Source organism: Oceanobacillus sojae (genome assembly GCF_900162665.1).
In the GTDB taxonomy this organism is placed as follows: Bacteria; Bacillota; Bacilli; order Bacillales; family Amphibacillaceae; genus Oceanobacillus; species Oceanobacillus sojae_A.
On the sequence record NZ_LT727812.1, the window covers coordinates 1,192,158 to 1,298,845 of the forward strand.

Genomic DNA, 106,688 nt, shown 5'->3' on the forward strand with positions numbered 1-106,688 from the left:
CGATAATTTTCGTCTTCATTTCCCGCAGCCCTGCATAAAAAGCAGTAAATAACCCTGCCGGCCCGCCGCCAATAATTGTAATATCATATATTTCTTCTTTACTTATAGACATCCATTATCCCATCCTTTATATTTATATCTTTATTGATGATGATAATCGTTATCAATTAAATCAATTATAATTCAATTTTCTTATAAGTCAATACATTTTTTTGGATATACCTATGACTGTTTTTGCATGAATATAATCATATCTTCCCGGTAAACATTTTGATTCATAGCTTCTATTCTGCCTTATAGTAATGACAACTAAAATGGAGCATTCAATATTTTGTCACACGAATTGGAGTTGATTGATTTTAATAAGTCTGGGGAAGAAAACGATTATTATTTTAAGAAATGAAGAGATGTATGGTATCCAGCAGAAAGAGCAGTTCCTCTTAAATAAAGAAGAACTGCTCTTTCTATGAAAATGGAACATTATAGTCTAAAGCTCTGTCCTCAATTCCCAAAGCTCCGGGAAGAAATATTGATCAAGCACTTTTTTTAAGTAGATTACACCACCGGAGCCTCCTGTCCCTTTTTTAAAGCCAATAATTCGTTCTACTGTTTTCATATGTCTGAAACGCCACTGCTGGAATAAATCCTCTATATCTGTCAGCTCTTCTGCAAGTTCATACAGCTCCCAATATTGATCTACATTTTTGTACACCATCATCCAGGCCTGCTTCACACTTTTATTGGATTTATGTGTGATACTAACATCTCTGTTCAATACATCTTCATCTATCGGAAGGCCAGCTCTGGCAAGTGCTTGTATCGAAACATCATAGAGGCTTGGTGCTTCGTGAGCTTCTTGTAGATCCTGATGAAGCTGTGGATCTTTTTCGTATATTTTCAGAACATATTCTGTTTTGTACCCCAGAGCGAATTCTATTAATCTATTTTGGTAGGATTGAAAACCAGAAGCATTCCCTAATTTGTCCCTGAACTCCATATATTCACTCGGTGTCATGGTAGAAAGCACATCCCATACACTTTTCAGCTGCTCCTGTATCTGGGACACCCGTGCTAGCTTCTTAAAGGAAGACCTCAAATTATCAGTTTGTATATCCTGAATAGCAGAATTTAATTCATGCAAAATCAATTTCATCCAAAGCTCACTGACATGATGGACAACGATAAATAGCATTTCATCATGATGATTGCTTAAAAGACGCTGACTGGATAATAACGTATCCAGCCCTAAATAGTCACTGTATGTCATTTTTTCTTTAAAATCTGTATGGAGACTTTTTTCATTTTCAAATGCTTGATGTTGATTGATAGACTTCATTTTAGCTCTCCTCTATTGGTTTTATCACTGCGCGTACAGGGCTCCCATCTCCTTCTTCTAAAGCTAACGGTAGGGCGATCAATTCATAGTCACCCTCCTCAACCTGGTCCAGCATAACATTTTCTAAAATATAAATATCATGATTATAAAGCGCATGATGTCCAGTCAAATCTTTACTCGAAACCTTGTCTACAGACGGTGTGTCCACACCCGCCAGTTTCACACCAATTGATTGCATGTAAGCCGCACCATCCGCTGTTATTGGCGGCACTTCTTTCGGGAAACGATCCGGTTTATTTGGCAAAGCGGTTTTGATTAGCAAACGTTCTACGTGTGAGATTCCTTTTGATTTCAAAGCACTTTCGCTAATTTCATCAAAATCGCTTAAGTCGATGACCTTACAAGGACCAATATAGCGTTCAATATCTAAGTCAAGTATTCTTTTCCCGTCATTTAAAAAATGAAATGGCGCATCAACATGAGTGCCGATATGTGTACTTGTCGTGATTCTGCCAATATTAACAGAGCCTGTCATCTCTTTCGTTACAGATGTTTCATAATGAAACGGTTCATCTCCCGGCCAGTGTGCCAGTTTATTATTCAAAACTTGAGAAATATCAATCCATTTAGACATCAGGAAACGACCTCTCTTTCATTAGAAAATTGCTCATATATTTTTTCTTGCATAATATTTTTCAGTATTTGCACACAATCATAAACATCCTCAAAAGAATTATATAAAGCAACTGGTGCAAGCCGGATGCCGGACGGTTTTCTAAAGTCAGGGATAACTTTTTTCATTTTTAATGCTTTGCATATTCGTGCAGCCTCCGAATGTTCAAGGTAAATATGTCCGCCGCGCCGGTTGTCATTGATTGGATTACAAATGATAAAATTAAAGTCCTTTAATTCATGTTCTATCAAATCCATCATATACGCTGTCAGCTGCAGGGATTTTCTGCGTATCCTTTCAATTCCTGCTTCATGGAATAAATCCAACGCGCCAATAAGCGGAGCAGCACTCAGCACATGCGGTGTTCCAATTTGGAAAGCTCCGGCATCCTCTGCAGATGTCAGTGTATGCTCCATATCAAACTGCTTTTCTTTATTTGAGCTGAACCATCCCGCAAGACCGGGAGACACGCCAAAATGTTTTTCATTTACATAGAGTGCTGCGACGCTGCCAGGTCCGCCATTCAAATGTTTGTAGGTGCACCAAAACGCAAAATCAACATTCCAATCATGCAGCTGATGCGGGATTGCTCCAATTGAATGACATAAATCAAACCCGATTTTAATTCCGCGTTCATGCGCTGCTTTTGTCAGTTTTTCCATATCTAAGATTTGCCCGCTCCGGTAGAGCACGCTCGGCAAAACAATCAATGCAACCTCCTCTGTCATTGCATGGATAATTGCTTCTTCATCCAGCATATGCCCGTCTTCACTTTGTACTTGAATAAGATGGGAATCGTCATATCCTTTTATCTTTAACTGCGCTTTTAAAGCATAGATATCGCTGGGAAAGTTTAAAGAATCTGCCAATATTTTTGTTCTGCTTCCTTCAGGCTTATAAAATGTAGATACGAGCTGATGCAAATTCACCGTGGTCGAGCCGGTAACAACTACTTCCTCTTTTTCAGCACCAACAAGGCCAGCCATTTTTTCGCCGAGCGATTCCGATAAGTAATACCAGGGCTGATTCCCTTCTGTCCATCCATCAATGGCATATTCTTTCCATGATGCCAACAAATCATAAACAGACTGTTCAGCTCTTTTGCTCATTAATCCTAGTGAATTCCCATCCATGTAAACGCATTCATTTTCAAGATAAAATTCATTTCGAAAGGCTCTTAATTCATCCTGGGAATCTAAGTTTTTAGCATAGGTTTTTGTATATATTTCTTCCATTTTTGCCACTTCCTTTTTAAAAAATATGAACCAGGAAACTGCTTCAATCATAATTAGCGTTAATAAGACCTTCTCTCTCTATAAGTGGGTAAGAATATTGATTAGCTTTCCAAATGGATCTCTTACATAAAATCGCCGGACTCCCCACGGTTCCTCAACCGGCCCATATTCAATTGGAATCTCCGCTTCTCTTATACGAGTCAATGCTTCTTCAAAATCATCGACTTCAATCGATAGGTCAGGAACTGGTGTACCAGAGCCTCCCTCTGAAAGAAAGCTGATTTGCGTGTCCATTTTCTCATTTGATCCATAAGTTGCAATAAATCCCATATCCATCAGCTGATCAAGTCCAAGCACCTCTCCGTAAAAGTGTGCGGCTTTAGAAACGTCCTGCGTCTCTACATTGGCAACAATTCGTTTGATTTTCATTCTTGCACTCTCCTAAAGTTTTATATTTTATTTCAACCTAGGGTCTGGTTACAGTTTCATATATTATCACATTTATCATAAATAATATTTTATTCAAAGAGAAATCTGAACTATTATTCAAAATTCCTTTTGTGAGATTTTGAATAATAGTCCGGATTTTTTATAGCTCTATCAAGAGAGGAAAAATTATTATATTTCTAACAGAAAAGTTCAAGAAAATAAATTTATAACTATCCCAGATACTATATATATTTCATTCCAATTTCAAAACAAATAATCACGTACCACAAAATGTCTGATAATCCTGCTTCGGCGGCTTAACAGCATATTTTTCCTGCTCTTTCGTATAAGCATACGGATTTTCTAAAGCAGCTGATAAAGCATGAAAAGGCTCGTAATCTCCTTCTGATACAGCAGCTGTCAAAGCTTCCTCCACCAAATAATTCCGGGGGATAATAGACGGGTTATGCTGCTTCATTAATTGATAAGCCTCTTCTTTTGAAGCTGACTGATTTTTGAGCTTTTCCTGCCATAGCTGATACCACTCTTTAAAGGCTGTTGATTGGAAAAGCCCCGGCTCCGAATCCAGCTGCTGCAGGGTTAGTGAACGAAATGTATTCGTATAATCGGCAAAATATTTCTCCATTAAATCAAGCAAGTTATTGATTAATGTCTTATCATCCTCACTTTTATCGGTAATTCCCAGCTTTGATCTCATTCCATCCAGCCAATATTTTTCTACGGATTTCACATATGCTTCCACAGCTTCTTTCGCCTTTGGAATTGCCTGTTTTTCGTCGTCATCTATAAGAATTAACAACGTTTCTGCAAACCTGGCCATATTCCAGGCTCCTATTCCCGGCTGATTTCCATAAGCATAACGGCCCTGGTGATCAATGGAACTGAAAAATGTTTTCGGGTCATATTGGTCCAAAAAGGCACATGGACCATAATCAATGGTTTCTCCACTGATTGCTACATTATCCGTGTTCATTACACCATGGATAAACCCCTTCAACTGCCAGTCTGCAATTAGCGCTGCTTGTTTTTCTGCCACTTTATATAAAAATGGTAAATAACGGTCCTCTTCTTTTACCAGCTCCGGGTAGTGTCTGGCAATAGTGTAGTCTGCGAGTGCTTGTAAATCATCCTTGCTTCCCCAATTCCGTGCATATTGAAATGTTCCGACCCGGATATGACTGGCAGCTACCCTTGTCAATATTGCCCCGGGTAATGAGATTTCGCGTTGAATTTCCTCTCCTGTTTCAGCTACAGCCAGACTTCTGCTCGTCGGGATACATAAGCCATGCATCGCCTCACTGATCAAGTATTCTCTTAACATGGGACCAAGAGCTGCTTTACCATCTCCTCTGCGTGAATAAGGCGTTTTTCCAGATCCTTTCAGCTGAATATCAAAGCGCTCCCCTTTAGGTGTCACCTGTTCTCCAATTAATACAGCCCTTCCATCGCCCAGCATGGTAAAATTCCCAAATTGATGGCCGGCATAGGCTTGAGCAATTGGTTTGCTTCCTTCTGGAAGATGATTGCCTGAAAAGGTTTCAGGGGCTTTTTTCAAATCAGAATTATTCAGTCCCAGTTCTGTTGCTAATTTTTCATTATATACGACTAACACAGGTTGATCTGCTTTGGCAGGCTTCACACTGGTATAGAAAAAATCCGGTAATTGCTGATAAGTATTTTCTAAATTCCAGCCTTGATTTCGTTTATCTGGCATCGAATCGCCTCTTTTATTTTAAAGTTTTCGTTTATTTTCTTTAGCATAACATATGATTGGTTTACTAAGGGTTCAACTAAAAATTTCTTACTGGTTTATTTTCAACTAAAATCAGACTCAATATACGATTGTACATGCGTTTGTGATAAAATTAATACAGCATGCAGCAGATAAAACATTGTTCATGGATACCCTCCATCAAAGGAGATGAAACCTGCGAAGGCCTATTGAACTACTGACATTGTCACTTCCCTGTTTGCTAACACCTTTTTGATACACATATATCATGTTTCATCCGTCTATTATTTTAGCATCAATATGGAGGTAATATGAATTAAAATACACTATAGTAATCACATAAGATGACCAATCGTCAGTATTTCCAAATTTCGTATCGTTACTTCAATAATGACACAATAATTGAAGAGGAGGCTGGCATGACAATCCTGAATAATAAACTTGGAGTTACTGACCAGGCTGAGCTCAACCGCATGGAAGAGAAGATTTCTAAACAAAAAGTTAAACAGCTGTTTGACTCTGGTAATATTTATTCTATTGAAGCAGGAACGTTTAGAGGATTAAGCAAACTTCATCAATACCTCTTTGAAGATATCTATGAATTTGCCGGCATGGTTCGAGATGTGGATATTGCTAAAAAGGGTTTCCGGTTTGCTCCAGTTATGTATCTAAAACGTTCTTTAGATTATATAGATAAAATGCCTCAACGTTCCTTTGACGAGATTATTGAGAAATATGTTGAAATGAACGTTGCGCACCCATTTCGCGAAGGTAACGGCAGAAGTACAAGAATCTGGCTTGATTTGATGCTGAAGTCTGGTATCGAAAGAGTCATCGATTGGAATCTGACAGATAAAGAAGACTATTTAATAGCGATGGAGCGTAGCCCAGTAAAAGATTTTGAGATAAAACATATTCTAAAAGAAGCTTTGACAGATAAAGTGGACGATAGAAAAACATTCATGAATGGAATAAACGCCAGTTACTATTATGAAGGCTTATCCGAATACAATATTGAAGATTTATAAAGACAAGGAAGCTTATTGCAAGAGGGCTTACAAATCAAAAAACTCATGAGAACCTCGTAAGTAAATGAGTATAAAGAAGGAGCCATACCGCATAAAAAGTAAGCTCCTTCTTTTTTCATTCTATCCAATATAGAACATGCTTACACAACAGGAAAAGCAGGCAATGAATCAACAAAAGATGAAATAGCCTGTCCCGCTTCTTCCTCCGTCACTAAACAATCATTAAGCGATGCTATAATCCCTTCCTTATCCATATCACTGCCAATAAAAACAAGCTCTGTCATTCTGTCTCCAGCCTGCTCATCCCAGTCTTCAAACAGGGACGGATCCTGGATTTTTAATGCTTCCTGTTCCGCTTCGGAATAGCTTGCCAGCCATCTGCCTGCTCCTTCCAGCGTTATCATAGAGCCTGCCTGTGATAAAAACCCTGCTACATCATTTCTTGTAACTAACCAGAAAAAACCTTTTGCCCGAAGGATTTCTTGTGGCCAATTCTCCAGCCATTTCTGAAAGCGTTCGGGATGAAACGGTTTTCTGCTTCGATAGACAAAGGAGCTGATACCATATTCTTCTGTTTCCGGTATATGCTCTTCATTTAATTCTTTGATCCAGCCGGCTCCATGCTTTGCTTCTTCAAAGTCAAACTGGCCAGTTTGGAGCACTTCCAATGGATTGACCTGTCCATACGTTGCCGAAATAAATTTTGCTTCCGGATTCAGTTTATAGAGCAGGCTTTTTAATGATATTATATCCTCATCAGACATCTTATCTGTCTTATTTAAAACAATCACATTGGCAAATTCAATTTGATCTACCAATAAATCAACGATTCCTCTCTCGTCATCATCAGAAACCTCCATCTGGCGGTCCATTAACAGATCCTCTGATTGATAATCTCTCCAAAACTGATGTCCATCTATCACCGTTACCATCGTATCAAGCTGGAAAAAGGTATTTAAATTTATTCCTAATTCGTCATCAGCATATACAAAACTTTGGGCAACCGGGATCGGTTCTGATACACCGCTGGATTCAATTAACACATAATCGATATCGAGTTTAGCCAGTTTTTCAAGCTCGACAATTAAATCCTCCCGCAAGGTACAGCAGATACAGCCGTTTGTCATCTCCACCATATTTTCTTCTGTTCTGACAAAGCCGCCTTCCTTTACTAATTTCGCATCCACATTAATTTCGCTCATATCATTTACGATAACTGCTATTTTAAGTCCTTGCTGATTTTGGAGCAGATGATTGAGCAGGGTTGTTTTCCCTGCTCCTAAAAATCCGCTCAAAACTGTTACTGGAATTTTCTTGTTCATTCTTGTTGCTCCTTTCTTTCGCGGTCCATATATACCCGGCTTGGGGTTGTCCCCTTTTGAAATAAATATTTTCCGCTATATCCCTCTGTTTCCTGATCCACCTCGGCAATAACCAGCTGACACACACGCATTCCAGCCTGCAGCTTGACAGGTACACGGTTCGCGTTAAATAATTCCAGCGTAATTTGCCCGGAAAAGCCGGGATCAATCCAGCCGGCATTTTGAATAAAAACGCCGAGTCTGCCAATCGAGCTTCTTCCTTCCACAAAAGCAGTTAAATGACCGGGTAAACCGATGTGCTCCAGAGTAGTTCCCAGCATAAAGGATTGCGGCGGAATAGTTATTGTTTCTTTATCCGCTATTTCTATTTCCTGATAATTTGCCGGCTTATCAATAGATAAATAAGGAGTGGATATATCATCAACGACTAGAAATTCCGTCCCTAACCGCAAATCAACAGAGGCCGGCTGAATACTTAATTCCTGAAAAGGAGTAACGGACAGCTGGTTGTCATATACATGCTGCTTTATCGTTTGTCCTGATAAAATCATCTATTTAAAGCTCCTTTCCCTTTTAAGATAGCTGCCAAGGAAATGGATTTCTGAACCTCGACCAATCCTCACTCATTTCTGACTCACTCAACAAGCAGCGTTCTAAATCCTCCGTTATCTGCTCACGATCCAAATCCATTCCGATGAAAACGAGCTTGGTATGGCGGTCTCCAAATTCCGGATCCCACAAATCTCTAACCTCCGGATTGTGCTCCAATATTTCCCGCTGTTGGACTTTTGGCAAGGAATCGACCCAATAAGCTAACGGCTCTACCTCGACAGAAGGGCCTGCCTGCGACAATAATAAAGCTAAATCATTATGTGTCGCACACCAGATAACGCCCTTCATCCGGACGATTTCTCTTGGTAAATCCTGATACCAGCTTACAAGTCTTTCCGTATGGAATGGCAATCTGGATCGATATACAAAAGAGCTGATTCCGTATTCTTCTGTTTCCGGCGTATGATTTTCAACTCCTGCATTTAATTCCTGCAGCCACCCTGCCGATTCACTAGCTTTCTCAAAATCAAATAAATTGGTATTAACGATTTCTTTTAAATCAACATTACAATGCTCGGTACGGATAATTTTTGCCTCCGGCTGTAAGGTACGAATGACTTTCTCCAGCTTTTCTAAATCTTCCTCTTTGACTAAATCCGTTTTATTGAGAATAAGTACATTACAGAATTCAATCTGATCAATTAATAAATCAGCAATATTTCGTTCATCAACATCACTGACCGCCTGCTTCCGGTCAAGCAGTGAGTCCCCTGAACCAAAATCATGCCAGAAACGGTTCGCATCGACAACGGTAACCATTGTATCCAAACGGCAGTATTGTGTTAAATCAATCCCCATCGTATCATCAATATAAGAGAAGGTTTGCGCAACCGGAATCGGTTCACTGATGCCAGAGGACTCAATCAGGATATGATCGAACTCTCCCTGTCTTACCAGCTTCTCAACCTCCACTAATAAATCCTCCCGCAAGGTACAGCAAATACAGCCATTGGACATTTCGACCAGCTTCTCTTCCGTACGTGAAAAACCGCCCTGGGTTTGAACCAGCTCACTATCAATGTTGACCTCACTCATGTCATTGACGATGACCGCCACCTTTAACCCTTCCCGGTTATGTAAGACATGGTTTAATAAAGTTGTTTTTCCGGCTCCTAAATAGCCGCTTAATACCGTAACAGGAATCTTCTTCATTTGCTTGTCCTCCTCTTTTTAAAATAAGAAATATAATCCCCCAGCAAGAATCGCTGCACTTACAACACTTGTCAGCATCTGTTTCCCGCCAATAGACAAGGAAGTTTTCCAGCCAAGCTCCCTGCCAATTGTAAATAACGTGACTAGACAGGCAGAAAGTGTCGATGCCAGGTAAACAAGAATAAAAATCTGACTGAGGGACATATCCATCAATAAACTGGCCTGTCCCTCATTTAAAACAAGCAGGCCATCTTTTCTGATAAAAGAAAAGATCAATCCCGGAGCTGCTTCTGCGGGCAGAGAAAAGAGATATAATACCGGCATTGCGAGCCAGCTGAAAATAGATAATACATTGATTGCCTGAAGTACAGACGCAACCAGGCAGATAACTAAAAATATCGGCATCGCCTGCAGCAAAAATTGTTTAATTGACCCGGCAACCTTCCAGGCAAACGCCTGCCAGTTTATTTTTTGAATATAAGGAAGCGGAGCAGTACGGGTCAGTTCATTTGCCTCATCCCGGTTCCAAATTCTTGTGTGAATCGCTCCAACAATAAATAAGATAAATAAATAAGGAATAAATAAAAGTGGAGCATGGGCTGCATTAAAGATAGACAGCGTTGCTCCGATTTGATAACTGCATGCAGAGCCAAATGCAATCAGCGAAACACAAGCAGTACGGGTACAGCTGCTGCAGCCTCGGGTTTGGAAAACAGCGACAACATTGCAGCCGAATCCCGTGATAACAGGAAGTAAATCCCTGCCTGTCAAACCAATTTTACGAAGCCAGGGATCGAGCGCGTTCGTTACATGCTCCTGTATGCCCGTTTCCTCTGTCAAGCTAGTCATGATGCTAATCAGCAGAACAACAGGAAAAGCCCAGAGGAATGAATAAGATCCCAGCGTAATTAATCCGTAGTCCCCTATAAAAATATCAGCTAAAAACGGAGGTGCTTGTCCTACCCAAGAGGTAATTGGGTCAAGCACATACTGATCTGCAATAGGCTCCAGCCAGCTGACAAATAGATAGGCACCGAGTACAGGGAGTGCAAACATTGCCAGAATAAATAAACAAGCAACTAACGGCCCTGCAATGGGCAGACGAAATATTGGAATTAACTGGTTAACGGGATGGGGAGAGTCAGGGAGAAAAGAAAGAATGCTCTTCGAAGCTCCCCAAACCCTTGCTTCCCCAATACATGTAATGATTTCTTCCTGCATTCTTTCATTCAGCGCTCTTGCATTGACCCAGACAACAGGGACCTGTAATAATTCCCGCACCCGCTTTTGTTCAGCTTGGGTCGGAAGGTGTTTATCACTATGTGTTGCAATAATTGCCACCTTTCTCCCTTTCAAATCCAGTTCCTCATACAGATCCGTCACTTCTTCTTTCAAATTGGTCGCTTTCACTACTAATAAAATCGTTTTCTCCTCTTGAAAATGATCTAAAGTAAGCTGCGTATTTTTACTGTCTATATCCAATTGTAGTCCAGGTAAATCCGTTAACTGAATATGAGGATTTAATTTACAAAAAGCTTCTAAAGCAGCAGTTGTCGACCCTTTCACATTTCTTGCCAATGCACTTTTTTCACCAGTTAATTCCCGGAACAGACCGGATTTCCCGACCGATTCAAACCCTATCAGCAATACTTCTGTTTGATTTAAAGAAGAAACCTCGCTGTAATCTAGCATTGGCACATTTCTCCGCATGTTGAAAGATCATCTAAATAAAAGTTTTCCTGCTTATACATATCTAAAATAGATAAATCTAAATTTAAATTCCGGCCAATCGTTTCAGCTATGACTGCATAGCGCTGGCGGAATTTATAAATATAACAGAAAATATGACTGTCATGCCGTAATTCAGGCCCTGCTAAGAACAGACCAGATGTCAAAACCGATTCGTCCGTCTCATTAACGAGTACTTCATCATGCTTCCCGCGTGTGACTAAGTTTTCAATCAGAGTTGTACTCCCCTTAAAACCTGTTGCCAGGATAGGCTTTTCCGGAGTGAAGTATGCTTTTCCATCTGTCGTATATACATCATATCCGGAAGCACTCTCTGCAATCCCGGTAACTGCTGTATTGCCCACAACAGTTATTACATTCGCATTAATTAAAGGACGTACCCGATTATAGGTATAGACAGACAAAGCAATACTCGGATCACTGGTATCCTGCTCCCATGTATTCGTCCTGGCAATGACGGTAGACTTTTTGCCAAGCTTACCTAATTGATAGGCAGCATCCATACCGCTTTCATACCCGCCGATAACGATAAAGTCATCTCCGTCTACTTCTTCCCACGATGAAACCAGACTATTATGCATCGCAAGTTCTGCGCCAGGAAAAGGTCTTAAATTGGGATATTGGTATTGACCAGCTGCCCAAACCACATAACGGCTCTGATAAAGACCAGCTGATGTGTCCAGCGAAAATACAGAACCTTTCTTGTTTACATGCTTCACTTGAACACCTTTTTTAATTGGGACGGTGAAATGCTCGGCCAGTAAATTCAGATACTTTGCATAATCGGCTCCAGTAGGATGCTCCGAATCAAGCGTATAAGCTGGTGAAGTTTTCGGAGCTATCGCATTTAAGTCTGTTTGTCCAAACCCTTGTGCTGGAAAAGAAGGTGTAATAAATCGCATTTCCTTTGGCCAGCTCAAAAAAGAAGCCCCGATATCCTCTTTTTCCAGAACCAGACAGGATGCGTTCATTTGCTTCAATATAGACGCAACACCAATACCTGAAGGGCCGGCCCCTACAATAATGACATCATATATATTCTCCATCGTCACCCTCCCAAAACGTAATGATTACGGTTAAAACACTAAAAATTAAGCAAGGCAATATTGAAAGCCTTTTTCCAATTCTTCCTGGTCAAGATGCTTTCCAATAAATACAACCTCGCTTTGCCTTTTTTCACCCTTCTTCCATACATCACCCTCTGTACCTGCAAACAGCATATGCACTCCTTGAAACACAACTTTTTTATCAAGCTGTTTAATGGAAAGCACACCTTTGTAGCGGTATAGACTTTCTCCTTTTATACGGACCAGATAGGCAAACCATTTATTCACTTTATCCAAGTCGAGCGGACGGTCTTCCTGGAATACAAAAGATGTCACTTGATGATTATGATGATGGTGATGTGTTTCTTTTAACAGATTAGGATCAATGTTCAATGCATGATCTAAATCAAAGGATTTTTTCCCTATTAAATCTTCGGTTTCTACATTTCCATAAGTCGTATGAAACTGCTTTGCATTTGGATTCATTTGCAAAAGCTGCTGTTCGAGCTCCCTTTTTTCAGCTTCTGAAATCAGGTCTGTCTTATTTACAAGCAAAACATCAGCAAAAGCAATCTGCTGCGCCGGCTCTTCTTCCTGCAGGTGCTGCCCGATATGCTTGGCGTCTACCATGGTAATCACACTGTCGATTTCAAAGGAATCTGCAGTCTTCTCATCCATTAAAAAGGTTTGGATAACCGGAGCAGGATTAGCCATGCCTGTTGTTTCAATAACAACACGGTCCAGCTTGTCTTCCTGTTTCATTAAATTATCTAATAAGTTAATTAAGTCGCCCCGTACATTACAGCAAATACAGCCACTGTTTATTTCAATAATTTCTTCTTTTGTTGATACCACCAAATGACTGTCAATCGAAGTGTCTCCAAATTCATTAATAATGACTGCAACCTTTTGATCAGAAAGGTCATGTAACAGCTTATTTAGCAGCGTTGTTTTACCAGCGCCCAGAAAGCCGGTTAAAATAGTTACTGGAATGGGTGTCTTTTGTGACAATACTTTCCCTCCTTATGCATTACATCATATGTACACGAAAGAAAATGTTTGTTATCGCCTGTCATTGACGAATGTCCATTTTCCTTCATGTCCCCTATGGTCTGGTATCGGAAAAATAACACGGTGACAAATGAGGCCGTATTATTTTCCCCAAGCCTGTGTTACCAGCTTGCTTTTTTCACGCCCGGCACTTGGCCTTTATGCGCATATTCTCTAAAAGCAATACGGGACATGCCGAATTTACGCATATAACCGCGTGGTCTGCCTGTTACTTCACAACGGCTTTTTAAACGTGTCGGTGAAGAATCCCGGGGCAGCTTACGAAGGGCTTCATAATCCCCTTTTTCTTTTAACTCTCTTCTTATTTCAGCATATTGTTCAACCATTTTCTGGCGTTTTTTCTCTTTTGCAATTTTAGACTTTTTAGCCATTTTAAACTTACTCCTTTCGATGTTACCTATTTATTTTATTTCTTAACAATTAAATCGTAATGATTACGAATAAAACTCATTATAAACTATTTTACTATTTGTGTAAACAGTAATTATTATGATTTACATTCCAATTTAATTACCTGCTCTTTTCAGTTGATGAAAAACCTTGAAATGATTAGATATAGGATTAAAGAAAAGGTTCCGTTATAATGAAATGAGTACAATTTAAATCAATTAAAAGAAATTAATAAAGTTGCAATATAATATAGAAAAATCAACGCCCTGGGGGAATCATAAATGAAACTAGTCAAAGGGAAATACAATGAAGCGAAGATATTCACAGATTTAGCCGATGAAAGTGCTATACAGCAAGGACAAGATATGTGCGATACAGACTTTCTAGAAGGAACAAAAATTAGAATGATGCCTGATCTTCACAAGGGAAAAGGGTGCACAATCGGTACAACAATGCTCTTGAAGGAAAATGTCGTTCCGGAGCATGTCGGGGTCGATATCGGCTGTGGGATCAGTCATATTGAATTAGATGAAGCTCCAGGAGCATATAAAAATATCGAGGATATTCTGGGTAATATTGGTGATACAGTAGATGTACTTGAAATAATCAAGCCAGTTTATAATTTTAAAGGCATTGAAGAGCCTTTTTGGCTGAAAAACAAAAAAGAAAATAAGTGTTATAAATTCATATAATCATTTGTCAAACATGATGTGTGATAATCATGTTTGACAAATGATTTTTTTCCTTCATCTATATAAGGTTTTATTTTAAAAGTTAAACTAATTATTCGTAATTCAAATTTAGACCTATGCTTTATTCTTCGTCTTCAGCTTCTTCATCATGCTCTTCCTTAATTTCAAAATAGGAATCTAAAATTCGCTCTCCGGCTTTTAAATTAATTTGATCTCCTTCTCCAATTCCAACATGTGGTACCACCACAGCAAAAGCCACCTCTGGATCATCAAATGGTGCATATCCGACCAGTGTTAAATTATTAAGATCAAACCGTTCTCCATCAACGAATTCAAAAGACTCCGCTGTACCTGTCTTCCCTGCCGGATCATAGGATTTATTTTGAAAATAATCGTTTCCTGTTCCCTGTGAGCCTTGATAGGAGAGGCGGAATCCTTCCTGTACACGGTTGATTTCATCATTTGTCATATCAATTCGGTTCATCGTCGTTGTACTGGAAGAATAATACAATGGACCAAGCTCATCCATAGAATCGACTGGTTCACGTGCTTCCTTTAGGAAATGAGGCTGAACGCGATAGCCGTCATTGGCAATGGTTGATACATATTGGGCAAGCTGTAAGGTTGTATATGTATCATATTGTCCAATGGCAAAATCAAGCAGATTTCCTGGATTATCTGGCACCTGTCCTCTTAAACCAGTACTCTCCTGTGGATAGTCCACTCCAGTTGTCGAACCAAGTCCAAATTGATTGAAATAATTTTGCAGGGTTTGTAACGTTTCTCCCATGTTTATATCTAAATTAGCATTCTGCGGCATTGGATGACGATAGTCCCCTCCCAAACGCAGGGTTACATAGAACATATACACGTTTGAGGACCTTTCCAATGCTGTTAAGTCATTTACCGTCCCCATATCTTGCACGGATCGTTTCACTTCCGTCCCTGCCAGCTGCATTGGTGCATCATTAAAAGTTTCCCCTGGAGAAATAACACCCGAATCATATCCGGCCAGGATTGTTGCCCCTTTAATACTGGAACCTGGTTCATGTGCATTAGTCAACGTCGTAAGCCCGGCATTATTATTATATTCATCATTCTCGGTATCATATTCCACACCAGAAGTAGCTAACAGTTCTCCCGTTCTCGGATTCATAACGACTGCATAAGCATTGGTTGCAAATCGATTCTCATAAGAATTGCCTGCTTTCATCGATTGAAATTCATCTAATAAGATATCATCCACTTCCTGCTGAAATTCCAAGTCTGTTGTTAAAACCAAGTCCTTTCCCCGTTCTCCCTCAACAATCGTTTCAGAGCCAATAATGGACCCATTTTGGCTTGTCGTATATTGAATTTGTTCCTTTCGTCCTCTCAGGAAGTCTTCATATTCTTCTTCCAGTCCGCTCCTGCCTACACGATCATTGCGGCTGTATCCTGTCGTTAAATAGGCATCCAGATCCTCTGCCGGAATCCCTTCTTCCTGACTTGAAATATTCCCTAGAATACTGGTTAATGTTTCTTCATTTGGATAAACACGATCCCAATCGGTAGAAGCATTGACCCCCGGCAACTGATCCAGATTTTCCGCCACAGCAGCATATTCTTCTGCTGTGACATCTTCATTTTTTACAACCTGCGGCGTGAGCGCATAGGCATTATCCAATTCCTTTTTTATCGCAATAATTTCTAGTTCATCTTCGGAAAAGTCGGCAATTTCTTCATCGGTAATTAATTCAAGGGTCGCATCATAAACTTCCCCATTATCCATCTCTTCAGTATCTATTGCCTCTAATCGCTTTTCTATTTCTTCATCATGAAGCAATAGATAGTATTCGCGTTTGTCTCTTTCTGTTATCTGATCCATTGTTTGTTCATCCCGCATATCAATATATTGCGCTAATGTTTTCGCTACTTCCAAACGTTCCTCTGCCTGGACCCCGTTAGAAGGCGTATACGTAATGGAATACATTGCTTCATTATCCACAATCAGTTCGCCATTGGTATCATAAATCTTCCCCCGGGGCACGGGGATATCAACCGTATCTAGATTGGTTCTTTCAATCTCTTCCTGGTAAGAATCTCCATTTAAAATTTGAACAACTCCCAATTGAAATATCAGTGCTGAAAATAAGATGAAGATGGCAAAGAAAAGGATATTCATACGAGTCAGGAGCGGGGCGCGTTTTTTCTTGTTTTTCTTGTTTATCACTTTTTACCTCCTTCGTGCTTTGTTAAGCTTTTTATAAATATTTAATCAGCAGTTGATGAAACAGACAGCTGCCGTTGATTATTCCTGCCTTAGTTAGTAAATCTTACTATATGTAACCCCCTTCAGGTCAATTAATAAAGCAGAAATTTCTAATAGGAAATAACTATCCCAAATATATAAAATCACTATATTTTATATGATTATTGATTATGTTCAATCTAATTTTAAATACGAAAGGTACACTATTTTCCCTCCTAAGATTAATATATTTACCCTATTCCACAAGAAGAAAAAAACAAACCATTTATAAATTCCAAGGCTTATCATTTTGGATCTAAATGAATAATTTCAAAAACCTCTAAAGCTTTTTTCTGAGAGCTTCAGAGGTTTTCTTTGCTGTTAATAAAGTTAGTTATAATCTGTAGTATTCATCGTCAATCTTAGTTTTATATTCTTCTACTTATTATCGATATGCAGCAGGCTTGTCTCCATCTGTGTTGGGCTGGCTAATACCAAGTTAAAGGAGGCAATATTTATGAGGTACGGATATTTTTTCTTTTCCATTACATCAAATCCTTGAACGCTAAATAACAAAAACACTATTCACCCGGCGGTTTTATACAAAGTATTTCGAAGTATAATAAATATAAATCCGCCTATTAACGCGACAACACCTACAAACAGAATTTCTTTTGTTCCTATTTGCGATATAATCATTCCTGCTGCAGCAGTTCCAATCGTAGTACCCAAATTAACGGATGTCAGAAATAAACCATTAGCAAAATCCGGAGCTTTTGGAGCGGCAGACATAATCCAATATTGGTTGATATTTGCACCAATTCCGCCAAGTACCCCCATACTAGAATAATAAACGCCGTAGGAACTGTTAATTCTGCTACAGGATAAAAGATAAGGTAAAGTGCAATTAACGCGATAGGAAAAACAGTTACCGTACGGACAGGAATTTCGGAAAGCAGCCTGCCAGCTATAATATTTCCTAAAATATTTGCCAAACCGTAAACCATAAGCATAATACTGATTAAATTGAACGACATATTTGTGACCGTTCCTAAATATTCAGCTAGGTAACTGTATACTCCGAAAATAGCTTCATTGATAAGCAGAACTGCTAAAATCGATAGCCAGATAACTCCTATTGTTAATATTTTCAACTGCGAACCATAGGATAGTCTCTCTGTAACCGGTATCGATGGCACCAAAAAGATAGTCGCAATTAATGTAAAAATATTTACGATAGCGAAAAAGGACATGGCTGCTTGAATAGAAATCATATCAGCAATAAAGCTGACGATTGGGACCCCTAATACCATCCCTGCCGAAATCCCTATAAATACTTTAGAGATTGCTTTCAGATACTGCGACTACAATTATTTACCTTTTTAAAATCATGCAGCTTGACAAGAAGAGTAATCCGAACCCATTTGAATTCCTTTATCCGAATTTAAATAAGTTCGGATTTTTCATTGGCTAAAACACTTCTATTTCAAGTTTTTATAAAATATTTAACTTTCTAAGTTGCTATAAAGTAAACTTCAAGTTGTAAAATCACAGTATATAAAAAGAAAGGGGACTGCAGCTATGTTTCTAAAGTTTAAATAAAAAATAAATGTTGTATGAACAATATTCCTTTTTGGTTCAACAAAGTAATAATTGAAAGAAAAAGGTTGGGATAGATATTTTAAAAAGATTGTTTTATGTAATGTTGATTATATTATTAGCCTTTTGGACAAAACCATTTTAGGAAGACTCTATTCAGGATTTTATCCCTGAAGTTGTCAGTGATACTTTTCATTCAGCAAAGGATTTTACAATCCAAACGATAGAGAATAATGACTTTGATTTCACGACAATGAAAGATCAAGCTGCTTCTCTGTATACCTCTATTGTGGATTCGGATTCTTCACAAGAATCGGAACAGGAACAGATAGATTCTCCCCAATTGACAACACCAGACGAGCAATCCTTTTCAATTGGAAACGTAGAGCTGGGAGATTCAAAAGATACAGTAAACGAAACATTAGGTGAATCGGAAGAAGTGATTCGTAATGGCTCATTTAATTATCAAATTACCAGCGATGGTGAATATGATGTTTACCAATTAGATGGTAACTATGTAACCATTTTTATATTCATGAGGAAAATGAAGTTACAGCTATTCAAATCATTGATGAGGGTTTGGAAGCATCTAGAGCTGCCCTCTATTCTGCGGGCAGCGAAGACTTAAAAAAAGGATTCGAATATCAATTATTCGATTTGACAAATGCAACTCGTGTTAATCACGGGCTTTCTGTTTTAGAGTGGAATGAAGAAGTTAGAGAAACCGCTCGAAAACACAGTACCGATATGGCAGAAAATCAGTATTTTAATCATACCAATCTACAGGGACAGTCTCCATTTGACCGGATGGAGGAGGATAATATTTCCTTTACTACTGCCGGTGAAAATCTAGCCTATGGGCAATTAAGCAGTATTTTCGCACATCAGGGATTAACGAATTCGGAAGGGCACCGTGAGAACATATTGCAGGACCGCTTTGCAGAATTAGGTGTCGGCGTTGATTTTAATAATGATAACCAGCCATTTTATACAGAGAACTTTTTAACAAATCATTGGTTATACTAGCTATTTAAAACAGCATATCTGCATTAATATAAAATGAATCTGGAAAAGAAGAACATATACTGGCAGCCTCTATCTTTGTTATTACACAAATGAAGCCAATGATTGTTCTTCTTTTTCCTGTATAGGAGTGGCAGTACAGCTTTTAAAGTATTGTACCTATATTTTTTGCTCTTTTCTAACATCTACTTTTGACAATGAGGGTCTCTTTAAGTGAACGTTGATTCTATTATTTTTCAGATAAACGTGAACATATTCTCAAACAATTTTTTATCTCAAGAGAAGCTTTTTAACCCTTCCTTGTTTATATTGCTCCGGCCATTCCATTTCAATTCTTCTCCAATGTAAACCATTGTCATCACTCCGATAAATACCTTGATTATTTGCACTGTAAAATACTCCCGGTTCATTCTCACTAGCTGCGAGTGAAGATACCGTTGTTCCTTGAGCATCAGGTAAGCCATCGTTTACAATTTGCCATGGCTGATCTCCCTCTTTTCGTGCAAGGATACTGTTGGCCTCCGAGGCATTGTATGCATTATAAGGACCATGAGAAGCGGAAACTAAAATAATATCCGGATTATTAGCAGATACAGCAATATCAAACAAATAATTGTAATCTGCCAATCCTTCATTTTTAGTCTCCCAAGTCTGTCCTCCGTCCAATGATTCCGCGAACCCGCCTCCACCAGCTTCGTAAATTCGATCTTTTAAAAAAGACTGCATTGTTAAGGTATGACAATCATGCTGTGAACCCGGCTTTCTGTCTTCCCAGGTTTGTCCCTTATCCATACTTCTCATTACCCCGCCTAATTCAATACCGACAAAAATACGCTCTACATCAAACACGTCTGGTTGAATATAACGTACATGGTGAGTGTATGGTCTCGGAGGAAAACTCCATGTAGTCCGTGAGGGTAAATCTAATAAAGCAGGACAATCACTCCATGTTTCTCCCCCATCTTCAGACCGGTATAGCATGCTTGGCTCTGTTCCAGCCCATATTATCCCATAACCATTTTTCGTTTCTATCGAGCTTACAGCAACAGCTGTTACTCTAGTCTCTTTAATGCCTGCACCCGCTTGTTTCCAATGCTTACCAGCATCATCACTGATCCACAATCCATCTTTGACAGTTCCTACATATATGCGGTCAGGATTATGCGGGTCTAACGCCATACATTCTAACTCCATTTTGTCGAATTCATTTTCTTTTAAAGTCCACTGACCATTCCTCTCCTGTGCCTGAACAATTCCGTGATTAAATAACAAATACAATTGACTCATCATTAATCTACCTCCTAATGTATGTGTTTCCATTTTTATCACACCTAAAACCAGCATTTAATTCTTTCAATATACTTCCTCAAAATAATTGCTCTTTATATTAAACTTCTGTTGAATGGAAAAGGATTATGTATCTATAAAAATTTTAATAAGAAGGATGGATAGAAATACTACAGAAATTCCCATTTGAAAGATATAAAGTGAAGGGCAGTTGTTCTGATATTATTGAAATATTATCATACAGATTTACCTTTTTTATTTCTATTACAAATACCCCCAAAGCAATAATTCACTTTGCTGTGGGGGTATTTGTTACCTTAGTATGCCAGGCTGCCATTAAGTTATTTATTCTTTAAACTGTATGTCAACATACTTTCATTTCTTACTTCATTCCATCGAAGCCTCTGCCTCCAAAAAGGCATTTTTTAACGTTTCCCATTGTGCTTCAGTAGGCTTCCAATACCCCCGCTCTGATACCTCGACCAATGTTCCAAGCAAATCATGATATGCATGCGGGTTTGCCTGGCGGATTTTTTTCTGCAATGCTTTATCCTCCACATACGTATCATGCACATGGGAAAACACCCAATTTTCCACTTTGTTCGTTGTGGCAGCCAGCCCCAGTAAATTCTCTGTGTGCTTTGCCATCTGCTGAACACCATGATAAGGATGCTCCAGCAGTCCTTCTATCCACTTCGGGTTGGTCAGACGTGTTCTGACACCGCGATTAATGGCATGCTCTACATCTTCTGTCTGCGGCGTTTGCTGAGTCGTATCGGTTATATAAATATCAACACGCTCTCCCTTTGCTTTTTCAATCGATTTCGCCAATCCCCCGAAGAAATTATAATAATCATCCATATCCGTAATTTCATATTCATGACTGGCCCGCAGCTGGGAAACGATATCGGCTGCTTCCATATGAAGATCATATAAATCAGGAAAGCTTTCTCCTCGTCTTAATTTACTATAGACATGCTGGGCATGATGCTTGTACATCTCACCAAGCTCTTCTTCATCTGTCCAGCTGCCATCCTCAATCATATGGTTAATCCCGGTTCCATATTCACCTGCGGCCGGTCCAAATATCCGGGAAGAAGCTAAATCGAAAGCATCCGCTTGTTCATGCCCTTCATGTAACAGCTGTTCCTGTACTTTTAAAGTAAATGCCTTAAAATAATTATCCTCTTCCTGTTCATCTGCGCACGCAAGCTTTTCAAATAAATCATTCAAAGCATCAATCACATTTGGAAATAAATCACGGAATACTCCTGACATACTGATGGCAACATTCATTCTCGGTCTGCCCAGCTCTGAAAGGGGGATAAGCTCAAATGTTGTACTTGTTGCCTGAGAATGCTTCACTGCTTTTGCCCCGACATATTCTAAAATTTGTCCAATTGTTTCTCCCTGCGTTCTCGATGTTTCAATCCCCCAGAGTACACAGGCTACGGTATGCGGGATTTTACCTTGAGCTTCCTGGTATTGCGTTATGGTTGCTTTAGCAATTTCAGCACCTCTTACAACCGCAGAAGGGCTCGGTACAGATCGCGGATCAAATTGATACAAATTGGTCCCCGTCGGCAAAGATTCTGGATTTCTATAGATATCACCTGCCAATTTTGCAGGCAGATAGCCTCCATTTAACGCTTTTATAATAGAGGATAGCTCCTCTGTATTTCTCACCCTGTGATAAATACTTTCCCCATACGCCAAAATATCTGCAAATGCTGCTGCATGAGAATTCCCCTGTACATCCGGTAAATGTCTGGATTCTATATAATCCCTTAATAAAACAGCTGCTTCTTTTTCCAGTTCTGCTTCATCATTCTGCAGCACCGGCTTTAATTGGGATACCAGCTGTTTCAAGGTAATTCCCTTATGCTCTCTGCGCAACGTATATACTGTATGAAGAATTGCATCTTCATGCTTCAAGCCTTCTCCGATAATATGCAGTCCATACGGGATTAAAGCATACTGCATCCTTTGCAGCTCCTGCTCTATATCTTCTAATTGCTGATTGGAAAAGCCATTCTCATCTGCCAGCTCCTGAATTTCTTTCAAAATCTCTTCACAGCGCTGCGGGTCAAGCTGCTCGGCTTCCCGATATTCATGGAGCAGACGTTCCAGCTCTTCATAATCGCCATATAGTCCCCCATCTCTGAAAGGAGGTGCCTGGTAACTGCTCAGTACAGCATGTGTCCGTCTCTTTGCGAGCATTGCTTCAGACGGGTTGCCGATATAATAAAAATAAAAATGCGGCAGGGAATGTACCAGTTGATCCGGATAGCAGCTGGAAGACATGCCATTTTCTTTTCCTGGCAAATATTCCAGTGTTCCATGCGTGCCAATATGTACAATGGCATCGGATTGAAATTCCTTTTCCAGCCAGTTATAAAAAGCCTGATATTGATAATGGGGCGGTACAGCCTGATCATGGTAATCTGCTGATGAATCCTGGTCTGCTCCTCCTCTGCTTGGCTGTAATCCAATGAAAACATTCCCGTTAATAAAACCTGGTATGAAAAATACTTCTTCATCTGTCATTATTTCTCCAGGATACTCTCCCCATTGGCTCTTCATCCGTTCCCAATCCAGATGATTGGTCCAATCTTCTTTTGCTTTTGAAACCGGATACTGTAATCTTTGATCTGCATCCTCATCTACGCCCCAGCTTGTTTCATTAAACAGCTGATGCCCGCGAAATTGTTTTTCCAGTTCATCTCCAGTCATTCGTTCCACCTGGTAGCCTTCATCTGCCAGTTTATTTAATAAAGCAGAGATGGAGCTGAATGTATCCAAAAAGGAGCCGCCAAACAGATTCCCCTCTCCAGGCGGATAATTGTATCCGATCAGAGCCACGCGCTTCTGACTGTTCTCAAGCTTACGCAAATGCAGCCAGCGCTCAATACGATTCATAAAATAATGGACGCGCTCCTCCATGAGAACAAGCTCTTTTTTCTCAAATTGATAGTTTTTATCGAAGCCTGCTGATTGGATTGCTGCAATAGGGTAGGTCTCTACTGCACCATCCAGCTCCGGCAAAACAACGTTCACCATCGCTTCAACAGGTGAAAGTCCCTTTGCTTCCTCCCATTCCGCTAATGTGGTGCGCGTCAGAAAGAATGGATGAAGCATAGGAATATCCAGCTTCTCCAGCCAATCTGTTACATCTTCTCTGTCTCCTCCTCTTGGTCCTGATCCAAGACGGAAGCCGATAAAATTCACAATGAGCTGTATGTCATCCAGCGTCCCGCCGAACAAGCTCTCCAAATTCTCCAAATCAATCTTCATAATACTTGTTAAGCCGACAGGAATAACTGCAGCGGTCGGCCTTAACCGTTCGATAAGCTCAGCAATAACATCCGCAGACTTTACTCTGGCCTGGGAAGCAATATATAAAAAGACAATTTTTGGCTTCGTTGCATCCTGTTTAGAATCTTGCAGAAATACTTCTGCACTGCTGTAATACTCGCCGGTTGCAGGATCGATAATCCCTGTTTTCTCTGCATAGCTTGGAGCTTTTGCTTCGGGGACATCCGTATTTCCATAAAGATGAGCCGCAAAATAGAAGAGCTCCTTCCAATTTGCAATACCGGAAGCATGCCAATAGTCTTTTATCTGCTCATAACCTGCTATTGCCTGCTCCTTTAATTCCCGTTCTTCCTGAGTCAACTCATTTGATGGATCAAACAGGGCCAGCTCTCCCGATTGTGGTTTAATCTGAATATCCTGTCCCTGTAATGCACCAAAGCGGATGATTTTCTCCCATTTCGATCCATTAATCATCAATGATATTTGTTCACATTCATATCTTTCACATATCCGGGCCATTCTCATGACCAGATCATCTTCAACTCCGTGTGGATCATAGATAAATAGATTGGCAGATTGAGAGACATGTTCAAATCGCCTCCATCGTTCTGCGCTTAATGGTTCCTCGGTTAAAAATAGAGAAAGCTTTATCTCCGGATAGATTTCTTTTATCTGTTCATGTGCTTTCGCGGCATCAGCTAATGTTCCAGATGAAGCAGCAGCAAAAATAATATGCACGAATACTTCTCTCCCTTCTTTTATTAACTTTCTTACATCCTGAAAATAAATAGCAGGGCCTATGATTTTATCTACGCCCTGCTAATGGATGCAGCCGGTTTTGCACTGCTTTTGCAATATTTTTATCTGTTAAAGCATCCAGTGAAAGGTACTCCCCTTCTATAACCGCTGCAAGCTCCTCTGCCAGGCCAAATGTATTTCTCCCGCTTTGGGTATCAATAACAGTCACCGGCAGCTGTTCCTGTGCAATTCTTTTGGCGATCTGCCAGGCTTCGCTTCTTGCCTGAGCTGCAGTACCACCTGAACTCAACGTTTCATTGGCATTCCCATCCGTCAAAATAACAAGATAAGGTATAGCCTGTTTATGGATACGCCTTTCTTTTTCACATATTTTTAATGCTTTTTCCAGTCCTGCTGCCAGTGGTGTTTTCCCGCCAGTTGGTATTTCTCCTAGTTTCTGCTTTGCTTCTGCAAACTTATTCGTAAAAGGCAACACCTCTTCCGCTCCTGTTTTTCGGAAGGAAACCACGCCGATATGGTCTCTTTTTTGATAGGCCTGCTGAAGTAATTCCATAATAGCTCCTTTAACAACTCTCATGTTTTTTTTCGCTGCAATGGAGCGGCTTGCATCCACTAAAAATAGAATGGTAAATCCCTGCTGCTTTTCCTTTAATTTATAGCGTATATCTTCTTTTTCAATCGCCAGCTTCATTCCCTCAGGAGATGTACGAACCTTCATAAATGGAGCTGCCGCTGTCAGTGTATGATATAAAGAAATTGCTTCCGTAGGTCTCTGCACTGCACGGAGCATTCGCCCATTACCTCCAGCAGAAGTCCCCTCCCGATGCTTTCCATTCATTGCATATGGATAGATATATTTTTTCGAGAAAAGGAAATCTGACTGCACTTTCAATGATGTTATCACCTGATCTATTTCTTCTTCAGGGATCTCTGTAATAAACTGGTTATCCGGCGGTTCTTCATTTGGAAAAGAATCACCAGGGGCTTCATGTTCCTGTCCGCCATTATCGGACTGCTTTGTTTCACTGCCAGAGGATGCATGGCTTTGACCCGTATCCTCCGAATGGTTGTTAGAAGATTCTTCATTTGTCTGTGACTCTGAATTCTCCAGATTAGAAGATTCCTGCTGCTCTCCCATCCGATGAGAAAGTACATACCCTGCTGCTTCCTCAATATGCTTTGGCTGTACCCATTGATCTGAATCTAAAGCTGCTAATGCCCGGGCTGTTTCAATCAAATCCATATCAGCTTCCTGATTTTTGCAGCCCGAACCCAGGACAACCTCTACTGCCAGCTCCAGCATTTTTTCAGGAACTTGAACAGCGGACAATCGCTGCCTGGCTTTATCCAGTTCTTCCTTTGTATATTCACGCTTTGCGTTCTCCCGGAATAATAAAATATCCTTGCGCTCTGACATATCAAAAACAGGAAGCAGACGAACACATAGCTTGGCATACTGTAACAAGGATTTATCCAGTATTTCCTGGTCGAGACAATAAAACCATTTTGCCAAAATAGGATAAGGAGAGTCACCGTAAAATGACATTCCCTTATTTTTCAGCAATTGCACAAGTAAACGCTGATTATTCTCCGGCATCAGGGCAAATTGATCGGTAATCACCAGCTTTGCATGATCAAGAATACTGTGATTACTTGTGTTCTTCCTGAATGGAGAAGACAAGGCAAGCTCTTTTTCTCCCAATAATTTTTCTGTTGTAACGTGGGAAGGAATAATAACAGTATCCTCTTTAGGAAAGTAAGCTAAGACCATTTGCAGCAAAGTTGTCTTTCCGGTTCCACTTGCCCCGGTGACACAGATCCGGTCTAAATACGGATTGATAAGCGCTGCTGCTATACCTCGTTTTGCTTTCGGTTGACCAATCAGGCAATTCATTGATTATCGACAACCTTCTGATTTAATAGCTCAGTCAGCTTCAGATAAGAAGAATTCTCCTTCATCGGATCCTGTAATAAACGGTGCGGCAATGCAAGCTCTGCCGCTTCGTAAATATCCTCCAGCTGCACCATTGTCCGCTGCTTCCATGCAGCCAACGTCTGGGCGGCAGTAATGACAGTGATATCAGCACGGTGGCTTTCAATACCCAATTCAATCGATAAATCAGCTACAGCACGGAGAAGATTATCATTAATCTCAACAGCTGGCAAAAGCTCTTTTGCACGTCGTATCTGGTATGTAAGCTGTTTTTGATCCTGCTCGTATTTTTTCTCGAATTGCTCCTGATCCTGTTCAAAATTCAAGCGGCGGCGGACAACCTCCATACGTTCTTCGACATTTTTCTCACTTTCCACATCTATACATAAGCCAAATCGATCGAGCAGCTGCGGCCGCAGTGCTCCTTCCTCCGGATTCATCGTTCCTACTAAGACAAATCGGGATGGATGCTCATAGGATACGCCTTCTCTTTCAATCCGGTTAACGCCCATTGCGGCCGTATCCAAAAGAATATCAACCAGATGATCTTCCAGAAGGTTCACCTCATCGACATATAAAATATTTTTATCTGCTTTCGCTAATATTCCCGGCTCCAGCTTCTTTTCTCCTGTTTTTAGAATATGCTCCATATCCAGTGTCCCTACAACACGGTCTTCTGTCGCACTTACCGGCAGATTGACCACAGATGTATTTGTCAGCACATCTGCCAATGCTCTTACAGCTGTTGACTTTGCTGTTCCTTTTTCACCTTGGATTAATACTCCTCCAATTTTGGGATTAATTCCATTTAAAATTAACGCTTTCTTCATTTTGTCTTGCCCTACAATTGCTGTAAAAGGATAATTTTTCACATTTAACCTTCTTTCCAAAATCACATACGATTATTTAATCTTTTAACGGCTTCATCACGATACGTAATAATTCATTATCTTTATCCTCATAGATATCTGCATGGACATTAAAAACATCCTTAAACATATCCGGATTCATCATTTCTTTTGGAGTACCCTGTCCATAAATACGCCCCTCTTTAACCACAATTACTTCATCCGAATAAACAGCTGCATGATTGAGATCGTGTAAAACCATAACAATTGTTACGTTTTGAGTTTTTTGCAACTGTGTTACAATTTCCAGCACATCCAGCTGATGTGAAATATCTAAGTATGTTGTTGGCTCATCCAAAAATAAAACTTTCGGCTGCTGAGCCAGGCAAAGAGCTATCCAGGCTCTTTGCCGCTCGCCTCCAGACAGCTGAGAAACGTTCCGCTTTCTCAGCGCTTCTAATTTAGTAAGCTGGATCGCTTCATCAATAATTATCTGATCTTCTTCATCCAGCCTTTGAAACATCGATTTATGCGGCGTTCGGCCATATGAAATCAATTGTTCCACGGTTAAATCCATTACATCATTCACTTGAGCAAGCAAAGCCAGCTCCTGTGCCACTTTCTTTGGTGGAAGGCGGTAAAGGTCGGCCTGCTTCCAATATATTTGGCCATGGTCAGGCTTCAGCTGACGGGAAAGGACATGGAGCAGAGTGCTTTTCCCCGAACCGTTGGGTCCGATAATGCTGTAAATGCGTCCTTCCTTTAGTTCCAAATCTATTTGCTTTAATACGTGTTTATCCGAAAAGGAATGAGAAATGGAAGCAGCTTCTAATGAACTCATACCATTTTCCTCCTTAATAAATATAGAAAAAATGGTGCTCCTATTGCTCCCATAATAACACCCACCGGTACTTCAATCGGTGCAAACATAATACGGCCTAATGTATCAGAGGCTGTCAGGATTGCTGCTCCTAAAAAGATAGAAGCAGGCAGAAGCACACGATAATCATTGCCTACAATTAATCTTGCTGTATGAGGAACAATTAAACCGACAAACCCCAATAAGCCAACGACACTGACAGCACTGGCTGCTAACAGCGTAGCAACAGCAGTCATAGAAAAACGAATCCATTCTACTCTGGCTCCCAGACTCTTAGCTGTCCGGTCTCCCAGCATTAATAGATTCATTTTTCGGATACCAATAATTGCAAGAAGGATACCAACAATCGAATAAGGCAGAATCACTTCTACCTGTGGCCAGCTTCTTGCACTTAAACCGCCAACCATAAAATCAATGGTACCCTGCACTCTGTCACTGTAAAAAACCATCAGGGCAGATATACCGGAGCCTAAAAATGCAGAAATAGCAACACCAGCCAGGATAATCCTGGTTGGCGCAATTCCTTTTTCCCAGGCTAAAGCATATACCGTAAAAGCCACAATGGTTGCTCCAATAAACGCAACCGGGGTCAATATATGAGGCAGATGCGGATACAATATTAAAACAATCATACCCGCTAAGCCTGCCCCGCTGGAGACTCCAATAATATATGGATCAGCCAGCGGATTTTTCATAATCCCCTGAAGCAGGACACCAGCTACTGCCAGATTAGCACCTACCAGAATAGCAACAAATGTACGCGGGACCCGGATGTTCCAGATAATATTTTGAAAATCACTTTGGATATCTCCTGTAAAAGTTGTCCAAATATCTTTTAAGGGAATTTTTGCCGATCCAAACTGGATACTAAAAATGGTTGAGATTACCATTAAAACAGCAAAAATCACAACAATTAATCCTTTCCATCCGGCTCTATCTCTTAATGCTTCTTTTTTACTCATTCCCAAACACTTCTGGGTACACCATCTCTGCCATATCCTGCATCGTATCAGCATAATCAAAGCCAGGATTAGATAGATATTTTTCGGAAGGGACAATATGGACATTTCCTTCCTGTACTGCTTTTAGCGAGCTCCATGCAGGATTTCCTTCTAATTCGTCCGTTATTGTTTCCTTTCCAGCTTCTTCACTTCCATGGATTGTCATCAGGATATAATCAGGCTGCTGCTCAGCAATTGTTTCTAAACTGTAAGGTGCTGAAGTTTGCGAATCCGGGCTGGCTTCCATATCCTTTCCGATATTATTTACATGAAGCAGATCTCCAATCTCCAGTGCAGTTGTATTGGATCTTTGAACAGAAACACTTCTCGGTGTAATATTTAAAACGATGATAGACGGTTCTTCACCACTTGGCAGTTTATCTTCTATTGCCTGCATCTCGTCTTCAGTTTCCTGCAGTTTCTCAGCTGCAAGCTCTTCTTTTCCTAATATCTCTCCCATAAGTGTTGCCATTTCCTTCACATCGTCAAAAGAGCGCATATCTAACAGTGCAAAAGGAATATCACTGTTCTCCATAATACCTTCTAAATCCGCATGGAAATTCGGTGCTCCAATAACCAGATCCGGTGAAAGAGCCACCAATTCCTCTGTATTTATCTGATTCACTGTCCCCAATTCAGGTAAATCCTCTGCCTTCTCTGGAATAGGTATACCGCTGGTTGACATTCTTCCAACCGCTTCCCCATCCAGATCATAAATTAATTTCAAAAATTCCGGCGCTAAAACAACAATTCTTTCCGGCTGTCCGTCAAGTACCACTTCTCTGTCCATGCTATCTGTAAAAGCTATTTCTTCTGTTGTATTATCCTGACTTTCCTCTGTTGCTTCCTCCGTTGCAGATGTATCTTCATCCTGCTGACAAGCTGCCATCAAAATAACCGCAAGCATAGCAGCTGCAATTCCTATGATTCTATTTTTTTGTAATAATTTCCCCAAAGTAATTTCCTACCCTTCCGTAATGATTACGATTTATTAATTAAAAAAAATACTGTGTTTGTTTATGTAGTTACACTACCCGCTAAGCTGCCACTTCCTTTCTACTAAACTAATTTGTTAAAAAAACAAACCGTAATGATTACGTATTATATCATTTTTTTGTAAAGTTGCAACTACTTTTGTCATTTTTTGCGTGAAGCAGCAGAAGAGAACTCGGGCAATAAAGCTAGTAAAAAAATACACCCTCTTTTTATATAGCAGAGCCAAGAGGGTGTATTGATAATTAAATTATTTAGAAGTTTTCTTCTACAAAATCACTGATTACCCCTATTGCGGCTTGGCTTCCTCCACTTGCGGCAATAACCAGCTGTGGCGGGCCGGCGGCATTGTCTCCACCAGCATAAATTCCTTTGATGCTTGTCCGGCCGTATGGATCCGTTTTAATTCCACCCATATCCGTCAGTTCTAATCCCAGACGTTCAGCAAAAGGGGCAGCCTGCTCCATTTTAGCAGAGACAAATCCTGCCTCTTTATGCAGCTCTTTCCCATTTTTAAATTGAACTGTTTTTAATTGTCCATTCTCACCCTGCAATTGTAAAATCTCATCATCTATAATCTCAATTTGCTTTTGCGCTAATATATCTCTTTGTTCAGGGGATAAGCTCTCTTTTCCATTTGTGCAGATGACAATATCCTTATTCCAATTGGAAACCATCTTCACCCCATGAAAAGAAAACGCTCCATCAGCAAGAAAGACCAGCGGAGTATCCTTCAGCTCCCAGCCATCACAGAAAGGACAGGCAAACAGGCTCGTTCCATAAAAATCATGAATTCCATCAATATCAGGCAATACATCCTTCAGCCCTGTAGATAGAATAATAGTCTTAGCTTCATAATCCCTCCCCGCTTCTGTGTGAATATGAAAAATAGAGTCAGCAGGATTAATATCAGTCACCCGGTCTTTTTGAATCACTATACCAGGATACTTCTTTAAATCTTCATGCGCTTCTTTCCTGAACGCAGCAGGCTCAATACCATCTCTGGTAATAAAATTATGAGATTCCTGTGTAACAGCATTGCGTGGCGCATCATTGTCCAATAAAATAACTTCTTTTCTTCCTCTGCCCAAGACGAGGGAGGCATTTAAGCCGGCGGGCCCTCCCCCGATAACAGCACAATCATATAACAATATAGTCTCCTCCTTTTTACGCAGAATCTTCTTTACGTAATTTCATTACTATATAGTAATGATTACGATTTATCAAGTTTCATGATTTAAAGTGCGTGTTCAAAAAGGCCGATAAATAGGACCAAGAAGTTCAAGGCGACGAGCTTTTTACGAACGGACTTTCACAGGATGTGATGACTTCTGTGTTGTCCACAGGACGTGGACGGCTTTAACAGAAGTTCCTCTATGCTTTATAATACGTGAGTATCGGAAAAAGCTCGTCCACGAAGAAATTCGCCGTGTCATCTTTATTGGATTTTTTGAACATCCTCTAAAAAAAGAATCTATATAAAGATAAAGATGCCTCCTCTTCAATAGATTCCTTCTTAAATAATATTTTACTGTCAATTCCAGATTATGCAGTAAGAACCTTAATCCCTTTAATAATATTCCAGATAAAGTAATAAATATCAATAATAAAGCAAATAACTGTCGCAATAATCGTCGTTAACAGCAATCCTCCATTTACTTCACCTGCCCAAATTTGTCCCATGCCAATGGTAAAGATGATGGTTCCTGCTATAATTGTTGCGATAATTGGAATAAGATGTGTCCACAGCGCTTTTTTTGCATTTACTTTTGTTTCTTCGTCTCCGAGAATCCAAACCACAATTGGAAATAGAAATGGGGCAAAAAAGATACTAAAATAACATAATGATGATAATAATTTATTTCCTTCCATTCCTCATACTCCTCCAATAATTCTTCCTGGAAAAAATATTTTACATGGTAATCAATTTAGTGTCCATGATAAAAGCTATTATTTTTCATACAGGTTTCTGTATAGTAAAACGTCGCTTTCCTTCGTAGAATTTTACGCCTCTCCACCATAGAAAAATCTTCATAATAAGCAAAAAAATACCTCAGGGGATTAACTTATCCCCTGAGGTATTTTACATTATATGTAAGTTCTGTTTTTTGGCATGACTGTATTTAATAGTATACATGAACGGAATATATAAGTCTATATTTTTCTTTATTTCATTGCTAAAATGAACAAGACATTCAGTTAAGGAGGGTTTTGCCGTGCAATTTGAACAAGAAAAAGAAAGTTTATCCAAAGCGTTAGCAGTTATCAACAAACAATATGATCGTTTAGCTGCCATACCAGAATATCTTGGCGATGATTTCACCGAAAAAGTACTGGAAGATAACCGGAGGAGATTAAGAGAATCTTTAACCATTGCCAAAAGAGAACCTTACTTCGCCCGGCTCGATTTTAAGGATGAAGAAAGCGAGGAAGTAAAAGCCACTTATATCGGAAAAGCAGGTGTTTTTGATGAAAGTACCGGAGATGTACTGATTACTGACTGGCGCGCCCCGATTGCCAGCCTGTTCTATGGTTTCAGCGGGAGTGAAGATGACGTCTACTATCAATCTCCAGATGGCGTTGTGGAAGGTGAAATTTATTTAAAAAGAAATATTGTCACCTATGAACAGGTGCTGCAAAGGGTGGTAGACCGATATATTCGTGGAGAACAGGAATCATCAGGGGGAGATGAATTTTTATTATACAAACTGGAGGACCAAAAGGATAACAGGCTGCGTGACATTGTTGCCACTATCCAGGGAGAACAGAATGAAATCATCCGCTATCCCTTGAACAAGGCTGTTATTATCCAGGGAGTTGCCGGCAGCGGGAAAACAACAGTGGCGCTGCACCGGTTAGCCTATCTGTTATATGAATACCGGGAACAATTAACAGCACATCGGATGATTATTTTTGCACCAAACACTATTTTCCTTGATTATATTTCACAGGTGCTGCCTGAATTGGGTGTCGGAGATATTGTCCAGACAACCTTTCCAAAATGGGTTATGACCTCCATTATCGATGATCCAAAGTGTAAACTGGAATCTCTCAGTGAAAGAAGAAAAGCTTTTTTTGAATCAGATACAGCCAATCAGGATAACTGGAAAGGTTCGTTGGAATTTCAAAAGCAAATTAAAGAACAATTATCACAATTAGAAAAAGAATGGCTGCCTGAAGAAGATTTTATCCCCTGGGAAAATAAGCAGGGTGTTCCACTGGAAAAAATTAAAAACTGGATAGAAACAGATTTTAAAGATAACCCTGTCACTAAGAAATATGACAGACTGAAAGCAAAGTTAACGCGCTGGGTGGAAATTGAAGCGAAGATGTATGAAGAGAAAAAAGAACAGGACCAAGCCAGTAAAGATGGCAAAAAGGAACTACGAAGATATTTACGGAAATGGAAAAGGAGAAAACCTTATGAGCTGTATGCTCAAATCTTAAAAAACATGGGAAGAAAAGATCTTCTGCCGCCGAAGGATAAAATAACTTTGGATGATCTGGCTCCCCTGCTCGATATTCATGATTATTGGTACGGAATGGACAGGGAAGAACGGTTTGACCATGTTGTCATTGATGAAGCTCAAGACTTCTCCCCTTATCAGGTAGCTGTATTAAATGCGCGCACCAAAACAGCTGCCTTTACCATATTAGGAGATCTAGCACAGGGTATCCATAGCAATGAAGGCATTGATGAGTGGGAGAATTTTATTGATTTGTTCGGTACATCCCGCGCAAAATTCTTCCAAATGACAAAAAGCTACCGCTCCACCTATGAAATCATTGCGTTTTCCAACACGATCCTCAGTCATCTGTCCAACCGTCCCGCCTATGCTGAACCGGTATTTCGAAGCGGCGAGGATGTGCATATTCAGCATGTAAAATCAGAAGAAAAATCAGCTAAAATCATAAACTGGGTTAACGAAATGAAGGATCAGGGTATGAAAACCATCTCAGTTATTTTAAGAACAGAGGCAGAATGTAACGAGATTTATCCAAAATTAAAAGAAGAAATTCCCGGGCTGACAATGATTACAACTGAAGATAAATCGTACGAAGGTGGAATCTCCTTATTACCTGTGTATGTGTCAAAAGGGCTGGAATTTGATTCTGTTTTAATGGTTGACGTCGATGAAGAACATTATCCCGAGACAGAGCAGGCAACCAAATTGTTATATGTCGGCTGTACAAGAGCACTGCATCATTTATCTGTTATTTACAGCCGGGAAGCATCCAAGCTGATTTCTAAAGAATTTTGATTGTATAAAGCCCTTAAGCAAAATTATTCTAAATGGAAGGATAAAAAAACCAAAGCCTGCGGGTTGAATCGGTTTGCGGTGTTTAGCATAGAGGTATGAGAAATAGAGGCACATACTTTCAAAATCTTATGGATAAACGCTTTAACAAATTTGAATCGGAATTAGCATCTGTAAAAAAGAGAGCAGATTTGACATATCAAGAGGTCTTATCCATACGTGAAGATATGACAATGAGTAAAGAAAAAGAGAATAAAATGAACAAGTATCACAACATTCTGCAACATACAAATCCACATATTCCGCAGATTTACATACTGCGGAATATGTGGATTTATTTTTTTAATACAGCTTATCAGCTTACAAACTCAACACCATAATACGTTAGAACAGCAATAACAATACCATAAATCAAAATACTGCCCCCAGCGGAGACGAATAACTTCAGCTTATTCATTCCAATTCCATTGGCAATGACCGCAACAGCCCAAGAACCAATGATAGGTGTAAGCAATACAACAACCAACGGTCCTTGCTTTTCTATACGATATTTATACTTGCTGTTTGCTAATTTATCCAGCCACTTCTTAATACGTTCAGATTTTGCAAGCAGCTGATAGAAAAAGGCTATCATCGGGACCGGAAGAAAATTTCCAAATCCTGACCAGATAATTGAAGAAACTGCATCTAATCCCATCACCATTGAGGCAGGTATTGCAACATATATCTCTAACATAGGAAAAAATCCCATGAACCATGCAGAAGCTGCCAGCCATAAATAATTCAACATAAATATATTCCCCTCATTCTCTTACACTGTATGTTCTTATTTTCTATAGTATAATATAAAGTATATGGTTACCATACACTCAAGTGAAAAGTTGGTGAAAAATATGAAATCCTCTAAAAAACTGATGACAACTGGAGAATTTGCGGATTTATGTGATGTAAAAAAGCAAACGCTTTTCCATTATGATGATATTGGTCTGCTAGAGCCTGAATATAAAAACGAAAATGGATACCGCTATTACACCATTCAACAAGCTGAGGCATACAGCATGATTGATATGTTAAAAGAGATCGGAATGTCTTTAGCAGAAATCAAAGACTTTTTACAACCCAAAAACACGAAGAAAATTACTGACTTATTAACAGAAAAAGAAAAATTGGTGGACATAAAAATCCGGAAAATGGAGCGTATACAGCACCTCATTAAAAATCAAAAAAACAAATTGAAGAGGCATCACAGTTAGATCTTGAACGATTCACAATCGAGGATATGGCTGCGGAACAGATTGTACTAAGCGAAAACATTTTAAATTACTCTCATAAAGACATCACAAAAATGATCATATCATTTATGAAATATGTCAAGCAGGGAGATATCAAGGTGGAAAATTGGGGTTCCCTTATTCGCCAGGAACAGATAGAGACAGGAGATTATCTTAATTACTCTAATTTTTATTTGCGGGAGAACCAGCTTCATTTAACAGAAGCATTTACAAAAAAAGCCGGAAAATATGTGATTGGCTACCATAAAGAAAGCTACACCAATACGAATAAAACATATGAAAAAATAAAAGATTATTTGGAAAAAGAAGGATATCGTATTTGCGGTGACAGCTTTGAAGAATATCTATATCTAATGGATGGAATTAGCTCAAATATCGAAGCAAATTATGTAACAAAAATAATGATGGAAGTGGAAGAAAAATAAAATGAAACTTTATTGAGTGAGAGTTTTGTCCTCCCTGCACCATATTGGCATACCCCTGAAAATATGATGTAAACAACGGCCACAATAAAGTTGTGAACGAATCCGGTCTTTACTGTGGCCCTGCTCTCACATAGAATGGTTCAAAGCTTCTCTATTCTTAAAGCTGGTGTTTTACAATCAGTTGTACAACGAATAAAATATTTTATTCATTTGGTGCAACGGCAAAGCACCTTGAGGTAAATCCTGGCGCATCTACAACTGCCGGGAATGTACAAAAGATTAAGGATCCCTTCGCCGGAAGCTGATCCAGATTACGCAGCATTTCCACCTGATACTTCTCCTGTTTCAAATAGTATAATTCAGCTGCCCAAAGTGCTGTTTTGGAGTTAACAGCCGGATCGGTATCTGGCGGCTCATGACCAATAGCTGCAACATTTCTTTCTTCACACAGATATTCTAAAGCAGGTTGTGTCCAGCCGGGATAATGAAGATCCCCCTTAGCATCTTTATTAAAAAATGCTTTCCCCTCACGCTTGTGCCAGTCGCTACGCATAGCAACAAAACAATTCTCTGGAATCACTCCATGCTGCGCTTCCCATCTTTTTATGTCTTCTACGCTCATGCCAAAATCATGATTTTCAGCGACTTCTCCCGAGACATCGATAACACAAAGTGGATAGACCATTTCTTTCACACTGATTTTATCTAATGTCTTTCCGTTTTTAATAAAGTGGAATGGAGGGTCTACATGGGTTCCAAATTGGCTGATCATTGTATATTCCCGGGCACTTACCTTTTCTTTATCAAAAGTCATTATATCTTCAACCTGTAAATTACGAAAACCTTCATAATGCGGTGTTTTTTCATCAATTGTGTAGCTTAAATCCACCCATTTATATTGATCAGATTTCATCTTCTCCAGCATTTTCCAAAGCTCCATATACCTCTCCCCTTTCTCAGCCTTTTATTGTTTGAATAATTGCCTTTGTACCTTTTATGAACCTCATCACTTCTTCCTCTGTGTTATAAGGAGCAAGCCCTGCACGGATAAAAGAACCGCTGTTCCGGATTCCTAATCGTTCAGCCAGAATTTTTGCATAGAAATCGCCCTCAGCAATAAATATACTATGCTCTTCACACATGCGGATGCAGAATTCTTTTGGTGAAATACCTTCCACCCTGAACGCCACAGTAGGTGTTTTAGGAACAGAAGCATCTGCCTGGTACAGCTTCACTTTATCTATTTTGGCAAGCTCTGACCGCATTTTTTCAGCTAAATTATTCTCATAAGCTTCTATAGCCTGATAGCCGGATTTTATTTGTTCCTGGAGGGTTTCTCCACTGCCCAGACTTGCTATAAATTGAACTGCGCTCGAAACAGTTGGTATTCCTTCATGGTTTTGCGTTCCCATTTCAAGGCGGTCTGGTACATTTCCGGGGGCAGGAACAACCTTATAAACATCTAAGCTTTCAAATAAATCTCTGCGGATAATTGCCATTCCTACATGAGCAGCAAAAAATTTATAAGCAGAGGAAAAGAGCATATCAATATTTTGCTCTTCCATATCAACGTACATATGTGGAATAGCATGAACCGCATCAACCGCAACCAATGCACCAACTTTTTTTGCCTGCTCTGCGATTCTTTTTACATCAGTAATTGTACCAATACAATTAGAAGCGGATCCAACAGCCACCAGCTTTGTTTTAGAAGTTAATAATTCTGGTAACATTCCTAAGTCCAAAGTAAGTGTAGAAGGGTTAAAAGGAATATATTTTACGATAACTCCTTTATCTTCAGCAGCTGTTCTCCAGGAATCAATATTAGAATGATGCTCTAATTCCGTCAGGATAATCTCGTCCCCTTCTTTCCAGGAACGTGCTAATGCCCGGCTTACAGCAAACATCAAAGAAGTTGCATTAGGCCCAAAAGCTACTTCTGCTTTCTCAGCATTAAACAGTGATTTTATATCTTGCTTCGCTGTTGCAATTAGTTCTTCTGTTTCAAAACTTGTCGGAAAATTCCCGTGCAAATTTGCACCGCCGCGGGTAAGGTAGTTTGAGATTGCATCAATAGCACTCTGCAGTGTCTGCGCTCCACCAGGTCCATCAAAATAGGCCACTGTTTTATCATGATAGGCACGCTGCAGTGAAGGAAACTGTTTACGAATTTCTTCTATAGGATAAGCTGCATACATCAAATTCCTCCTTGGATCTGAAAATTTAGTTTATTCATCATTGTCCAACACTTACCTACATGATATAATAACGTGTATATCCGTGTCACAAAACAAACAGTTTTACGAATCTTCCTATTAATAGTATTTTAAACAATACAAAATCTGAAAATTTAAATATAAAATGATTTAAAAAAAGAACAAATGAAGAAATGAGGGAGCTGACATTGTGCCGAATAATTATCTGAAAGAAAAGCTGGAGAAAAACCCTTTTATTGTCTTAGGTAAAGAAGTATATAAAGTTTTATATAATGATATTATCCAGCTGAATATTCTGCCTGGAACAAGATTAAGTGAATCAAAAATTGCTAAAGAATTCGGTACGAGCCGGACACCGGTTAAGAACGCAATCGACCGCCTAAAGGAGGACGGTTTAGTAGTTTCCGAACAAGGGAAGCCATATGTAATTACTTTAAATAAAAGAGAAGGACGTCAGCTTTATGAAGCCAGATTGGCTTTAGAGGGATATGCTGTTTTTCTGGCAGCAACCAGAATCAGTGACTCACAGCTGGAACGATTACATCAATTGGTCATTGATTATAATAATTCAGCGAATACGGAAGAATTTCTGAATCATGCCTACTATGATCATGAATTTCATAAAACAATCATGGAAGCGGCAGACAGCCCTTATATTATGCATTTATACGAAACTATTGAAAGCAGAATACTGCATTACCGGAATTCTTTGTTGATTAATATTCCATCTCACCGTTTTCGTACAATCCTTTCACGGGCGGGTAAGTGTCATACAGCTATTTATAATGCTATACGATTAGGGTTTGCGGAAATTGCAAAAAATGAAATGGAACGGGATATTAACGGAATGATGGATGTATTTGTAGAATGGAATTAGATAGTGACTTTCCACTTTTGAGCGAAAAGTCACTATCTTTTATTTACATCCTTCTAACCATGATCCCCTTTAATACATCACTTCTTGAATTCATCCAACTGATCTCCATCTCTTCAACAAATTCAATCGCTTCTTACAGCTATATGCCTGTGACCTGGCTAATGTGGCTTGCTCCATATCTGATCAGATTAGTATAAACTAATTAAAATCGGCTTACAGCTCTTCCTTCTTTTCTGTCATAACCTCCATGACATCATCCAATAAATTCCGCAATTTATTAATTTCCGACGCTGCATTGGAAAGATAATAATAATTCTTCGTCCCCTCCCGGCGGATATCAACAATTCCTATTTGCTTTAAAATTTTTAAATGATGGGATACAGCCGGTCGTGAGAGCTCCGTCAAATCCGTTAAATCAATTACTCGCAGCCCTTTACAGGCATGGTCATTCAACAAAGCTATAATAATAATTTGCCGTTTTTCATCGCCTAAAGCGATAAGAAAATCTTTTACTTCTTCAAATCCATATTTTAATTTTTCCATTTTGTCCGTTTTCATATAAATCCTCGATTCATCTAGTTGGTATAATCGTTCAAATTATTAAACCATTAATTTTCAAACAAGTCAACGCTGCTGACTTGTTTAAAACTTTAAAATTACCTCTCTATCATCCCACCTATAAAGAAGTGGGCTTTCTCGTTCGGAAAATCTGTAATTAAAAGGTTACTTTTCAAGCTCTCTTTTATATTTTTCAGTTGACTTTTTTTAAAAATCCATCTATTATTCATTATTAGTTCAAAGGTTTAAATATTTGAACCATATTATTTAAAAAGGGAGCTCTTTAAAATGAAAAATAAAATGAAAGCAATGCTTATTCATAAATACGGACAAAAAAACCTTCAAATGGAAAATGTACCTATGCCGGAAGTATCCAGTAACGATGTATTGGTAGAAATTCACGCTGCCAGTATTAACCCAGTTGATTTCAAAATTAGAGACGGGAAATTAAGACCGCTTATCAGTTATAAGATGCCTTTGATTCTTGGAAATGATTTTTCCGGAACAGTTATCAAAACTGGAAAAAATATAACAAAATTCAAAGCTGGGGATCCTGTCTACGGGCGTCCAAGAAAATCAAGAATCGGAACTTTTGCTGAATATATCGCTATTCACGAAGATGATATTGCATTAAAACCAGAAAACTTAACATTTGAAGAAGCAGCCGCTGTACCATTAGTCGGCTTAACTACCTATCAGGCCTTTCATGACATATTAAACCTGCAGCCAAAAGACAAGATTTTGATTCAGGCAGGATCAGGCGGTATTGGAACCTTTGCAATCCAGCTTGCAAAGGAAATGGGAGCTTATGTCGCAACAACAGCTAGCAATGCCGGAAAAGATTTAGTAGAAAGCCTGGGTGCAGACAAGGTAATAAATTATCGGGAAGAAAAATTCGAGGAAAAATTAGCGGATTATGATTATGTATATGATACTTTGGGCGGCGATTCTTTAATCAATTCTTTTAAAATCCTTAAACCCGGCGGAAAAATTGTATCGATTTCTGATGTTCCAAATGCCCGCTTTGGAAAAGAAAATAATTATCCTTTTTGGAAAACACTTGCTTTTAAGTTGATTTCAAGAAAGCTAACAAAGCTTGAAAAACAATACCAGGTCCAATATAACTTTTTATTTATGAAGCCGAGCGGAGAGCAGTTAAATAAAATCAAAGAACTTATCGAGGCTGAGAAAATCAAACCACTGCTTGATCAGGTTTTTCCCTTTGAAGACACACAGAAAGCAATGGAATATTCAGAAACAGGAAGAGCAAAAGGAAAAATCATCGTTAAAATCAAGTAGAGCCTTTCTTTTTATGCAGATAAGACATGGGAATCAAAAAACGGTTATAGAATAGAAAAAAATGCCTATCCAGGTGTTTTCTATTCTATAACATAATTCATAATTAAACTCGATCATAAAGAAAATAAAATATGTCACGACAATAGTTAAAAAAAACAATAAAATACAGAGAAATTACAACAAGCGGAAAAAACTACCCTTGCATTAGCAACATTTCCACTTTTTTCGACATCATCCCGCATCCCCCACAGCATATTCTTTATATAAATCACGATAATAGGCATCATTATCTATAAGTTCATTATGGGAACCTTTTGCACGTATCTCTCCTTTATCTAAGACAATAATATAATCTGCCTGTTTAATCGTAGAAGCTTTATGAGCAATAACCAATGTCGTCCGCTCATTGTTAAAGTTTAATAATACTTCCTGAATTTGTTCTTCTGATTGATAATCTAACGCAGAAGTTGCTTCATCAAAAAGAAATATGGGTGCATCACGCAATATTGCCCGGGTAATGGATATTTTTTGCCGCTGTCCTCCGGATAAACCTGTTCCCCCTTCTCCTACTTCTGTAGCTAATCCATTCGGTAAATGATTTATCAGATCATCAAACTTTAAATTTTTTAATAATGTTTTTATCTCTGTTTCCGTAGCCTGTAAATTACCATAACGGATATTCTCCAAAACTGTGCCGGAGAATAAATATTGATCCTGACTGACAAAAGAAAAATATTGCATTAGCTCTCCATACGTCATCTCATTCGTGTTTTTATTATTAATCTTTATCATTCCAGAATAAGGGAAGAATCCCAGCAGAAGCTTAAAAATAGTTGATTTTCCCGATCCATTATGACCGACAATCGCTACAAACTGATTTTCTTTCACTTCCAGACTAATATCATTCAATATTTTCCTGTTTCCTTCATCATAAGCAAAGCTGACCTTGTCCACAGAAATATGATTCATCTCCTGAGACGCAACTAATGCTTCTGGAAATGATGCAAATTGCGTTTTTTCTTTTAAAACACGAAATATCCGTTCGCAGGCTGATAAGGATTCCTGTGTTGTTCCCCAAACCTGTGCTAATCCGGAAAATGGCCATACAACGTGGTTTAACAGTTGAATAAAGGCAAGCAGTGCTCCTACCGTAATTTCACCTATCAAGATAAAATAAGCACCCAAACCAAACGCAAGCAGAAAGGTTAAAAATCCAACTGCCTGTGACGAGCCTTGCAGAGCAGCTTGTACTTTTCCTTTCTGCAAATCATAATTAAAAATTTTCTTTGTTAAACCTCCAAATTTTTCAGCTACCAGATTTCCGATTAAATAAGTTCTTACAAAGGGCATATTATTCATTGTTTCCTGGATATAGCTTTGACTTTGTGACACCTGCTCCTGTAATTCACCGGAAATTTTTCTCATCGATGTACCAAAAAATTTTCCAATCAGAATAATCAGGGGACCAATCAGACCACATATTAATGCCAGCTGCCATTGGATATTGATTAAAAATATAAAGGCGGCTATTGCGACAAGAGGCCCTTGTATAAGACTAATGAACGTATTTCCCATCAAATCTCCTACAACGTTTACATCATTAATTATTCTTGAAGAATTTTCTCCGGATTTTGTTTTGCTGAAAAATTGCATTGGTAATTTCAAATAATGATCAAACAAACGTGAACGCAGGTTATTTCTAACAAATGAAGAAATGTAATTTTTAATCAGCACATCAAAATAATTTTGTGCAAATGTAAAAAATAGTATGAGAATACCAATGATTAATATAAAACGAAATTCTTTCGTATTACCACCTAAAGCTGAATCCGTAATGTTCATCATAAACCAGGGCAAAGCCAAATCTAAAAGTATTCCAGTGAATAAACATACCATAAGCAGTACATATGTAAATTTTTTCTTTTTTACATAAGCGAATAATTCTGAGTAAATCCCCTTCATCGTTCTGCATCCCCTTTTCTATTAAAGTGATAAAATATTCTGCAGCTGCTAATCAGCGAACTATATTAGAATTTGACAGTTACATTTATGGCAATACCTTTAATAACAAAAGATAATAATATAATTTTTTGATTGCGCTTATATAATTAAATATTCCCTTTCTTTACAAACATTTCTATGTTAACAATTTAACATTATAACGTTATTATTTCTATATATTTTTCAAAAAGTTTATACAATTGGATTATTTATAAGAAATGTCCTTCACTATAGTACTGCAATGTGAGATTTTAGGAACACAGTCAATATCATGATAAAAAAAATAACTGTTCTTTACTTTCTAAATAAATTCCTGTATTATATATCTTAATGATACATATCAAAAAGATATAAGGTGAGATAAATGCAAAAATACAATGATACAACATACGCTATCCTCGGCATTTTAACAACTGACTGCCGTTCAGGTTATGAAATAAAACAATTCATTGATAATAGTCTGAACCACTTTTGGAAAATCAGCTATGGACAGATTTATCCAACATTAAAACGGCTGGAAGAAGAAGGCTTGGCAACTATACAGGCAACCTCTCAGGAAGGAAAGCCTGATCGTAAGGAATACTTTCTGACAGCAAAAGGAAAAGAAATATTAAAGGATTGGCTGGAAAAGCCGTTAAAGCAGTTGCCGGTGGAACGAAATGAAGTATTGCTGAAGCTGTTTTTTGGAAATCACCAGACAGAAGAACAAACCATTCGTCTATTGGAGGATTATAAACAAAAATTAGAAAAAATTTATCAGACGTACGAAGGTATTGAAGCGGAAATAGCCAGCCATAACAGTCATCAAAGCGATGCGAAATATTGGCTGTTTACATTGGATTACGGAAAGCGGACAACTGCAGCCGCAATGGAATGGTGTGACGCAACGTTAAAGGAAATTTAAAATTTTAGAGGAGGAATCATTCATGGGTAAAAAAATTTACACTGGCAGATACACGACAGAAAACGATCAGGATGTCGTTGTTTTTATCATTGGAATGCGAATCAATAAAAGACTTGCAGTTCGAAAATGGGGTCCCGTCTTCACAGCCATGCCCGGTATGATTAAAGAACTTTATGAAAATCAGGAGGAATTAGGATTTCTTTCCATGGAAAGCTATTTTGGCCTGCGCACCACAATAATGGTTCAATACTGGCGTTCTACAGAAGATTTACTCGCTTATGCAAAAGGAAAAAAACATTTGACTGCATGGCAGAATTTCAACAAAAAGGTTGGAGAAAATGATGCTGTCGGATTCTACCATGAAACCTATCAAATAAAGGCCGGAAGCTATGAATCTGTCTATCGGAATATGCCATTATTTGGGATGGGAAATGCAAAAAAACACATCCCCATCACCGCACAGCACAATTCTGCCCGCAAACGGCTCCAGGGTGTGAAGGTAAATTAAGCTGGTTTCTATTTTATTATCCACCTAAACAAAATAAGCGCCAAAACCTGAATGCTTTTGGCGCTTATTTTTATGATTAACTTTTATCTTTTTGTTCTGTGTTCTCTGTTTTATCCTCCATAATATCATTCGCTGTGCTTTTAAACTCCCGCAATGTTTCTCCAGCAGCCTTTCCAATCTCGGGTAACTTTTTCGGGCCAAAAATAATTAACGCCAGAACAACAATAAGAATTAATCCGGGAATTCCTATGCTTGCCAATCCCATCAGAAATCATCTCCAGCTCTCACTAAATTTTTTTATATATTAAACCTGATTCTTTTGACTCTTTGCTTCCACCAGCTGACCACCATTTTTCAGAAATTCAATCATTCCTTCTGTTGCACGATAGGTTAAAGCTGCAGCTGTAGTTGTCGGGTTGGTACAGCTGAAATGCGGGAAAGCACTTGCTCCGCATACAAATAAGTTATCTATATCCCACGTCTGCAAATAACTATTTACAGCGGATGTTTCAGGATCTTCTCCCATAATTACCCCGCCGCTGTTATGCTGGAAGGCAAGCCCTCCGCTGAAATGCTCCGGCATTGGATAAGCCAGAATATGTGTTGCGCCCATCTCTTCTAAAATCTCAATATGTTTTTCTTGAATAAATTCATGTATTGCTTTGTCATTATCTGAATAATCCCATGTGATTCGTATGAGTGGATCCCCATTGGCATCTGTATAGGTTGGATCCAGATCAAGATAATGCTCTCGATAAGGGAGTGTAGCCTTTTGACTGAATATCATTAGAAAACGGTTTGCATAAAATAAGGATTTCTCTTTAAATTCTTTCCCCCATTGCGGTGTACCCTCCGGCACTATATTATTCGCTACTGGAGCATTCCCGGTAATACGTGCTTCAATTTGACCGCCATGCAGAAAGTCTAAATCATGATGATCCAATAAATCTCCTGTATAATCTGTTATCGCCATTCCATATGCTCCGGTAGATATATAATTATTAAATTTTTCATTATCAAACAGCCCATGCGAAGATGTTACGCCATGATGATCTGTGAAGTTTTTACCGATTACACCTGTCCCATCTTCCGGGTTATATGGTTTACCAATTTCAGATAACAGCAGCAGCCGGACATTATTAAATACATAGCTTGTCAATACGACTAAATCTGCTGGCTGCTCAAATTCTTGTTCTGTTCTGGTATCTTCATATAAAACTCCTGCGGCTTTTCCGTTTTCATGTAACACTCGAATGACTCTTGCATGTGTTCTCAATTCAAAATTGCCGGTTTTTTGTGCTGTCGGGATAACTGTCATCACAGGATCTGCTTTGGCTCCATATTCACAATAGTTACTGCCGCAAAATCCGCAATACTGGCAGGCATTTAATGTTTCTCCATCCGGATTTGTATATTGCTCTGAAAGTGTGCCGGCAGGAATAACAAACGGATTATACCCCATTTTTTTCACAGCCTCTTCAAACAGAAGCATTTGACGATTCTTTTTCAAAGGTGGTGTTGGATAATCGTCCGAACGTTCCGGATAATTTGGATCCGGCTCGCCAGAAATACCTGCCATTTTTTCAAACTTATCATAATACGGTTCTAATTCATCATACGTAATTCCCCAATCCTGTAAAGTCATATTCTCAGGGATTTTTTCTTCCCCATACTTTTCAATTGTTTTGGAACGAATCTCAAAATCATATGGGTAATAACGATGTGTTTGCGCTCCCCAGTGACTTCCTCCCCCACCGATACCTTCTCCTATAACAGCTGTTGATTTATCTCTAATCGGCCGGGCATCTTCTTCAAGTGTATTTCTGACTGTATAGGTTTCATTGGTTAATTTTTCGTAGCCTTCTCCCCTTACCGGATAACGTACTTCGTCATGTGTATGGAGATAATCTTTAATATCTTTCTCTTTTCCTTTATCAAGGCCTACCACCTTATAACCGGCCTTGGTAAGTTCTGCCGCAACAATTCCGCCCATCCAGCCGACACCGACAGTAACAACATCCACCTTATCTAATTTTTTCGCCATATTATCCCCCTTTTCTTACATTACATATGGTCGCTTAAACTCATCGGTTCTTTTTTTACAAATTCTTTTGCTTCCACGGTATCTACGTACGACATATACGCTCCGGGAAATTCTCTCATCCTCCAGCCTTCCATATCCTTATTACCGCCGTATAACGGATCAGCGTAACAGCCTTCCAATATCAGTTGTCTTAATAGTGCAAAAAATCCAGCCGAAGAAACCAGATTCATTTCGATTTCTCCTGCTTCGAAGCTTTGTAAAATTTCAATTTGTGCATCTTCCTCTAAATTATCGAAAATATCATTGTGTTTGGACTGGCTGACTTCATTTAATTTACGTAAACCTGTGAGCATTGTATCTCCGCGATTTAAAGGTGATTCCCCTGCAAGGAATGGGCGTTTCCGATAATCATCTGTATTTTTTCCCCATGGAGATGCTAATTGCTTATCAATGTAATAGGGTGCACCCAAAGCGATCGCTCCGGGACCATTTTCATCCTCAGGGAATATGATTTCTGTCGCTGCAGCGAGTGTCAATAAATCTTCACTTCTCGTAAAAAACTGCATCGCTTCTGTAAAAGTATTATGGCTGCCTGAACCATGATGATGACTATCCTCGGAGGCAGGCTCGTACTTCTCTGTTTTAAAAGGCTTACTTATAAAGCTTCCTAAAAGAATCCCGCCAACAATTCCTCCGGTTGTCATTCCGGCCGTCTTTATAAATTGCCGTTTCGATAGATCTACTTCCTCTTGATTATCACTTTCATTCTTTTGGTTGGCATCCTTGTTTTCTGTCATGTGATTTCCCCCTTTTTTTAAATCACAATTTTAGTACGTATCTTCTATTTTCAAGGTACCTCCTTTCACGTTAACGATGGAAAACAGCTATTTATCTATATGAGGTGTTTCCTTAATCACGATAAAATATTATATTGGTATCCATCTACATTCATTTCTAATGAAAATATTCTATACACACTTTTTTATATTTATTCCCTTACGTCATGGTATAAATATGTATATGAATAATTTGTCTTATATATAACTGATGTTTCAATAAACATCTTTTCACTCTCTTTCCTCGTAAAAATATCAGATGATTTCACACCTCACTCGAAGCTATATTGGACTTCAGCCAAATAATAGAACCTGAAAAATCAGCTAAGAAAGGATTAATATTTATCTTCACGGGTACGTTATAATATATAGGCTAAAAATAATACTATGGAGGTTTTTTTATGTCACATAAACAACATCAGCATCTGATTGATGCATTGCAAAACTGCATTGTTGCATGTAACCATTGCTATGATGCGTGTCTGAAAGAAGAAGATGTCCAAATGATGGCCGGGTGTATCCGCTTAGACCGGGAATGTGCGGAAATTTGCTCCTATCTCGCACAAGCTTTGTGCAGAGATACTCCTTTTGCTACGGAGCTGGCTTCTGTTTGTGCTGCTATCTGTGAAGCCTGTGGAAATGAATGCAAACAGCACGATCATGAGCATTGTCAGAAATGTGCGGATGCATGTTTTCAGTGTGCGGAAGCTTGTAAAAGTATTGCTTGAATATATAAAAGAGAAGCCGCTCTTTTTTAAAAGAACTGCTTCTCTATTTATACTATTCCGGTTCAATAGAACATCTCAAAAGAATGTTAATTGAAAAAAACAGAACACCGCCATTTCTTACAGTGTTCTACTTCTATATTCCTACTTAAAATATTCATCAACCTTATTCAGCCGTTTCTCCACCATCAACAGGCAAGTTTACACCTGTGATGTAAGACGCTTTATCAGAACATAACCATACTGCTGCGTTTGCTTGTTCTTCCGGTGTCCCCATGCGGCCCATTGGAATATTCGCTTCATAAGCAGCTGCTTGTTCCACGGCTTCATTGCTCCAGGAAGCCACACTTTTCGTTTTGGTCATACCAGGACAAATCGAATTGACTCGTACTCCTTTTTTACCGAATTCAAGGGCAACTGTTTTGGTAAGACCATTTACACCCCATTTCGATGACGTATAAGTAGCCAACCCGGGTGTACCGGCCAATCCGCCTGTCGATGCAGTATTTACAATAGCACCACCACCAGTTTCAATCATAGCTGGAATTTCATGCTTCAGGCAAAAGTACATGCCATCTAAATTCACACCCATTGCCCGTTTCCAATGTGCTGTATCCGTCTCTGTAACAGGAGCTGTCGGTGCACCAATTCCAGCGTTATTATGTGCCCAGTCTAACTGTCCATATCTTTCTATTGTTTGTTGCACTAGATTTTTAACATCCGCTTCATCTGCAACGTTACACGGAATAAAGATTGCTTCTCCGCCTTTTTCTGTAATTAATTGTACCGTTTCTTTTCCTGCTTCTTCAGAGATATCGGAAACAACTACCTTTGCACCTTCTTCAGCAAATGCAAGCGCACTTGCTCTGCCAATACCATTACCAGCTGCAGTTACAATTCCTACTTTGTTTTCCATCAGTCTGCTCATAAGAGGACACTCCTTGTTCTTATTTCATATTAATTTATTTGAAATTATAATGCTGTAATTCCGCCGTCAATTACAAATTCAGAACCTGTTGAATAGCTTGCTTCATCTGAAATCAAAAAGACAACCATATCCGAAACTTCCTCCGGCTGTGCAACACGGCGCATCGGAATAGCTTTTTTCATTTGTTCGATAGCAGCTTTTGCATCTTCTCTATCCAGCATCGGTGTCTGGATAACACCCGGATGGACAGAATTCACACGAATATTATATGGTGATAATTCACGACTGGCAGCCTTGGTCATACCGCGAACAGCAAACTTTGTATCTGTATAACCGATAGCACCGCCGACGATACCATTCATGGAAGAAATATTAACAATAGATCCAGCTTCTTGTTTTCTCATAATAGGAGCAATCCATTTCATTCCTAAAAATACCGACACCTGATTAATATTTACGATTTTCAGGTAGTTCTCTAACGATAATTCGTCAAGCGGTGTGTTAAATGTAATTCCCGCGTTGTTTACCAGTCCATCTACACGGCCCCATTTTGTCATTACAGCATCGATTACATTTTTCCAATCCGCTTCGCTGGAAACATCATGCTTCAGAAAAATGACCCCGCCGCCTAATTCTTTTTCTGTCTGACGTCCTCCATCTTCATTCACATCGGTAATTGCGACCTTGGCGCCTTCCTCCAATGCTCTTTTCGCATGTAATTTCCCCATACCTTGTGCTCCGCCTGTAATAATCACTACTTTATCTTGTAATCTGTTCATGAAAAAACATCCCCTTTAAAGTCAATAAATTTTAATACTTCCCCCATCAATGTTTTACCAGTCATATATTTTGAATCTTCACTGGTTAAAAACACGGCAACCAGTCCAATATCTTTTTCTAGTCCCTCAGTTGTACACAAGAAATTTAAGCTTTCTTATCTTTATTTCACAAGCATTATGAAGTTTTGAACCAGATGCGTTTTCATCCTAAGAGAGATTCACTGGTCCGGCTATTCCAGCAATTGAACATGATGAATTAATTTCTTTTGAAGCCGCAGTAATTGCGAAATTTCTTCCTCACTCAAAACTGCATATACTTCATTAAAAACATTTTGTCCCTGTAGCTGAGCCTCATGCAATAATTCTTTTCCCTTTTCTGTAATCGCAATTAAAATAACACGGCGGTCATTTTCCAGAGATTTTCTTTCTATATATCCATCCTTCACAAGCTTGCTTGTTATTCCAGTAATTGCTCCTGGCGTATAACCTATTTCTTTCGCCATTACAGAAAGCTGCTCTGACCCTTTTTCATGTAGTTTCCATAAAAATACGATTTGTGAAATATTGATGTTTTTATTGAATTTTTTCATAAATAAAGTCATCACTTTATCATTAAAAAGCTCCGTATTATGAATCAATTCAAAAAATGATGTCTCTTTCATAGCATCTCCTTTCCTGCTGATAATAATAGTTTAAAATTTATATTTATATATTTATTTTACATCTAAACTATTTTGAAGTAAAATATTTGAATTACATAAAAAATACTTGCAGAGAGATCCATTCATTTTCTCTCTGCAAGTATTTAAAAGTCTGTTAAATCTATTGTATTATCTATCTTGTAATCAGCCTGTATTCACTAATCCTGCCGCTACACCATTAATCGTCAGTAACACCTCGGTCACCAAATCTTCAGGCGGATTTTCTGCTTCTCTTAACTTTTGAATTAAATCCACCTGCAGGAAATTAAGCGGATCAACATACGGGTTGCGAAGATGAACAGATCCTTTTATATTCGGCGTATGACTGAGCAGTTCTTCATTACCCGAGATTTGAAGAAGCGCCTTTTTGGTCCGCTCGTATTCATCGGCGATATCTTTATATATCCGTTTCGCTACATCAGCGTCCTCGACTAATTCCAGATACTCTTTAGCAGTTTTCATATCTGCTTTCATCAATGCCATTTGTAAATTATTAATGGTCACTTTGAAGAAAGGCCATTCTTTATACATCTTTTGTAAAGTTTCCAAATTACCCGTATCTTTTTCAATGAAAGATTGCAGACCTGTACCTGCAGCATACCAGGCAGGCAGCATATATCTAGATTGCGTCCACGCAAATACCCATGGGATAGCTCTTAAGTCTTCAAAACGCTGACTGTTCTTTCTGCTCATCGGTCTCGAACCAATATTTAAAGCACCTAATTCTGTCAAAGGAGTCGCCTGATTAAAAAACGTCAGGAAATCCGGATCGCCAAATACCAGTGATTGATATTTTTTCAATGATTTTTTTGAAATGGATTCCATGATGGCTTCCCATTCTTTTTGGCGCAATTCTTCTTGAGCGGGGGTATTTGATACTCTGGCAGATCTTGTAAATAAAGCAGAGGCTGCCTGCTCCAAATTTCGGTACGCAATATCTTCGAGCAGATATCTGGAAGATAGCACTTCTCCCTGCTCTGTAATTTTCACACCGTCCTCCAGAGTCTCTGCCGGCTGAGAAAGAATACTGGTACTCAACGAACCGCCTCCACGCCCAAGTGAACCGCCGCGGCCATGGAAAAATTTCAACCGGATATGGTATTGTCTTGCTATATTATGGATTTCCTCCTGGGCTTTAAACAGATTCCAGTTTGCACTTAATGTACCGCCATCTTTACTTCCGTCCGAATAACCCAGCATAATTTCCTGGTGTTCCCCGCGTGCTTTTAATTGTTTACGATAAACATCTGTTTCAAATAACGTCTTCATAATATCCGGACCTGCAATCAAGTCATCAATTGTTTCCAGTAATGGTGCAACATCAAGATCGCTTTCCACTGTTCCATCTGGGTATAAACGATAAATTCCGGTTTCTTTGGCAAGTAATAATACTTCCAAAAGATCGCTCGGTGATTCTGACATACTGATTAAATAGACTTCGATAGCCCGTTTTCCAAATTCCTCGTGCGCTTTTTTAATTGTTCTGAAGACTTTCAAAATATTCTGCGTCTCTTTAGAATAACCGCCATCAAAAAGCAGCAATGGTCTCGGATCATTCAAAACCTCACATAATACTTTTTGTTTATCTTCTTCCGTAAGCGAAGCATAATCATCTGTAACATGAACGGCTGTTAGAATCTCATGTACAGCTGTTTCATGTTCTCCGCTATGGTTTCGTACATCCAATGTCGCTAAGTGAAAGCCAAACAGCTCTGCTTGCCGGATAACCTTTCGAATTGCTTTCAGTTTTTTCGTTTTCGGTAAGTGTGCTTCGGCACTTTCCTTAATTTCTTTGAGGTCACGAACCAGCTCTTCTGGATAGCGGTAACCTTGTGACGTCTTCCCTGTTTCACGCAACCGGGTTAGAATAATGGCAAATTTACGGCGATATACTTCCGATTTAATTGGCCATCTATCGTTCTCCGTTAAATAGCTGTTCTCTTCTTTTTCCATTCTGTCAATAAACTGCTGATTAATAGATATACGTTCACTGGATTGACTGAACCGTCTCATCAGCTCAACGATGGAGGCTTCATATTTCTTCAATATTAATTTCCGCTGCATTTCCAATGTTTCCCAAGTAATCTCTGGAGTGACATTTGGGTTTCCGTCCCGGTCTCCTCCAATCCAGGAACCAAAATGGATGAAATTTGGTACTTCCCAGTTTCCTTCTGGAATTTGCTTCTGCAGCTGTAGTTCCATTTCTTGAAAGACATCGGGTAATGTTTCAAATAATGTCTGATCAAAATAATAAAGTCCATTTTTCACTTCGTCCAATACTCCCGGCTTCTTTTGCCGCAGTTCATTGGTATGCCATAAAGCAGTGATTTCATTAAACAGACTTTCTTCCACATCTGTCTTCTCTCTTTGTGAGGTCTGTGGATTATCGAGTGTCCGCAGATGTGCTGAGATACGCTTCTGTATTTCCAGCACAGTCCTTTTTGTTGCCTCTGTCGGGTGCGCTGTCATTATCAGTTCAATGGACAAATCATTCAGCACCTCTTGAATCCCGTCATTTGTAAGACTGCTTTCTTTCACTTTCGAGACTGCTTTTTCAATAGAAAAAGGCTGACTGGCTTCTTCGTCCATCAGATACTGGCGTTGGCGCCTGATCCGGTGATTTTGCTCTGCAATATTAATTAAATGAAAATAGATAGAAAAAGCACGGATCACTTGCTGACGTAAAGGCGGCTTTAAATTGCTTATTTCCGTTTTTAAGGTATGATATGTATCTTTATCAAACTCACTTCGGATACTTTTCGTCATTTCCCGAATCGACTCAACCTTATCAAATAACTCTGTACCTCCATGCAACTTCAATACTTCCCCTAAAATATTGCCAAGCATATTGACATCATTCCGCAATGAGGCATTTTTATCGATTGTTTCTGCCATGTTGTTCCCTCCTATTGTTCAATTAGCGTAAAAATATCATAACATTTTTCGAAAAAAAAAGATAAATTCCCGGCACTCAAGGGGTTATTTACCATTCCAAAACATTATCTGTTTAAGAAGCTGCTCCAGGTTTCCCTTTATATCATTGTTGATGCGGATACTTTGAATTTTGGTTAATCATTCTTTTCCCTCTTATAGGAAAATTAAAACATGTTCACTCTGAATCTTAAATATTTAAAGCAGCTTACTGTATCCATATGTGTTATCCTTTAACGGGTAAATAACAGAATACCACGTATCATCTATTTTTTCACATTTTCTCTTCCTAACAGCTCCAGAAATTGATCAATAATTACCTTATTGACAGGTAACGTAACTGGAACTTTATCCTTTTCCATCCAGTCCCCGCCATTATAAGAAATTGGATGGTAATCTCTTCTAGAAAAAGGCTCTCCTATATTTAGGTTGGATATTCTTGCAAGCTTGTAGACATTGAAGCTTTCTTTCAAATAGCAATAAGCATCCATATACCAGCTTCTGTCCTTAAAAACAACGCGATACGGCTCTGTTGTTTTATTTAATTTTAAGATAGCGTTAAAAGCCGCATTGTCATGAAGCACCTGCATCCTGCTTTTTAAGCTGGTTTCGATAGACATTAATTCTGTTTTTGATAAAGGCGGCTTATTCCTTTCAACCACCTCCATTAAATAGGAGACGATCCCCATATGTCTATCTATTTTAATGGAGACTCATCGAATACAAAAGTGGAATTATGGGTTCCTGTGACAAATAGATAAAAAGGTGACTGATGTAAAATATTAAACTGGATAATTCCCCAAAAAGAAATCATATTTCCTTTTGGGGAATTATCATACAACATCTATTTTCTTATCCTTCTCAGCTTTCATTTGTCTTTTTTCGCAAACGATAGACATAAATACACGGGACGAATCCACATACAAAAATAATTGCACCTACTAACACACCATTTATTGCTGGAATTCCTTCACTTAATGATGTCAGGATTCCAATAACAACAGCTATAAACACTGTTACAGCTAGAGAGACAGCTAATCCTTTTTTAGGAGATTTATCACTGGATTCATGATCTACGCTAATACCCATAGATAAATATGCAGAAACAATAGCGGTAACCATAAAAACAAACCACAGTGGATTATCTGTCATTCCGTTTATTCCTTTTGTGACAAAATCATACCCTAATATCCCCACAATACCAATGGTTTGAATCAGAAACAGCACTCTAATATCCTTTAAATTTTTTAATTTTAACCGTTCATCTTTAATTATTTTCATTTGATATCACTCCTTTCCCCTCCAAAAGACTTCGTCTAAGGTTTTATTCACTGCATAACAAATCTCAAGACAGAGGTTTAAGGTTGGATTGTAATTTCCCTTTTCAATTAAGCTGATTGTTTGCCGGGTGACCCCTGTTTTTTCAGCCAGCTGCTGCTGTGTCAGATCTACTTGGATGCGGGCTACTTTGAGATTGTTTTTCACAATTCCTATCACTCCTTTTTATTCGCCATTCAATTTATATATTACATAATACCATATATACATTACATTATGCAATTTATATATTACATTTCCAGCTTTTACTGACTACAAAGTATATATCACCATAAAAAAATAACATGATAATTCATTAGCAGAATTATCATGTTATTTTTTTGGTTTTTGCTGTACTATTATTATTTGCTGTTTTTCTGAGATTGCTGATTCTGCGCACTTACATCTTCAAAGTCGGTATCACTGTATATTTCCGTACCATGTCCTCCTGTTGTTTTAGCTATGAATTCCTTGGCCTCATTATAAGACATTCCCGAGTTTTTATTTGCCTTTTTCACAGCCTCTATATCTGTCCCTGCAGCTGTAAAATTATTATCCTTATTTTCCTGCATTTACACCCCTCCTGCTTTGTTTCTTTTATGTTATCCATTAGGGAGGATTTTAGCCAAAATGAATTCATTTAATACTTATTGCTTCTTAGGATAATAAGAAAATCCTGGATATTTCACAACAGGTGATTTTTTCTTGCGCAGTGACTCCATGAATTCGGAACCCACGTTTAAATTACTTTGGACCAGTTCTTCTGGCGTTAATGCCAGCCATTGGTTCAACGACACATCAGCAAAACGACTGCTTTTGAACATTTCTAAAAACCATAATGTTTCATTACCTGTATTTTGAATATAATGCCCATTTGCAAAGGGAACATATCCGACATCACCGGCACGATAATCAAATGTACGCGCAGCTCCCTCTCCGTTAAATACTGTCATTCGCCCTTGTCCGGCAAGGTAATATTGCCATTCATCCTGATTAGGATGCCAATGAAGCTCTCTCATTCCTCCCGGTTCTACCTCCACGAGTGCCGCTGCGATTGTTTTGGAAACAGGGAAATTAGAACTATCCACAATACGTACACTTCCACCGGGCGTTTTAATTGGCGTTTGCTTCAAAAGCTCGTGCTTAAAGGTTAGAGGGACTTCTCCATAAGGGGACTGGACTTCCTGACTTTCCACTGAACCGGGTACTTTTCCTTGATAGATATAAAGCTCATCAGAAGGAATATCTTGAAAAGCACTCTCTGGCACACCAAAATTAGCCGATAAAACATCTTTTGGGGTATGCGCAAACCAATTAGAAAGAGATAAGGTATTTTGATCAGAAAAATTGCCATCATCAAAAACAAGCAGAAATTCACAATGCTCCAAGCCTTGAATGGAATGCGGAACCCCCGGAGGAAAGTACCAAAGATCTCCAGGACCAACATCTGCAATGAAATTCTTTCCATTCTGGTCAACAGCCGTTATGCGTGCACTCCCTAATAGCATATAAGACCATTCAGCTTCTTGATGCCAGTGAAGCTCGCGTACACCGCCGGCAGTTAAACTCATATTCACCCCGGCAAGTGTAGTCGCAACCGGAAGCTCTCTCGCAGTAACCTCCCGGGACCAGCCCCCTTTTTTTAATTTCATGGAGGTATCAGAGAACGAGAATTTTAAGTTAGGAAGCAGGCCTGTATCCGTAGATGGCGGAACAAGCATATCCGGATTTTGTATATCCCGTATAATATTACGCGGTCCCGCGTCAATTGCCCCGGCTCCGTCACTCCGAATAGGCTGGGGCACATTTCCATTCCATTGATTAACATTTCGATTTTCCATCAAAAGCACCTCTTTTATTGGTTTGTACAGGAAAAACCCTTCTAACATAGACTTATGTCTAACCTTTCCTGTATGTGCCTATGGATAAAGCAATGGAAGCTGGCTAATTTTAATAACGCTTTAAACTACAATGTGATTTTTAAAGAAATAACAATCCCCCTTCTATTTTTTTATAACTTCCTGAGAAACACTTACTGTAGACTGCGGGTTTTGAACTGTAATGAACTTCCCGGCAGTTCCAAAATAAGAAACTGTGAACATGTTCCGCATCTGAAGCTTTGAAAGAATTATTTCATGGTAGGACTCCAATGCTGAGCCAGCTGAGAGTATAATTTCTTTCCTCTTTCCGCAGGTATCATTTTCCTCGCTGCTCTGGAAAATACGCTGCAACTTTACCCAATAGACTTACAATTGATTTAAATTCGTCACACTTCCTACATATATTGCTCATTATTTCACAAATACTTCACGAAGTTACATCACATTCCATGATATAATTATTGTGAAATAGATCACAAGAATATATTAGGAGGTTTTATAATGAGATTTAAGCTGATATTAATGTCTTTTTTATCCCTGTTACTGGTAGGTTTTTTGGCTGCATGCGGCTCGAATGAAGAGGATCAGGCCGATGAAAATGCAGCAAACGATACGGAAGAGACAGAAGGTACAGATGAAACAGAAGAAGATGTGGTAACAACAGCCTCATTGGTTAATGAGCCAGACGCCTTTGTCAATGCTGTCAGCGAAGATGGAACATGGATTATTGCTGCACTTGATGATATCACAATAGATGAGGATGTAGTGGTCGCCGGTCAGTTCTACGATAAGGATGACGAATCTGGTGATATTTATCGTAAAATTGCACCATATACACAAGACGAAGATCATAATATTACAGATTCATTTACCATTACTGTTCCAAGCCTAACTGTACAGAGTGAAAACTTGAATTTCCAAGGTGGTACATTACAGGGTGATGTGATTGTCGAAGCAAATGGTTTTATGCTTGATGAAACAGCTACCATTGACGGAAATTTAAAATTTGCTAATAAAGAAGCAGAAAGCTCAGCTACTATTGATGGCGAAGTTACAGGCGAAATCGAATAATAACAGAAAGTTTATTATTAATTGAGCCTTGGCTCCATCCCCGCTTCAAATCGAATTTATTTATACCACGCTATTAAAGCGGGCAGGCCAAAGCTTGTCCGCTTCATTTATGTACAATCCGCTCTCATCAAATACTCTCCTATTACATGACGGGGTCCCATCTCCATTCCACAACCAGAGATGAGACCCCGCCATGTAATCTTATTTTCCCTTTAGTCCCTTCTCCTGCAATCAATGAAAGTGATGACCCTCTGTCCGCAGTATAAATAAGGTAACTGCCAGCAGCACCATAGCAATAAGAGCGGCTATATCTGTTTTCTGCCAATGCAAGCGGCGAAAGGACGACCTTGGATTGTTGGACTGGTAACCTCTTACCTCCATTGCATTAGCCATATCTTCTGCTCTTATCAGGGAACTGACGAATAAAGGAACAAAGATAGGAACAATTTTCTTTATCTGCTGAGGCAGTGATCCTTCTCCAAACACAGTGCCTCTTGCACGTTGTGCGTCCATTACCTTCTGTGTTTCATCCAGTATAATCGGAATAAAACGCAGCGCTATGGACAGCATGAGCGATATTTCATCAACTGGCAGCTTCAGCCGTTTTAATGGCTGAAGCAGATAATTAATTGCATCCGTTAAATCAATCGGTTTTGTTGTTAAGGTTACTACGGTTGAGACAAAAATAATCATGGTAAAGCGGCTGAAGATATACATCCCATTGATTAATCCAAATGATGAAATTGTAATCGGTCCCCAATCAATATAAATTTTGCCGCCCGCAGTAAACAGCACCTGCAGTGATACTGTAAACAAGATCAACCATATTAATGGCCTGACACCCCGGAGATATATACGGATGGATACACCGGATAGCTTCATCATCGTAAAGGTAAAAAGCCAAAGCACCAGATATGTTATCCAATTATTGGCGATAAATAAGATAAAAATAAATGAAATCCCTGCCAGTAATTTAGCTCTCGGATCAATACGATGAAGAAGCGAATCCCCCGGAAAATAACGTCCTAAGATTAATTTGTTCATGCCAATCCCGCCTCTATTAAAGCAGCTGCCAGCTGATCCCGTGTCAGACAGATTTGTGATAAGGTTACATTCGCTTCCTGCTCTATCCTTATTTGCAGTTTTCTGGCCTGCGGCAAATCCAGACCCCATTGATGAATCGCTTCTACATCAGCAAATAATCTCTCCGGTTCATCCTGAAAAACAATTCTGCCGCTGTCCATTACGATGACTTCATCAGCGTATAAGGCCACATCATCCATATCATGAGTAACCAGTAAGATAGTTAACCCGCGTTCTTTATGCCAGGCATGAAGAAGATCCATCACTTCTTTTTTCCCTTTTGGGTCAAGCCCGGCACCAGGTTCATCCAAAACAAGAATATCTGGACGCATCGCCAATATTCCTGCCATTGCCACATATCTTTTTTGACCGCCAGATAGAGAAAATGGCGACTTGGATAATAGAGAAGCCTCTAAACCGACACGCTCAATCACTTCCAGAGCAATCTCTTTTGCTTCTGCTTCCGGTACACCAAAATTCATCGGGCCGAACATAATATCTTTTTCAACTGTTTCAGCAAATAATTGCGACTCCGGGAATTGAAATACCATTCCCACTTTTTGACGCACTTCCTTTACTGACTGCTTTGCGTTTTCTGATGTAATCGTTATATCTCCAACTGACACGCTTCCTTTTACCGGAATAAGCAATCCATTCATCAGCTTCAGCAAACTTGATTTCCCGGAACCTGTCTTTCCCACTACCGCCGTAAAAGATCCTGACTTTACTGTTGTACTGATTGATTTTAATATCTCTGGACTTCTAATCGGTCCCGCCTGGTAATCTGCCGTTACTTGCTGAAGATTTATCTGCATAGCCACCACACCATTTCATCTTCTGTCATATACTTATCAGGTATGGTACTTCCCTGTTCTTTTAATTTTCTTCTCAACGCTTCGATGAATGGAACATCTTCACGCTCTTCCCTTTGAAAAATCTGGGCCGGCTTGCCCGTTTCTATCACTTTTCCTTTTTTTAAAACTAATATTCTATCAGCTGCCGCCGCCTCATTCATATCATGTGTAATCGAAATAATGGTCAGCTGATGCTGTTTCCGCAATTCATCTAAGAGGGTCATGAAATCCTGTCTGCTTTTGGGATCAAGCATAACCATCGCCTCGTCTAGTACGATAATGGCAGGATGTAACGCTAAGAGCCCGGCGATTGCCACGCGCTGCTTCTGTCCTCCTGATAATCGGGACGGATCATAATCCGCATAGCCGGTCATACCAACCATTGCTAACGCTCTATCAACCCGCTGCTTCATTTCATCATAGGGCATGTTCTGATTTTCTAAAGCAAATGCCACATCATCTTTTACAGTCGTTCCAATAAATTGATTTTCCGGATTTTGAAATACCAGTCCTATCTGACTTCGCAGCTTCCATTTCGTTTCCTCCTTCAGCTCCATACCATTAATATAGATTCTTCCAGTGGATGGCATACGCAGACCAACTAGTAAACTGGCTAATGTCGACTTTCCGGAACCGTTATGTCCCACAACAGCCAGCCATTCTCCACGCTGGGCTGTAAAGGAAAAATCTGTAATGGTATGCTCCCGTTTTTTCAGATTATAATGAAAGGTTACATTTTCTGCTTTGATACAAGGTATTGACATTTCCCCACCCCTCTCTCCAATATTACAGAATGACGGATATAAGCAAAGTAATAGCCATCGTTCCATTTACAAGCATCATATTTTTCAAAGATAATGGAAAAGTTTCCAGTTTACTTTGTTTTTGCTGGAATTGTCTGATGCTTTTTATAATCGGAATCAGAACCAGACAGACAAGTAAGACATAAACAGGAAGCACCTGAAGCAGCACAGCACTTACAATCGCTGCAAACGAAAGCAGGTAAAGCAGCTGAAATAGCATTAGTGCATTTTTTTTGCCAATATAGTAAGGAAGAGTAAAGCGTTGATTGGCAATATCCTCTTCCAGGTCACAGATATTATTTGCCAACATAATATTAGCAATGGTCATCATACACGGAAGGGAAACAAGAAAAATCTCCAGCAGCAAAAGGACATTCATTTCAAAAGTAATCATGTATCCGCTAAAGCCTAAATGCGCAATTCCTTGATCAGCGGCGTTTACATAGATAGCCAGGAAGGTAATTCCTAACCCCATTGTTACACCAGAAAATACTTCTCCAAGAGGCATGCGGGACAGCGGAATAGGTCCGAATGTATAAAAAATACCGACTGCAAAGCAAAGCATACCGATAATCAGTACAAATAAATCCGTACGAAATACGAGCCAGATTCCTAACATAGAAGCTATCGCCAACATAGTAATAATCGTTGTCACAACTCTCTTTTCAGGGATATTCTTTTGTCCGATAATATTGGACTGTCTGCGATAGTCATCACTCAGCGCCTTCTTATAATCCATGTAATTATTAATTGCTGTTGTTGTTAAATCAAACAGCAGCATGGCACTAAAGAAGATAACCGTATTCAGCGGTTCAAATACATCATAACGATAAATTACAAATAATAGTCCAATTAGAAATGGAAACAAACTTGCTAGTTTAGTACGGATTTCTACCAGCTTCAAAAACGTAGGCAGTGTCATCACAGCCAGCTCCCTCTCATTTATTCTATTAATCTAAAATCCTCATCTGTCAGTTCGAAATTATCAACTAATCCATCCGTGATATATACGCTTTTATCCTCCATCACGAAGATAGCTTCTGCACCGTCGAAGTCCTGCATAAATTCAATACCTTCCTGCAGTCCCTTTGAAAACAACAGTGTAGAAAGTCCATCTCCATCAACCGAACGTTCACTGACAACAGAAACACTGGCAAGTTCACCTTCAAATGGATATCCCGTCTTTGGATTCAATAAGTGATGGTATATTTCACCATCCACTTCTAAATAACGCTCATAAATGCCTGAAGTAACGATAGACTGATCTGCTGCAGTTAATCTGCCGACAGTCTCCCCTTTTCCCGAGAACGGATTTTGGACTCCAACTACCCATGGATCACCGGATGTTTGATTGCCCATCACATAAATATTCCCTCCTAAATCAATCACAGCTGTTGTGACGCCTTCCTTCTCTAACAGCTCCACTATTTCATCAGCAATATAGCCTTTGGCAATCGCTCCCATATCTAACCGCATTCCTGAATCCTTCAGCATAACCGCTTGCTCCGCTTCATCCAGCTCAATTCTTTCATAATCAATCAGCGGCAGTATATCATCGATTTCATCCTGGGACGGTTTCCGGGCATCCTCCATGCCGATATTCCAAAGACTGGTTAACGGTCCGACAGCAATATCAAATGAACCCTCAGCCATTCCACTGTAATCCTTGCCTTGATTAATAACCTGCCACACATCCTCCGACACATGAACAGGTGCTATCCCTGCCTGTTCATTAATTTCAGCAACCTCTGAACCACTTTCATTCGCAGTCATTTGCTGTTCCAGCTCTTCAATTCGATCAAAGACCTTATCTAATACCGGTTCCTTCCCCTCATCATAGATTTTGATCGTTACAACCGTTCCTAATAAGAATTCTGTTTCGCTATATGGATTATTGCTTAATGGTGATTCATCATCTGCTGAATCAGCACTTGTAGAACAGCCTGCGGTGACCAGTATAATCAGCATCATCATAGTACAAATTTGTTTCTTCATTGTCATGCCTCCCTGATTCTTATAAGTTGCCATTAACATGATAAACATCATTATATTTGTGAAATAAATCACATTAATTCAACTCATTTTAAATGTGAATCATTTCACAATATTACATGTCAATTGTATAATTTATATCGTATCATGTCTATAAAAAACACAAATAAATCTCTTAATACCATTGACTTTGTCATTAAAATGACACAGCTTAATAATTAAAAATATATTTTTAATTTGTGAACTATTTATCAAATGTATGGACATTATTTCTTTATATGTTAGAATAAAATTGTTCAGTTGTTCACAAAGTTAACATTATAGATTACAAAGGAGTGAATACAATGGCGGAGAAGAATATTGTTATTATTGGTGCTGGCTACGCCGGTGTGCATGCAGCTAAAAAGCTTGCAAAAAAATACAAACGTGACGATTCTGTTTCCATTACTCTTATAGATCGGCATTCCTATCATACAATGATGACAGAATTACACGAAGTTGCTGCACACCGTGTAGAGCCTTCTGCTATTCAATTTGATTTACGGAAATTATTCAATCGTACGAAAGTGAAGCTTATCACAGACAATGTCACTAATGTCGATCATGCGGCGCAGACTGTTACAACAGAGCATGGTGAGTTTGCTTACGACTACCTGATTCTGGGGATGGGCGGTGAAGCAAACGACTTCGGCACACCAGGAGTAAAGGAGCATGGTTTTACCCTCTGGTCCTGGGAGGACGCTGTTCGAATCCGGCACCATTTAGAAGATGTTGTCAAACGCGCTTCCTTAGAACGTGATCCTGAAAAACGCCGAGCAATGCTTACCTTTACAGTTTGTGGTTCCGGCTTTACCGGTATTGAAATGATTGGGGAACTCATCGAATGGAAGTATCGTTTAGCAAAGGAAAACAAACTGGATGAAGAAGAAATCGGGCTGTATGTTGTGGAAGCAGCAGCATCTATTTTAAATATGCTGGACCGGAAAAGTGCGGATAAAGCAGAGAAATATTTAAATAAAAAAGGCGTTAAATTGCTTAAGAATTCGCCGATTGTCGAGGTAAAGGAAGATGGCGTAGTATTAAAATCCGGTGAAACACTTCCTACCCACACGCTGATTTGGACTGCCGGAGTGAAGGCAAATTCTGATACGAAGGATTATGGTGTTCCAGCTGCAAGAGCAGGACGTCTGAAAGTAAATGAATTTATGGAAGCAGAAAATTTAGAGAATGTCTATGTTATTGGCGATCTGGCTTATTTTGAAGAAGAGGAAGGAAAACCGGCTCCGCAAATTGTAGAAGCTGCTGAACAAACAGGTGTAACAGCAGCAAAATCCATTATTGCAGAAATAGATAACGGTCAAAAAGAAGCTTTTGAAGGGAAATACCACGGCACCATGGTTTCTATCGGCGCCAGATATGGTGTTGCGAATTTAATGGGGCTCCGCTTAAGCGGCTGGCTGGCTAATCTGATGAAGCATCTGGTTAATCTGTATTATTTTTTCGGAATAAGAAGCGGCTATTATATGTTTCATTATATTATGCATGAATTTTTCCAGACAAAAGATAAGCGCAATATTTTCAGAGATACGCTTACCAGATATGGCAATGTTTTATGGAGCTTACCTTTACGGCTGTTTGTCGGCGGTTTTTGGCTTGAGGAAGCAGCTTCTAAAATTTGGGGTGAATCTGTCTGGAGTGAAGTCACCTCTGGCTCTGCGGGAATCTCACGGTTATTTCAAGGAATCGGAGAAGACTCCTGGCTGACTGGAAATACGGTAAACATGCCGTTTGAATGGCTGCAAACAACGACCAGTGGTGCCAGTGAAGCGGTTGATGGCGGTGCTGAGTGGGCTACACCACTTTTAAGTAAAATGCCAGGTATTTTTGAGTGGTTTATGCAAATTATGCTACCGACACCGGAAGTAGCTATCTTTATGCAGAAGGTTATGACCTTTATTGAATTATTTATCGGGCTCGCTATTGTATTTGGCTTATTCACCTGGCTTGCCAGTGCTGCAAGTGCCGGATTCCTGGTGATGTTTACTTTATCCGCGATGCTGGGCTGGGATCAAATCTGGGCTCTTCCTGCTTCCATCGCCTTAATGAATGGTTCCGGACGTTCCATTGGTTTAGATTACTGGGTCGTGCCATGGCTGCAAAGAAAATCAGGTCTGATTTGGTACGGAAAAGAACGTGCTATTTATAAAGACCGGGAATAAACTCCAGTCATGCTTGCCTTAGAAAACAAACAAGGAAACTGTCCGCAAACTTTGGCTGGTTTCCTTGAACCATTTCTTTCATGAGACGAAATCCAGAATATATATTTTATAGATTACTATGAAGGCTTACAAGTTAAGCTGTCAGGGGGTGAGTGGGAATGAAGGATATCTTTCATATGATGAAACCATGGGATGTTATCTTAACTGTCCTGCTAGTGCTTCTATCTTTTCTTCCTATCGCCATCTTTGTTTCTCAGCAGTCTCAGTATGCCGGAGAGGATTCAGTAAATATTGCAGTGATTACAGTAGATAATGAAGTTGTAGAAGAAATCCAACTGACTGATAATATGGAAACCAGAGAAATAGAGATTGCGATATCCGATCATGACAATAATATCATCGAGGTAGACAATGACCGTATTCATATAAAAAGTGCTACCTGTCCTGACCAGATATGTGTCCGTACAGGATATATCTCAAGACCTGGTCAGACAATTGTCTGTTTGCCGCATAAGCTCGTGGTAGAGATTCAATCTGACAGCGGGGAGGCAGATGATATCATTATCAGCTCGTAATCCTGCTTATGAAAATTTATTAACGTCCCATAAACAGATAGGAAGGGTCTGCAATGACAAATAATCAGCGTCTAGTATATATCGCATTGTTAGCTGCTCAGGCGGTCATTATCAGTTTAATAGAAAGAGCTATTCCCTCTCCCTTCGCCATCGCTCCAGGCGCAAAGCTTGGTTTAGCAAATATTATTACATGTATGGCATTATATACACTGCCTGTAAAAGACGCATCCAAGGTTGTCATGATACGGATTATCCTTGCTACACTCTTGGGCGGTACAATTTCATCATTCATGTATAGTGCCTCCGGAGCTGCTTTAAGTTTTATTGGGATGTGCAGCGTAAAAAAGCTCGGTCCATCCCGCATCAGCTTAATTGGCGTCAGTGTCGCCGGAGCCATCCTGCATAATATCGGACAGTTAACAATCGCCAGCTGGGTTGCCCAAACATGGACCGTTCTGCTCTATCTTCCCGTTCTATCTTTTTTCGGTATTCTATCCGGTATTGCTATGGGAATGGTTGCTAATTATTTATTAAATCACGTGGAACAGCTTCACTATTATCGAAGTCTGCAGGAAATGAAATATACACCGCTCAATCAAGTGTCTTAGTGTAAAACAAAATCCCTATGTTCGTTAAATGGAGGTTATAGCCATGGCTATCCCAGTTCACCCGATGTGGGGGCCTTACCCCCGCTTACAATCTGATTTACAATCTGTCTTGCAGGTGATTGAATCTCACCTGCAAATCCATGATAAGCGTATTGAAGCCACGATTAAAGAATTAGTCTATTCCGGCGGGAAATTACTGCGTCCGGCCTATACGCTTTTATGTGCTCAGATTGGCGATGCATCAAACCATGATAAAGAAAGGTCCATAGCCGTTGCTGCAGCACTGGAAACATTGCATATGGCAACGCTGATTCATGATGATGTCATTGATGAAGCAGACTTCCGTCATGGAGCCCCCACTATTCATACACAGCAGGGTAACCAATTTGCCATCTATTCCGGTGATTATTTATTTTGTGTCTGCTTTACCATTTTGTCCAAGTATGCCCGTACATTAGCACATCTTGAATTTAATGCACGCAGTATGGAAAAAATTTTAACAGGTGAACTGGATCAGCTCCATGCACGTTATCAAATAGGTACCAGTATCAAAGACTATTTAGCCCGTATTTCTGGTAAAACCGCACAGCTGTTTGCCGTCAGCTGCTATTCAGGTGCCATTACCAGCCAGGCAACACGAAGACAGACGATGCTTGCCTGGAGTATGGGACACTATATCGGCATGGCCTTCCAGATTATAGATGATGTGTTAGATTTTAAAGGGGATTTTAACACTGTGAGAAAACCAACCCTGGCAGATATTCGTCAGGGCATCTACACGCTTCCGCTGATTTATGCCTTACGTGAACAGCCGGAGAAATTGTCTCCTTATCTAAATAAAAAAGCGGATTTGACTGATGATGAGTTAATGGAGGTACTTGCTATTGTTGAACAGACGAAAGGGATAGAGAAATCAAAACGGCTTGCCCGAAAGTATATAGACAAAGCATTAAAATCCCTTAGCAAACTGCCGGACGGGGACTATAAGGAGACTTTGTATGAATTGACTACCATGCTGCTGGATCGAAAAATGTAACTATGTCATCTGAAGAATCCATTTGAAATCATCAGTATATCAAATGGATTCTTTTTTTTAATACTAATTGCTGCCTTTTATCATTCTAAACTCGTATCTTACCTGCGATATCCCCTTTTATTCAAGGCAAACTAAGCTTGGCCATTCTGCCTCCGTCCACTGTATAGACCTGCCCAGTGATAAATGCTGCCTCATCGGCGGCAAGAAAGGCAACAAGTGCTGCTACTTCTTCCGGAGAACCTGTACGGGCAACAGGGTGAATACGTGCGATGTCGTTTCGGAATGCCTCTGCATCAGATGTGTTTTCAATAAAGTTAAGGTTTAGCTCCGTATCAATCCAGCCAGGAGCCACTGCATTACAGCGGATTCCTTCATGGCCATGATCTACAGCTACCGCACGCGTCAGCCCATGCAATCCCGCTTTTGAAGCACTATATGCCGCATGTCCAGGATTAGCGGCCAAGCCCTCCACTGAACCAGTATTTACGATACTGCCCTGTGTTTTACGCAGGTAGGGAAGCGCTGCCTTGATCAGGAGAAAGGGTGTAGTCAGGTTCACATTAAGGTTACGTTCCCAATCCTCTAGGCTCGTTTCTTCAACTCCAGCCTCTTGCATCATACCTGCATTATTAACCAGCACATCCAGCCTTCCAGCACGGGTAATAACCTCTTCAATAACACGATTCGGTGTTTGTGAATCAGAAAAATCCGCCTCTATCCAGTCAAATTCTTCGTCCTTCCTGCGTTGTGCAGTGATCACAGTCGCTCCTTCATCATGCAGCCTGTGGGCGATGGCATGACCAATCCCTGAGCGCCCTCCTGTCACCAGTGCAACTTTGTTTTCAAAACGCTTCATTTGTTTTGTCATTATCCTATTCCTCCTTATTACGGTATATAGTTGCTGATCCCTACATCTAATACTGCTTCAAAGGCAAAGTTATTATATATGGATTTATTTTAGTGTAACATGTTCTTTTAGACTGTTTCAGATTATTTCTTTTTTGGATAATTAATTTTCTCTTTTGATTTACGTATTGTTCCCGTGTAAGAAACACGTATCATTTTTGAAAAAAATATTTCTGTCATATAATATAGAGAAAATAAATGAATTGATGTTTATTTATACGAGGAGGACCACTATGAAAAAGTACATGAACTGACCACCATAAAAATGACTGAAGAATTTTTGCAAAATCATGCGTTAAGCTTCCTTTTCGTATCCAGACCGGATTGCAGTGTATGTCATGCAGTATTACCAAAGTTAAGAGAGCTGCTGGATAACTATCCTCAGATCCATCTTGGACATATTGATGCTTCCAAGGTAGAAGAAGTAGCAGAAAAGTTCCTGATTTTCACTGTTCCCATCATGCTTTTGATGATAGAGGGCAAGGAATATATCCGTGAGGACCGCTTCGTCCGTTTTGATCAATTAGAAGAGAAGCTGGATCAGATATATGGAATGTATACGGAGTAAACTATACTTCCAAGCTGGACAGGAAAACCACAGTAATACGGTAATGGCAGTTGTTTCCGTGGTTTTCCCACAATCCCGTCATTGCTGCTGGATTTGAATGACCTTTTATATTAAAAGATTGAACAGCAAAGCATCTAATTTATTTTTGGTTTAAATACCAAGGTTAGATAACCAACGATAGAAGCACTGACAAAAAGAGTATAGTATCCTGATACACCAGCTATCTGACCGGAAATAATTGCTCCTGCCGCCTGCCCGAATGCCAGTAATAAGAACGGCACTCCCAGCCCGAATGCTGGCGTAATCCTAAATACAGAAATTCCCCATACGATTAAAACTCCTGTCATAAAAATATAAGAACTCCCAAAAAGTACTGGTGAAAGAAATCCCAAGATATTATTTCCTGGAGAGATTCCCAAAAACAAGGATGAAGTCGAAAGAACCAGCACAGAAATTCTATACGCATTCACTAAGCCAAAACGATTTATATATACACCGGCTGTTCCGCCTAATAAACCTGCTGCTCCTATAATTACCCAAAACCACTCTTTCAAGTATGGCGGAACATTTTCTAAATTTATCATAAAATCTCTGGAAAATGTCCAATAGGCAGAGCAGGATATACCAATAAGTAACGAAGCAAAAATTAGCTGGACAGAACGTATCCACTCTTTTCCAGAGAAATTAGCCGCCACTTTCTTTTCTGTAATATTGTTTTTGGGCAGTGCTCTATAATTGACAAAAAGCACTAAAAGGGCAATAAGCGCAAAGATTAAATACGTTTTCCTCCAGCTGTCAGCCATACCAAGAGCAACAGCTCCAGTAAAAGCTGTGCCAATACTTGTACCAGAATTAATCCATGAATTGGTCTGATTCTGTAATTTCATCTCTACTTTCCTGCTGACAATATCAGCATATGGCGGCGAAGAAAATCCTGTACTTAACCCTGCCAGAAATATTCCTAAACCGAGTACCGCAACATTAGGCGAGACAGCGATGATACTCAAACCGATAATAGATGATAACCCCGCTATGATAAGAATAGATTTTGGGGAAATCTTATTTGAACATACCATTGCGAATATAATGGCGAGACAATAAGCGATATAGGATAAAGATGAAATAAAGCCGCTGACAGATGGCTCCATGTTAAGTGTTTCATTAATATATGGAAGCATTAAACCATAACTGAACCGGGACAGCCCATAAGTAACGGCTATCATCGGCAATCCCACTGCTATTAACTTCTTTCCATTCACATAACTCCCACCCTTTTATATATAACGTTCATTATAATAAAATCAAAAAATATATAGGGTATAATATGAGATTTTAAAATCCCTATTCTTTCCCCTATATTTATCAAATATATCATTCAGTAGCTTCGAGACTTCTTGCCAAATCCATTGCAATATCTTTTAATTTATCCAGACCGAGTATTTGGTCCATTGATGTTAATCCCTCTAATATAATAGAGATTTGTATACTAAGGGATGGGGCAGCCTGAAGATGTTTCATATCATTGTCAATTTTATTTAATAGTTTCTTTTTATGGTCTCTGCTCAGCAAAGCAATTTCGTCATTTACACCTTCGTACTCCTGTTTTGCTCTTAGAAATAAACATCCATTAAAACCAGCAGCACTCAACCAATCAATGTGTGCATGAATTAATGACCGGATATATGCATTAGCACCGTTTTCCTTATTCAATTTATCTTCCAGCAATTGAAAATACCGCTCTTCTCTCTGCATTAATATTTCTTTGATCATTTCTTCTTTGGATTGAAAATGATAATACATTGTCATCGGTGCTACACCGGCTTGCTCCAATATACTTTTCACACCGACTGCATGAAACCCATGTTCATAAAATAATTCTTCAGCTGTCTGCATAATGGCTGCTTTTTTCTGAGATTTCCTCATATCATAACTCCTTTTTATATAGAACGGTCATTATAAATTTAACATATCAGCTATTAGATAACAACAAGCTTGTATAGAGGAATCTAAATAAAGATGACTGTTCCAAAAGGATTTTCACAAGCAATAAACCTATTATGTTTTATTAATATATTATCGCTCCACCTGTAAAAAATGACGGAGCGATAATATAGCATTCTATTCAGGTAACCTGATTATTAATCACCTTTCCAAAAAATCCTGCAATTTTTTGCTGCGTCTCGGATGCCTTAATTTACGCAATGCTTTCGCTTCAATTTGACGGACACGCTCTCTGGTTACACCGAATACTTTCCCCAGTTCTTCCAATGTTCTTGTTTTGCCGTCATCTAGGCCAAACCGGAGACGGAGAATGCTTTCTTCCCGGACAGGGAGCGTACTCATCACATCCTCCAATTGTTCTTTTAGTAACTGGTTTGCAGCATAGTTGTAAGGAGATTCTGCTTCCTCATCCTCAATAAAATCACCCAAATATGAACTTTCTTCATCACCTATAGGCGTTTCCAGAGATATGGTGTCTTGAGCAATTTTTAGAATATATCTCACTTTATCCGGTTTTAGCCCCATTTCTTCTCCTATTTCCTCCGGGGCTGGTTCACGGCCTAAATCTTGGAGTAAAGAACGTTGAATACGGATTAATTTATTAACGGTTTCAACCATGTGTACCGGAATTCGGATGGTACGCGCCTGATCTGCTATTGAACGGGTAATTGACTGTCTAATCCACCAGGTTGCGTAGGTGCTGAATTTAAAACCTTTTCGGTAATCGTACTTTTCAGCAGCTTTGAATAATCCCATATTCCCTTCTTGAATTAAATCTAAGAAAAGCATCCCCCTTCCAACATAGCGTTTGGCTATACTAACTACGAGACGGAGATTCGCTTCTATTAATCTTCTTTTTGCCTCCATATCCCCCTCTTCAATACGAAAAGCAAGTTCAATTTCCTCTTCCTTAGACAGTAAATCCACGTTGCCGATTTCTCTTAAATACATCCGGACAGAATCACCTTGCTTGTTTCCTATTGGAACATTAGTTTCAGTGAAATTCATTTCCTCTATTTCATGCGTATCGTCCGGACCATCAACTACATGAACCGTCTGCTTTTCCAGGTATTCGTAAACCTCATCTATTTTTTCAGATTTTATATCGAATTCAGATAAAATAACAGCCACTTTTTCATGCGTAAGCACATCTTGTTTCTTACTTATTTCCATTAATTTATCTTTAGCTTTCTCTAAGCTCTCTGCTGATTCTATTGTATGGGAAGATTTTTGTACAATCATGGTTACCGCTCCTTCCAAATTCATCTATTAAAAGTCTACTTACTATTGCAAAGCATGTTTTAGCTGCAACGCGCCCTCTGTGCTATCACCAATTTTTCCATGGTATATATAAACATATCTCACCCTTCCTCTGCGGATAAAAACAAAAATGCCGGTACGTTCATCCGTATCCTTTTTCTGAAAAAAGAGTCCGGAAGTATCTGTCGCTCTAAAAGGTCTATCCCGAAGAAAATAAGCAATTGGATGATTGCTTTTCTTTACCAGGAATGCTTGTTTTCCATTTCTGTACTCTCCTTTTTCAAAAGGATTATATTCAAGGTGATTAATCAAAACAAGAATGATATCTGGTAGATGGTTCAAAATATAGTTGTATTTATCACAGAAAAATATTCTTCTCCACAGCGATGCTTTCAAGTTACTTTTTGGCTGTACTCCTGACATAATAATTTCTTTCGCATTATTATTCTTTGCAGTTTCTACTAATTCTCTTGCAGTATCTCGTTCATCTTTTACCCGCTTAACAATAAATCTGACAGCTCCTAATTCTTCACTTAATTTTTTGCTCTCTGCTAAATTTAATAAGTGAAACATTGTATATTCGCTTTCCATAGAACAGAAAAATAAAACTTCAAAGGTATAACCATATTTCCTCGCCAATGAAGCCCCTCTTAAGAGAACTCTGCGGCTATAATTCTTTTCTTCTAAACAAACCAATACATGATGTCTTATTTTTAGTGTCATTTTTCCTCCTTGCGCACTCTGTTTACACACTTTATCCATCAGGAAGATATTCGAAAACAGAGCTGCATTTTTCGAAGGGTTAAGGATATACGTCTTTGCCCTTGCTCCAAAGATAAACACGTATATCCTTAACCCGGAATTTTATTAAAATTGGGGTCAGAATCTGAATCAGTCACACTCTTCACCTCCCTTTCACTTTAATTTCTATTATATTTCTGAATAAAACTGAATGATCGTTCTAAAATAATCTAAAAAAATAGACCCTATTTTATCAAATCTGATAAATCATAGGAATCAACTGCTGTAAAACTTTGCTGTGATTTCTTGGTTCTGCTCTATATGAGGTTCTTTCACGCATAAAAATCAGAAAAAGCTGTCTTTAATTTCTTATCCGTCACTAAAACGATATTAGGTTTCCTGTTCCGGATCCAAAAGCCGGGATAAAATTTTAGCTTCGTTTGAGTCCAATAAGGCCGATCCAGTCTTTTCCTGCCCGTTCTGAAAAAAGATTTCGTACATTCCATCTAAATGCTGAGTCACCTGAAAAGAATCACCAAAAGTCGTATTTAACGCATATTCAAAGCCTAATCCTTTTAGTTCTTTTTTATAAATAATATACATAATCCCCTCCCCAATCACATAACTGAACGTTCGTTCTAAAATGATATCATACAGTTTTCGAGCAGTCAATGGATAAATCCTCCAGTTAAATACTACTTGTCTCCATATCTTAATTATGATAAATTTAGAACAATTGGTCAGTAACCATTAAAAGTAAGTTGGAGTATTAAATCTGTGGACAATTATCCTTAACAAAAGCTAAAATAACTCAAAAATCAAAGGTTAGAAATATATAGGGAGTGAGCTTTTTGAATAAAAAGCAGACGAAAAGTATGTTAACCAAAAAGAAGATTGCTGATGCCGCAAAGCACCTCTTCATTCAAAAAGGCTATACAGCAACGTCCATTGAAAATATATCGGATGCTACCGGGGTAAGCAAAGGAAATATTTATTATCATTTTGAAAGTAAAGAAGGTCTTTTTATTTACGTTTTAGACGAATGGGAAAAGGAATGGATGGAGCAATGGGAAGAACAGAGAAAACAATATACCTCTACAACGGAACAGCTGCATGGCATTGCAAAGCATTTTGTTATCAACGATTACAATCACCCTCTGACAAATGTTGCAGATGAATTTTTCAGTCATGAAAATTCCAATACTTTAATACAAAACCAGCTCTATAAAACGATTAATACCAGAATATCCTACAGTCAAAAACTCCTGTCAGAAGGAATAGCCTCCGGCGAGTTTAAATCAGATGATTCTCTATTATTAGCAAAGATTTTTGATACCTTACTATACGGACTAAACAATATTTGCAGGGACTTAAACATGAAAGAAACACTTGACCTTTATGCAAAAGCGATCGATACCTTCCTCTATGGAATTGCTTCTGACGACTCAGCTCATTCCCATGATTAACGGCGAAACTAATCAGTTTATGATAGATAAGTTCGGAGAGATTTTATTACTATAGGGTTTTAAAATAATCTGCTGGTGCGGATTTATTTTAGGAAGGAAGATAGTCTTGAATCGTAATCATTCATCCTTTCTGGGAGTTATATTTGGTATGGTTGCAGGAGCAGCTTGGGGATTGGCTTTTCTGATTCCGAATATGCTTTCTGCTTTTTCATCATTGGAAATTACATTAGGGCGTTATTTGATGTATGGTTTGTACTCTCTTCTTCTATTTATAGTATTTAGAAAACATACCGGGCATATCCCGTTAAGAATCTGGTCAAGAGCACTGCTTTATGCTTTTACCGGAAATGTCGGGTACTTCTTTTTTCTACACTGGTTGGTATCCAAACATTAACACTGGTTATATTTGTTTTACTGATAAGCAGCCTGACAAACCAGCAAGTCTTAACTAACCTTCTGGCTAAAGAAAATCTGACCCAGTATGTAATCGGGATTATTGTCTTAGGTGTTATCGCTTCATGGATAGCGACATGGGCCTGGAACCAGACCTCTATCCGGCTGACCGTCTCTATGGCTGGAATGATGATTGTTTTTGAAACACTTTTTGGATTACTTTATTCTTTTATTTATAACGGGATGCTTCCTTCCATTTTAGAATGGATAAGCATTTTATTTATTCTTGTGGGAGTTACCTTTGGAATTTGGCGGATTAATGCATTTAAGTACTCTAACTACAAACAGATAAAATAATGACTTTTACCTTCAGCAGCTTAAACTGATTGTTATTAGTCATGCGTTAAACTTTATGATTCGATCGAAACATTTAAAGGAGGAATTTTATTAGAAATGGAAAATTTTACAATTTGGTCATTAATGATAGATATCAGCATTATTTCAGGATTACTTTTAGCAGGAACCATCCTGCGGGCGAAAGTAAGATGGATCCAATCCTTATTTCTGCCGGCGAGCATGATTGCCGGTTTTCTTGGGCTCGCATTTGGCCCCAGCGGAGTGGGCATTCTTCCCTTTTCTGAACAATTCAGCAGCTATCCTACTTTGTTAATTGCGGTTATTTTTGGAGCAATTCCAATTGGCGCTACCAAAGTGCAGTTATCGGAGGTATTCCATCGCGTCCGTGATATGTTCTCTTATTCCATCATACTGACTTTATCTATGTGGGGAGCAGGCGTCCTGTTTGCTTTACTTATTTTAAACCCGATTTTCAAGGATTTACCTAATGGATTTGGACTTATTCTGGGAGCAGGATTTCTAGGCGGACACGGAACTGCAGCTGCTATTGGAGAAGGATTGGCTCACGCCGGCTGGGAGGAAGCGATGGACCTTGGTATGACCTCTGCCACAGTAGGGATTCTGGTTGCTGTTTTAGGAGGACTATTCCTTATCAAACGCAGTACTGAAAATGGTCATACAAAGTTTATTTCAAGCTTTAAAGATCTTCCTTCTGAACTGAAATCCGGATTAATGCCGCCATCCAAGCGATCAGCAATGGGACAAGAAACAGTCTCATCCAATTCAATTGATCCGCTTGTTCTGCATTTAGCTATTATTGCTTTCTTAATCGGCATATCCTATTGGGTCACAAATATGTTAACGGAATTAATACCTGCCGTATCTATACCGCTGTTCAGTGTTGCTTTTATTCTAGGTTTAGCCTTTCAAGGAATCAGCCGTAAATTAAAAGCGGATAAATACATTGATGGACGTGTTATGGAGCGTATCGGCGGGACAGCCACTGATTTTCTGGTTGCTTTTGGTATTGCTTCGATTAATATTACTGTTGTTATGGATTACGCACTGCCGCTGCTCCTATTATTTGCATTCGGAACACTATGGGCATATATTCTGTTCCGTTTCGTCGGCCCAAATGTATTCAGAGATTTCTGGCTGGAAAAATCTATCTTCGGATGGGGCTGGAGTACAGGGACTGTCGCTATGGGGCTTGCGCTCTTACGAATTGTTGACCCTGAATTAAAAAGCCGGACCCCGGAAGATTATGCACTGGGTTATGTAGGTGTTGCACCTGTTGATATTATTATTGTTACCTTTGCCCCAATTCTTTTCGCACTTGGATTCACGTGGGTGATTCCAGTAGTACTTCTTCTTGGCGCTGCAGTTGTTATTGTTATTTACAAAAAAGCAGGCTGGTGGGGACAGGGGAATAAGGAAAATACACCGAGCTGATGGCTTGGTGTGCACCCCTAGAGTTAGACCAAAAATCTAATTCTAGGGGTGTTTTATATGGCAAAATACGATTTAGCATTTAAATTAGCAGCCGTAAACGCTTATTTATCACGAAGAAGCGTTCGCAAAGCTCCCGCTGAGTGAAGTTTCATTTTATATATTTACCAATTGATCCTTCCCGATTCTTCTCCAGAATTTAAAGAAAGACTCTCTTTTCTTGCCAAACTGTGAATAGTTATCAATGATTCTCTCTACAATTTCGTATAATTCTTCCGGCTCTAGATTCTCTTTCAAAAGCATCCCCACTTCTGCATCAAAACCCTTGCCTTTTCCACCTACATATAAATTGTATTGATCCTTGAATTTCATCACGCCTATATCACTGATCATTGGTTCTCCACAGCCGATTGGGCAGCCTGTATAAGCCATCTTTAATGTAAAAGGAACTTGTTTGCCGGCAAACCGTTTATTGAGTTCTTTTGCTACAGGCATCCCTTCCCGTTCTTCCCCTTTACAAAAATTACAGGTTCTCAGGCTCTTAACATAACTTCCGACTGGATAACAAGCTAATCCAACACTTTCAAATTCCTTTATAATCTCTTCTTTTTTGTTTTCTGGAATTTCAATATAAAGCTGTTGAAAAGTAGTTAATTCCAGCTCCTCATTTTCATCCATATACTTAGAAATGGTCACCAGCTGCTTGGCATTTAGTTTGGATCCAAATCCAATTCCTCCATTGACAGCTATTTTTATCTTTTTATCATCACGTTCCATATGGAGTCCCCCTATTTCTACTTTTTATCATTTTTATACAATACGTCTGTAAGGTATTTATAATGATAAAAAATAATTAGATTCCATAAAGAAATAAAATAATCTTCCAATCTCTTTATGGAATCTGTATATTTTTATCAGCTGACTTCTAACAGCTTTTTAATTTCTTGTTTATTTTGTTCAAATCCAGTCATACTCTTCACTTTTTTCCTTAAACCCAGCATAGAAGATCGAGAAAAAACGATGCCGGGAACGATTCTGTTTCCTGTTATCTTTTTTAATTCTTTCTCTTTTTCAGGCTGCTTTGCTAAGTCGTATTGTTTATGCGGGATTTGATGTTCTTCTAAGAAATTTTTCAAGTCCTGGCAATCTGAGCAAGTCGGTCTTGTATAGATTTCTAAATGATATTCAGCCATCTGTTAACTTCCCTCCCCCAGGTATGATGTGATTACTTATTTACTTACTTCAATAATAAATGAATAAGTGTGCACCTTATCACCAAATTGAAATTCTGCCCAAATTTTATACATTCCCTGCTTCGGAAAATGAGCATGGAATGTTGTTGTGTCATCTGAATCCGGATGAACATGAATATATTGTTCTACTGCTTGATCTACAATGACCACATGACCTAAAGCCCCAAGATGCGGCTCAGGAGTTTCTCCGTGCATATTAAAATTTAAAGGAACTGCTTTACCAGTCTCTGCTTTGACATTCTCTAACGTAACAGTTTTTCCATCCACTTCTTTGGTCCAATTATCGTCAGGCTTTAAGGCAGCTTTACCTGTTTCATTCGTTCCGACCTGAACCGTATTTGGAGCTGCCTGATATGCTTTTTCCTTAGGCGTAATATCAACAAAGGCTTGATACGTACCATCATTTAAAGGGTGGTTAATCGTATAAAGTCCTTCCTGTTCTTTTTCTGGATGCAAATGATAATAATGCTCCAAATCATTGGATACCATAATAAAATGCATTTCTTTTTCATGTGCCAAGGCCAGTTCCGGCGCTTTTCCAGTATTATCTTCTAAGGCGATAGATATTTTTCCATCCTTATACGTTACCTTTGCTTTTACCTCTGACTCACCTGAATGATGATGGTGATGATGATGACTATGATCCATACTATCTTCCTCCTTTGATTTTCTTTCATATCTTGAAACAGAAATCTTGCGGCTAGTTACACGGCGATAAAACTTAATCTGCCGGTGATAACTCTTCCTCTGTTACCCATTTATGATTTTGGACTTTTTCACCAGTATCTGTTGTTTCAAAATCAACCATATAGACAGTGGTTTCGTCCGCCGAATCAATTTCTGCAGTAGCGCCATTCATCCCTTCCATATGGTCTGTATTCAATACCACTTCTGTTCCAGGATCCAGTGGTGCAGCATCTGGATTTTCTAATTCTTCATGGATAACCCACTTATGATTTTCGATTTCCTGGCCACCATCTGTCGTATAAGATACGGTATAAACAGTGGTATCAAACGCACCGGAGATTTTCGCAACAGCACCGTCCATTCCTGGCATATGATCGGCACTGATTATTGCTTCGCTGCCAACTTCAAATGTCGGGTCCGAAGCTTTTTTAAGACCTGCCGGGATTTCTCCGGAACTGGACATTTCTTCAGCTGAATGATCCATTTCTTCATGTTCACCTGTGTGTTCATTATGTTCCATTTCTCCACTTGCCAGCGGATTTTGCCCGGTAGCAATAGCAAAAACCGCGAAAACAGCTGCTACATAGATAATTCCTAAGGAAACCCATTTCTTAATGGACATATTATTGGCCTCCTTTCAGCTTTAAACGTTGTAATCGTAATGCGTTTAGTACCACAGATACAGAACTGAACGCCATTGCTGCTCCGGCAACCCATGGAGCGAGCAGTCCAATTGCAGCAACCGGAATGGAAGCTGAATTATAGAAGAAGGCAAAGAACAGGTTTTGTTTGATATTACGCATTGTTTTCGCACTAATTTCTACACTGTCTGCCACACTATTCAAATCGCCGCGCATCAGTGTAATATCAGCCGCTTCAATCGCTACATCTGTTCCTGTACCAATCGCCATTCCGATATCTGCTACAGCTAATGCCGGTGCATCATTAACACCGTCACCTACCATAGCTACTTTTTTACCTTCCAGTTGAAGATTTTTTATTTCATCTGCTTTTTGTTCCGGTACTACTTCTGCGATTACACGATCAATTCCTACCTGTTTTCCGATTGCGTTGGCAGTCCTTTGATTATCCCCGGTCAGCATAATGACTTCCAGCCCTTGCTCGTGCATTCTCTGAATAGCCGCTTTAGATGTCTCTTTTACGGTATCTGCCACTGCAATGACCCCGGCCAATTGATTTTCCAGACCGATTAACATTGCTGTTTTCCCATCTGATTCAAGCTTCGCCATGTTATCTTCTACAGAAGAAACATCAATATTCTCCCGTTTCATCAGTTTCCTTGTACCGACAAAAATCATTTTTCCATCTACAGAAGCTTGGATACCGTATCCCGGTATTGCTTCAAAAGAATCGGTTTCTTTAATCTGAACGCCTTTTGCTTTTGCACCTTTTACAATTGCTTCTGCCAATGGATGTTCAGAATTATTTTCAGCAGAAGCCACTAAGGCAAGCACTTCTTCTTCTGAAAAACCTTGTTCTGGCAGAACGTCTGTTAGTTCAGGCTCCCCTTTGGTTACCGTTCCCGTTTTATCTAAAACAATTGTGTTCAGATTACGCGTATTTTCTAAATACTCTCCGCCTTTAAACAATACTCCAAGCTCGGCTGCTCTTCCTGAACCAGCCATCACAGATGTCGGAGTTGCCAGACCAAGCGCACAAGGGCAGGCAATAACCAATACTGTAATCGCAGGGACTAAAGCAGAACGTAAATCACCAGGTGCTACGAAGAAATACCATACAAGCCCGGTCACCAGTGCTATTCCTACAACAATGGGAACAAATACGCCAGATACGCGGTCAGCAACGCGCTGAATATCAGCTTTACTTCCCTGTGCTTCTTCAACAACCTTTACAATTTGAGAAAGGGCCGTATCCTTACCAACCTTTGTAGCCTCAATGGTTAACAATCCATTCTTATTGATAGTGGAACCAATAGCTGCATCGCCTGTCTTCTTATCAACAGGGATACTTTCTCCAGTAATCATCGATTCATCAACTGCGGATTCTCCCTTAATGATTTGGCCATCCACAGGAATTTTCTCACCAGGACGAACCATAACAGTATCGCCAACGATTACTTCTTCAATTGCAATTTCCTGTTCTTCGCCGTTTCTAATTACTCGGGCAGTTTTTGCCTGCATTCCGAGCAATTTCTGTATCGCCTGACCGGTTCTTCCTTTGGCACGAACTTCAAATAGTTTTCCAAGCAGGATTAAAGTGATAATTACTGCGGAAGCTTCGAAATAAAGCTCTGGCATACCAGCCTGACCTTGTATTTGCCACTCAATCCCTAAGAAAATACTATAAATGAAAGCAACCGATGTACCTAATGCGACAAGGACATCCATATTAGCGCTGCCGTTTTTCAGTGCTTTATATGCAGATTTATAAAATTGTGCCCCGACAATAAATTGCACAGGTGCAGCTAAAGCTAATTGTACCCACGGATTCATTAACATATCCGGGGAATAGATAAACGACGTAAACTCAAAGTGTGTTACCATCGTCCATAATAAAGGAAGTGATAGAATAGCTGAAAAGATAAATTTCCCTGTCTGATGACGAATTTCTTCCTCTTTATTATTTGCAGTTTCCTCTTTAGATGCCTGCACTTTTAAGCTGTAGCCTAATTTTTTTACTGCTTCCATCATTTCGTTGACAGTAACCTGACCCTGGTCATAATCTACTGTCACATTTTCTAATGCAAAGTTAACAGAAGCATTAGAGACGCCTTCCATTTTATTTAAACGTTTTTCAATTTTATTAGCACATGCAGCACAGGTCATACCCGAAATATCGAATGTTTGTTTATCGTGTGCAACGTGATAGCCTAATTTCTCAATTTTATCTTCAAAATCCTGTACATTTGTTTTGTCAGAATCATAAACAACTTTTGTTTTTTCAATAGCAAAGTTGACATTTGCATTTTCCACGCCGTCTATTTTATTGAGACCTTTTTCAATTCTATTGGCACATGCAGCACAAGTCATCCCTTGTATTTGTAAGTTTACTTCCTTTTGTGCTCCCATTGTTCTCACCTCTCTATATACCGCATAGGGGTATTTAAATTTCAAAAAGGTAATCGTGCTGAAGCAGCACGATTACTCCCTTTTATTTAAGCAACATCATAGCCTTGTTCTTCTATTACTTCTGTAATATCTTTTAATTCTACTTTATCAGCATTGTATGTTACATCTACTTTTCCATCTTCTAAATGCACTTTTACTGATTCAACTCCATCTAATTCTCCTACGTTTCCTTCAATAGAATTGACGCAATGGCCACATGACATTCCTTGTACATTAAGTGTTATATTTTCCATGTAAATTACCTCCTAATTTTAAATCCACTTTCATATTACCATACCCTAGATAGGTATTGTCAATAATAAAATTTTTTATTTCATTATTTTTGAGATAGTTGTCATAAGTTCTGTTACGATTTCAGGATCTTTATTCTCTAACCTTTCAATGACACAGGTATTTATATGACTTTCCAGAAGCAGACGTGAAACAGAATGCAGCGCAGATTGTACTGCCGACATTTGTGTTAAAATATCATCACAGTATACATTCCGGTCAATCATTCGTTTTACGCCTTTGACCTGTCCTTCAATCCGGCTCATGCGATTCATTAAATTTCGTTGAAGCTCATCCGGCATATGCGTGCCGGACTCTTCTCCTTTTTCCACACAACACATTTTCTTCTGATCTATCGGATTCATTTGTTCCGCTGTTTTTCCCATATCTATTCTCCCCTCTTATTTCAAGGATTAGTTAAGATTAATTTGTTTATAAATCCATCATACTATACCCCTATAAGGTATGTCAAATTATTATTATTTGTCTAAAAAACAAAAAAGATTTATATACCAGCAGATAGTATATATATAATACTGTATAATGAAGGATATAAAAAAAGCAGATAGCGGAGGAATTCTTATGAAAACAATTGGCCTGATAGGTGGAATGAGTTGGGAATCTTCAGCTGAATATTATCGAATTATCAATGAAAAAGTTAAAAGTGAGTTAGGCGGATTACACTCTGCTAAATGTCTGTTATACAGCGTTGATTTTGAAGAAATTGAACGATTCCAGGCAGAAGGCAGATGGGGCGAAGCAGGGAAACGATTAGGAGATGCAGCCTATTCATTAGAAAAAGCAGGAGCAGATTTTATCGTTATTTGTACGAACACCATGCATAAAGTAGTGAAGGATATAGAAGCAAAAATTAATATTCCTGTCCTTCATATTGCAGATGCGACCGCCAATCAAATAACAAAGTCCAATCTGCATACAGTTGGATTGCTGGGCACCAAATACACAATGGAACAGGATTTTTATAAAGCACGGATCAAGTCAAATGGGATAAATATTTTAATACCTGACCAATCGGAAAGAGAAATGATTAATAAGGTTATCTTTGAAGAGCTGTGTTTGGGTAATATTAAACAATCATCCAGAAACGATTACAAAGAAGTTATCAACCACTTAATTAATCAAGGTGCAGAAGGAATTATTCTCGGATGTACGGAAATTGGGATGCTAGTTAAGCAGGAGGATTCAGAAGTGCCCTTATTTGATACTGCTGAAATACATGCAATGGAAGCTGTTCGTAAAGCATTGGGAATTTAATCACATTTAATAGCTTGGGATTATATGGTGAAACAGCTTCAGCTGTCACCCTAAAACAGCGGGCCTCTTCTTCGTGGCCCACTGTTTTTAGAATTCACTTTATAACATGGATAGAAACGTACCTCCAAGAGCCCCAGTCACGACAATGATCCAAGGGGGCAGCTTGAAGTAAACCAGCATACTAAAAAGAATGGCAGCAAAAGCAAAATCAATCGGCTCAAGAATTGCACTCGTCCAAATAGGATGATAGAAAGCGGAAATTAATATCCCTACTACAGCAGCATTTACACCCATAAGCACACCTTTCATTTTATGATTGCTTCTTATTTGATTCCAAAAAGGCAGTGCACCTAAAATAAGCAGAAATGCCGGTAAAAAAATAGCCACAGTTGCTACTAATCCACCCTTCCACCCGCTGATAACGGCACCGATATAGGCCGCAAATGTAAACAATGGTCCGGGAACTGCCTGTGTGGCCCCGTAGCCAGCTAAAAACGAAGCTTCGTCCATCCAGCCTGTTGGGACAAATTCACGCTCCAGCAACGGCAAAACAACATGTCCCCCACCAAAAACAAGAGATCCAGAGCGATAAAAACTATCAAACATAGCAATCCAATTCAGGGCGGTCATCTCTCTTAAAATAGGAAGAAAAACAAGCAATCCAAAAAATAACGATAAACAGATGAGCCCCAGCTTTTTAGAAATTGGAAAAACAAAATCTGCTTTCTCATTATCAGCATGATTTTTATACACTATATAGCCAATCAGTCCTGCTAATAAAATAACACCAACTTGTATAAAGGCTATTTGCCATAATAAGGTTATTATTAAAGCAAACAATGCAATCGATTTGCGTTTTAAATCCGGTGTCAATTTTGAGGCCATTCCCAAAATCGCATGCGCCACTACAGCTACTGCAACAATTTTTAGTCCTTGAATCCAACCGGCTCCTTCCATAGATGAGCCTTGTAAAAACAAAGCAAATATAATTAATGCCAATACAGAAGGAAGTGTAAAGCCGATAAAAGCAAGAATTCCTCCAGGTACCCCTCCCCGCATAACGCCGATTCCTATGCCGACTTGACTGCTGGCAGGGCCCGGTAAAAACTGACACAGGGCAACCAGGTCGCTGTAACTTCTCTCATCCATCCATTTTCTTTTCCGGACATATTCTTCATGAAAATATCCAAGATGTGCTATCGGTCCGCCGAAGGATGTCAGCCCCAGCTGTGCAGAAACAAGCAGGATTTCTATTAGAATCTTTAATTTTCCTTTTTCTTCATTATGCTTCATTTTACACGCCCTTTTCTATCAATCTATTATTTTTTTAAACAGTTCATATGTCTTCTCAACTCATCCAGCATCCATGCACCAAAAACAGATTCTTCTATTGCATGATACAGAATAGGTATTTGCATAAATCCTAAAAATAACTTTCTTAATAATTTATCTTCCAACGGAATTGTCTCCTGCACTATCAATATCGAAACTTGATATCAGATTTCGTTATTAACTTATCATCGGTACATATCCCTTTCAACCCATTACAATAAGACTTTACATAAACTTTACAAAAGAATCGAATATAAAAAAGCCAATCCGCTCCATATATATATGGATCAAATTGACTTTGAATATTTAAACAAATATTTACTTACTCAGGGTTAAGCTCCCTCTATCATATCCCGTCTGTTATAGCCGAGATAACCAACAACCATCAGAACGATACTGATTACGGTAATTGTAATAAACACAGGCGCATCAAAGCTGTCCATCGGCATTTGCGGAATCCAGCTTTGTACAGCTGTTTTTAAAAACCACTCCGGTAAATCTAAAATACCGTCAAAGTAATTTAAAATAAAGGAATAACCGAGATAGGCATAAACAACCTTCCCGAGCTTCGGAGCCCAGCCAAGTGCTAAAGCTGCGAGTGCCGTAAAGAATAAAACCGATGGAAGGAAGTTATAGCCCGCTGCCAGAAAATCACTGATATCCATTGCAGCACTGTCTCCCATTACGGAAATAGCTGTACCGCCAAGTCCTCCCGCAGCTAGCAGCGTTCCAATTAATCCGGCAATAACAGCTAAACCGATTGTCGTCCAGTAAAATTGGCCCCTGGTGACTTTGGCAGCGTGAAGCTGACTTAAATGCTGACGGCTTTCTTCAGCGAAAAGCTTATTCACAATCACAATCGGCAGAATTGAAACTAGCACCATCATCACCATCATAATCGTGCCAGTAAAGGATTCTTCAATGGATACGCCAGATTGGGCAAACATTTGCTTCATCATCTCATTACTTTCCAGAAAGGTTTGCATATCTCCGTAAATGGAACCATAAGCAGCACCCATTACACCAAAACCGATCAGCCAGCCGATAGTAACTCCTTTATTCAGCTTGATAAATAATCCCCGAACAGATAATAGTGAGCGCTTTGCATTTTCCCGTCCTTCTCTTTCCGGCAGATAACCAGCGCCCATATCACGACCGCCCTCCAGCGCAAAAGCAAGGATTAGCATCACAACACTGAAAATCAAGGCAAACATAATCGGCAGCCAGCTGTTATCTGTAAATGGATAGGTCAAATATGTCCATCCAAGCGGGTTAAACATAGAAAAGTCCACATTGGAAACATCCGTGCCGGCACGTATAATATAAAGCAGACCGACGATTCCCAGTGCAGAACCAGTTGCACTGGAGGAAGCCGGCATAATTTGCGCCATTACCAGGCCGATTACCGCTCCAATGACACCAGCCATTCCAATAGATGCTCCAAATAAAAAGGAGCCCTGGACTGAAATCGTATCAACATTAAAAACGATAAGCAGAGCGCTAATGAAAAGCGCTAATATGATATTAATAACAACAACCTCTGCCATTGCCGCAAGTGAGTTCGCCTGCCGCCCAATTTGAAACGAGCGTACCAGCTCTGTCAATCCGAGATCTTCTTCCTTACGTGTATGTCCAATCACGTGTAAAACAGCCATAATCATTGCAAACAAACCGCAGAACAATAACATTTCATGCGCATACATCGCGCCTATTGTATAATCAGCCGCTGTTTCAACCGGGGTCGGACCAACCATGGAAACCATCGCCGGGTTTTGCAATGTCTCAAACATCCCTATCAAACCCTGCCCTTTTGCTATTTCTTCAAAAGCAGGCACAAATCCTCCTGAAAATAAGCCAATTCCGAGAATCCAAAAAATTATTTTTTTCCAATCACGCTTCAGATATTGCAAAAACAGTATATCCCAGCGTGCAAATTTTTCTTTCATTTTCTTTCACCTCTCCATCAGCGCTTATCCCTCATAATGACGCATAAATAAATCCTCCAGTGTCGGCGGAACAGCTTCAAATTTCTTCACACCCAGCTTGGTTGCTTCCACTAAAATATCATTGATATGCTTGTTGTCGGCAGAAAAGGTTGCTTGATTATCTTTTTGCATAAAATCATGCACACCTTCTACAGTCTCCATTTTCGAAACGTCTTCTTCCGTTACTAAAGTTACAGCAGAGCGGGTCAAATGCCTTAATTCATCCAATGTCCCCGATTCTACAATCTCCCCCTGACGAATAATAACAACCCTGTCAGCTAAACGCTCTACCTCGCTCAAAATATGAGAAGACAGCAAAATGGATTTCCCTGCTTCTTTGATTTTTTCTACCTCCTCCTGAAAAACTGCTTCCATTAAAGGATCAAGCCCGGAAGTCGGCTCATCAAAAATATATAAATCAGAATTCACGGACAATGCTGCAATTAACCCAACCTTTTGACGGTTCCCTTTCGAGTACCCTTTCGCTTTTTTCTTCGGATCCAATTCAAAGCGTTTAATTAAATAATCACGTTTTTGCTTATCTCCACCGCCATGCAGCTTCATAAACAAGTCAATAATTTCTCCGCCTGTCAGACTCCCCCAAAGTGCAACATCTCCCGGAACATACGAAATACGTTTATGAATTTCCAAGCTATCCTTCCAGACGTCCTTTCCAAAAATCTCTGCTTTCCCGGCATCACGCTTGATAATTCCTAATAAAACACGGATTGTTGTTGATTTACCAGCTCCATTGGGACCGATAAAACCGACAACTTCTCCAGCACCAACTGTGAATGTCACATCACTTAACGCCTGAAATTTACCAAACTTCTTTTGCAGGCCTTTTATCTTCACAATTTCTGTCATCATGCTGACTCTCCTTCTTTCTGCAATTTAATGTCTTGTTTTAACTTACTTTTTCATTTAAGAAGGTAATACCTCTGAATAAAACTATTAATATGATTTCAGTTCATTTTAATGCATGAAAAATATAATTTTAAACCAAAAACATATTTAATAGTTCAATATTATTCCTTTTTATTTGTTTAGTCAATAAGATAAATACTATTTTTTATTTGCCAGTTCATAATTAGATATATATAATAAATAGGAAGAAATACGCTTTTTTGAAGAAATTTTTTGATGAATGCGCAATAGAAGGCAGGTAATAAATTTGAACGGTTTTGAAAAAAGAACAGAAGAAAAGAAAAAGAATATTTTAGAAGCAGCATTTGAGCTGATGAATAGAAATGAGGAAGGCAAAAATATAACCATGGATAAAATTGCTAAACATGCCAATGTAGGGAAAGCCACCCTCTTTAAGTATTTTGGCAGCAAAGACAACCTTATTCATGAGGTTTTTCAACACGTTATAAATCAATTGATCGATTCGGCAAAAGAAATTATGGCAGAAAATAAGCCTTTTGAAGAAACGATGATTACATTAAGCCAAAATAAAATTAGTTTACTAGATAAAATCAGTCAGCCATTTTATATGAAAATGATGGATTTTTTTACAGAAAAGGACGAAGACGGCTTATCTTTGATGATGCAAAAATTTAATGAAGTAAACTATGGGATGTTACTGGATTTATTTCATCGCGGGCGTAAAGAAGGAAAAGTGGATTTAAAATATTCAGATGAATTTCTGCTGCTGTATTTTCAAGCGATTGTAGAAGGCATTTCCAGTCCGCAGATATATGAAAAAATTGCTCCTTATACAGAGGAATGGACAGAAATATTCATTAAAGGAATTGCCCCGAGAAAGGATTGATAATGCTCAGTGCTCCCTATTTTTTCCTCTTTCTATCAACTTCAAACATGAATTTCATCGTTCTTCTAAAAAAATTGCCCTAATAAAAAAGCTGGGAGTCGCCCAGCTTCTTTTATTTTCGCTCCAATAGGAACGAAAGAAACGTCTTTTGTATCTACATTTTTACACTAATCCATAGTGAAATTTTATCAACATGGCATTTTAGCTCTATTAAAAGGGTTTCCTTCACCCTAATATCCCACTTCAACTACAGCATTAACAATATACATTAAATCATTTTTATCCTCCTGATCACTTAAATAAATACCGCTTGTAGTAGCTAATCCGCCCTCTAATTTCTCCACCGTCACTGTTCCATATGGTACTAATTTTTTGATTTTTTCCTCATCCAAATGCTCTATATCCCTGGGAAGACCTAATTTCACATTTACCTTCATATTATTTAGATCCTGATCAGGTAGGCTGTTCTGAATACCCGGCATCGAATTAGTATAAATCGCGTTGATAACAGCACGCTCTGCTGCCTGATTGACATCCTGCCCATGTAAATCTACTCCTGTACCCGTCTGAATAAATATCATTTGTTCCATCTTTTTTCTCTCCTTCTTGATTTTTCAATATTTCTTTATAACACATGATTGACTTGTTTCTATATATACCCGTTTTTTGAAAAAGCAAAAACTATAATTTCTCCGCCCTCGCTTATACACATATAATGAAAAAAAGACAGCATTACGTACAATTTAGTACGAACGCTGCCTCCCCAGCCTAAACGAAGGCTGGTAGAATTCTACTTCCGATTTTAGCAATTATTGATCATCAAGCAATGAAACTATAAATACTCTACCGCTATTACCATTCAAAAGTAGTCGTTATGTCCATTGCTTTCGTGTTACCTTTTTGGCTCCTCTCTTCACGTTTTTTGATTTCATTTTTTAATGCCGTGCAAAAATTTGGTTCCAGTTTTAATTCGGTTGCATTTCTCAAAGACTCTTTTAAGAGTTCATCTGACAAATGCCTGAGACTGTTCATGGATATTCCTCCCACGTTTGCATTTTGAACTCTTTGATTTTAAATTATCGGAAGTAGAACCTATCTAAATTATTACAAAGTAAGACAAAAAGGGGCAAAATATTTCGACAATAAATAGGAAGAATTATATTATTCGAAGTTTATTTCTTCATTTTTCAGCGGTTGTTTTCCTTATTATCAGAAACAGAGAAAATAAAATCCCGTAAAAAAAAGGATTTTCGCATATTTCGATACGAAAATCCTTTTTTCATTAAAATATCTATCCCAAAATCATTCGATCAGTACGGTGTTTCCATAAGTACAATGCTATTTCCATTCAACAACAGGAGCTGTACCAGCTTCTTGTCCAAGCCTTCCTTTTACCCGATCCAAAACATCCTGCTCCACGCCTTTTGCTAATAAGTATTTTTCAACATCCCCATATATTTCCACAAGATAATCATAAGCACGGATTATATACTCTCTGCTGGAATATAGGAATTCTTTAGGTACCTCAAAAGGAGTTGTACCACCTTTATCAAATTGATGAAAGGATACCAAATTGGTATATGTCACTTCATAATTAGAAATGATATCTTTTTTCTCCACACCGGCCAGCCCAAGCAGCAGCATAGCCAAAACACCCGTACGATCCTTCCCGGCTACACAGTGGAAAAGAAAGCCACCGTCTGCTGACTGGTCAATAATATTAAAGACAACCTGTACATAAGGACTTTCTTCAAGCATTTTCACATAAAAATCGCCCATAGTCAGATCCTTCAAAGCGTCGGCCTCCAGTATCGGCTGCCCGGCAAACGGAATGTTGTGATAGTCGCAGAAATCAGCTTCAGCGAGCGGATTCGGGTGCTCTTCCACCTCATCTGTCCCACGTAAATCAATGACTGTTTTTACACCGTATGCTTCTAAAAAGGAGCTGTCATCCTCCGTTAATTTATGCATATCGCTTGACCTTAGGAATGCATGCCATTTTACCTGTTCGCCTCTTTCTGTACTGTACCCGCCTAATTCACGGCAGTTTTCTACTCCTTCCAGCGGTAAACGAACCCAATTTAATGCTGCATTTTTCATAGAATATCCTCTCCTCAGCTATCATTTTTTTATCAATCCATTATCTGCTGCCATGTGTTATTTTGCTTTTGATTCGCGTCATTAAAAATTCAATGATAAGCATGAAACTGCAGATAATGATAACAATTGTTGTTGTTTGTGCATAATTGTATGTTCCTATTGCCTGGGTAAGCAGCAGTCCAATTCCACCTACACCAATGATTCCCAGACTGATTGATTCGGAAATATTCCCTTCAAACCGGACTGTGATCCATGCAACGAAGGAAGTAATGCAAAGCGGCAATAACCCATGGTAAACGATGCTGAACCAGGAAGCCCCAGTAGAACGCATCGCTTCAATGACATCGTACCCGGCATCTTCAATACTTCCCGTAAACATTTTCACCAGGTAGCCAATCGCAGAAAATAACATCGCAATGAAGCCAGAGGTATTTCCAAAGCCCAGGCTGGCAATAACCATTAAACCCCAAACCAGCGATGGAATAGAACGGATTATTGCGAAGAAGCCTTTAATGAAACTGGATAAAAAGTTATTTGGTGTGATATTTGATGCTGCTAAGAAACTCAGAATCATCGCTAAACATACACCAACAACTAAAGCTAAAAAGGCTAAAGATAAACTCGTCACAAGCTCTAATAATGCAGCTGGAATAATAGAAGCGTCAATCGCCATCATACTATTCAAAACACCCGGAACATTTTCCAGCCGCGCGAAAAATTGTTCCAAATTAAGATTTATCAGTGTTGCAGCTATCACAAATATCGATATAAGTGCAATAATCAAAAGTATCATCTTCCAGACGGAGCCTTTCGATGTTACACGAATATAATTCATTTCCATAGAGAATCACTCCCTTCTTTATACCAATTTTTTACGCAGCGTATTCGTCACAAACTCCGTTAATAGAATGATTGAAACAATCACTATAATAATTCCCAATGCTTCCCCATAATTGAATAAATTAATATTTGTATCTATCAGGACACCGATTCCACCGGATCCGACAAGGCCTAATACGACTGATGCACGGACATTAATTTCAAATGAAAATAATGTCCAGTTTATCCATGAAGGCACAAATTGCGGCAATACTCCATGTAATAAAATCTGAAAATAGGATGAGCCGTTTGCCCGCAGCGCCTCTAATTTCTCACCGGATATTTCATCAATAGATTCGGCATAGCTTTTCCCTAAAAATCCGATAGTGACGAGAATAAGTGCCAGCACGCCAACGATACCGCCTAACCCAAATATGTAGACAAGTAATGCTCCCCAGATAACAAAGGGAATATTACGCAGTATAGAGACAAATGCGCGGCAAATCACGCGGATACTTTTAACCTTATTCGTATTTTCTGAGATAAGAATTCCCAGAATCAGCGCTAAAATACTTGATAGAAAGGTAGCAATCACAGCATAGCCAATCGTATCCAGAACCGCCGGAATGTATTGCTGGACATTTTCTAAACTTGGCGGAAAGAAATTCTGGAAGAAAAAGAGAATAAAATTCGGCAGCCCCATCACCATATCGACAATAGAAATCTTAAGATAAATAACGGCAAATAAAAAGGTGGCACAGAGTAAAGCTGCAATCAACAAAGGCTTTTTCGAATCCCGCTGATCGAGCATTATTTTTGGGTTAAGATTACTCATGCCTTCTGTCCTCCAGTTAGTTGTAACGCCGGTTCTCCCTTAACTTCTGTCTGCATGTCCGTTTGAATCACATCATTTTGCAGCGTTATTTGTGATTCTTTTCCTTCATAAATTGAACGGACCATTTCATCCGTTAATTCAACTGGTTTACCATCAAATACAACCTTCCCGTTCTTAATGCCGACGATCCGGCTTGCAAACTTCTTCGCATAATCCACCTGATGCAGATTAACGATACATGTCAGCTGCTTCTCCTTTGAAATATCATGCAGCTGCTCCATCACAATATTAGCGGACATCGGGTCAAGGGACGCAATTGGCTCATCTGCAAGCAGCAGCTTCGGTCTTTGCAGCAGTGCCCGGCATATACCCACACGCTGCATTTGCCCGCCAGACAGCTCATTGGCCCGTTTATAAATTTGATCTTTTAGACCTACTTTTTCTAAAATCTCCACTGCTTCCTTTTTATCTTCATGCTTGAACAGCCCGAAAATACTTTTATACAACGGTGTATCATGCAGTCTGCCATGCAGCACATTTTTAATCACATTTGTTCTGCCAATTAAATTATAATGCTGGAAAATCATCCCTATTTTCGAACGTTCTTTTCTCAGCTTACCTCCACTTGCTTTTTCCAGATTGTCTCCATCAAAAATCAGATTCCCTTCCGTTGGATCAATCAGACGATTAATACAGCGGATAAAGGTAGATTTCCCAGCCCCTGACGGACCGATAACCACAATAAATTCTCCAGGATAAAAATCAATTGAAATACCATTTAAAGCACGTGTTGATTTTCCATATACCTTCACTAAATCTTTAATGGATAATAATGGTTCCATTTATTATTCAGCCCCCTCTAATGCATTAATCGTTTCTAACATTTTAATCGTTTCCTCATAGTAATCATCTTCTGTTGGATAAAAGCGTGCATTCGGCGTCTGGTGCAGCGCTTCAAAATATTCTTCATCCTCAAAGCTGACAAACGCATCTTCAATAGCTTGCTTTAAGTCTTCCGGCATATCGCCACGGATGATATAGGATGCATCTGGGATACTTTGCGTACGGCCAATTATTTTGATATCATCCGGATCGAGATCTGCCGCTTCCAGCATCTGATCAATTTGTCCATTAACAACTGCTGCTGCATCAAAGTCTTCCATGGCTACACCCATCAGGCTGTTTGGATGAGATTCTGTAAACGTTACATTTTCGAAAAAGTAACCGGATTGCTCAATTAATGCGGGGTCAAGATCTAATTCCTGAACAAGGGTTCCCTTTGGATATAGATAACCAGAGGAGGAAGCTGCATTTACAAAAGCGAAATTCTTGCCTTCTAAATCTTCTATACTATTAATCTCATCATTATCACCCTGTGTAATAAAGGAAGTATAATATTCCGGGATATCATCTGCCTGTGGTGTTACGAGCAGCTCTGCACCTGCCTTTTTCTGTGCCTGATAATAACTCATCGGACTTGCAAGCATCACATCAATATTCCCGCTCGCCATTGCTTCAATCCCCACAGCATAGCTTCCTCCCTGATACTCCACTACATCAATACCGACTTCTTCTGCAATATGCTCTCTGAGCTGTGTATGAAGCGTTGGTGAATTAGGGTTATCTTCATTTGGCATTTGAACGATGGCTATTTCTTCCGGCCAATCGCCATTTTCTCCTTTTCCGGAGGATGCTTCTCCAGTCTTACCGCAAGCTGCCAAAAAAAGAATCAATCCAATCAGTATGAAGCCTTTAAATAAGTATTTATGCATTGTTCATTCTCCTTCAATGTGAATTGTAGTATTTTTTCATGTGATTATGCCGTGAGACCCTTCCAAATAGATATTTATGATTTCTGGCGTCTGCAAAAAATGGCATCAATTGTCCCCCTCCTGCATTTTCAATGGTTCTCTGTGCTTACAACTCTTAATATACTTACTGTTTATTAAGATAATTCACTACTTTTGTAAACTTATTGTAAGGTTATTAAAAACTGCAATGATATTTTCAATCAAAAAAAGCTTTGAATGCTATTAACACTCAAAGCCTTTACCTGTTCTCTCTATTCTTATCATCATCAATTTTTTAATCTCCCTTTAACATTCGCAATCCATTAAGAATAACAAGAATGGTGCTTCCCTCATGACCAATTACCCCCAGCGGCATATTGATTACTTGCAGAAAATTGCTGGCAATCAAAACGGTTATGACAGCAAGTGAAAAAACGATATTTTGCTTCACAATCGTATTCATTTTTTTAGAAATACGAATCGCATTTACCATTTTTCCCAAATTATTTTTCATCAGCACAACATTGGCTGTTTCCAAAGCAATATCGCTGCCTGCTCCCATGGCAACCCCAATATTTGCTGTAGCCAAAGCAGGCGCATCATTGATACCATCGCCAACCATGGCAGTCACCTGATTTTGCTTCCGTAACTGCTTCAGATAATTTACTTTATCTTCAGGTAAACAGTTTGCATGGAACTCCGTTATTCCAGCTTCCTGAGCAATGCTCTTCGCGGTCGCCTGGTTGTCTCCTGTCAGCATAATAGCCCTCAAGCCAAGATGATGGAGCTCCTGAATTGCTGCAATCGCATCTTGCCGGAGAGTGTCCTTCAGCATGAATACAGCAATAATCTTTGCAGCTTTTCTCATAAAAATATTCGTTGTTGCCTGTTCCTGTATATTAAAAGCCTTCAGGAATTGCTCTGCATCCTGTGTTCCGACCAGCTCTGCGTTCCCAATCAGCCAGGAAACATCATCTATCTCCGCTGATAATCCTTTGCCATTATGATGCTGCACAGATACGGATAATTCTGCCTGTTCTTTTTGATATGTTCCCGCCCACTCCTTCATCGCATTGGCAAGCGGATGAATGGACTCACTTTCCATGGTATAGATGATACTTGCCAGGTATTTCGTGTCTTGCCGGGGATCGATAAAAAAATCCACGACCGCTGGTTCTCCTTTAGTTAACGTGCCCGTTTTATCCAAAGCTACAGCATCTAATTTTGCTAGAGATTCTACATAAACACCACCTTTAAACAGAATCCCCTGACGTGCACCATTGGAAATAGCTGATAAGGTTGCAGGCATAATTGAAGCAACTAAGGCACACGGTGAAGCAACAACCAGTAAAATCATTGCCCGGTAAATCGTATCTGTCCAGGTCCAGCCGAATAGATAATGAGGAAGAACCATCATTACCGCAACTGTTAGAAGTACAATTTTGACATATAATCCTTCAAATCTTTCTATAAATTGCTGAGAGGGCGAACGCTCTTCATGTGCGTTTTGAACCAATTCAATAATCTTTTGAAACATTGTCTCTGTCGGCAATGTATTTATTTCGATATGAAGACCGCCGCTGAGATTAACTGTTCCAGCAAACACTTCATCACCTATTGCCTTGATAATTGGAATCGATTCGCCTGATAACGCACTCTCGTCAACTGTGGTATCCCCTTTGATAATCACTCCATCAGCCGGGATTCTTTCTCCTGTTTTCACCATAATCTGATCACCAGGCTTCAATTGATCAATAGCTGTCACTTCACCGTTTAGCAATGTAGCTGTTTCCGGCTGCAGCTTCATCAGGTTTTCCAGCTCATTTTTATTTTTATTTTCCGTATAGCTTTCTAAAGCACCAGACAGGGAAAAGATAAAAATTAAGATAGCTCCTTCCGCCCAGTATCCTATGGAAGCTGCTCCTACAGCTGCAATAATCATTAATAATTCTACGTTTAATTGTCCCGTCTTATATGTTTCAGTGATTCCTTCCTTTGCTTTTGCAAAACCTCCAATCAGAAAAGAAGCAACTAACAAACTGATCCATAAAGAATTCTCTATATGCCCAGATAGTATCCAGGCTGTCAAAATAAGTATTCCGCTTATAGCTGCGGCAATTATTTCTCCATGTACTTTGAGATTGGTTATAAAAAAAGAATGTTGATTTGCTTTTATGTCTTCCATTCTGCAGACCCCCTTTGACGCAATTTATATTTCTGATATTGACTCTCATTCTCAATTATTTATAACTAATATTAGATTATAATTACTATAAATAGTATAGCATACTTTCTTTATATTTGTTTGTAGAAATGGTGACAAATTTATTTAAAAAGATTGTCTATATAAGTTGAATTAGATAATTTTCCATTGACCTAATATATGCTCTTGATCCATTTACGCAGTAAGCAACGCTAATGAACGAAAAAATGCCTGAGACAAATTCTCAGGCATTTTTTCGTTCATTAATTAGTCATTTTTATTCTCTGAATTTCCGTTCTTCTTCCAGCACTTTTTTTCTATTGTTTATTTGAGTTAATCCGTAGCCAAATAAGCATAGGATGAGTACTAATATGACAGCTGCGATGATTGGTAAAATAATGGAATAGGGTTGAATTGCAGTTAACGTAATTAGAAAAAGCAGTACCGCTGTAATCGAAATAAATCCCCACAAAAGGCGGTGAAACATCCTCTCTAAGTGAACAATCCTTGAATCCAGATCAGAGAAAAGATTAAATGGTCCCAGTCCGGATTTTTTACGAAAATATATCCAGTTAGAAAACTCGCCAATCTTTTCAGCTCCAGTTTCTTTAATAAAATCAATATAATCTTCACGTTCTTTTTTCGTTAACTTTGGATCGAGCAATTCCAATCGGTAAATGTAGTTATTCGGAGCCGTTTTCTTAAAGGTGTAATTCGGTACACTTACTTTTGTCAATTCCCAACCGTCTGCCGCCATTTCATTTAACCACTGCTCTTCTTCAGCAAATTTCCAAACGGTGAAAAGCTTCTTTATTTTTTTCTCCATTACCTTTCACTCCCTGCATCCACTATTTTCTTTCCATTGTTGATAAGCTCCTGCAATCTTAACAGCTCCATCTCCACTATTTTCTTCCCTTGAGCGGTAATAAGGTATTCTTTTTTGCGGTTGCTGGCGCTCTTTGGTAATGCTTCAATCCAACCTTTTTTCAAGAGGTTATTTAAAGCTCCGTATAACGTCCCTGCCGCCAGGATTACTCTTCCTTTCGACATCTTCTCTACTTTCTGCATAATACCGTAGCCATGGAGAGGCTCATACAGAGAAAGCAGTGTATAATAAATCGCTTCGGTTAAAGCTATTTGTTCATTTTGCATTATATTACCTCCTTTTTATATCCGATTACGTTATATCGTCTGTCGATATAAAATAGTATATCGCATCCCGATATAACTGTCAACGATATAAAAAGCCTCATTTATAAAGTCTATCATTACGATAAACCTTCTAAACGAGGCTTTTTTATTCAAATCATTTTCTTTTTACTTTTTTAAAATCGATATAAAAAATAATTTATTATTTCCCAGCTCTTTGTGACTGTTTCTCATCTAAATCCCTGTAAAATCGCTCCTTACGGGAAGAATAGCGCCCATGCCCCCGGCGTTCTCTGGCTCTTTTTATTTGTGCCTGAATATACATCATCACCGGCAATACACCAAGTGCATATCTCCCATAACGTCCAACTTCAAAATCTGGTAAAATTGCCTCAACTACAACAGGGAAAACAGTAAACACCAAGCCGATCATAATAACTAAAATGATTTCAGCATGAAATCTGCTGCTGATACGTGTGACTTTCCGGCCCATCGCCAGGGTAAAGGAAATAATATACACAGACACCAAACAAAATCCTGCATAGAGCATTGTAAAAAATACGGCATCTTTCGCATTATCACCAATCAGAAAGTTTATTGGCTCACCTTGGAACAGAATCCCTTCTTCACTGCCGTTAAAAGTGAAGAATACAATCACCATATAACCAACCATAAAAAACATAAAAAAGGTAAGACCTAAAACAACAATACTCCAGAGAATTAAGAAAAGTCTTCGAATAAGCCGAAAAACAATGCCGGATCCGGGTATTTTGCTAAAAATATAAATAATGATAAGAAGTCCAATACAGCCGCCAACGACAAATAGAGTAGAAAGTATTTCATCTGTAATCATAATCTGCTCCTTCATTTATCCGTAAACAGGAAAGTTGCTATTATCATATACAGACTTGGTATTAGCTGGCAATAGTATTTTTTAATCAATTAATCAAAAATATCACAAATGAACACTTTAAATATTAGTACTAACGTTGCATTTTATAAATCTTGGCAACAATAATCTAGTCGTCATTCACCATTACAGTAATCTTATATAATTTCTCAAGACAGTACCCCCTGAAATTTAATTTTCTTCAGGGAGTACTGTCTTCTTTAAAAGAATATCAAAAGAAATCCAATTGATTTTTCATCTAAACAAATTGGAGTTATATTTTATGACATTCTAATATCCAGCAAACTCTTCTGAGCGGATATTATCTTCATTTACACCGGCTTCCACAAGCATTTTCTGCATTGCTTCTACCATATCGCCAGGCCCGGATAAATAATAAATTGGTTTATGGATATCGGAAACATGCCGTTTAAGCAGTTCCGCATCAATATGCCCACGCTCTCCGCTCCACTCGTCAGCATCTGCTCTGGTCATCACAGGTACAAACTTAAAATTAGGATTTCTTTTTTCCAAATCCTCCAAGTCAGATAAAAATGGTGCATCTTCCGGTGTTTTATTTGAATACAGCAGCGTAAGATCATGATCTGTTTTCTGATTTGTCGCCTCTGCAATCATGCTCCGGATCGGCGTGATTCCAATGCCGCCAATAATAAATACAGCCGGGGTTGATTCCGTTTTATGCAGGGTAAAGCTTCCATTTGCCCCGTCAAACTCGACTTCACTGCCTTCTGGAAGATTTTTTAACTCTCTTTTAAAAGCGGTATCTCTCAGACGCGTTGTCGTAACTAATTCATTTTCACTTGGTGCATAAACGAGTGATAATGCTCTTTTCGTTCCTTCCTCATCTATCTCACTTGGATTGATCAGTTTGATGTGAGTCAGCTGGCCTGCTTTAAATTCAAATCCTTCTGGCATTTCCCAATGGAAAGCCATAGTATCCCTTGCAACTAATTCTTTTTTCTTTAATTTAATTTTTGTGTTTGCCATTTCTATTCGCTCCTTTGTATAGAGTAACCTCTTATCACAAAGAGGAGAATTGTAATCCACAATTTTTGATATATAATATTTTTACCCTTATTTTTCTTTTTGCAAACAAGGAGGCTTTTAAAAAGTGCATAAATAAAGACGCTAATCCTTGTTATAAAAGGGCAGCGTCTTATCTTATACTTGCACAAATTCATTAGAGCCTAGACTGATAACTTTTTTCTTATTCCGTATCTGCCGACAAAAACTCATGCAGTGCCTGTTTATTTTGTTCTATATCAATTTCCAATACAGCTCCCGCGTCTGTACGGGCATTCCAAAAAGAATTATCTACAGGAATTCTTAATGTTTCCATCGGATGCTCGCTTCCGGAAATTAATCCTTTGCCTATCGTAAGAATCGTTTTATTATCTACATTCGTGTCAACGTATGGATCAGCAACTCCTAACAGCTTCGGCAATTTAACGACCCCCTGGAGACTCATCACTTCGTCCTTCAGCTTAGTTATTACTTCCTGCTGGCGCTGTACTCTTCCATAATCCCCGTCTGCATCTTTACGAAATCGTACATAACCAAGCAGTTCATCACCGTTTAATACTTGTTCCCCGGGTTCGAGTGTCATTCCGATACCTTCAGACATTTGATGTGGTACATCCACTTCAATGCCATTTGGTGCAATAATGTCTGCGATTTTTGAAAAACCTTCAAAATCGACAACAGCATAATAATTTAAATCTATATCAAAATTTTGCTTCAGTGTCTGTCTGAGCAGCTCCGGACCATCAAATGCAAAGGCAGCATTAATCTTCTGCATGCCGTGTCCGGGAATCTCTACATAAGTATCCCGCATAATAGAAGCAAGCTTCATATCATGGGTGTCCTGATTATAGTGAGCAATCATAATTGTATCTGAAAGACCGCGTCCTTCTCCTCGGGTATCACTGCCAATCATTAAAACATTAATTTCCCCAAATTGCGGTTCTGAACCTTCAAAAGGAATAAAGGTTGCGCCATCGTCTTTATACGGGCCTTCTTTTGCTATCGATAAACCTTGGTAGTATTGTATGACAGCATAGGCTCCCACCGCAATAATACATACAAAAACAAACAGCAGGACACGACGTCTCCATTTACGCTTCGCAGTTTTTCTTTCACGTCTTTTCATATGTAACGCTCCTTGTATTATTCTTTAATTAATTGTTCAAAAAGTAGACAACATCCCGACGCTTATCATTTAGGAACTTTTTGAACTTTCTTTTTAATTGGAAAGTGACTTTAAAGCAATTTGTACCGCGACAGCATCATCCATATATCCAATCGGGAAAATATAATCCGGGACAACGTCAACCGGCGTAATAAAGTACAGCAGGACACCACCCATAACTGCAAGCGTGAAGGGTGTCCCCTTATCTTGTACAAATTGAGCATAAAAATTCTTCAGTTGTTTAATAAACGGCCCGATACTGCCTACTTCATCAATCTTTTTCTTAAATTGATCGTGAATAATTTGTTTTCCTTCTTCCGTTTGGGCATATTGTTCATAGCTATCCAATTGCTGTTGAACCTCATTCATACTGAAATTATCATGATAAAGATCCGATGCTTTTAGTGTTTGCTGAATCTCCTTCACAGATGTATACATATCTGAATTGCTTTGAGATTCTTCTGAATGGATTTGGTAACCGGCAGCCTGCATTAATTCTGCCAATGGCACATCCAGGCAGGAAGCAAATTTCTCTAAGTGCTGGATGTTTGCCTTACGTTTTCCATTAATAATACGTGAAATGGTTGCTTTATCGATGCCAGTGAGCTCACTGCATTTTCTTATCGACATGGCGCGGGCGTGGAGCAGTTCTTTTAACCTTTTGCCGAAATTGTCCATAGTCATATTCGTTATCCTTCCATTTATATATTTGATGGTTAATCATCATGCATCTGTCTTAGTCAGAGCAGCCTATCAAGAGCATATACTGCCAATATTTTATTAAAACCATTTTTAATACATTCAACTAAGTGTCTAATACTAATCTATTAGACAATATAAATGAACGTTGACATAATGTCAACTTCGGATAATAAATAAAGGCGCAAATCTTTTTTCATCAGGATTGCGCCTTTTCCTATGAAATTTTTCGCTTTCTACTTAAAAGATCAGCTTCATTCCTTCATGACTTGCTGAAAATCCTAATTTCTCGTAAAAGCGATGTGCATCCTCCCGCTGCTTATCGGTTGTCAGCTGCACAAGACCACATTTTTCAGCCTTTGCAATGGTAATTGCTTCTTTAAACAAGGCCTCTCCTATTCCATTTCCACGGAAATTTTTATCAATACGTACGCCTTCTATTTGTGCACGTTTCATTCCCTTTCTTGCTAACCCAGGTATGATGGTTAATTGAAGACAACCAATTATTTTGTTATCTTCCACAGCCAGAAGAATTTGGTTTCCAGCTTGAGCTTCGATTGCATCAAAGGCTTGATAATATTCCTCTGGTAATGGTTCTTCATACCTTTCACGTCCGGAACCAAGTGCATCATCCGCCAATAAGCGGACAATCATAGGCAGATCTTCTTTATAAGCCTTTCGAAAGTTCATCCTGCATACCTCCCTAAAATTATCCTTAACATATATACAAATTCGCCAATAAAAAAACTTAGTCCATTAATCCCAGCACAATGGAGTGAAGGTTAATCACCGGTCCATAAATATTTAATTACTGATAACCGCTTGTAAATATCATTCGGTAATATCTGTCTTTATTCTTTTTGTTCAAATACTATTCCTTCTAAGCAGCTAATATCATCCATGACACCCTCCTGCTCATAATCCAATAATCTAATAATTCTTATTAACTCAGGAAGTGCATCATCTACTGTATATAATTTATCAGAAGCCAGGTTATAGGTGACATGAAGTAATCGCTCTCCCATTTCTGCAAAATTCAATTTACGGCCTAATTTGTCAATTAATAAATCTTTTGATGTTTTCTCCGGTGTCATTTCAAAACCCCTCCCTAATAAGATTCCTTAGTCACTATCTTTCATGTTATACTTTTTATAAATATGACTGCAAATTCCTGTAAGATAGTAATTTTTATTTTTTCAATAATTTTCTTTTCAATCTGTTTCAATCAAGTTGTATTTGTTGATAATTGACTTTATTTGAAATCACCCCCTTCGTTTTTATTAAAGATAACTTTATAAGTTACTTTAAATTTATTATAACATATTTAGTTATCAAAACAAACGTATGTTCTCGTTTTATTCAAAATAAACTTTATTGTTTTTTAAAGAGAGGTAATTAAATGGACATTAATAAAAATGTAGGAAAGAATATCAAAAGAATTAGAAACGAACGGAAGCTGACGCAGGAAGAGTTAGCGAACAAAGTAGGAGCTATCAAACAGACCATTTCAAAAATAGAACGTGGTGTTTTCTCCCCTTCCTTTTCGCTGTTAGTCAAAATATGTAACGAATTATATACCTCACCAAATGAATTGCTGTTAGAGGATTCACAAAGATTACAATGGGTAGCGGAGAATCCTGATCAATTAGAATATTCCATAAAAGGTTTGGAACAGGAAATGACAATAGTAGAAGATTTATGGGCAAAGGCGGAAAAATATAAAGAGGACGGAGAAGAAAAGCAGGAAGCCAAAGTTTTACATGAAATTATAGGTCACTTTGCATGGGAAAATGACCACTTTAGAGAAGTCGCTGAATACCTTTATAAAAAAAGATTAAATGATTATTTAGCTAAAACGTCCAAAGAGCTGAGAAATAATAAAGTGATGAATTTAAGATTAATGGAGAAAAAAGCATTCTGGAAGGAGGGTAAGCAAGAATAAGTTTTGAAAATAAGTTCGATCCAGCTTCCATGCATTGAGTTAGATACTATCCTTACTTATTTCATCCAATTTTTACAATGAATGTTACTTTACATTTTCAGTTAAAGTCAGCTTTCGATTAATAATTATTCAATTAGAATCCTTTCCAAATGCAGGTTCGTCTGGAGAAATTTGAATTGCTTCAGCTGTCTCATCCAGGTGTTCCCACATTCCCCTATCTCACAATACAGTCACATAAGAAAAAATCCTGCCACTGGATAAACCTGTCTTTTTATGTCTGGTTTATCCAGTGGCTTTTTTTTGATTCTAAATTCACTCATGTTGATTTTATGGGATAGATGGGATAGTGATTTCTAGCCTGCGATTAGGTATGATATTGCTGCTATAAAAAGACAAGAAAAAATTTGGGATATTCTTTCCTTGATAGCGACAAAATATCCAATGAAAGTGTATAATGAAATTCGTGACGAAAAATCGACAAAATAGGACAGCTATTTTTTTATTTCGTGCAAAATACTTATTAAGAATATATAATAATCAAGAATACGAAGTTTTCTTTTGTTTATATGGAGGTTAAAAAATATGTTAAAGAAAAAACCAGATAAGTTTTCCCTTTATCTCGTTGATTTCGCAAAGCACTTACATGAAACGGCAGATTATTTTTTTCATTTTAAAGTAAAAGATGCTGAAACACTCAAACAGTTTTCCGATACAATTAAAAAGCATGAATCTATTGCCGATGATAAGGTCCACGAAATTATTAGTGACTTAAACCAGGCTTTTATTACTCCTATTGAAAGGGAGGATATTCTCCAGCTTGTAAATAATCTGGATGATATTATGGATGGGATGGAAGATTTCTCCTCAAGAATGGATATTTATCATATATTATCTTCAGATGATTACATCAATCAATTTACGAGTTACATCTTAAAATGCTCAGAGGAAATTTTAGCTTCGATGGAATTAATAGCAAGTCATCAACTAAAAGATGTCGAAGGGCATGCTATCCGTATTAAAGATTACGAAAGTAACTGTGATGAGTTATATCGTGAATCCTTAAGGAATCTATTCCAGAAAGAAAAGGATGCCATTAAAGTAATCCAGTATAAAGAAATTTATGAAATTCTGGAAGAGATAGCTGATTATTGTCAAAACGTAGCAAGTACATTACAAAGCATCATTATGAAAAATGCGTAAAAGTGTGGTTAAAATATGGATTTTCTTACTGTAATTATTGTATTGATTGTAATTTTTGCTCTTCTCTTTGACTTTATAAACGGGTTTCACGATACAGCAAATGCAATTGCAACGTCTGTATCAACAAAAGCCCTGACACCCAGAAGAGCGATTATATTGGCTGCTGTAATGAATTTTGTCGGAGCATTAACCTTTACTGGTGTTGCTCAAACAATTACCAGCGAAATTACCGATCCGTTTAAGTTGGATAACGGGCTGGCAGTCATTTTAGCTGCTTTGGTTGCAGCAATTATTTGGAATCTGCTCACGTGGTATGCAGGAATCCCAAGCAGTTCCTCTCATGCAATTATTGGTGCCATTACCGGTGCGGTTATTGTGTCAGCGGGACTTCAAGCGATTCATTTTCAAGGGTTCCTCTCTATCATTGAGGCCTTGATTTTCTCTCCAATTTTAGCTTTTGTAATCGGGTTTATCTTATATGGGATAATTAAAGTTATTTTTAAAAATAGTAATTTGGCAAAGACAAACAAACGGTTCCGGCTCGTGCAAATATTAACAGCATCCGTCCAATCCTTTGCTCACGGTACGAATGACGCTCAAAAATCGATGGGGATTATCACTATGGCTTTGATTGTCGGAGGTATGCATACAACGACAGATATTCCATTCTGGGTACAGGCTTCCTGTGCAACAGCAATGGCGCTTGGAACATCTATCGGCGGATGGCGAATCATTAAAACAGTCGGTGGTAAAATTATGAAAATCCGTCCGGTAAACGGAGTTGCAGCTGACCTCACTGGTGCTGCTGTCATCTTTGGGGCAACACTTATTCATTTACCAGTCAGTACAACCCATGTTATTTCATCCGGTATCTTAGGGGTAGGAGCTTCTCACCGGCCCAAGGGTGTTAACTGGGGTGTAGCTAAACGGATGGTTGTTACCTGGGTAATTACCTTGCCGATTACCGCTGCATTAGGTGGAGTTATTTTTTATATTTTGAATTTATTCCTTTGAAAATTATAAGGTTGCTATTGGAGAAATACCGATAGCAACCTTAATAATAGTTGGACAATCTTAGCAATGATACAGCTTTTCAGAAATTCCACAGAAAAAATCACAATCATTCCCTCTGCAAAGGAATCTCCACTACGTATATATTAATATTGAATAATTTTGTCATTTTTCTTGCCTATTACCTTTCCCCGCGCAATTCCCGTTCAATAACATTATAAAGCTCTCCATTCAACATCTTTTCCTTTTCTGTCTTCATCTTCTCCCTACAAGATAAATTTTATTATTAAAAATGTTTTTGAAATTATTTCGTCTACACTGTCAATTCGATAAGATTGCCTTCCGGGTCTTCTATAACGCTTTCGTAATAGCCGTCTCCAGTGAGACGCGGACCATTTACCAGAGGGTAGCCATCCTTTTTCAATCTGGCAGTCATCTGGTCAACGCAATCCCTGTCACCTAATGAAATAGCAATGTGAGCCCAGCCCAGATGTTCCGTTGTACTTGTTTTATCAATGCCCGTTTTACGCATAATTTCTAAACGTGCCGATGCATCAAATGTTAAAAAATAAGACTCAAATTCCTTCTTTTTATTATGATACTTAGCACTCGCTTCCACATGAAAATATGTTTCATAAAAATGCTTCATCTTTTCTAAATCCTTGACCCAAATCGCCACATGTTCTATTTTCATACGCTTTCTCTCCTTTTTTAGACCGTCTTTTTTATCATAAGATCGAGTCCAAGACTTTGTAATCCATATAAATAATCCTGCTCCCAATCACTTATCATAAGGTCAGGAAGATGCTCTGACGGGATATATCCGAAGCTGCAATTTCCAATTTTATTTAATATTTCCTGTGCTTCCAAATAGCTGTTTAATTAAATTCTTTCTTTCAGCATTTTCTTCCTCAGTGGTCTGGTTAAAAAGCCTGGATAAGTATCTCCCTTTATTTTTCATGCTTTGAATTTTATCCTCCGGTTTATACAGCCTTCCAGCCAATAAATTTTGGTATTGTTTAGACATAGCAGCCTCCTTTAAATACTTTCTCCATTAAAGTTTATCATAAAAATTGCATTCCACGGGGAGATTTACAGCTCCTATGGAATGCAATTTATTTTAGATTAGCAAAATCTTATTGTTCGGGATTAGGCAGTTCAAAATGTGTTTCCTGATCTGACATAAATTCATATTTTAATACAAATGTATCTGCATAATTAATATCCGTTAAGTATACTAAATGCCCGGTCAGTTCTTCACCGGGAGCTAATTCTTCATCTCCCGCTGTAAAAAATTCATCATTCGAAATATCTCCACCGTCCTCATCTATTGCGGAAAAATTGGCAGAAAACATTTGATTCGGCACATAAGCTTCCTCCGATATATTCTTTATGGTTACATCAACAACTGCAAATCTGTCTTCTTCTCTTGCTCCGATAAGGTAGTCTTCGATAGGTACTTCATCTACTTCTCGAGTTAACTGAAAATCATTTACGGTTACCTCATAGTCAAACGCATATAAATCACTTGAAATTGTAGCTGTTTCACCAATTTGATATGTAGGTATTTCTTCTTCCTCTTCTGAAGCCGCAGTATCTGTTTCTTCTACTGTATCTGTATTATCTGTTTCTTGCGTTTCTGTATTTTCTTCCCCGTTGTTACATGCTGCCAGTGTTAAGCAAATTAATACTAAAAATATGAATTTCTTCAATAAAACTCCTCCTAGTTTTTATATGTTTAAGTTAGTATTGCCCACCATAATTGTAACAAAACACGTATGAATGACAAGTGATGATAGTCTCAATAATAAGTTGTGAGCGTCAAGTAGAAATGAACACTTTTTGCTAATTAAATTTGGACACTTTCTTCCATGAAAATGGAAGAACGGTGTTTCATTCGATAACTATCATCATCATGAAAATGAATAACTTCAGCTC

At 38.8% G+C, this 106,688-nt stretch carries 108 protein-coding genes and 3 pseudogenes (1 of these 111 only partly in view); 27 read left to right on the forward strand and 84 right to left on the reverse strand.

The window, feature by feature from the left end:
- The 6 genes from BN1068_RS16710 to BN1068_RS16735 all read right to left on the reverse strand — a co-directional run.
- On the reverse strand, positions 1-106 hold the 5' end (the start) of the coding sequence (locus BN1068_RS16710) for an NAD(P)/FAD-dependent oxidoreductase (protein ID WP_077604108.1). 935 nt of this gene lie to the left of the window's left edge; 106 of the gene's 1,041 nt are visible here — the first part of the coding sequence; its start codon is at positions 104-106; its stop codon lies off the left edge, out of view.
- Positions 107-487: 381 nt separating this feature from the next.
- Entirely contained in the window at positions 488-1,336 is an 849-nt protein-coding gene (gene kynA, locus BN1068_RS16715) for a tryptophan 2,3-dioxygenase (protein ID WP_077603952.1), read from the reverse strand.
- 1 nt (position 1,337) lies between these two features.
- Positions 1,338-1,970 carry an arylformamidase gene (gene kynB / locus BN1068_RS16720; RefSeq protein WP_077603953.1) on the reverse strand — a complete coding sequence of 211 codons (633 nt, stop codon included), beginning with the start codon at positions 1,968-1,970 and terminating at the stop codon, positions 1,338-1,340.
- Positions 1,970-3,244, reverse strand: a complete 1,275-nt coding sequence (gene kynU / locus BN1068_RS16725) for a kynureninase (protein ID WP_077604109.1) — start codon at positions 3,242-3,244, stop codon at positions 1,970-1,972. Before kynU ends, kynB begins: the two co-directional genes overlap by 1 nt.
- A gap of 78 nt (positions 3,245-3,322) precedes the next feature.
- A complete protein-coding gene (locus BN1068_RS16730) occupies positions 3,323-3,673 on the reverse strand; it encodes a VOC family protein (RefSeq protein ID WP_077603954.1) in 351 nt (116 codons plus the stop codon).
- A gap of 277 nt (positions 3,674-3,950) precedes the next feature.
- On the reverse strand, positions 3,951-5,408 hold the full coding sequence (locus tag BN1068_RS16735) for a protein adenylyltransferase SelO (RefSeq protein WP_077603955.1): 1,458 nt from the start codon (positions 5,406-5,408) through the stop codon (positions 3,951-3,953).
- 443 nt (positions 5,409-5,851) lie between these two features.
- Between BN1068_RS16735 and fic the strand changes: the two genes are divergently transcribed.
- A complete protein-coding gene (fic, locus tag BN1068_RS16740; protein ID WP_439822983.1) occupies positions 5,852-6,454 on the forward strand; it encodes a protein adenylyltransferase Fic in 603 nt (200 codons plus the stop codon).
- A 140-nt stretch (positions 6,455-6,594) separates the two neighbouring features.
- Here fic and BN1068_RS16745 read toward each other — a convergent pair whose 3' ends face one another.
- From BN1068_RS16745 to rpsN, 7 genes are all read right to left on the reverse strand, one after another.
- The gene (locus BN1068_RS16745; protein ID WP_077603957.1) at positions 6,595-7,776 is read right to left on the reverse strand and encodes a GTP-binding protein; all 1,182 of its coding nucleotides are present in this window, start codon (positions 7,774-7,776) and stop codon (positions 6,595-6,597) included.
- On the reverse strand, positions 7,773-8,327 hold the full coding sequence (gene dcd, locus BN1068_RS16750; protein ID WP_077603958.1) for a dCTP deaminase: 555 nt from the start codon (positions 8,325-8,327) through the stop codon (positions 7,773-7,775). The genes BN1068_RS16745 and dcd overlap by 4 nt, the downstream gene beginning before the upstream one ends.
- Positions 8,328-8,349: 22 nt before the next feature.
- On the reverse strand, positions 8,350-9,540 hold the full coding sequence (locus BN1068_RS16755) for a GTP-binding protein (RefSeq protein ID WP_077603959.1): 1,191 nt from the start codon (positions 9,538-9,540) through the stop codon (positions 8,350-8,352).
- Positions 9,541-9,558: 18 nt separating this feature from the next.
- Positions 9,559-11,232, reverse strand: coding sequence for a nucleoside recognition domain-containing protein (locus tag BN1068_RS16760; protein ID WP_175637180.1), 1,674 nt, complete (start codon positions 11,230-11,232; stop codon positions 9,559-9,561).
- Positions 11,226-12,335, reverse strand: a complete 1,110-nt coding sequence (locus tag BN1068_RS16765; protein ID WP_077603961.1) for an NAD(P)/FAD-dependent oxidoreductase — start codon at positions 12,333-12,335, stop codon at positions 11,226-11,228. Before BN1068_RS16765 ends, BN1068_RS16760 begins: the two co-directional genes overlap by 7 nt.
- Positions 12,336-12,380: 45 nt before the next feature.
- Complete coding sequence (locus BN1068_RS16770) at positions 12,381-13,346, reverse strand: CobW family GTP-binding protein (protein ID WP_077603962.1); 966 nt, start codon at positions 13,344-13,346, stop codon at positions 12,381-12,383.
- A 161-nt stretch (positions 13,347-13,507) separates the two neighbouring features.
- Complete coding sequence (rpsN, locus tag BN1068_RS16775) at positions 13,508-13,777, reverse strand: 30S ribosomal protein S14 (protein WP_077603963.1); 270 nt, start codon at positions 13,775-13,777, stop codon at positions 13,508-13,510.
- Between the two features lie 300 nt (positions 13,778-14,077).
- Here rpsN and BN1068_RS16780 point away from each other — a divergent pair, with 300 nt between their 5' ends.
- A complete protein-coding gene (locus BN1068_RS16780; RefSeq protein WP_077603964.1) occupies positions 14,078-14,488 on the forward strand; it encodes an RtcB family protein in 411 nt (136 codons plus the stop codon).
- Between the two features lie 121 nt (positions 14,489-14,609).
- Here the strand turns inward: BN1068_RS16780 and BN1068_RS16785 are convergent, their stop codons facing one another.
- Together BN1068_RS16785 and BN1068_RS16790 are read right to left on the reverse strand one after the other, a co-directional pair.
- On the reverse strand, positions 14,610-16,700 hold the full coding sequence (locus BN1068_RS16785) for a peptidoglycan D,D-transpeptidase FtsI family protein (protein WP_368483286.1): 2,091 nt from the start codon (positions 16,698-16,700) through the stop codon (positions 14,610-14,612).
- A 761-nt stretch (positions 16,701-17,461) separates the two neighbouring features.
- Entirely contained in the window at positions 17,462-18,031 is a 570-nt protein-coding gene (locus tag BN1068_RS16790) for an MFS transporter (RefSeq protein ID WP_254846796.1), read from the reverse strand.
- A gap of 539 nt (positions 18,032-18,570) precedes the next feature.
- On the opposite strand from BN1068_RS16790, the gene BN1068_RS24325 reads away from it, so the two are divergent.
- Positions 18,571-18,945, forward strand: coding sequence for a CAP-associated domain-containing protein (locus BN1068_RS24325; protein ID WP_311200281.1), 375 nt, complete (start codon positions 18,571-18,573; stop codon positions 18,943-18,945).
- Positions 18,897-19,343 (forward strand): CAP domain-containing protein, encoded by a 447-nt coding sequence (locus BN1068_RS24330; protein ID WP_368483288.1) that lies wholly within the window; start codon positions 18,897-18,899, stop codon positions 19,341-19,343. The genes BN1068_RS24325 and BN1068_RS24330 overlap by 49 nt, the downstream gene beginning before the upstream one ends.
- Positions 19,344-19,610: 267 nt before the next feature.
- Here the strand turns inward: BN1068_RS24330 and BN1068_RS16800 are convergent, their stop codons facing one another.
- The 9 genes from BN1068_RS16800 to BN1068_RS16840 form a co-directional block, all read right to left on the reverse strand.
- The gene (locus tag BN1068_RS16800; protein WP_139344857.1) at positions 19,611-20,630 is read right to left on the reverse strand and encodes a WD40/YVTN/BNR-like repeat-containing protein; all 1,020 of its coding nucleotides are present in this window, start codon (positions 20,628-20,630) and stop codon (positions 19,611-19,613) included.
- Between the two features lie 384 nt (positions 20,631-21,014).
- Positions 21,015-24,680 (reverse strand): cobaltochelatase subunit CobN, encoded by a 3,666-nt coding sequence (locus tag BN1068_RS16805; protein ID WP_077603965.1) that lies wholly within the window; start codon positions 24,678-24,680, stop codon positions 21,015-21,017.
- 67 nt (positions 24,681-24,747) lie between these two features.
- Complete coding sequence (locus BN1068_RS16810; protein WP_077603966.1) at positions 24,748-26,595, reverse strand: VWA domain-containing protein; 1,848 nt, start codon at positions 26,593-26,595, stop codon at positions 24,748-24,750.
- Entirely contained in the window at positions 26,592-27,506 is a 915-nt protein-coding gene (locus BN1068_RS16815) for a magnesium chelatase ATPase subunit I (protein ID WP_254846797.1), read from the reverse strand. Before BN1068_RS16815 ends, BN1068_RS16810 begins: the two co-directional genes overlap by 4 nt.
- 34 nt (positions 27,507-27,540) lie before the next feature.
- A complete protein-coding gene (locus BN1068_RS16820) occupies positions 27,541-28,323 on the reverse strand; it encodes an ABC transporter ATP-binding protein (protein WP_077603967.1) in 783 nt (260 codons plus the stop codon).
- Positions 28,320-29,324: a FecCD family ABC transporter permease gene (locus BN1068_RS16825; protein WP_077603968.1), complete on the reverse strand. Its 1,005-nt coding sequence runs from the start codon at positions 29,322-29,324 to the stop codon at positions 28,320-28,322. Before BN1068_RS16825 ends, BN1068_RS16820 begins: the two co-directional genes overlap by 4 nt.
- Positions 29,317-30,318, reverse strand: a complete 1,002-nt coding sequence (locus tag BN1068_RS16830; RefSeq protein WP_077603969.1) for an ABC transporter substrate-binding protein — start codon at positions 30,316-30,318, stop codon at positions 29,317-29,319. The genes BN1068_RS16825 and BN1068_RS16830 overlap by 8 nt, the downstream gene beginning before the upstream one ends.
- A 292-nt stretch (positions 30,319-30,610) precedes the next feature.
- On the reverse strand, positions 30,611-31,507 hold the full coding sequence (locus BN1068_RS16835) for an NAD(P)/FAD-dependent oxidoreductase (RefSeq protein ID WP_077603970.1): 897 nt from the start codon (positions 31,505-31,507) through the stop codon (positions 30,611-30,613).
- A 394-nt stretch (positions 31,508-31,901) separates the two neighbouring features.
- Entirely contained in the window at positions 31,902-32,228 is a 327-nt protein-coding gene (locus BN1068_RS16840; RefSeq protein ID WP_077603971.1) for a magnetosome magnetite crystal formation protein family, read from the reverse strand.
- A gap of 344 nt (positions 32,229-32,572) precedes the next feature.
- Here BN1068_RS16840 and BN1068_RS16845 point away from each other — a divergent pair, with 344 nt between their 5' ends.
- On the forward strand, positions 32,573-34,618 hold the full coding sequence (locus BN1068_RS16845) for a HelD family protein (protein WP_077603972.1): 2,046 nt from the start codon (positions 32,573-32,575) through the stop codon (positions 34,616-34,618).
- Between the two features lie 352 nt (positions 34,619-34,970).
- Here BN1068_RS16845 and BN1068_RS16855 read toward each other — a convergent pair whose 3' ends face one another.
- A complete protein-coding gene (locus BN1068_RS16855; protein ID WP_077603974.1) occupies positions 34,971-35,405 on the reverse strand; it encodes a small multi-drug export protein in 435 nt (144 codons plus the stop codon).
- A gap of 103 nt (positions 35,406-35,508) precedes the next feature.
- Here BN1068_RS16855 and BN1068_RS16860 point away from each other — a divergent pair, with 103 nt between their 5' ends.
- Both BN1068_RS16860 and BN1068_RS16865 read left to right on the forward strand, forming a co-directional pair.
- Positions 35,509-35,868 carry a MerR family transcriptional regulator gene (locus tag BN1068_RS16860; RefSeq protein ID WP_254846818.1) on the forward strand — a complete coding sequence of 120 codons (360 nt, stop codon included), beginning with the start codon at positions 35,509-35,511 and terminating at the stop codon, positions 35,866-35,868.
- A gap of 26 nt (positions 35,869-35,894) precedes the next feature.
- Positions 35,895-36,332, forward strand: coding sequence for a GyrI-like domain-containing protein (locus BN1068_RS16865; protein WP_077603976.1), 438 nt, complete (start codon positions 35,895-35,897; stop codon positions 36,330-36,332).
- A 202-nt stretch (positions 36,333-36,534) separates the two neighbouring features.
- Here the strand turns inward: BN1068_RS16865 and BN1068_RS16870 are convergent, their stop codons facing one another.
- The gene (locus BN1068_RS16870; RefSeq protein WP_077603977.1) at positions 36,535-37,272 is read right to left on the reverse strand and encodes a cyclase family protein; all 738 of its coding nucleotides are present in this window, start codon (positions 37,270-37,272) and stop codon (positions 36,535-36,537) included.
- Between the two features lie 16 nt (positions 37,273-37,288).
- A complete protein-coding gene (locus BN1068_RS16875; protein WP_077603978.1) occupies positions 37,289-38,530 on the reverse strand; it encodes a cysteine desulfurase-like protein in 1,242 nt (413 codons plus the stop codon).
- Between the two features lie 208 nt (positions 38,531-38,738).
- Here BN1068_RS16875 and BN1068_RS16880 point away from each other — a divergent pair, with 208 nt between their 5' ends.
- Complete coding sequence (locus tag BN1068_RS16880; protein WP_077603979.1) at positions 38,739-39,425, forward strand: GntR family transcriptional regulator; 687 nt, start codon at positions 38,739-38,741, stop codon at positions 39,423-39,425.
- 213 nt (positions 39,426-39,638) lie between these two features.
- Here the strand turns inward: BN1068_RS16880 and BN1068_RS16885 are convergent, their stop codons facing one another.
- Complete coding sequence (locus BN1068_RS16885) at positions 39,639-39,983, reverse strand: ArsR/SmtB family transcription factor (protein ID WP_077603980.1); 345 nt, start codon at positions 39,981-39,983, stop codon at positions 39,639-39,641.
- Between the two features lie 300 nt (positions 39,984-40,283).
- Here BN1068_RS16885 and BN1068_RS16890 point away from each other — a divergent pair, with 300 nt between their 5' ends.
- Positions 40,284-41,282, forward strand: coding sequence for an NADP-dependent oxidoreductase (locus tag BN1068_RS16890; protein WP_077604113.1), 999 nt, complete (start codon positions 40,284-40,286; stop codon positions 41,280-41,282).
- 231 nt (positions 41,283-41,513) lie between these two features.
- Here BN1068_RS16890 and BN1068_RS16895 read toward each other — a convergent pair whose 3' ends face one another.
- A complete protein-coding gene (locus tag BN1068_RS16895; RefSeq protein WP_077603981.1) occupies positions 41,514-43,244 on the reverse strand; it encodes an ABC transporter ATP-binding protein in 1,731 nt (576 codons plus the stop codon).
- Positions 43,245-43,647: 403 nt separating this feature from the next.
- On the opposite strand from BN1068_RS16895, the gene BN1068_RS16900 reads away from it, so the two are divergent.
- Complete coding sequence (locus tag BN1068_RS16900) at positions 43,648-44,187, forward strand: PadR family transcriptional regulator (RefSeq protein WP_077603982.1); 540 nt, start codon at positions 43,648-43,650, stop codon at positions 44,185-44,187.
- A 22-nt stretch (positions 44,188-44,209) separates the two neighbouring features.
- Complete coding sequence (locus tag BN1068_RS16905; protein WP_077603983.1) at positions 44,210-44,695, forward strand: DUF4188 domain-containing protein; 486 nt, start codon at positions 44,210-44,212, stop codon at positions 44,693-44,695.
- Between the two features lie 76 nt (positions 44,696-44,771).
- Here BN1068_RS16905 and BN1068_RS16910 read toward each other — a convergent pair whose 3' ends face one another.
- From BN1068_RS16910 to BN1068_RS16920, 3 genes are read right to left on the reverse strand one after another with little or no spacing between them, the layout of a single operon-like run.
- Positions 44,772-44,960 (reverse strand): twin-arginine translocase TatA/TatE family subunit, encoded by a 189-nt coding sequence (locus BN1068_RS16910; protein WP_077603984.1) that lies wholly within the window; start codon positions 44,958-44,960, stop codon positions 44,772-44,774.
- Between the two features lie 39 nt (positions 44,961-44,999).
- Positions 45,000-46,739 (reverse strand): GMC family oxidoreductase, encoded by a 1,740-nt coding sequence (locus tag BN1068_RS16915; RefSeq protein WP_077603985.1) that lies wholly within the window; start codon positions 46,737-46,739, stop codon positions 45,000-45,002.
- A gap of 20 nt (positions 46,740-46,759) precedes the next feature.
- Positions 46,760-47,536 (reverse strand): gluconate 2-dehydrogenase subunit 3 family protein, encoded by a 777-nt coding sequence (locus tag BN1068_RS16920; RefSeq protein ID WP_077603986.1) that lies wholly within the window; start codon positions 47,534-47,536, stop codon positions 46,760-46,762.
- Positions 47,537-47,976: 440 nt separating this feature from the next.
- Between BN1068_RS16920 and BN1068_RS16925 the strand changes: the two genes are divergently transcribed.
- The gene (locus BN1068_RS16925; RefSeq protein ID WP_077603987.1) at positions 47,977-48,303 is read left to right on the forward strand and encodes a four-helix bundle copper-binding protein; all 327 of its coding nucleotides are present in this window, start codon (positions 47,977-47,979) and stop codon (positions 48,301-48,303) included.
- Between the two features lie 163 nt (positions 48,304-48,466).
- Here BN1068_RS16925 and BN1068_RS16930 read toward each other — a convergent pair whose 3' ends face one another.
- From BN1068_RS16930 to BN1068_RS16970, 10 genes are all read right to left on the reverse strand, one after another.
- Positions 48,467-49,228, reverse strand: coding sequence for an SDR family NAD(P)-dependent oxidoreductase (locus BN1068_RS16930; protein ID WP_077603988.1), 762 nt, complete (start codon positions 49,226-49,228; stop codon positions 48,467-48,469).
- Positions 49,229-49,272: 44 nt separating this feature from the next.
- The gene (locus tag BN1068_RS16935) at positions 49,273-50,007 is read right to left on the reverse strand and encodes a glucose 1-dehydrogenase (RefSeq protein WP_077603989.1); all 735 of its coding nucleotides are present in this window, start codon (positions 50,005-50,007) and stop codon (positions 49,273-49,275) included.
- On the reverse strand, positions 50,004-50,147 hold the full coding sequence (locus BN1068_RS23385) for an SDR family oxidoreductase (protein ID WP_139344858.1): 144 nt from the start codon (positions 50,145-50,147) through the stop codon (positions 50,004-50,006). The genes BN1068_RS16935 and BN1068_RS23385 overlap by 4 nt, the downstream gene beginning before the upstream one ends.
- A gap of 90 nt (positions 50,148-50,237) precedes the next feature.
- Positions 50,238-50,669: a MarR family winged helix-turn-helix transcriptional regulator gene (locus BN1068_RS16940; RefSeq protein ID WP_077603990.1), complete on the reverse strand. Its 432-nt coding sequence runs from the start codon at positions 50,667-50,669 to the stop codon at positions 50,238-50,240.
- Between the two features lie 183 nt (positions 50,670-50,852).
- Positions 50,853-53,603, reverse strand: a complete 2,751-nt coding sequence (gene ppc, locus BN1068_RS16945) for a phosphoenolpyruvate carboxylase (RefSeq protein WP_077603991.1) — start codon at positions 53,601-53,603, stop codon at positions 50,853-50,855.
- Positions 53,604-53,905: 302 nt separating this feature from the next.
- On the reverse strand, positions 53,906-54,307 hold the full coding sequence (locus tag BN1068_RS16950; protein WP_175637182.1) for a WYL domain-containing protein: 402 nt from the start codon (positions 54,305-54,307) through the stop codon (positions 53,906-53,908).
- Between the two features lie 193 nt (positions 54,308-54,500).
- Positions 54,501-54,920, reverse strand: a complete 420-nt coding sequence (locus BN1068_RS16955; protein WP_077603993.1) for a hypothetical protein — start codon at positions 54,918-54,920, stop codon at positions 54,501-54,503.
- Between the two features lie 6 nt (positions 54,921-54,926).
- Complete coding sequence (locus BN1068_RS16960; RefSeq protein WP_439822984.1) at positions 54,927-55,127, reverse strand: helix-turn-helix transcriptional regulator; 201 nt, start codon at positions 55,125-55,127, stop codon at positions 54,927-54,929.
- A 191-nt stretch (positions 55,128-55,318) separates the two neighbouring features.
- Positions 55,319-55,528, reverse strand: coding sequence for a gamma-type small acid-soluble spore protein (locus BN1068_RS16965; protein ID WP_077603995.1), 210 nt, complete (start codon positions 55,526-55,528; stop codon positions 55,319-55,321).
- Between the two features lie 75 nt (positions 55,529-55,603).
- Entirely contained in the window at positions 55,604-56,797 is a 1,194-nt protein-coding gene (locus BN1068_RS16970) for an oxalate decarboxylase family bicupin (protein ID WP_077603996.1), read from the reverse strand.
- Between the two features lie 540 nt (positions 56,798-57,337).
- Between BN1068_RS16970 and BN1068_RS16980 the strand changes: the two genes are divergently transcribed.
- Positions 57,338-57,907, forward strand: a complete 570-nt coding sequence (locus BN1068_RS16980) for a hypothetical protein (protein WP_077603998.1) — start codon at positions 57,338-57,340, stop codon at positions 57,905-57,907.
- Between the two features lie 231 nt (positions 57,908-58,138).
- Here the strand turns inward: BN1068_RS16980 and BN1068_RS16985 are convergent, their stop codons facing one another.
- From BN1068_RS16985 to BN1068_RS17005, 5 genes are read right to left on the reverse strand one after another with little or no spacing between them, the layout of a single operon-like run.
- Positions 58,139-58,951 (reverse strand): energy-coupling factor transporter transmembrane component T family protein, encoded by an 813-nt coding sequence (locus BN1068_RS16985; protein WP_077603999.1) that lies wholly within the window; start codon positions 58,949-58,951, stop codon positions 58,139-58,141.
- On the reverse strand, positions 58,948-59,805 hold the full coding sequence (locus BN1068_RS16990; protein ID WP_077604000.1) for an energy-coupling factor transporter ATPase: 858 nt from the start codon (positions 59,803-59,805) through the stop codon (positions 58,948-58,950). The genes BN1068_RS16985 and BN1068_RS16990 overlap by 4 nt, the downstream gene beginning before the upstream one ends.
- Positions 59,796-60,608: an energy-coupling factor transporter ATPase gene (locus BN1068_RS16995; protein ID WP_077604001.1), complete on the reverse strand. Its 813-nt coding sequence runs from the start codon at positions 60,606-60,608 to the stop codon at positions 59,796-59,798. Before BN1068_RS16995 ends, BN1068_RS16990 begins: the two co-directional genes overlap by 10 nt.
- Before the next feature lie 22 nt (positions 60,609-60,630).
- The gene (menA, locus tag BN1068_RS17000) at positions 60,631-61,569 is read right to left on the reverse strand and encodes a 1,4-dihydroxy-2-naphthoate polyprenyltransferase (RefSeq protein ID WP_077604002.1); all 939 of its coding nucleotides are present in this window, start codon (positions 61,567-61,569) and stop codon (positions 60,631-60,633) included.
- Between the two features lie 20 nt (positions 61,570-61,589).
- Positions 61,590-62,642 carry an FAD:protein FMN transferase gene (locus tag BN1068_RS17005; RefSeq protein WP_077604003.1) on the reverse strand — a complete coding sequence of 351 codons (1,053 nt, stop codon included), beginning with the start codon at positions 62,640-62,642 and terminating at the stop codon, positions 61,590-61,592.
- A 341-nt stretch (positions 62,643-62,983) separates the two neighbouring features.
- Between BN1068_RS17005 and BN1068_RS17010 the strand changes: the two genes are divergently transcribed.
- From BN1068_RS17010 to BN1068_RS17025, 4 genes are all read left to right on the forward strand, one after another.
- Complete coding sequence (locus tag BN1068_RS17010) at positions 62,984-64,858, forward strand: FAD-dependent oxidoreductase (protein WP_077604004.1); 1,875 nt, start codon at positions 62,984-62,986, stop codon at positions 64,856-64,858.
- Between the two features lie 158 nt (positions 64,859-65,016).
- Entirely contained in the window at positions 65,017-65,433 is a 417-nt protein-coding gene (locus tag BN1068_RS17015; RefSeq protein ID WP_077604005.1) for a NusG domain II-containing protein, read from the forward strand.
- 53 nt (positions 65,434-65,486) lie between these two features.
- A complete protein-coding gene (locus BN1068_RS17020) occupies positions 65,487-66,041 on the forward strand; it encodes a Gx transporter family protein (protein ID WP_077604006.1) in 555 nt (184 codons plus the stop codon).
- 49 nt (positions 66,042-66,090) lie between these two features.
- Positions 66,091-67,077, forward strand: coding sequence for a polyprenyl synthetase family protein (locus BN1068_RS17025; RefSeq protein ID WP_077604114.1), 987 nt, complete (start codon positions 66,091-66,093; stop codon positions 67,075-67,077).
- A gap of 121 nt (positions 67,078-67,198) precedes the next feature.
- On the opposite strand, the gene BN1068_RS17030 is transcribed toward BN1068_RS17025, so the two are convergent.
- Positions 67,199-67,945, reverse strand: coding sequence for an SDR family NAD(P)-dependent oxidoreductase (locus BN1068_RS17030; RefSeq protein ID WP_254846798.1), 747 nt, complete (start codon positions 67,943-67,945; stop codon positions 67,199-67,201).
- A 303-nt stretch (positions 67,946-68,248) separates the two neighbouring features.
- Between BN1068_RS17030 and BN1068_RS17035 the strand changes: the two genes are divergently transcribed.
- Positions 68,249-68,551: a thioredoxin family protein gene (locus BN1068_RS17035; protein WP_077604007.1), complete on the forward strand. Its 303-nt coding sequence runs from the start codon at positions 68,249-68,251 to the stop codon at positions 68,549-68,551.
- A gap of 134 nt (positions 68,552-68,685) precedes the next feature.
- On the opposite strand, the gene BN1068_RS17040 is transcribed toward BN1068_RS17035, so the two are convergent.
- The 5 genes from BN1068_RS17040 to BN1068_RS17060 form a co-directional block, all read right to left on the reverse strand.
- On the reverse strand, positions 68,686-69,810 hold the full coding sequence (locus BN1068_RS17040) for an MFS transporter (RefSeq protein WP_139344859.1): 1,125 nt from the start codon (positions 69,808-69,810) through the stop codon (positions 68,686-68,688).
- A 112-nt stretch (positions 69,811-69,922) separates the two neighbouring features.
- A complete protein-coding gene (locus BN1068_RS17045; protein WP_077604008.1) occupies positions 69,923-70,474 on the reverse strand; it encodes a TetR/AcrR family transcriptional regulator in 552 nt (183 codons plus the stop codon).
- A gap of 219 nt (positions 70,475-70,693) precedes the next feature.
- Positions 70,694-71,818 (reverse strand): RNA polymerase sigma factor RpoD, encoded by a 1,125-nt coding sequence (gene rpoD / locus BN1068_RS17050; protein WP_439822982.1) that lies wholly within the window; start codon positions 71,816-71,818, stop codon positions 70,694-70,696.
- A gap of 18 nt (positions 71,819-71,836) precedes the next feature.
- Positions 71,837-72,535 (reverse strand): universal stress protein, encoded by a 699-nt coding sequence (locus BN1068_RS17055; RefSeq protein ID WP_175637183.1) that lies wholly within the window; start codon positions 72,533-72,535, stop codon positions 71,837-71,839.
- A 408-nt stretch (positions 72,536-72,943) separates the two neighbouring features.
- Positions 72,944-73,225 carry a hypothetical protein gene (locus BN1068_RS17060; protein WP_077604011.1) on the reverse strand — a complete coding sequence of 94 codons (282 nt, stop codon included), beginning with the start codon at positions 73,223-73,225 and terminating at the stop codon, positions 72,944-72,946.
- Between the two features lie 179 nt (positions 73,226-73,404).
- On the opposite strand from BN1068_RS17060, the gene BN1068_RS17065 reads away from it, so the two are divergent.
- From BN1068_RS17065 to BN1068_RS17080, 4 genes are all read left to right on the forward strand, one after another.
- Positions 73,405-74,019, forward strand: coding sequence for a TetR/AcrR family transcriptional regulator (locus BN1068_RS17065; RefSeq protein WP_077604012.1), 615 nt, complete (start codon positions 73,405-73,407; stop codon positions 74,017-74,019).
- 106 nt (positions 74,020-74,125) lie between these two features.
- A complete protein-coding gene (locus tag BN1068_RS17070) occupies positions 74,126-74,413 on the forward strand; it encodes a hypothetical protein (protein WP_077604013.1) in 288 nt (95 codons plus the stop codon).
- A gap of 176 nt (positions 74,414-74,589) precedes the next feature.
- On the forward strand, positions 74,590-74,769 hold the full coding sequence (locus BN1068_RS17075) for a hypothetical protein (protein ID WP_077604014.1): 180 nt from the start codon (positions 74,590-74,592) through the stop codon (positions 74,767-74,769).
- A gap of 96 nt (positions 74,770-74,865) precedes the next feature.
- Positions 74,866-76,221, forward strand: coding sequence for a sodium/glutamate symporter (locus tag BN1068_RS17080; protein WP_077604015.1), 1,356 nt, complete (start codon positions 74,866-74,868; stop codon positions 76,219-76,221).
- A 153-nt stretch (positions 76,222-76,374) separates the two neighbouring features.
- Here BN1068_RS17080 and BN1068_RS17085 read toward each other — a convergent pair whose 3' ends face one another.
- From BN1068_RS17085 to BN1068_RS17115, 7 genes are all read right to left on the reverse strand, one after another.
- Complete coding sequence (locus BN1068_RS17085; RefSeq protein WP_077604016.1) at positions 76,375-76,995, reverse strand: nitrite reductase; 621 nt, start codon at positions 76,993-76,995, stop codon at positions 76,375-76,377.
- Between the two features lie 137 nt (positions 76,996-77,132).
- Positions 77,133-77,411, reverse strand: a complete 279-nt coding sequence (locus tag BN1068_RS17090; RefSeq protein WP_077604017.1) for a glutaredoxin family protein — start codon at positions 77,409-77,411, stop codon at positions 77,133-77,135.
- A 36-nt stretch (positions 77,412-77,447) separates the two neighbouring features.
- Complete coding sequence (locus BN1068_RS17095) at positions 77,448-78,119, reverse strand: hypothetical protein (protein ID WP_077604018.1); 672 nt, start codon at positions 78,117-78,119, stop codon at positions 77,448-77,450.
- A 73-nt stretch (positions 78,120-78,192) separates the two neighbouring features.
- Positions 78,193-78,774 carry a YdhK family protein gene (locus BN1068_RS17100; protein ID WP_439822985.1) on the reverse strand — a complete coding sequence of 194 codons (582 nt, stop codon included), beginning with the start codon at positions 78,772-78,774 and terminating at the stop codon, positions 78,193-78,195.
- Positions 78,775-78,781: 7 nt separating this feature from the next.
- Positions 78,782-81,208, reverse strand: a complete 2,427-nt coding sequence (locus tag BN1068_RS17105) for a heavy metal translocating P-type ATPase (protein ID WP_077604020.1) — start codon at positions 81,206-81,208, stop codon at positions 78,782-78,784.
- Positions 81,209-81,294: 86 nt separating this feature from the next.
- Complete coding sequence (gene copZ, locus BN1068_RS17110) at positions 81,295-81,501, reverse strand: copper chaperone CopZ (protein ID WP_077604021.1); 207 nt, start codon at positions 81,499-81,501, stop codon at positions 81,295-81,297.
- Between the two features lie 75 nt (positions 81,502-81,576).
- Complete coding sequence (locus BN1068_RS17115; RefSeq protein ID WP_254846799.1) at positions 81,577-81,924, reverse strand: metal-sensing transcriptional repressor; 348 nt, start codon at positions 81,922-81,924, stop codon at positions 81,577-81,579.
- Positions 81,925-82,120: 196 nt separating this feature from the next.
- Here BN1068_RS17115 and BN1068_RS17120 point away from each other — a divergent pair, with 196 nt between their 5' ends.
- Positions 82,121-82,813 (forward strand): aspartate/glutamate racemase family protein, encoded by a 693-nt coding sequence (locus BN1068_RS17120; RefSeq protein ID WP_077604022.1) that lies wholly within the window; start codon positions 82,121-82,123, stop codon positions 82,811-82,813.
- 99 nt (positions 82,814-82,912) lie between these two features.
- On the opposite strand, the gene BN1068_RS17125 is transcribed toward BN1068_RS17120, so the two are convergent.
- The 4 genes and pseudogenes from BN1068_RS17125 to BN1068_RS17140 form a co-directional block, all read right to left on the reverse strand.
- The gene (locus tag BN1068_RS17125) at positions 82,913-84,106 is read right to left on the reverse strand and encodes a chromate transporter (RefSeq protein ID WP_077604023.1); all 1,194 of its coding nucleotides are present in this window, start codon (positions 84,104-84,106) and stop codon (positions 82,913-82,915) included.
- 47 nt (positions 84,107-84,153) lie between these two features.
- Positions 84,154-84,270 (reverse strand): annotated as a pseudogene (locus BN1068_RS17130) (PadR family transcriptional regulator); the annotation flags it as partial.
- Positions 84,271-84,477: 207 nt separating this feature from the next.
- Entirely contained in the window at positions 84,478-86,091 is a 1,614-nt protein-coding gene (locus tag BN1068_RS17135) for an ABC transporter permease (protein WP_077604024.1), read from the reverse strand.
- Between the two features lie 24 nt (positions 86,092-86,115).
- Complete coding sequence (locus tag BN1068_RS17140; protein ID WP_077604118.1) at positions 86,116-86,997, reverse strand: ABC transporter ATP-binding protein; 882 nt, start codon at positions 86,995-86,997, stop codon at positions 86,116-86,118.
- A gap of 280 nt (positions 86,998-87,277) precedes the next feature.
- Between BN1068_RS17140 and BN1068_RS24430 the strand changes: the two are divergent.
- A pseudogene (locus BN1068_RS24430) lies at positions 87,278-87,478 on the forward strand (TetR/AcrR family transcriptional regulator); the annotation flags it as partial.
- A 656-nt stretch (positions 87,479-88,134) separates the two neighbouring features.
- On the opposite strand, the gene BN1068_RS17150 reads toward BN1068_RS24430, so the two are convergent.
- The 16 genes from BN1068_RS17150 to BN1068_RS17225 form a co-directional block, all read right to left on the reverse strand.
- Positions 88,135-88,494 (reverse strand): Lin0512 family protein, encoded by a 360-nt coding sequence (locus BN1068_RS17150; RefSeq protein ID WP_077604026.1) that lies wholly within the window; start codon positions 88,492-88,494, stop codon positions 88,135-88,137.
- A 262-nt stretch (positions 88,495-88,756) separates the two neighbouring features.
- Positions 88,757-88,936: a sporulation histidine kinase inhibitor Sda gene (gene sda / locus BN1068_RS17155; protein ID WP_077604027.1), complete on the reverse strand. Its 180-nt coding sequence runs from the start codon at positions 88,934-88,936 to the stop codon at positions 88,757-88,759.
- A gap of 306 nt (positions 88,937-89,242) precedes the next feature.
- Entirely contained in the window at positions 89,243-90,004 is a 762-nt protein-coding gene (locus BN1068_RS17160) for a tyrosine-protein phosphatase (protein ID WP_077604028.1), read from the reverse strand.
- A gap of 40 nt (positions 90,005-90,044) precedes the next feature.
- Complete coding sequence (locus tag BN1068_RS17165) at positions 90,045-90,845, reverse strand: PhnE/PtxC family ABC transporter permease (protein WP_077604029.1); 801 nt, start codon at positions 90,843-90,845, stop codon at positions 90,045-90,047.
- Positions 90,846-90,863: 18 nt separating this feature from the next.
- Complete coding sequence (gene phnE / locus BN1068_RS17170) at positions 90,864-91,658, reverse strand: phosphonate ABC transporter, permease protein PhnE (protein WP_077604030.1); 795 nt, start codon at positions 91,656-91,658, stop codon at positions 90,864-90,866.
- Positions 91,655-92,500, reverse strand: a complete 846-nt coding sequence (gene phnC / locus BN1068_RS17175; RefSeq protein ID WP_077604031.1) for a phosphonate ABC transporter ATP-binding protein — start codon at positions 92,498-92,500, stop codon at positions 91,655-91,657. The genes phnE and phnC overlap by 4 nt, the downstream gene beginning before the upstream one ends.
- Positions 92,501-92,503: 3 nt before the next feature.
- On the reverse strand, positions 92,504-93,430 hold the full coding sequence (locus BN1068_RS17180) for a phosphate/phosphite/phosphonate ABC transporter substrate-binding protein (protein WP_077604032.1): 927 nt from the start codon (positions 93,428-93,430) through the stop codon (positions 92,504-92,506).
- 313 nt (positions 93,431-93,743) lie between these two features.
- Entirely contained in the window at positions 93,744-95,633 is a 1,890-nt protein-coding gene (locus tag BN1068_RS17185) for a heavy metal translocating P-type ATPase (RefSeq protein WP_077604033.1), read from the reverse strand.
- A 295-nt stretch (positions 95,634-95,928) separates the two neighbouring features.
- A complete protein-coding gene (locus BN1068_RS17190; RefSeq protein WP_077604034.1) occupies positions 95,929-96,477 on the reverse strand; it encodes a DUF2812 domain-containing protein in 549 nt (182 codons plus the stop codon).
- On the reverse strand, positions 96,477-96,803 hold the full coding sequence (locus BN1068_RS17195; RefSeq protein ID WP_077604035.1) for a PadR family transcriptional regulator: 327 nt from the start codon (positions 96,801-96,803) through the stop codon (positions 96,477-96,479). The genes BN1068_RS17190 and BN1068_RS17195 overlap by 1 nt, the downstream gene beginning before the upstream one ends.
- A gap of 199 nt (positions 96,804-97,002) precedes the next feature.
- Positions 97,003-97,653, reverse strand: coding sequence for a hypothetical protein (locus tag BN1068_RS17200; protein WP_077604036.1), 651 nt, complete (start codon positions 97,651-97,653; stop codon positions 97,003-97,005).
- A 327-nt stretch (positions 97,654-97,980) separates the two neighbouring features.
- Positions 97,981-98,697: a ferredoxin--NADP reductase gene (locus BN1068_RS17205; protein WP_077604037.1), complete on the reverse strand. Its 717-nt coding sequence runs from the start codon at positions 98,695-98,697 to the stop codon at positions 97,981-97,983.
- 220 nt (positions 98,698-98,917) lie between these two features.
- On the reverse strand, positions 98,918-99,859 hold the full coding sequence (locus BN1068_RS17210) for an LCP family protein (RefSeq protein ID WP_077604038.1): 942 nt from the start codon (positions 99,857-99,859) through the stop codon (positions 98,918-98,920).
- A gap of 93 nt (positions 99,860-99,952) precedes the next feature.
- Positions 99,953-100,582: a DUF1232 domain-containing protein gene (locus BN1068_RS17215; RefSeq protein WP_077604039.1), complete on the reverse strand. Its 630-nt coding sequence runs from the start codon at positions 100,580-100,582 to the stop codon at positions 99,953-99,955.
- Positions 100,583-100,837: 255 nt separating this feature from the next.
- Entirely contained in the window at positions 100,838-101,287 is a 450-nt protein-coding gene (locus BN1068_RS17220) for a GNAT family N-acetyltransferase (protein WP_077604040.1), read from the reverse strand.
- A gap of 161 nt (positions 101,288-101,448) precedes the next feature.
- Positions 101,449-101,691: a hypothetical protein gene (locus BN1068_RS17225; protein ID WP_077604041.1), complete on the reverse strand. Its 243-nt coding sequence runs from the start codon at positions 101,689-101,691 to the stop codon at positions 101,449-101,451.
- A gap of 305 nt (positions 101,692-101,996) precedes the next feature.
- Here BN1068_RS17225 and BN1068_RS17230 point away from each other — a divergent pair, with 305 nt between their 5' ends.
- From BN1068_RS17230 to BN1068_RS17240, 3 genes are all read left to right on the forward strand, one after another.
- Positions 101,997-102,539, forward strand: a complete 543-nt coding sequence (locus BN1068_RS17230; RefSeq protein WP_077604042.1) for a helix-turn-helix domain-containing protein — start codon at positions 101,997-101,999, stop codon at positions 102,537-102,539.
- 582 nt (positions 102,540-103,121) lie between these two features.
- A complete protein-coding gene (locus BN1068_RS17235) occupies positions 103,122-103,739 on the forward strand; it encodes a DUF47 domain-containing protein (RefSeq protein ID WP_077604043.1) in 618 nt (205 codons plus the stop codon).
- 15 nt (positions 103,740-103,754) lie between these two features.
- A complete protein-coding gene (locus BN1068_RS17240; RefSeq protein WP_077604044.1) occupies positions 103,755-104,753 on the forward strand; it encodes an inorganic phosphate transporter in 999 nt (332 codons plus the stop codon).
- 310 nt (positions 104,754-105,063) lie between these two features.
- Here the strand turns inward: BN1068_RS17240 and BN1068_RS17245 are convergent, their stop codons facing one another.
- From BN1068_RS17245 to BN1068_RS17255, 4 genes and pseudogenes are all read right to left on the reverse strand, one after another.
- Complete coding sequence (locus BN1068_RS17245) at positions 105,064-105,444, reverse strand: VOC family protein (protein WP_077604045.1); 381 nt, start codon at positions 105,442-105,444, stop codon at positions 105,064-105,066.
- Positions 105,445-105,461: 17 nt separating this feature from the next.
- A pseudogene (locus BN1068_RS24435) lies at positions 105,462-105,575 on the reverse strand (ROK family transcriptional regulator); the annotation flags it as partial.
- A gap of 19 nt (positions 105,576-105,594) precedes the next feature.
- A complete protein-coding gene (locus tag BN1068_RS17250) occupies positions 105,595-105,777 on the reverse strand; it encodes a maltose acetyltransferase domain-containing protein (protein ID WP_077604046.1) in 183 nt (60 codons plus the stop codon).
- A 109-nt stretch (positions 105,778-105,886) separates the two neighbouring features.
- Positions 105,887-106,462, reverse strand: a complete 576-nt coding sequence (locus BN1068_RS17255; protein ID WP_077604047.1) for a DUF4352 domain-containing protein — start codon at positions 106,460-106,462, stop codon at positions 105,887-105,889.
- Between the last annotated feature and the right edge of the window lie 226 nt (positions 106,463-106,688).

Coding starts and splice junctions, on each gene's coding strand:
- BN1068_RS16940 (WP_077603990.1), bottom strand. CDS start 50,669: ATGAAAGAGACATCATTTTTTGAATTGATTCATAATACGGAGCTTTTT.
- BN1068_RS16760 (WP_175637180.1), bottom strand. CDS start 11,232: ATGCTAGATTACAGCGAGGTTTCTTCTTTAAATCAAACAGAAGTATTG.
- BN1068_RS17015 (WP_077604005.1), top strand. CDS start 65,017: ATGAAGGATATCTTTCATATGATGAAACCATGGGATGTTATCTTAACT.
- kynU (WP_077604109.1), bottom strand. CDS start 3,244: ATGGAAGAAATATATACAAAAACCTATGCTAAAAACTTAGATTCCCAG.
- BN1068_RS16745 (WP_077603957.1), bottom strand. CDS start 7,776: ATGAACAAGAAAATTCCAGTAACAGTTTTGAGCGGATTTTTAGGAGCA.
- BN1068_RS17250 (WP_077604046.1), bottom strand. CDS start 105,777: ATGTCTAAACAATACCAAAATTTATTGGCTGGAAGGCTGTATAAACCG.
- BN1068_RS17140 (WP_077604118.1), bottom strand. CDS start 86,997: ATGACAGAAATTGTGAAGATAAAAGGCCTGCAAAAGAAGTTTGGTAAA.
- BN1068_RS17120 (WP_077604022.1), top strand. CDS start 82,121: ATGAAAACAATTGGCCTGATAGGTGGAATGAGTTGGGAATCTTCAGCT.
- BN1068_RS17085 (WP_077604016.1), bottom strand. CDS start 76,995: ATGGAACGTGATGATAAAAAGATAAAAATAGCTGTCAATGGAGGAATT.
- BN1068_RS17055 (WP_175637183.1), bottom strand. CDS start 72,535: ATGACACTAAAAATAAGACATCATGTATTGGTTTGTTTAGAAGAAAAG.
- BN1068_RS16990 (WP_077604000.1), bottom strand. CDS start 59,805: ATGCAGATAAATCTTCAGCAAGTAACGGCAGATTACCAGGCGGGACCG.
- BN1068_RS16885 (WP_077603980.1), bottom strand. CDS start 39,983: ATGAAAACGGACAAAATGGAAAAATTAAAATATGGATTTGAAGAAGTA.
- dcd (WP_077603958.1), bottom strand. CDS start 8,327: ATGATTTTATCAGGACAAACGATAAAGCAGCATGTATATGACAACCAG.
- BN1068_RS16890 (WP_077604113.1), top strand. CDS start 40,284: ATGAAAGCAATGCTTATTCATAAATACGGACAAAAAAACCTTCAAATG.
- BN1068_RS17245 (WP_077604045.1), bottom strand. CDS start 105,444: ATGAAAATAGAACATGTGGCGATTTGGGTCAAGGATTTAGAAAAGATG.
- sda (WP_077604027.1), bottom strand. CDS start 88,936: ATGAACAGTCTCAGGCATTTGTCAGATGAACTCTTAAAAGAGTCTTTG.
- BN1068_RS17010 (WP_077604004.1), top strand. CDS start 62,984: ATGGCGGAGAAGAATATTGTTATTATTGGTGCTGGCTACGCCGGTGTG.
- ppc (WP_077603991.1), bottom strand. CDS start 53,603: ATGGCAGAAACAATCGATAAAAATGCCTCATTGCGGAATGATGTCAAT.
- BN1068_RS16980 (WP_077603998.1), top strand. CDS start 57,338: ATGAGATTTAAGCTGATATTAATGTCTTTTTTATCCCTGTTACTGGTA.
- BN1068_RS16955 (WP_077603993.1), bottom strand. CDS start 54,920: ATGAAAATAATTAAAGATGAACGGTTAAAATTAAAAAATTTAAAGGAT.
- BN1068_RS17240 (WP_077604044.1), top strand. CDS start 103,755: ATGGATTTTCTTACTGTAATTATTGTATTGATTGTAATTTTTGCTCTT.
- rpsN (WP_077603963.1), bottom strand. CDS start 13,777: ATGGCTAAAAAGTCTAAAATTGCAAAAGAGAAAAAACGCCAGAAAATG.
- BN1068_RS16765 (WP_077603961.1), bottom strand. CDS start 12,335: ATGGAGAATATATATGATGTCATTATTGTAGGGGCCGGCCCTTCAGGT.
- BN1068_RS16965 (WP_077603995.1), bottom strand. CDS start 55,528: ATGCAGGAAAATAAGGATAATAATTTTACAGCTGCAGGGACAGATATA.
- BN1068_RS16930 (WP_077603988.1), bottom strand. CDS start 49,228: ATGAGCAGACTGATGGAAAACAAAGTAGGAATTGTAACTGCAGCTGGT.
- kynB (WP_077603953.1), bottom strand. CDS start 1,970: ATGTCTAAATGGATTGATATTTCTCAAGTTTTGAATAATAAACTGGCA.
- BN1068_RS17215 (WP_077604039.1), bottom strand. CDS start 100,582: ATGACTATGGACAATTTCGGCAAAAGGTTAAAAGAACTGCTCCACGCC.
- BN1068_RS17125 (WP_077604023.1), bottom strand. CDS start 84,106: ATGAAGCATAATGAAGAAAAAGGAAAATTAAAGATTCTAATAGAAATC.
- BN1068_RS16860 (WP_254846818.1), top strand. CDS start 35,509: ATGAAATCCTCTAAAAAACTGATGACAACTGGAGAATTTGCGGATTTA.
- BN1068_RS16755 (WP_077603959.1), bottom strand. CDS start 9,540: ATGAAGAAGATTCCTGTTACGGTATTAAGCGGCTATTTAGGAGCCGGA.
- BN1068_RS17115 (WP_254846799.1), bottom strand. CDS start 81,924: ATGGGAAAAACAGCGGAACAAATGAATCCGATAGATCAGAAGAAAATG.
- BN1068_RS16820 (WP_077603967.1), bottom strand. CDS start 28,323: ATGAGTTCATTAGAAGCTGCTTCCATTTCTCATTCCTTTTCGGATAAA.
- BN1068_RS17235 (WP_077604043.1), top strand. CDS start 103,122: ATGTTAAAGAAAAAACCAGATAAGTTTTCCCTTTATCTCGTTGATTTC.
- BN1068_RS16875 (WP_077603978.1), bottom strand. CDS start 38,530: ATGTATGCAGCTTATCCTATAGAAGAAATTCGTAAACAGTTTCCTTCA.
- BN1068_RS17165 (WP_077604029.1), bottom strand. CDS start 90,845: ATGGAAATGAATTATATTCGTGTAACATCGAAAGGCTCCGTCTGGAAG.
- BN1068_RS17190 (WP_077604034.1), bottom strand. CDS start 96,477: ATGGAGAAAAAAATAAAGAAGCTTTTCACCGTTTGGAAATTTGCTGAA.
- BN1068_RS16950 (WP_175637182.1), bottom strand. CDS start 54,307: ATGGAGGTGGTTGAAAGGAATAAGCCGCCTTTATCAAAAACAGAATTA.
- BN1068_RS17045 (WP_077604008.1), bottom strand. CDS start 70,474: ATGAGGAAATCTCAGAAAAAAGCAGCCATTATGCAGACAGCTGAAGAA.
- BN1068_RS17080 (WP_077604015.1), top strand. CDS start 74,866: ATGGAAAATTTTACAATTTGGTCATTAATGATAGATATCAGCATTATT.
- BN1068_RS17195 (WP_077604035.1), bottom strand. CDS start 96,803: ATGCAAAATGAACAAATAGCTTTAACCGAAGCGATTTATTATACACTG.
- BN1068_RS16900 (WP_077603982.1), top strand. CDS start 43,648: ATGCAAAAATACAATGATACAACATACGCTATCCTCGGCATTTTAACA.
- BN1068_RS16780 (WP_077603964.1), top strand. CDS start 14,078: ATGAAACTAGTCAAAGGGAAATACAATGAAGCGAAGATATTCACAGAT.
- BN1068_RS16870 (WP_077603977.1), bottom strand. CDS start 37,272: ATGGAGCTTTGGAAAATGCTGGAGAAGATGAAATCTGATCAATATAAA.
- BN1068_RS16920 (WP_077603986.1), bottom strand. CDS start 47,536: ATGACAGAAAACAAGGATGCCAACCAAAAGAATGAAAGTGATAATCAA.
- BN1068_RS17030 (WP_254846798.1), bottom strand. CDS start 67,945: ATGACAAAACAAATGAAGCGTTTTGAAAACAAAGTTGCACTGGTGACA.
- BN1068_RS17075 (WP_077604014.1), top strand. CDS start 74,590: ATGGCTGGAATGATGATTGTTTTTGAAACACTTTTTGGATTACTTTAT.
- BN1068_RS16790 (WP_254846796.1), bottom strand. CDS start 18,031: ATGGTATTAGGGGTCCCAATCGTCAGCTTTATTGCTGATATGATTTCT.
- BN1068_RS16915 (WP_077603985.1), bottom strand. CDS start 46,739: ATGGCGAAAAAATTAGATAAGGTGGATGTTGTTACTGTCGGTGTCGGC.
- phnE (WP_077604030.1), bottom strand. CDS start 91,658: ATGAGTAATCTTAACCCAAAAATAATGCTCGATCAGCGGGATTCGAAA.
- BN1068_RS16735 (WP_077603955.1), bottom strand. CDS start 5,408: ATGCCAGATAAACGAAATCAAGGCTGGAATTTAGAAAATACTTATCAG.
- BN1068_RS16865 (WP_077603976.1), top strand. CDS start 35,895: ATGGCTGCGGAACAGATTGTACTAAGCGAAAACATTTTAAATTACTCT.
- BN1068_RS16970 (WP_077603996.1), bottom strand. CDS start 56,797: ATGGAAAATCGAAATGTTAATCAATGGAATGGAAATGTGCCCCAGCCT.
- BN1068_RS16730 (WP_077603954.1), bottom strand. CDS start 3,673: ATGAAAATCAAACGAATTGTTGCCAATGTAGAGACGCAGGACGTTTCT.
- BN1068_RS17180 (WP_077604032.1), bottom strand. CDS start 93,430: ATGCATAAATACTTATTTAAAGGCTTCATACTGATTGGATTGATTCTT.
- BN1068_RS16905 (WP_077603983.1), top strand. CDS start 44,210: ATGGGTAAAAAAATTTACACTGGCAGATACACGACAGAAAACGATCAG.
- BN1068_RS17095 (WP_077604018.1), bottom strand. CDS start 78,119: ATGGATCATAGTCATCATCATCACCATCATCATTCAGGTGAGTCAGAG.
- BN1068_RS16985 (WP_077603999.1), bottom strand. CDS start 58,951: ATGAACAAATTAATCTTAGGACGTTATTTTCCGGGGGATTCGCTTCTT.
- BN1068_RS17220 (WP_077604040.1), bottom strand. CDS start 101,287: ATGAACTTTCGAAAGGCTTATAAAGAAGATCTGCCTATGATTGTCCGC.
- phnC (WP_077604031.1), bottom strand. CDS start 92,500: ATGGAACCATTATTATCCATTAAAGATTTAGTGAAGGTATATGGAAAA.
- BN1068_RS24325 (WP_311200281.1), top strand. CDS start 18,571: ATGAAAGATCAAGCTGCTTCTCTGTATACCTCTATTGTGGATTCGGAT.
- menA (WP_077604002.1), bottom strand. CDS start 61,569: ATGACACTGCCTACGTTTTTGAAGCTGGTAGAAATCCGTACTAAACTA.
- BN1068_RS17210 (WP_077604038.1), bottom strand. CDS start 99,859: ATGAAAAGACGTGAAAGAAAAACTGCGAAGCGTAAATGGAGACGTCGT.
- BN1068_RS16855 (WP_077603974.1), bottom strand. CDS start 35,405: ATGTTGAATTATTTATGGCTGGCAGCTTCTGCATGGTTCATGGGATTT.
- BN1068_RS17225 (WP_077604041.1), bottom strand. CDS start 101,691: ATGACACCGGAGAAAACATCAAAAGATTTATTAATTGACAAATTAGGC.
- BN1068_RS17090 (WP_077604017.1), bottom strand. CDS start 77,411: ATGGCTGAATATCATTTAGAAATCTATACAAGACCGACTTGCTCAGAT.
- BN1068_RS16825 (WP_077603968.1), bottom strand. CDS start 29,324: ATGAGTAAAAAAGAAGCATTAAGAGATAGAGCCGGATGGAAAGGATTA.
- BN1068_RS17150 (WP_077604026.1), bottom strand. CDS start 88,494: ATGGAACAAATGATATTTATTCAGACGGGTACAGGAGTAGATTTACAT.
- BN1068_RS17200 (WP_077604036.1), bottom strand. CDS start 97,653: ATGATTACAGATGAAATACTTTCTACTCTATTTGTCGTTGGCGGCTGT.
- BN1068_RS17105 (WP_077604020.1), bottom strand. CDS start 81,208: ATGGGAGCACAAAAGGAAGTAAACTTACAAATACAAGGGATGACTTGT.
- BN1068_RS16810 (WP_077603966.1), bottom strand. CDS start 26,595: ATGAATTGCCTGATTGGTCAACCGAAAGCAAAACGAGGTATAGCAGCA.
- BN1068_RS16800 (WP_139344857.1), bottom strand. CDS start 20,630: ATGATGAGTCAATTGTATTTGTTATTTAATCACGGAATTGTTCAGGCA.
- BN1068_RS17205 (WP_077604037.1), bottom strand. CDS start 98,697: ATGGCAAACACAAAAATTAAATTAAAGAAAAAAGAATTAGTTGCAAGG.
- BN1068_RS16895 (WP_077603981.1), bottom strand. CDS start 43,244: ATGAAGGGGATTTACTCAGAATTATTCGCTTATGTAAAAAAGAAAAAA.
- BN1068_RS16840 (WP_077603971.1), bottom strand. CDS start 32,228: ATGGAAGGAAATAAATTATTATCATCATTATGTTATTTTAGTATCTTT.
- BN1068_RS17135 (WP_077604024.1), bottom strand. CDS start 86,091: ATGAAAGAAAAATTTGCACGCTGGGATATACTGTTTTTGCAATATCTG.
- BN1068_RS17185 (WP_077604033.1), bottom strand. CDS start 95,633: ATGGAAGACATAAAAGCAAATCAACATTCTTTTTTTATAACCAATCTC.
- BN1068_RS17230 (WP_077604042.1), top strand. CDS start 101,997: ATGGACATTAATAAAAATGTAGGAAAGAATATCAAAAGAATTAGAAAC.
- BN1068_RS17020 (WP_077604006.1), top strand. CDS start 65,487: ATGACAAATAATCAGCGTCTAGTATATATCGCATTGTTAGCTGCTCAG.
- kynA (WP_077603952.1), bottom strand. CDS start 1,336: ATGAAGTCTATCAATCAACATCAAGCATTTGAAAATGAAAAAAGTCTC.
- BN1068_RS16910 (WP_077603984.1), bottom strand. CDS start 44,960: ATGGGATTGGCAAGCATAGGAATTCCCGGATTAATTCTTATTGTTGTT.
- copZ (WP_077604021.1), bottom strand. CDS start 81,501: ATGGAAAATATAACACTTAATGTACAAGGAATGTCATGTGGCCATTGC.
- rpoD (WP_439822982.1), bottom strand. CDS start 71,818: ATGAATTTGGAAGGAGCGGTAACCATGATTGTACAAAAATCTTCCCAT.
- BN1068_RS16995 (WP_077604001.1), bottom strand. CDS start 60,608: ATGTCAATACCTTGTATCAAAGCAGAAAATGTAACCTTTCATTATAAT.
- BN1068_RS16935 (WP_077603989.1), bottom strand. CDS start 50,007: ATGAACAGATTACAAGATAAAGTAGTGATTATTACAGGCGGAGCACAA.
- BN1068_RS16925 (WP_077603987.1), top strand. CDS start 47,977: ATGTCACATAAACAACATCAGCATCTGATTGATGCATTGCAAAACTGC.
- BN1068_RS17035 (WP_077604007.1), top strand. CDS start 68,249: ATGACTGAAGAATTTTTGCAAAATCATGCGTTAAGCTTCCTTTTCGTA.
- BN1068_RS17005 (WP_077604003.1), bottom strand. CDS start 62,642: ATGAAGAAACAAATTTGTACTATGATGATGCTGATTATACTGGTCACC.
- BN1068_RS17160 (WP_077604028.1), bottom strand. CDS start 90,004: ATGAAAAATGCAGCATTAAATTGGGTTCGTTTACCGCTGGAAGGAGTA.